The 115343-nt window shown below is 75.4% G+C and carries 11 protein-coding genes (1 of these 11 running past the window's edge); 10 read left to right on the forward strand and 1 reads right to left on the reverse strand.

What is annotated here, in order from left to right; all coding sequences use genetic code 11:
• The 3 genes from KBX43_RS00005 to KBX43_RS00015 form a co-directional block, all read left to right on the forward strand.
• The coding region (locus KBX43_RS00005; protein ID WP_210882083.1) for a type I polyketide synthase at window positions 1-12179 on the forward strand (12179 nt) is incomplete at its 5' end.
• A gap of 70 nt (window positions 12180-12249) precedes the next feature.
• On the forward strand, window positions 12250-13812 hold the full coding sequence (locus KBX43_RS00010) for a bifunctional 3-(3-hydroxy-phenyl)propionate/3-hydroxycinnamic acid hydroxylase (protein WP_210882085.1): 1563 nt from the start codon (window positions 12250-12252) through the stop codon (window positions 13810-13812).
• A 29-nt stretch (window positions 13813-13841) separates the two neighbouring features.
• On the forward strand, window positions 13842-14729 hold the full coding sequence (locus tag KBX43_RS00015) for a class I SAM-dependent methyltransferase (RefSeq protein ID WP_043329884.1): 888 nt from the start codon (window positions 13842-13844) through the stop codon (window positions 14727-14729).
• A 70-nt stretch (window positions 14730-14799) separates the two neighbouring features.
• Here KBX43_RS00015 and KBX43_RS00020 read toward each other — a convergent pair whose 3' ends face one another.
• Window positions 14800-15561 carry a thioesterase II family protein gene (locus KBX43_RS00020; protein WP_069088790.1) on the reverse strand — a complete coding sequence of 254 codons (762 nt, stop codon included), beginning with the start codon at window positions 15559-15561 and terminating at the stop codon, window positions 14800-14802.
• A 285-nt stretch (window positions 15562-15846) separates the two neighbouring features.
• Here KBX43_RS00020 and KBX43_RS00025 point away from each other — a divergent pair, with 285 nt between their 5' ends.
• The 7 genes from KBX43_RS00025 to KBX43_RS00055 all read left to right on the forward strand — a co-directional run.
• Window positions 15847-29868, forward strand: coding sequence for a type I polyketide synthase (locus tag KBX43_RS00025; RefSeq protein WP_210882087.1), 14022 nt, complete (start codon window positions 15847-15849; stop codon window positions 29866-29868).
• A gap of 240 nt (window positions 29869-30108) precedes the next feature.
• Window positions 30109-30957 carry a metallophosphoesterase gene (locus tag KBX43_RS00030; RefSeq protein ID WP_210882089.1) on the forward strand — a complete coding sequence of 283 codons (849 nt, stop codon included), beginning with the start codon at window positions 30109-30111 and terminating at the stop codon, window positions 30955-30957.
• A 325-nt stretch (window positions 30958-31282) separates the two neighbouring features.
• Window positions 31283-53848 carry a type I polyketide synthase gene (locus KBX43_RS00035; RefSeq protein WP_210882091.1) on the forward strand — a complete coding sequence of 7522 codons (22566 nt, stop codon included), beginning with the start codon at window positions 31283-31285 and terminating at the stop codon, window positions 53846-53848.
• 26 nt (window positions 53849-53874) lie between these two features.
• Window positions 53875-83694, forward strand: coding sequence for a type I polyketide synthase (locus KBX43_RS00040; protein WP_210882093.1), 29820 nt, complete (start codon window positions 53875-53877; stop codon window positions 83692-83694).
• A 349-nt stretch (window positions 83695-84043) separates the two neighbouring features.
• Window positions 84044-94114, forward strand: a complete 10071-nt coding sequence (locus KBX43_RS00045; RefSeq protein WP_210882102.1) for a type I polyketide synthase — start codon at window positions 84044-84046, stop codon at window positions 94112-94114.
• Between the two features lie 43 nt (window positions 94115-94157).
• Window positions 94158-108803 (forward strand): type I polyketide synthase, encoded by a 14646-nt coding sequence (locus KBX43_RS00050; RefSeq protein ID WP_113974790.1) that lies wholly within the window; start codon window positions 94158-94160, stop codon window positions 108801-108803.
• 41 nt (window positions 108804-108844) lie between these two features.
• Window positions 108845-115343, forward strand: the 5' portion of a protein-coding gene (locus KBX43_RS00055; protein ID WP_210882104.1) for a type I polyketide synthase. The gene runs 4685 nt beyond the window's last position; only the first 6499 of its 11184 coding nucleotides appear in the window; it begins with the start codon at window positions 108845-108847; its stop codon lies off the right edge, out of view.

Raw genomic sequence — 115343 nt, forward strand, 5'->3', positions numbered from 1 at the left:
CCACCCGCCGCCGGGCCGCCGGTCACCCGGCCCGGCTCGTCGGCACGACCGCGCCCGCCGAGCGCGGGCCGGCGGCGACCGGACCCGCAGCGGGCACCGCGTCGGCGGCCGTCCGTGCCGACCTCGCCGCGTTCGACGTGGCCCACGACGGCGCCGACCTGGTCGTGCTCGCCCGCCCGGCGGGCCACGCCGACGCCGCGCACCCCGCCTGGCGCGGGCCCGTGGCCGAGCCCGGCGACGCCACGGACGACCGGGACGCCGCCGAGCTGCGCCGCCGGCTGGCCGGGCTCACCACCGCCGAGGGGGACCGGCTCCTGCTCGACCTGGTCCGCGCCGCCACCGCCCAGGTGGCCGGGCTGCCCGGCCCGGCCGCGGTCCGCCCCGGCCGCGCCTTCAAGGAACTCGGCTTCACCTCGGTCGCGGCGGTCGCGTTGCGCGACCGGCTGGCCCGGGCCACCGGGGTACGGCTCTCCGCCACGGCCGCGTTCGACCGGCCCAGCCCCCAGGCCCTCGCCCGGCACCTCGCCGCCCGGCTGCGCGGTGCCGCCGCGCAGGCCGCTCCCACGACGGACCCGGCGGTGACGCCGTCCACCGGGGACGATCCGGTGGCCGTCGTCGCCATGGCCTGCCGGCTCCCCGGCGGCGTCGCCTCCCCCGCGGAGCTGTGGGAGCTGGTCGACCAGGGCCGGGAAGGGCTCACGGAGTTCCCCACGGACCGGGGCTGGGACCTGGCGAACCTGTTCTCCGACGACCCCGACCGCCCCGGCACCTCGTACGCCCGGGTGGGCGGCTTCCTCACCGGCGCCGCGGACTTCGACGCCACCCTGTTCGCGATCAGCCCGCGCGAGGCGCTCGCCATGGACCCGCAGCAGCGGCTGCTGCTGGAGACGTCCTGGGAACTGTTCGAGCGGGCCGGCATCGACCCCACCTCGCTGCGCGGCAGCGCCACGGGCGTCTTCACCGGCGTCATGCACCACGACTACGCCGCGAACCTGCGCCAGGCGCCGCCCGGCACCGAGGGCTACCTCGGCGTCGGCACCGCCGGCAGCGTCGTCTCCGGCCGGGTCGCGTACGCGCTGGGGCTGGAGGGGCCGGCTGTCACCGTCGACACGGCGTGCTCGTCGTCGCTGGTGGCGCTGCACCTTGCCGCCCAGGCCCTGCGCGCCGGGGACTGCTCGCTCGCCGTGGCCGGCGGCGTGGCGGTGATGGGCACCCCGCAGGCGTTCGTGGAGTTCAGCCGGCAGCGCGGGCTCGCCCCGGACGGCCGGTGCAAGGCGTTCGCCGACGGCGCCGACGGAACCGGCTGGTCCGAGGGCGTCGCCGTGCTGCTGCTGGAACGGCTCTCCGACGCCCGCCGGCACGGGCACCCCGTCCTCGCCGTGCTGCGCGGCTCCGCCGTCAACTCCGACGGCGCGTCCAACGGGCTGACCGCCCCCAACGGGCCCGCCCAGGAGCGGGTCATCCGCCGGGCGCTGGACGCGGCCGGGCTCTCCACCGCCGACGTGGACGCCGTCGAGGCGCACGGCACCGGCACGTCCCTCGGCGACCCGATCGAGGCGCAGGCGCTGCTCGCCACGTACGGGGTGGGCCGCGGTGACGCCGAACCGCTGCGGCTGGGCTCGCTGAAGTCCAACCTCGGCCACACCCAGGCCGCCGCCGGGGCCGCCGGGGTGATCAAGATGGTGCTCGCGATGCGGCACGGGACACTGCCGCGCACCCTGCACGTGGACGCCCCGACGTCCGAGGTGGACTGGTCCGCCGGCGCGGTCGAGGTGCTCACCGAGGCCCGCCCGTGGCCCGACGTACGCCGGCCCCGCCGGGCCGGCGTCTCGTCGTTCGGCATCAGCGGCACCAACGCCCACGTCATCGTCGAGGCCCCCGCCGATCCGCCGACCGCCGCCGGGGACGCCGCCCGGCAGTCGCCGCCCGCCACCGCTCGGCCGCCCGTACCGTGGCTGCTCGCGGCTGCCTCCGGCGAGGCGCTGCGTGACCAGGCGGCCCGCCTGCTGGCCTGGCTCGACGGGCCGGGGGCGCACGCCGACCCGGCCGACACCGGGCACGCCCTCGCCACCACCCGCGCCGCTCTCGAACACCGGGCCGTGGTGCTGGTGGGCGACGCGGAGTCCGCCCGGACCGGGCTCGGCGCGCTGGCCCGCGGCGGACCGGACCCGGACCTGCCGGGCGTGCTGACCGGCCGGGTCGTCGACGGCCGACTCGGCCTGCTCTTCGGTGGGCAGGGCGGCCAGCGCGCCGGCATGGGCCACGAGCTGCACGCGGCGTACCCCGTCTTCGCGGCCGCCTTCGACGCGGCCTGCGCCGAACTCGACCGCTGCCTCGCCGGCCACGCCCCGCTCCCCGTCGCGGACGTCGTCCTCGCGGCCGAGGGCACCGCACCGGCCGAACTGCTCGACGAGACCCTGTACACCCAGCCTGGCCTGTTCGCCTTCGAGGTGGCGCTCTACCGCCTCCTGGAGCACTGGGGGGTCCGCCCCGACGCGGTGCTCGGCCACTCCGTCGGCGAGCTTGCCGCCGCGCACGTGGCCGGGGTGTTCTCCCTCGCCGACGCGGCGGCGCTGGTCGCCGCCCGCGCCCGGCTGATGCAGCAGCTGCCCGCCGGGGGCGCGATGGTCGCCGTCGAGGCCGACGAGGCCGAGGTCGCCGCGCACCTGACCGACCGGGTGGGCCTCGCCGCCGTCAACGGTCCCACCAGCGTCGTCCTGTCCGGCGACACCGACGCGGTGCTGGCCGTCGCGGACACCCTGCGCGCGGCCGGGCGCCGCACCAGCCGGCTGCGGGTGTCGCACGCGTTCCACTCGCCGCGCATGGACCCGATGCTCGACGAGTTCCGCGCGGTCGCGGCCGGCCTCACGTACCGCACCCCGCACCTGCCGGTGGTGTCCAACCTGACCGGCCACCCCGTCGACCCGGCCCGGCTCTGCTCGCCCGAGCACTGGGTGGCGCACGTGCGGGGCACCGTCCGCTTCCACGACGGCGTACGGGCCCTGCACGGGCAGGGCGTCACCACCTTCCTGGAGATCGGCCCGGCCGGTGTGCTCACCGCGATGGCCCAGGACTGCCTCGTCGCCGAGGCCGACGAGTTGGCCTTCGTCCCCGCCGTACGGGGCACCGCGGGCGAGGCCGAGGCGCTGCTCGCCGCCGTGGCGCGGCTGCACGTGCGGGGCGTCGCGGTGGACCGTGCCGCCCTCGCCGGCCCCGGCCCGCACCGCCGCGTCGACCTGCCCACGTACGCCTTCCAGCGCCGGCACTACTGGCTGCCCGCTCCCACCGGCGCCGGCGGTCCCGTCGGCGCCGGACTGGCCGACGCAGGGCATCCGCTGCTCGGCGGCCTGCTGGCGGTCGCCGGCACCGGGCAGGTGGTCTGCACCGGGCAGATCGCCACGGCCACCTCGCCGTGGCTGGCCGCGCCCGGCGACGGCACGGCGCCGCTGCTGCCCGCCACCGCCCTGCTGGACATGCTCACCCACCTCGGCGACCGGCTCGGCGCCCCGAGCGTGCGGCGGCTGCGCGTGCCCGAGCCGGTTCCGCTGCCCGCCGAGGCAACCCTCGAGGTGCAGATCGACGTGGGCGCGCCGGACGAGCACGGACGCCGGGTGGCGCACTGTCACGTCCGGGCCGGCGAGGGGCTGCCCTGGCGGGAGGTCGCCGAGGCCGTGCTCGCACCCGACGACCCGGAGAGCGGCCGGGGCGCCCTCGCCCCCGCCTCGCCACCTGCCGGGGCCCGGCCGGTGGACCTGAGCGCCCCGCCGCACCGCGCGCCGGCCGGGGAGCTGGCCCGTGCCGCGTGGGTCGCCGCCGACCGGCTCTACGTCGACGTACGCCTGCCCGACGACGCCCGGGACCCGGACGCCGAGCGGTACGGCGTGCACCCGCTGGTGCTGGACGCGGCCCTGCGCCTGCTCCCGCTCGCCGGCTTCGCGTCGGTCGCCGACGCCGGGCCCACCGCCCGGCTGCTGCCCACCGAGTGGGCGGGCGTGCGCCGCCACGCCGTCGGGGCGCACGCGCTGCGCGTCTGCCTGGCCCCCGCCGGGGCGGACGCGGTGACGCTGAGCGCCGTCGACGACGCGGGCGGGCCCGTGCTCGACGCCGACCGGGTGGTGCTGCGGCCGGTGGACCTGCCGCCCGCCGACCCGCCGGCGCCGGCGGCCACCCCCGCCGGGCTGTACGCCGTCGACTGGCTGCCCGCCGCGTTCCCGGCGACCCCGGCGCCCTCCTGGACGCTCGCCGACGGCACGCCGCCGGACGGGCCGCTGCCGCCGCTGCTGGTGCTGCGGGTCGGCGACGGCGAGCCGGGCCGGCCGGTGCCCGACCGGGCGCACGCCGTCGGCCTCGCCGTGCTCGACGTGCTCCAGACCTGGCTGGCCGACCCCCGCGCGGAGACCACCCGCCTGGCCCTCGCCGTGCGCGACGGCGACCCGGTGCACGCCCCCGTGGCCGGGCTGCTCCGCGTCGCCCAGGCCGAGCAGCCCGACCGTTTCCTCCTGCTCAGCCTCGACACCACCGACGACGCCGCCATCCGTTCGGCGCTGGCCGCCGCCGACGACGAACCCGAGGTGGCCGTCCGCGACGGCCGCGCACTGCTGCCCCGCCTCCGCCCCGTCGAGCGGCCCCCGGCCGGCGCGCCGCTCGCGGCCCTGGCCGGCGGCACCGTGCTCCTCACCGGCGGCACCGGCGGGATCGGCCGGCACGTCGCCACCCACCTCGCCACCGCGCACGGCGTCACCGAACTGGTGCTGGTCAGCCGCAGCGGCCGGGCCGGCGACTGGACGACCGCGCTGACCGACGCCGGCGTCACGGTGCGGGTGGTCGCGGCCGACGTCGCCGACCGGGCGGCGCTCGCCGAGGTCGTCGCCCCGCTGGCCGACCGGCTCGTCGCCGTCGTGCACGCCGCCGGGGCCACCGACGACGCCCTGCTCACCGACCTCGACCCGGCCCGCTGGGCCCGGACCCTGCGCGCCAAGGTGCACGGCGCCTGGCACCTGCACGAGCTCACCGCCGGCCTCGACCTGGCCGCGTTCGTGCTCTTCTCCTCGGCCGCCGCCACCTTCGGCAGCCCCGGCCAGGGCAACTACGCGGCCGGCAACGCGTTCCTCGACGCGCTCGCCGCGCACCGCCGTGCCCAGGGCCGGCCGGCGAGCGCCCTGGCCTGGGGGCTGTGGGCCGCCGAGGACGGGATGGCCGGCCGGCTCAGCCCCGCCGACCTGGCCCGGCTCGCCCGCGGCGGCACCCGCCCCCTCGACACGGCCGCCGGGCTGGCGCTGTTCGACGCCGCCCTGCACGTGAACCGGCCGGCGCTCGTGCCGATCGGGCTCGACCTGGCCGCCGTACGGACCTCCGGCGAGGTGCCCGCCCTGCTGCGGGCGCTGCTGCCCCCGCCGCCCCGCCGGGCGGTCAACGCCGCCTCCGCGCCCGCCGCCGCGAAGGGCTTCGCCGACCGGCTGGCCGAACTCGCCGAGCCCGAGCGCGCCGAACTGCTGCTGGACCTCGTACGCGCCCGGTGCGCCACAGTGGTCGGGCACACCGGCCCCGAGCAGGTCGAGCCGCGTCGCCCGTTCAGGGACCTCGGTTTCGACTCGCTGATGGCCGTCGAGCTGAGCAACCGGCTCACCGCCGTCACCGGGGTCCGGCTCGCCCCGCACGCCGTGTTCAACCACCCCACACCCGAGTTGCTCGCCGCGCACATGCACGCCCGGCTGCTCGGCACCGCCGCCACCGAGGTCGCCGACGCGAGCACCGTCGCCCTGGACGAGCCGGTCGCCATCGTCGCGATGGCCTGCCGCTTCCCCGGCGGGATCGGTTCCCCGGAGGAGCTGTGGCGGCTGCTCGACGCGGGCGACGACGTCATCGGCGACCTGCCCGACGACCGGGGCTGGCCGCTGGCCGACCTCCACGACCCGGTGCCCGGCACGCCCGGCCGGACGTACGTGCGCTCCGGCGGGTTCCTCACCGGCATCGCCGACTTCGACGCCGAGTTCTTCGGCATCAGCCCCCGCGAGGCCCTCGCCATGGATCCGCAGCACCGGCTGCTGCTGGAGACCTCCTGGGAGGCGCTGGAACGCGGTGGCATCGACCCGGCCACCCTGCGGGGCAGCCGCACCGGCGTCTTCGCCGGCACCCACGGGCAGGACTACGCCGACCGGGTCGCCCCCGGTGTCGTCTCCGACGACGGCGAGGTCACCGCCGACGAGGGGCACCTGCTGACCGGCACCGCCGGCAGCGTCCTCTCCGGCCGGGTCGCGTACGCGCTCGGGCTGGAGGGGCCGGCTGTCACCGTCGACACCGCCTGCTCGGCGTCGCTGGTGGCGCTGCACCTGGCCGTCCAGGCGCTGCGCCAGGGCGACTGCGACCTGGCGCTGGCCGGTGGGGTGTCGGTGATGTCCACCCCGGCCGGGCTGACCGGCTTCAGCCGCCAGCGCGGTCTCGCCGCCGACGGGCGGTGCAAGGCGTTCGCCGAGGACGCCGACGGCTTCGGCATGTCCGAGGGCGTCGGGATGCTGGTGGTGGAGCGGCTCTCCGAGGCCCGCCGCCGGGGCCACCCCGTGCTGGCCGTCGTGCGCGGCTCGGCGGTCAACTCCGACGGCGCGTCGAACGGGCTGACCGCCCCGAACGGGCCGTCGCAGGAACGGGTCATCAAGGCCGCGCTGGGCGCCGCCGGGCTGAGTGCCGCCGACGTGGACGTGGTGGAGGCGCACGGCACCGGCACGTCACTCGGCGACCCCATCGAGGCGGAGGCGATTCTCGCCACGTACGGGCAGCGCCCGGCCGGCGCCGCGCCGGTGCTGCTCGGCTCGGTCAAGTCGAACGGCGAGGACCATCTTGAGCACGCCGGCGTCGCCGGCGTGCTCAAGATGGTCCTCGCCATGCGGCACGGGCGGCTGCCCCGCACCCTGCACGCCGAGCGCCGCAGCTCGCGGATCGACTGGGACTCGGGAGCGGTGCAGCTGCTCACCGAGGCCCGCCCGTGGCCGGCGGCGGACCGGCCGGTGCGCGCCGGCGTCTCGTCGTTCGGCATCAGCGGCACCAACGCCCACGTGATCGTCGAGTCGGTCGCCGAGGCGCCGCCGGAGGCCGCCGAATCCGAGCCGCCGCAGGAGCGCGCGCTGCCGTGGCTGCTGTCGGCGCGTACCCCGCAGGCGCTCGCCGGCCAGGCGCGGCGGCTGCGGGAGCACCTCGCCGCCCGGCCCGACCAGCGGCCCCTCGACGTGGCGTGGTCGCTGGCCACCAGCCGGGGCGCCTTCGACTCCCGAGCGGTGCTGGTGGCCGCGTCCGCGCAGCGGGTCGCCGACGCCCTCGACGCGCTCGTCGAGGGCCGGCCCGACCCGGCGGTCACGCGCGGCGAGGCGCGGCCCACCGGCCGGTGCGTCTTCGTCTTCCCCGGGCAGGGCTCCCAGTGGCTCGGCATGGGGTTGGACCTGCTCGACCAGGCCCCCGTGTTCGCCGAACGCATGGCGGCCTGCGACGCGGCGCTGCGGCCGTACCTGGACTGGTCGCTGCTGGACGTGCTGCGCCAGGCGCCGGGCGCGCCCGGCCTCGACGAGGTCGACGTCGTGCAGCCCGCCCTGTTCGCGATGATGGTGTCGCTGGCCGAGCTGTGGCGCTCGTACGGCGTGCAGCCGGCCGCCGTGGTCGGCCACTCCCAGGGCGAGATCGCCGCCGCCTGCGTCGCCGGGGTGCTCTCCCTGCCCGACGCGGCCCGGGTGGTGGCGCTGCGCAGCCGCGCGCTACGGGCTCTGGCCGGGCACGGGGCGATGGCCTCCGTCGCGCTGCCGGCCGACACGGTCCGTGATCGGATCGCCCGCTTCGGTGAGCGGATCTCGGTCGCCGCCGTGAACGGGCCGGCCGCCGTCGTGGTCTCCGGCGAGCCGGAGGCGGTCGAGGAACTGCTCGCCGAGCTGGCCGGCGAGCAGGCCCGGGTGCGGCGCATCGCCGTCGACTACGCCTCCCACTCCGCCCAGGTGGAACGCATCCGCGACGAGCTGGCCGAGGTGCTGGCCGGCATCGCCCCCGGCCCGGCCGCCGTGCCGCTGTTCTCCACCACCGACCTGCGCTGGCTCGACGGCGAGGAGATGGGGCCCGACTACTGGTACCGCAACCTGCGCCGGCCCGTCGAGCTGGAACGGGCGATCCGCGCGCTGGCCGCCGAGGGCCACGACGCGTACGTCGAGTGCAGCCCCCACCCGGTGCTCACCGTCGGCGTGGAGGAGACCCTCGCCGACCACGACGGCGATGCCGTGGTGGTCGGCTCGGTGCAACGCGACCAGGGCGGCCGGGAGCGGTTCCTGCTCTCCCTGGCCCAGCTCCACGTGTCCGGGGTCGCGGTGGACTGGCGGCCCGCACTGGCCGGCGGCCGGCGCGTCGACCTGCCCACGTACGCGTTCGCCCACCGCCGCTACTGGCCCCGGCCGGTCTCCGGCCCCGGCGACGTCGGCGCCGCCGGTCTGGACGCCGCCGGTCATCCGCTGCTCGGCGCGTCGGTCGTGCTGGCCGAGACGAGGGGCCACCTGTTCACCGGGCGGCTGTCGGCCGACGCGCAGCCGTGGCTGGCCGACCACCGGGTCACCGGCAGCGTGCTGGTGCCCGGCACCGGCCTGGTGGAGTTCTGCCTGCGCGCCGGCGACGAGGTCGGCCACCCGTTCCTCGACGAGCTGGTCATCGAGGCCCCGCTGACCCTGCCCGCCGACGGCGCGACGCAGGTGCAGGTGGCGGTCGGCGCGGGCGCCGGCGACGGACGCCGGCCGGTGACCGTGCACTCCCGGCCCGCCGACGCGCCGGCGGGACAGCCGTGGACCCGGCACGCCAGCGCCACCCTCCGCGCCGACCAGCCCGCGGTGTCGCCGCAGCTCACCGCCTGGCCGCCGCCCGACACCCGGCCCGTCGACCTGACCGGCTTCTACGCCGGCCTGGAAGCCGACGGGTACGCGTACGGGCCGGCGTTCCAGGGCCTGCGCGCGGTGTGGACCGGCGGCGACGAGGTCTACGCCGAGGTGGAGCTGCCGGCGGCCCAGCGGGTCGACGCCGACCGGTACGGCCTGCACCCCGCCCTGTTCGACGCCGCCCTGCACGCCGCGCACTTCGGCGGTCTCGCCGGGGCCGGGGCCGGCCAGCTCCTGCTGCCGTTCGCCTGGAACGGCGTCAGCCTGCACGCCACCGGGGCCACCGCCCTGCGGGTACGGCTGACCCGGGTCGGGCCGCACGCCATCGCGCTGACCGTCGCCGATCCGACCGGCGCCCCGGTGGCCGAGGTGGCCGACCTGACGATGCGCCCGATCTCCACCACCGAGCTGGCCGTCACCGACGACCGGGCCACCCGCGACGCCCTGTTCCGCGTCGACTGGACGCCGCTGCCGCCCGTCGAGACGGCCACCCCGGTCGACGCCGTGGCCGTCGCCCCCGGCCTGGACGGGTTCCCGCTGCACCACGGGCTGGACGGGCTCGCCGACGCGGTGGAAGCCGGACTGGCCCTGCCCGGGGTGGTGCTCGTGCCGCTCGGCGCGCACCCCGCGCAGCCCACCCCCCGCGCGGCGCGCCATGCCGCCGTGCAGGCCCTCGACCTGGTCCGGCGCTGGCTCACCGAGCCCCGCTGGGCGGCGTCGCGGCTGCTGCTGGTGACCCGGGGCGCGGTGGCCGTGCACCACGCCGGCGAGGTGACCGACCCGGCCGCCGCGGCGGCGTGGGGCCTGGTGCGCTCCGCCCAGTCGGAGAACCCGGGCCAGATCGTCGTCGTCGACGTCGACGGCGACGGGATCGGCCCGGACGAGGTGGCCGCCCTCCTGGCGGCGGACGAGCCGCAGGCCGCGATCCGGGTCGGCGCGGCGTACGTGCCGCGGCTGGCGCGGGCCGGGTCGGCCGGCGAGCTGCCCGCACCGCCCGCCGCCGCGTGGCGGCTGGACGCGCCGGTGCGCGGCAGCCTGGAGAACCTCACCCTGGTCGCCACCGACGCCGCCGACGCCGCGCTCGGCCCCCGCGAGGTCCGGGTCCGCGTCCGCGCCGCCGGCCTCAACTTCCGCGACGTGCTCAACGCGCTCGGTCTCTACCCGGGCGACGCGGGCCCGCTCGGCGGAGAGGGCGCCGGCGAGGTCGTCGAGGTCGGCGCCGAGGTGACCGACCTGCGCCCCGGCGACCGCGTCTTCGGTGTCTTCGTGGGCTGCTTCGGACCCGTCGCGGTCACCGACCGCCGCCTGCTGGCCCCGATGCCGGCCGGCTGGTCGTACGTCGAGGCCGCGTCCGTGCCGGTGGTCTTCCTGACCGCGTACCACGGGCTGGTCAACCTGGCCGGGCTCACCCGGGGCGAGTCGGTGCTGGTGCACGCGGCGGCCGGCGGCGTCGGCATGGCCGCCGTGCAGCTCGCCCGCCACCTCGGGGCCGAGGTGTACGCCACCGCCAGCCCCGCCAAGTGGGACGCCCTGCGCGCGCTCGGTCTCGACGAGGAGCACCTGGCCTCGTCCCGGACCCTCGACTTCGAGACCCGCTTCACCGACGCCACCGGCGGCCGGGGCGTGGACGTCGTGCTGGACTCGCTGGCCCGCGAGTTCGTCGACGCCTCGCTGCGGCTGCTGCCGCGCGGCGGGCGGTTCGTGGAGATGGGCAAGACCGACATCCGCGACGCCGCCCGCGTCGCCGTCGACCATCCGGGGGTGGCCTACACCGCCTTCGACCTGACCCTGCAGGAGCCCGACGAGGTGCAGCGCATGCTGGTCGTTCTGCTGGGGCTCTTCGAACGGGGGACGCTCACCCCGCTGCCCACCCAGGTGTGGGACGTCCGCCAGGCGCCGGAGGCGTTCCGGCACGTCAGCCAGGCCCGGCACGTCGGCAAGGTGGTGCTCACCATGCCCCGGGCGTGGAACCCCGACGGCACGGTGCTGCTGACCGGCGGCACCGGGACCCTGGGCCGGCTGGTCGCCCGGCGGCTGGTCGAGACGCACGGCGTACGGCGGCTGCTGCTGGTCAGCCGCCGCGGCGAGCGGGCCCCCGGCGCGACCGAGGCGCTCGACGAACTGCGGGCCCTGGGGGCCGAGGCCACGGTGGTGGCTGCCGACGTGTCCGACCGCGACAACCTCGCCGGGGTGCTGGCGGCGGTACCGGAGCGGCACCCGTTGACCGCCGTCGTGCACCTCGCCGGGGTGCTCGACGACGGGGTGGTCACCGCCCTCACCCCGCAGCGCGTCGACACGGTCTTCGCGCCGAAGCTCGACGCCGCGTGGCACCTGCACGAGCTCACCCGCCACCTCGACCTCGCCGGGTTCGTGCTCTTCTCCTCCGGCGCCGGAGTCTTCGGCGTCCCCGGTCAGGCCAACTACGCGGCGGCCAACGCGTTCCTCGACGCGCTCGCCCTGGCCCGCCGTGCGCAGGGGCTGCCGGGCCGGTCGTTCGCCTGGGGGCTGTGGGAGCAGGCCAGCGAGATGACCGCCAAGCTGGACCGGACCGATCCCCGGATCACCGCCCGTGACGGGCAGCTCGCCATCCCGTCCGAGCTGGGGATGGCCCTGTTCGACGCGGGCCTGCGGCTGGCCGAGCCGGTGCTGGTGCCGACGAGGATCGACGTCGCCGCGCTCGGCGAGCGGGCCGAGCGGCCCCCGGCGCTGCTGCGCGGGCTGCTGCGCCGGGAGCGGCCGACGGCGCGGGCGGCCACCCCGGCCGGCGGCGGGCGCACGCTCGCCGACGAGCTGGCGGCGCTGGACGGGCCCGAGCGCCACACCCTCGTGGTCGACCTGGTACGCGAGCAGGCGGCGAGCGTGCTCGGGCACGGCAGCCGGGTGGCGGTGGCCCCGGGCCGGGCGTTCAGCCAGATCGGCTTCGACTCGCTGACCGCCGTCGAGCTGCGCAACCGGCTGACCACGGCCACCGGCCTGCGCCTGCCGGCCACGCTGATCTTCGACTACCCGGATCCGAACGAGCTGGCCACGTACCTGGTGTCCGAGCTGGCGCCGGACACCGGACCGGCGGCCCCGCCGGTCCTCGCGGACCTGGAGAACCTGGAGCGCTCGCTGACCGAGGCCACTGTGGAACCGGAGCTGCACGACCAGATCGGGTCGCGCCTGGAGGTGCTGATCGCCAAGTGGCGGACGATGCGCGCCGGCACGGGCGGCGATCCCGACCTCGATCTCGAACTGGCCAGCGACGACGACCTGTTCGACCTCATCGACTCCGAACTCGGCATCTGATGGCCGTCCGGCCGCCCCGCCCGCCGCAAGCCGACCCCGTGTCCGACCGACCCCTGAGGAACCGATACCGATGCTGACGACCGACGTCCTGATCGTGGGCTACGGCCCCGTCGGTGAGATGCTCACGATCCTGCTGGCGCAGCGAGGGCTCACCGTCACGGCGGTCGAGCGGTGGGCCACTCCCTACAACTTCCCCCGCGCGGTGTCGTACGACGGGGAGGCGAGCCGTGTCCTGGCCGCCGCCGGCGTCGCCGACCGCCTCGGGCCGGTGGTGGAGTCGTCCGGCGAGTACACCTTCAAGAACGGCTTCGGCCGGACCCTGCTGCACGTCAAGGTCACCGGCAACGGCCCGATGGGCTGGCCCGACTCGGTCTCGTTCTACCAGCCGGGACTGGAGGCGCTGCTCGCCGAGCGGGGCGCGGAGCTGCCAGGTGTAACGGTGCTGCGCCCGTACCAGGTGACGGGCCTGGTCGAGCACGACGACCGGGTCGAGGTGACCATCGCCGGCCCGGACAGCGAGGAGGTCCGCGCGGCCCGCTGGGTCATCGGCTGCGACGGGGCCAACAGCTTCGTGCGGGAGCACCTGGGCAGCGGCGTCACCGACCTCGGCTTCACGTACGACTGGCTGGTCTGCGACGTGGTCCCGCACGAGGCCCGCGAGTTCAAGCCGAACAACCTGCAGGTCTGCGACCCGGCGCGGCCCCGCACGGCCGTGTCGGCCGGCCCTGGGCACCGGCGGTGGGAGTTCATGCGGGTGCCGGGGGAGAGCCGCGAGGAGTTCGAGAGCGCCGCCAACGTGTGGCGGCTGCTCGGCCTCTTCGACATCACCCCCGACAACGCCACCCTGGAGCGGTACGGCGTCTACACCACCCAGGCATGCTCGGCCGGGCGCTGGCGTTCCGGGCGGATCCTGCTCGCCGGCGACGCGGCGCACGTGATGCCGCCGTTCATGGGGCAGGGGATGAGTTCGGGCTTCCGCGACGCCCTCAACCTCGCCTGGAAGCTCGACCTGGTGCACCGCGGCCTCGCCGACGAGGCCCTGCTGGACACCTACCAGGAGGAGCGCTGCGCGCACGTGCAGCACGCCATCCGGATGTCCATGGACTCGGGCACGGTGATCTGCGAGACCGACCGCGCCGCCGCGGCCGGCCGCGACGCCGCGATGCTCGCCGAGCTGCGCCGGCGTACCGCCCGCCCGCGCACCCGGTCCCTGCTGGAGCCCCTGTCCGGCGGGATCCTGCACAGCGGCTGCGAGGCCGCCGGCGCCCCGATGCCGCAGGGCCGCGTCGAGGTCGACGGCCGCGCCGGGCTCTTCGACGAGGTCGTCGGCACCGGCTTCGTCCTGCTCTGCGCCGAGGACCCCGACGACCTGCTCGACGCCGACGCCCGGGCCTTCCTGGACACGCTCGGCACGCGGGTCGTCCGGATCGTTCCCGCCGGCGCGCCCGTACCCGGATCCGGCGCCGCGCCGACGGCCTTCGACCTCGACGACGTGTATCTGCCCCACCTCAAGCGGTACGACGCGGTGGCGGTGCTCGTCCGGCCCGACTTCTACGTCTTCGGCACCGCCGCCGACCCGGCCGTCGTGCCCGCGCTCGTCGAGGATCTGCGCCGGCAGATCCGGCGCGGCTGATCGGCATCCACCCACCGGAAGGAACCGACATGTTCGAGAACCTGAAGATCGCCGGCCGGGCGATCCGCACGGTCTTCACCGCCGACCCCATCACCCGGGTCCGGCGCTTCTACGAGATCCAGTCACCCGACGTGGAGTTCGCGGCCCGCCGTACCCACTACATGAACGTGGGCTACTGGTCCGACGGGGTCACCGACATCGACACGGCCGCCGACGCGCTGGCCGACAAGCTGGCCGACGCCGCCGGGCTCAAGCCCGACGACACCGTGCTCGACGTCGGCTTCGGCTACGGGGACCAGGACTTCAAGTGGCTGCGGGAGCGCCAGGTCGCCAAGGTGTACGGCCTGAACATCACCCCGCACCACGTCGAGGCGGCACAGCGCCGGGCGCAGGAGGAGGGGCTCGCGGACCGGACCGACTTCCGGCTCGGCAGCGCCACCGAACTGCCCTTCGAGGACAACACCTTCGACCGGGTCGTCGCCCTGGAGTCCGCCTTCCACTTCTACCCGCGCAGCGCGTTCTTCGCCGAGGCGCTGCGGGTGCTGCGCCCGGGCGGCGTGCTCGCCACGGCCGACATCATCCCGGTCAGCGGCGACGTCGTCCGCGCCGCCATCCAGTCCGGCCCGCTGAGTTTCGTCAAGTTCAGCATCCCGAAGGAGAACTGGCACGACCGGGACACGTACCGGCAGCAGTTGGTCGAGGCCGGCTTCGCCAACCCGGAGGTCCGCTCGATCAAGGAGCAGACCTGGGAGGGCTGGCGGGCGTACATGGCCGAGCGGACCAACGACCCCGCGTTCCGGGCCGTCGTCAAGCCGGCCGTCCGCAAGAGCATGGCGGCCCACTGGAAGAACCAGGACCTCATGAAGCGTGAGCTGGCGCAGATGGACTACGTGATCGCGGTCGGCCACAAGCGGTGACACCGCGCACGGACGAGGGGCCCGCCGACCGGTCGTGACGACCGGCGGACGGGCCCCTCGTCCGGTGGGATCAGACCGCCGGCGCCGCGCTCAGTGCCGTCGAGATGGCCCGCAGGATCGCCGGCTGGTGCTCGGCGAGGAAGAAGTGCCCGCCCGGGTAGACCTTCAGGTCGAACGCCGCGGTGGTGTGGTCCGACCACGCCCGGGCCTCCTCGACAGTCGTCTTCGGGTCGTCGGCACCGGTGAGGACGGTGATCGGGCAGCTCAGCGGCGGCCCCGGCCGGTAGGTGTACCGCTCGGCGGCCCGGTAGTCGTTGCGGATCGCCGGCAACGCGGCGCGTAGCATCTCCGGATCCCCGAGGACGGCGGAGTTGGTGCCGCTCAGCTTCCGGACGTCGGCCAGCAGCCCCTCGTCGTCGAGCAGGTGCACCGTCTCGTGCCGTGACTTCGACGGCGCCCGGCGCCCGGAGGCGAACAGGTGCGCGACGCTGCCGCCGTCCTGCTCGATGAGCCGGGCGAGTTCGAAGCCGAGGCTGGCCCCCATGCTGTGCCCGAAGATGGCCAGCGGCTCGTCCCGCCAGGGCCGAAGCACTGTGAACACCTCGCGCGCGAGGTCGTGGATGTCGCCGATGCACTTCTCGTGGCGCCGGTCCTGCCGTCCCGGGTACTGGATCGACAGCACCTCCACGGCGGGGGAGAGAGCGCGGGACACCGGGAAGTAGAAGCTTGCCGACCCGCCGGCGTGGGGCAGGCACACCAACCGCCTCGCGCCGCCCGGAGCGGGGTGGAAGCGTCGCACCCACAAGCCGTTGTCGGTATCTGGCGTCGTCATCCTCTGGTGGTCCTTCCGGCGGCTGCGGTTGCCGACCGGATCGGCGCGGACCCGGTCGAGGCGACGCTAGTGCGACGGGTCGGGACCGGACACCCCTAGCTGGTCGGTTGCCTGGTTAGGGGTTGTCCGCGCTCGCGCGCAACCAATAACTTCTCCCGGCAGATGGGGATCTGCGTGGCTCTCGGCCGAGCGAGCCGAACGACAGATACAGGTGTCGCCTGAGACTTCTGCGCATTCGTACCGTCGCTTACGTCGAGTCTCCGCCGTGAATCGCGATGGGCTGGGTTGATGGACACCGAAGAGAAGCTCCGGGAGTACCTGAAGAGAGTCACCGCCGACCTGCGGCGGACCCGGCAACGGCTCCGGGACGTCGAGGCCGACGCGCAGCAGCCCATCGCGATCGTCGGCATCGGCTGCCGGTTCCCCGGCGGGGTGCGCACCGCCGAGGAACTGTGGGATCTCGTCGCGTCCGGCGGTGACGCGATCGCCTCCTTCCCCACCGACCGCGGCTGGGATCTCGACGCGCTCTACGACCCGGAGCGGTCCCGGCCGGGCACCTCCTCGGTCCGGGAGGGCGGATTCGTGGCCGACGCCGCCGAGTTCGACCCTCGGCTGTTCGGGGTCTCGCCGCGCGAGGCCCTCGCCATGGACCCGCAGCAGCGGCTGCTGCTGCAGACCTCGTGGGAGGCCGTCGAGACGGCGGGGATCGACCCCACAAGCCTGAAGGGCGCCCGGGTCGGGGTCTTCGCCGGCATGACCCACAGCGGGTACGCCCACCCGCCGGAGACCCCGCCGGCGGGCGTGGAGGACTACCTCGGTCTCGGCAACGCGGGCAGCATCGCCTCGGGCCGGGTGGCGTACTCGTTCGGGTTCGAGGGGCCGGCGGTGACTGTGGACACGGCGTGTTCGTCGTCGCTTGTGGCGTTGCACCTGGCGGTGCAGGCGCTGCGGTCGGGCGAGTGCGACCTGGCGCTGGCCGGCGGCGTCACGGTGATGGCGACGCCCGAGACGTTCATCGACTTCTCCCGGCAGCGGGGCATGGCCCCCGACGGCCGCTGCAAGTCGTTCTCCGACGCGGCGGACGGCACGGGCTGGTCCGAGGGCGTCGGGGTGCTGCTGGTGCAGCGGCTGTCGGACGCGCGGCGTGACGGGCGCCGGGTCCTCGCGGTCGTGCGGGGCACGGCCGTCAACCAGGACGGCGCGTCGAACGGTTTGACGGCGCCGAACGGCCCCTCGCAGCAGCGGGTGATCCGCCAGGCCCTCGCGAACGCCCGGCTGGGCGTCGCCGACGTCGACGTCGTGGAGGCGCACGGCACGGGCACGACGCTGGGCGACCCCATCGAGGCCCAGGCGCTGCTCGCCACGTACGGGCAGGACCGCGACGACCGGGACGCGCTGCTGCTGGGGTCGGTGAAGTCGAACATCGGTCACACGCAGGCGGCTGCGGGGGTGGCGGGTGTCATCAAGATGATCTTGGCGATGCGGTACGGGGTGGTGCCGGCGTCGTTGCACGTGGATGTGCCCTCGTCGCATGTGGACTGGTCGTCGGGTGCGGTGGAGCTGGTGACCCGGGCGCGCGAGTGGCCGGGTGCGGGCCGCGCACGCAGGGCTGCCGTGTCGTCGTTCGGCATCTCGGGGACGAACGCGCACGTGATCATCGAGCAGGCGGAGCCGGAGCACGCCGCGGGGTCTGCCGCGCCGGTCGGGTTGCCGGTGCCGTGGGTGGTGTCGGGGCGTTCGGAGCGCGGTCTGGTGGGTCAGGCGGCGCGGTTGGCGTCGTTCGTGCGGGAACGGTCCGGCCTTGCGGTGGCGGACGTGTCGTGGTCGTTGGCGACGACTCGGGCTGCGTTGGAGCATCGGGCGGTGGTGTGGGGTTCGTCGCTGGACGAGTTGGTTGCTGGTCTGTCGGCGGTGGCTGAGGGCCGGTCTGCGGGTGTGGTGTCGGCGGGTCGTCGGGCGGTGTTGTTCACGGGTCAGGGTTCGCAGCGTGTGGGCATGGGCCGGGAGCTGTACGAGACGTTCCCGGTGTTCGCGTCGGCGTTCGACGAGGTGTGCGCCCGTTTTGACGGTTTGTTGCCGCGTGCGTTGCGCGACGTCGTGTTCGCCGAGGCGGGTACTTCCGATGCCGGCTTGGTGGATCAGACGGTGTTCGCGCAGGCGGGGTTGTTCGCGGTCGAGGTGGCGTTGTGGGAGTTGCTCGCGTCGTGGGGTGTGCGGGTTGATTTCCTGGCGGGTCATTCGATCGGTGAGGTGACGGCCGCGTACGTGTCGGGGATGTTGTCGCTGTCGGATGCCTGTTCCCTGGTGGCGGCGCGGGGTCGGTTGATGCAGGCGTTGCCGGCTGGCGGTGTGATGGCGGCGGTGGGTGCGTCGGAGGAGGCTGTCGCCGAGCTGCTCGGCGCGTCGGGCGCGGCCGTGGACATCGCGGCGGTCAACGGCCCCGCGTCGGTGGTCGTCTCGGGCGCGGCCGATGAGGTGGCCTCGGTGGTGGCGGCCTGCCGTGAGCGGGGTTGGCGGGTCAAGGAACTGGCGGTCAGTCACGCGTTCCATTCGCGGTTGATGGATCCGATGCTGGAGGAGTTCCGGTCGGTGGTGGCGGGGCTCGACTGGCGGGTGCCGCGCGTCGCGGTGGTGTCGAACGTGACGGGTTCCGTGGCGGACCCGCTGGAGCTGGTGGATCCGGAGTACTGGGTGCGGCACGTGCGGCAGCCCGTGCGGTTCGCCGACGGGGTGGCTGCTCTGCGGGCACAGGGGGTGGACACGTTCCTGGAGGTCGGCCCGGATGCGACGTTGACGGCGATGGTGGCGGAGATCGTCGCGGATGCCGGGGTGCGGCGGGTTCCGGTGTCGCGGCGGGACCAGTCGGAGCTCGCTGCGGTGACGGCGGCCTTGGGGCAGTTGTGGGTGGCGGGTGTGCCGGTCGACTGGGCTGCGTACCACGGTCAGACCGGCGCCCGGCCGGGTGTGGTCGACCTGCCCACGTACGCCTTCGACCATCGACGTTACTGGATCAATGCGACGACGCGGTCCTACCGTCCCCCCGCCGCCCGGCGTACCGCCGCCGACGAGGACTTCTGGCGGGCGATCGAGGCGGAGGACCTGACGGCCCTCGCCGAGAGCCTGGCCGTCGACGCCGACGCCCCCCTCGCGGACGTGCTGCCGGCACTGTCCACCTGGCGACGCCGCCGGGACGCCGAGGCGGCCCTCGACTCCTGGCGCTACCGGGTGGCCTGGCAGCCGCTCACGCACGACGCCGCCCGCGCCGAGGCGACCGACTTCCTGCTCGTCGTACCGGCCGGCGCCGACGCGGCCGTGACGGACTGGGCCGCCGCCCTCGGCGCCGCCGGCGGGCGGATCGTCGAGGTCGACGCCACGTGCGACCGCAAGCGCCTCGCCCACGACCTCGCCGAGGCGTCGACCGGCCGCGACGGGGACGTGCTGCCCGTACTCTCCCTGCTGGCCCTCGACACCCGGCCGTACGCCGGGGCCGCCTCCGTGCCGACGGGCCTCGCCGCCACGGTCGCGCTCGCGCAGGCCCTCGGCGACGCCGGGATCACCGCCCGGCTCTGGATCGCCACCCGCGGCGCGGTCTCCGTCGGATCCCGCGACCGGCACGTCGACCCCGTGCAGGCCATGGCGTGGGGCTTCGGCAGCGTGCTGCGCGCCGAGCACCCGCACCGGTGGGGCGGGCTCGTCGACCTCCCCGAGCAGCCCGACCAGAGCGTCGTGCGGATGCTCCGGACGCTGATCGCCGGCACCGGCCGGGAGGACGAGATCGCCCTGCGCGGCACCGGCGGCCACGCCCGTCGGCTCGTTCGTGCGACGTACGGCGACACCGGTGCGCGCGGTTCCTGGACGCCGCGCGGCACGGTGCTGATCACCGGCGGCACCGGGGCACTCGGGGGACACGTCGCCCGCGCGCTGGCCGCTGACGGAGCCGAACACCTCCTCCTGGTCAGCCGGCGGGGTGGCGAGGCGCCCGGCGCGACCGCCCTCGCCGAGGAACTCGCCGGGCTCGGCGCCCGGGTAACCCTCGCGTCCTGCGACGTGGCCGACCGGGCCGCGCTCGCGACGCTGCTCGACTCGATCCCCGCCGAGCTTCCGCTGAGCGCGGTCGTGCACACCGCCGCCGCCCTCGACGACAACGTCGTCGACGCCGTGAGTGTCGACCAGCTGGCCACCGCCCTGCGGGCGAAGGTCGACGCCGCGCGCAACCTGGACGAGCTGACCCGGGGCAGCGACCTCTCCGCCTTCGTCCTCTTCTCCTCCCTCGCCGGCCTCATGGGCGCCGCCGGCCAGGCCACGTACGCGCCCGGCAACGCGTTCCTCGACGCCCTGGCGCAGCGCCGCCGCGCCGAGGGGCTGCCGGCGACCTCGCTCGCCTGGGGCCTGTGGGCCGACGGCGGGGTGAGCGCGGGCGACTTCGAACAGCGGCTCAGCCGTACCGGTTTCGGCGCGATGGCGCCGGAGACAGCCGTGCGCGCCTTCAGCCGGGCGCTGGACCGCGACGAGACGTACCTCGTCGTGGCCGACATCGACTGGGCCCGGGTGGCCGCCACCGGTCCGCGGCGCGCCCACCCGCTGGTCCGCGACCTGCTGGCCGAGGCCGGCGCGGCGGTGCCCGCCGACGCCCCGGTGCCGGCGGCCGACCTGCGCCTGCGCCTGTCGGGAATGCCCGGCGCGGAGCAGTTGCGCGTCCTCGGTGAGCTGGTACGCGCCGAGGTCGCCGCCGTGCTCGGCCACGAGTCCGTCGATCGGGTGGCGCCGGACCGGGCGTTCCAGGATCTCGGTTTCACCTCGCTGGCAGCTGTCGAGCTGCGCAACCGGCTCGACGCGGCGACCGGCCTCGCGCTGCCGACCACGCTCGCCTTCGACTACCCGAACTCGGCGGCTCTGGCCGGCCACATCCACGCCGAGCTGCTCGGCGGGCAGGCGCTGCCCGTCCCCGCCGCCACCGGCCCCGTCGTGGGCGACGACCCGATCGTCATCGTCGGCATGGGCTGCCGTTTCCCGGCCGGAGCCGAGTCCCCGGAGGGGCTCTGGGACCTGCTGACGGCCGGTGCCGACGCGATGTCGGACTTCCCGGCCAACCGGCACTGGGACCTGGAGTCGCTGACCGGCACCGACTCCTACGTCTCGCGCGGGGCCTTCCTGGCCGACGCGGGCGGCTTCGACGCGGAGTTCTTCGGCATCTCGCCGCGCGAGGCGCTCGCCATGGACCCGCAGCAGCGGCTGCTGCTGGAGGTCTCCTGGGAGGCGTTCGAAGACGCCCGGATCGAACCGCTCGCGCTGCGCGGCAGCCGCGTCGGGGTGTTCGCCGGCACCAACGGCCAGGACTACGAGACCGTCGTGCGCGAGGCCGGTGAGTCGCTCGCCGGGTACGGCGCGACGGGTGCCTCCGCGAGCGTGTTGTCGGGTCGGGTGGCGTACTCGTTCGGTTTCGAGGGGCCGGCGGTGACTGTGGACACGGCGTGTTCGTCGTCGCTTGTGGCGTTGCATCTGGCGGTGCAGGCGCTGCGGTCCGGCGAGTGCGACCTGGCGCTGGCCGGCGGCGTCACCGTGATGTCCACCCCGGGCGCCTTCATCGAGTTCTCCCGCCAGGGTGGGCTGTCGGCGGACGGCCGCTGCAAGGCCTTCGCCGAGTCTGCGGACGGCACCGCGTGGGGCGAGGGTGTCGGTGTGCTGGTGGTGCAGCGGTTGTCGGATGCGCGGCGTGACGGGCGTCGGGTTCTGGCGGTGGTGCGGGGTTCGGCGGTGAATCAGGATGGTGCGTCGAATGGTTTGACGGCGCCGAATGGTCCGTCGCAGCAGCGGGTGATCCGGCAGGCGCTGGCGAGTGCGGGTTTGTCGGCGGTTGATGTGGATGTGGTGGAGGCGCACGGTACGGGTACGTCGTTGGGTGATCCGATCGAGGCGCAGGCGTTGTTGGCGACGTATGGGCAGGGTCGGGATGTGCCGTTGTTGTTGGGGTCGGTGAAGTCGAACATCGGTCACACGCAGGCGGCTGCGGGGGTGGCTGGGATCATCAAGATGATCTTGGCGATGCGGCACGGGACCGTGCCGGCGACGCTGCACGTGGACGAGCCCTCGTCGCATGTGGACTGGTCGTCTGGCGCGGTCGAGTTGGTAACGGCCTCGCGTGAGTGGCCGGGCGTGGAGCGTCCTCGGCGGGCGGGTGTGTCGTCGTTCGGCATCTCGGGGACCAATGCGCACGTGGTCCTGGAGCAGCCGGAGCCCGAAGCCGTCCCCGAGGTCGCGGTGGAGCCGGAGTCTGCCGGGGGCGCTTCCGTGGCTTTGCCGGTGCCGTGGGTGCTGTCGGGGCGTTCGGAGCGGGGTCTGTCGGGTCAGGCGGGGCGGTTGGTGTCGTTCGTGCGTGGTCGTGGTCTGTCGCCGGTGGATGTGTCGTGGTCGTTGGCGACGTCGCGGGCTGCGTTGGAGCATCGCGCGGTGGTGTGGGGCTCGGACGTGGACGAGCTGGTGGCCGGGCTGTCGGCTGTTGCCGAGGGCCGGTCTGCGGGTGTGGTGTCGGCGGGTCGTCGGGCGGTGTTGTTCACGGGTCAGGGTTCGCAGCGTGTGGGTATGGGCCGGGAGTTGTACGAGGCGTTCCCGGTGTTCGCGGCGTCGTTCGACGAAGTGTGCGCGGAGATTGATCCGCGTCTGCCGCGTGCGTTGCGCGAGGTGGTGTTCGCGGAGCCGGGTTCGGAGACTGCGGCTCTGGTGGATCAGACCGTGTTCGCGCAGGCGGGGTTGTTCGCGGTGGAGGTGGCGTTGTGGGAGTTGCTCGCGTCGTGGGGTGTGCGGGCTGATTTCCTGGCGGGTCATTCGATCGGTGAGGTGACGGCCGCGTACGTGTCGGGGATGTTGTCGCTGTCGGATGCCTGTTCCCTGGTGGCGGCGCGGGGTCGGTTGATGCAGGCGTTGCCGGCTGGCGGTGTGATGGCGGCGGTGGGTGCGTCGGAGGAGGCTGTCGCCGAGTTGCTCGGCGGGTCGGGCGCGGTCGTGGACATCGCGGCGGTCAACGGTCCCGCGTCGGTGGTCGTCTCGGGCGCGGCCGATGAGGTGGCCTCGGTGGTGGGGGCCTGCCGTGAGCGGGGTTGGCGGGTCAAGGAACTGGCGGTCAGTCACGCGTTCCATTCGCGGTTGATGGATCCGATGTTGGACGAGTTCGCGTCGGTGGTGGCGGGGCTGGACTGGCGGGTGCCGCGGGTGCCGATCGTGTCGAATGTGACCGGCGCGGTCGCGGAGCCGCTGGAGCTGGTGGATCCGGAGTACTGGGTGCGGCATGTGCGGCAGCCGGTGCGGTTCGCCGACGGGGTGGCTGCTCTGCGGGGGCAGGGGGTGGACACGTTCCTGGAGGTGGGCCCGGATGCGACGTTGACGGCGATGGTGGCGGAGATCGTCGCGGATGCCGGGGTGCGGCGGGTTCCGGTGTCGCGGCGGGATCAGCCGGAGGTCGGCGTGTTGACGTCGGCGCTGGGGCAGTTGTGGGTGGCGGGTGTGCCGGTCGACTGGGCTGCGTACCACGGTCAGACCGGCGCCCGGCCGGGCGTGGTCGACCTGCCCACGTACGCCTTCGACCACACCTGGTACTGGCCCGAGGCGGCGCCCGCGGCCCGCCGGGACGTGCACGGCGAAGCTCTCGACGGGCGGTTCTGGGCGGCCGTGGAGTCCGGCGACCCCGACCTGGTCGGCGGCGAGCTGGGTGTCGGCGCGGACGAACCGTTCAGCGCGGTCCTGCCGAAGCTCGCGCAGTGGCGGCGGGCCGCACAGCAGCGGTCGACGGTGGACTCCTGGCGCTACCGCGTGGTGTGGCGGCGCCAGGACGTGACCGGAAACGAGAACCTGACCGGCTCCTGGCTCGTGCTGATGGTGCCCGGCCAGGAGGACCACCCGTTGCTGGCCGGGCTGGCGGAGCGGGGCGCCGAGATGATCCCCGTGGTGCTGGACGAGCTGGACCGGGACGGGATCGCGCGTCGGCTGTCCGCCGCCTCGGCGGCCGCAGGACCGGTCGCCGGGATGATCTCGCTGATGTCGCTGGCCGGCGCCGGTGTCGTCGAGGCGCTGGCGGTCGCGCAGGCGCTTGCAGTCACTGAGGTCGAGGGTCGGCTGTGGTGGTTGACCAGCGGTGCCGTCTCCATGGACGACTCCGAGCCTCTGACCGACCTGGACGGTTCTGCGGTGTGGGGTTTGGGTCGGGTGGTGGGTTTGGAGGTGCCGTTGCGGTGGGGTGGTTTGGTGGATTTGCCGGGTGTGTTGGGTGGGGGTGTGTGGGGTTGGTTGTGTGGGGTGTTGTTGTCGGGGGTTGAGGATCAGGTGGCGTTGCGGTCGTCGGGTGTGTTTGTGCGGCGGTTGGTGCGTGCGGGTGCGGGTGCTGGTGGTGGTGGTTTTCGGTTGTCGGGGACGGTGTTGGTGACGGGTGGTACGGGGGCGTTGGGTGCGCGGGTGGCGTTGTGGGCGGTGGGTGTGGGTGCGGAGCATGTGGTGTTGGTGAGTCGGCGTGGTGGTGGTGCGGCGGGTGTGGGTGAGTTGGTGGGGCGGTTGGAGGGTTTGGGTGTGCGGGTGTCGGTGGTGGGTTGTGATGTGGCGGATCGTGGTGCGGTGGCGGGGTTGTTGGGGGATTTGGTGGGTCGGGGTGAGCGGTTGCGGGCGGTGGTGCATGCGGCTGGTGTGGCGCAGTTGACGCCGTTGGGTGAGGTGGGTGTGGGTGAGGTGGAGGAGGTGTTGCGGGCGAAGGTTGGTGGTGCGGTGGTGTTGGATGAGTTGACTGCTGGTTTGGATTTGGATGCGTTTGTGGTGTTTTCGTCGATTGCGGGGGTGTGGGGTTCTGCGGGTCAGGTGGGGTATGCGGCGGCGAATGCGTTTGTGGATGGGTTGGTGGTGTCGCGGCGTGGGCGTGGGTTGGTGGGGACGTCGGTGGCGTGGGGGCCGTGGGCTGAGGCGGGTATGGCGGTGGGGGTGGCGGGGGAGCAGTTGAGTCGGCGTGGTTTGCCGGGGATGGCTCCGGAGTTGGCGGTGGCGGCGTTGCAGGGGGTGTTGGATGGTGGTGAGGGGCAGGTGGTGGTGGCGGATGTGCGGTGGGATCGGTTTGTGCCGTCGTTCACGGCGTTGCGTCCGTCCCGGTTGTTCACCGACATCCCCGAAGCACAGGCGGCGATCGAGGCGGCGTCCCGAGCCGAGACCGGCCCCACCGACCGGGCCTCCGCACTGCGCGAGCGGCTCGCGGCCCTGACGTCGCCGGAGGTCGAGGCGTCCCTGCTGGACCTCGTACGCTCCCAGGTCGCCACGGTGCTCGGCCACGCCACCGTGGAGGCGGTGCGGCCGGACCGGGCGTTCCAGCGCCTCGGCTTCGACTCGCTCACCGCAGTCGAGCTGCGCAACCGGCTGACCGCCGAAACCGGCCTCGCGTTGCCCTCCACCCTCGTCTTCGACCACCCGACGCCGGCCGCCCTGGTCGCCTTCATCCGGGAGACCGTGCTCGGAGCATCGGGCGACGCGCCGGCCGACCGCAGGGTCGCCACCGTCGACGACGACCCGATCGTGATCGTCGGCATGGGCTGCCGCCTCCCGGGTGGTGTCGCGTCCCCGGAAGAACTGTGGCAACTGCTCGCCACCGGACGCGACGGCATCTCCGAGTTCCCCCTCGACCGGGGCTGGGACAGCTTCCTCAGCAGCGGCCTGTCCGACACGTCCTTCGCCCGCAGGGGCGGCTTCGTCTACGACGCCGGCGAGTTCGACGCCGAGTTCTTCGGCATCTCGCCGCGGGAGGCGCTCGCCATGGACCCGCAGCAGCGGCTGCTGCTGGAGACCTCGTGGGAGGCAGTCGAGTCGGCGGGCATCGACCCGACCACCCTGCGGGGCGGCGCGGTCGGCGTCTTCGCCGGGGCCAGCTTCCAGGGGTACGCCAGCGGGTCGGTCGGTCGGGCCCAGGAGGTCGGCGGCCACCTGCTCACCGGCAACGCGACAAGCGTGTTGTCGGGCCGGGTGGCGTACTCGTTCGGTTTCGAGGGCCCGGCGGTGACTGTGGACACGGCGTGTTCGTCGTCGCTTGTGGCGTTGCATCTGGCGGTGCAGGCGCTGCGGTCCGGCGAGTGCGACCTCGCCCTGGCCGGCGGCGTCACCGTGATGGCCTCACCGGGCACGTTCGCCGAGTTCTCGATCCAGGGCGGCCTGTCCGCCGACGGCCGCTGCAAGTCGTTCTCGGACGCCGCGGACGGCACGGGCTGGTCCGAGGGCGTCGGCGTGCTGGTGGTGCAGCGGTTGTCGGATGCGCGGCGTGACGGGCGTCGGGTTCTGGCGGTGGTGCGGGGTTCGGCGGTGAATCAGGATGGTGCGTCGAATGGTTTGACGGCGCCGAATGGTCCGTCGCAGCAGCGGGTGATCCGGCAGGCGCTGGCGAGTGCGGGTTTGTCGGCGGTTGATGTGGATGTGGTGGAGGCGCACGGTACGGGTACGTCGTTGGGTGATCCGATCGAGGCGCAGGCGTTGTTGGCGACGTATGGGCAGGGTCGGGATGTGCCGTTGTTGTTGGGGTCGGTGAAGTCGAACATCGGTCACACGCAGGCCGCTGCGGGGGTGGCTGGGATCATCAAGATGATCTTGGCGATGCGGCACGGGACCGTGCCGGCGACGCTGCACGCGGATGTGCCCTCGTCGCATGTGGACTGGTCGTCGGGTGCGGTGGAGCTGGTGACCCGGGCGCGCGAGTGGCCGGGTGCGGGCCGCGCACGCAGGGCTGCCGTGTCGTCGTTCGGGATCTCCGGCACGAACGCGCACGTGATCATCGAACAGGCGGAGCCGGAGCACGCCGCGGCGTCTGCCGTGCCCGTCGGGGTGCCGGTGCCGTGGATGCTGTCGGGGCGTTCGGAGCGGGGTCTGTCGGGTCAGGCCGGGCGGTTGGCGTCGTTCGTGCGGGGTCGGTCTGACCTGTCGGTGGCTGATGTGTCGTGGTCGTTGGCGACGACTCGGGCTGCGTTGGAGCATCGCGCGGTGGTGTGGGGCTCGGACGTGGACGAGCTGGTGGCCGGGCTGTCGGCTGTTGCCGAGGGCCGGTCTGCGGGTGTGGTGTCGGCGGGTCGTCGGGCGGTGTTGTTCACGGGTCAGGGTTCGCAGCGTGTGGGTATGGGCCGGGAGTTGTACGAGGCGTTCCCGGTGTTCGCGGCGTCGTTCGACGAAGTGTGCGCGGAGATTGATCCGCGTCTGCCGCGTGTGTTGCGCGAGGTGGTGTTCGCGGAGCCGGGTTCGGAGACTGCGGCTCTGGTGGATCGGACCGTGTTCGCGCAGGCGGGGTTGTTCGCTGTCGAGGTGGCGTTGTGGGAGTTGTTGTCGTCGTGGGGTGTGCGGGCTGATTTCCTGGCGGGTCATTCGATCGGTGAGGTGACGGCCGCGTACGTGTCGGGGATGTTGTCCCTGAGGGACGCGTGCACGTTGGTGGCGGCGCGGGGTCGGTTGATGCAGGCGTTGCCGTCGGGTGGGGTGATGGCAGCGGTGGGTGCGTCGGAGGAGGCTGTCGCCGAGCTGCTCGGTGTGACCGGTGCGGCGGTGGACGTGGCGGCGGTGAACGGTCCGGCGTCGGTGGTGGTGTCGGGTGCCGCCGGTGAGGTCGCTTCGGTGGTGGCGGCCTGCTGTGAGCGGGGTTGGCGGGTCAAGGAACTGGCGGTCAGTCACGCGTTCCACTCGCGGTTGATGGATCCGATGTTGGACGAGTTCGCGTCGGTGGTGGCGGGGCTCGACTGGCAACCGCCGCGGATCCCGATCGTGTCGAACGTGACCGGCGCGGTCGCGGACGCCGCAGAGATCACCGAGCCCGGCTACTGGGTGCGGCACGTGCGGCAGCCGGTGCGCTTCGCCGACGGGGTGGCGGCGTTGCGGGCACAGGGGGTGGACACCTTCCTGGAGATCGGCCCGGACGCGGTCCTCACCGCCATGGCCGCCGAGGCGGACACCGCCGACGACGTGCGGTACGTCGCCACGCTGCGCCGCAGCCAGCCCGACGTCACCACCCTCACCAGCACCGCCGGGCAGCTCTGGGCCGCCGGCGTGGCCGTCGACTGGGCGGCGTACCTCGGCCAGACCGGCACCCGGCCGCGCGCGGTGGAACTGCCCACCTACGCCTTCGACAGGCAGCGCTACTGGCTGGAGGACCCCCAGCCCGGCTCGGCTCCGGAGCGGGCCGACGCCCCGTCCGACGAGCAGTTCTGGGCGGCGGTCGAGTCCGGGGACCTCGGCGTGCTGGGCGAGGATCTCGCCGTGGGCGCGGACGAGCCGTCCACGGCGCTGCTGCCCAAGCTCGCCCGGTGGCGGCGGGCGACGCAGCAGCGGGCGGTCGTCGACTCCTGGCGGTACCGGGCGACGTGGCGTACGGCCGCCGTGCCGGACTCCGCGACGTTGGCGGGAACCTGGCTGCTGCTGATGGCGCCCGGGCAGGAGGACCACCCGGTGGCCGCGGCGCTGGCTGCCCGGGCCGACCGGGCGGTCCCGGTGCTGATCCCGGCCGGCGCCGACCGCGACCGGGTGGCGCGGCTGCTGCTGGAGGCGATGAGCTCCGACGCCCGGGACGCGCACGTGGTGTCCCTGCTGTCGCTGGCCGAGCCGCGGGAGGCGTCCCCGGTTCCGGCCGCCGCCGAGGTGTCGACGGCGCTGGCCGTGGTGCAGGCGCTGACCGACGTCGGTGGGTCGGGCCGGTTGTGGTGGCTGACGCGCGGGGCGGTGTCGGTCGGCGACTCGGACGAGCTGGCGGATGTCGCGGGTTCTGCGGTGTGGGGTTTGGGTCGGGTGGTGGGTTTGGAGGTGCCGTTGCGGTGGGGTGGTTTGGTGGATTTGCCGGGTGTGTTGGGTGGTGGTGTGTGGGGTTGGTTGTGTGGGGTGTTGTTGTCGGGGGTTGAGGATCAGGTGGCGTTGCGGTCGTCGGGTGTGTTTGTGCGGCGGTTGGTGCGTGCGGGTTGTCCGGCGGGTGCGGGTGCGGGTGCTGGTGGTGGTGGTTTTCGGTTGTCGGGGACGGTGTTGGTGACGGGTGGTACGGGGGCGTTGGGTGCGCGGGTGGCGTTGTGGGCGGTGGGTGTGGGTGCGGAGCATGTGGTGTTGGTGAGTCGGCGTGGTGGTGGTGCGGCGGGTGTGGGTGAGTTGGTGGGGCGGTTGGAGGGTTTGGGTGTGCGGGTGTCGGTGGTGGGTTGTGATGTGGCGGATCGTGGTGCGGTGGCGGGGTTGTTGGGGGATTTGGTGGGTCGGGGTGAGCGGTTGCGGGCGGTGGTGCATGCGGCTGGTGTGGCGCAGTTGACGCCGTTGGGTGAGGTGGGTGTGGGTGAGGTGGAGGAGGTGTTGCGGGCGAAGGTTGGTGGTGCGGTGGTGTTGGATGAGTTGACTGCTGGTTTGGATTTGGATGCGTTTGTGGTGTTTTCGTCGATTGCGGGGGTGTGGGGTTCTGCGGGTCAGGTGGGGTATGCGGCGGCGAATGCGTTTGTGGATGGGTTGGTGGTGTCGCGGCGTGGGCGTGGGTTGGTGGGGACGTCGGTGGCGTGGGGGCCGTGGGCTGAGGCGGGTATGGCGGTGGGGGTGGCGGGGGAGCAGTTGAGTCGGCGTGGTTTGCCGGGGATGGCTCCGGAGTTGGCGGTGGCGGCGTTGCAGGGGGTGTTGGATGGTGGTGAGGGGCAGGTGGTGGTGGCGGATGTGCGGTGGGATCGGTTTGTGCCGTCGTTCACGGCGTTGCGTCCGTCCCGGTTGTTCACCGACATCCCCGAAGCAGCACAGCCCGCACCGGCCGAGGAGGCGCCGAAGGGCGAGGACCGCGGCGCGGCGTCGGCGCTGCGCGAGCGGCTCGCCGCCGCCTCCGGGCCGGAGCGCGACCGCATCCTGCTCGACCTGGTCCGCGGCACCGCCGCGGCGGTGCTGGGACACGCCACGCCGAGCGGGATCAGGCCCGCCCGCGGCTTCCTCGAACTGGGCTTCGACTCGCTCACCGCAGTCGAGCTGCGAAACCGGCTGACCGCCGCAACGGGCATCGGACTGCCCGCCACCCTCGTCTTCGACCATCCCACCCCGAACGCGCTCGCCGGTCACCTGCGGGCCGAGTTGGCGCCCGAGCAGCCGGCGTTGCCGATCGTGGCCGAGATCGAACGCCTCGACAAGCTCCTCGGCGGGCTGCCGGGCGACCAGGTCGACGACGCGGTCGTCGGTCGGCTGGAGGACCTGCTGACCCGGTGGCGGGGCCGACCCGCCGCCACCGCATCGGCGCCGGCCGCCGCCGAGGAGTTGGAGTCGGCCAGCCGGGACGAGCTCTTCGACATCATCCAGCGGGAGTTCGGCAAGTCCTGAGCGGACACTGCCCGACCCGGCGGGACGGGCCGGGAAAAGGGGCACCCGACGGCGCCGGACGCCTGGCCGGCGCCGTCGCGCAGGCGCGCCCTTAGGGGTCCACGAAGCCTGTCTAGGGGTGTGCCGGTGTGGATCCGGCTCCGTAGGGTCGGAGCACGCCAGGCCGTCTCGCCCTGCCCACCGGCGGCGAGCGGTACGGATGTGGGTGCGTGCGGTACCCCGGATGGACGGGAGGTCCGCATGGCCGGATCCGGCTTGCCTCAACTGCTCGCCATCAGCGACCTGCACGTGGTGCACGCGGAGAACAAGGCCATCGTCGAGCGGCTGCGGCCGGAGCGCGACGGCGACTGGCTCGTCGTCGCCGGCGACGTCGGGGAGTTCGTCGGCGACATCGAGTGGGCGCTGGGACTCCTCAGCCGCCGCTTCGCCAAGGTCATCTGGGCCCCCGGCAACCACGAGCTGTGGACTCCCCGCGAGGACCCGATCCAGCTGCGGGGGGACGCGCGCTACCAGCACCTGGTGGAGCTGTGCCGGGGGCTCGGGGTGGTGACTCCGGAGGACCCGTACCCCGTCTGGGACCCGCAGGGCGACGACCCGGTCCTGATCGCGCCGCTGTTCCTGCTCTACGACTACACCTTCCGGCCCCCGGGGACGTACACGAAGGAGCAGGCCCTGGCACGGGCCCACGAGGTCGGCGTGGTCTGCACCGACGAGATCCTGCTGCACCCGGACCCGTACCCGACGCGGGACGCCTGGTGCCGGGCGCGGCTGGCCCTGACGGAGCGCCGGCTCACCGCCGGGCGCGGCGGGCTGCCCACCGTCCTGGTCAACCACTTCCCGCTCGTACGCGAGCCCACCCGGATCCTGCGGTACCCGGAGTTCGCCCAGTGGTGCGGCACCGAGACCACTGCCGACTGGCACGTCCGCTTCGACGCCCGCGTCGCCGTCTACGGTCACCTGCACATCCCGCGCACCACCTGGTACGACGGGGTCCGGTTCGAAGAGGTCTCGGTCGGCTACCCGCGGGAGTGGCGCCGCCGGTCGACGCCCCCCGGCCGGCTGCGCCGCATCCTGCCGTCGGCCGCCTGAATGGCCCTCGTGGCGCTGGTCACCGCCGCTCCCGGAGCCTGCCGGGACGCCGCCCGCGGGCCGGTCGATCAGGGGTTCTCTAGGGGTTGGGCGGGTGTTGGGCGCTCAGTACCGTCCAGTCACGGTGGCGGGCGTGTGTCGGCGGGACTGTCCGGCGTGGCGGGCGCCTGAGCAGGCACGACGACCGGAATCAGGAACAGGTGTGGGTTTCGTGAGCCGAACGGCCGCGTCTGCACCCACCTGTGCACGAAGCCGGCCCGCCGGCGGTGGTGTGGTCAACGAATCGGCAGATTCCGATCGATAGCAAGCTCTGGGCGGGTGGGTCATGGCGGACGAAGACAAGCTCCTCGAACACCTGAAGTGGGTGACCTCCGAGCTCCGCCTGGCGCGTCGGCGCCTGACCGAGCTGGAGGACGAGGACGCCGAGCCGATCGCGATCGTCGGCATGGCCTGCCGTTTCCCCGGTGGCGTCGCCTCACCTGAAGACCTCTGGGACGTCGTCGCCGGCGGGGTGGACGCCACCGGCGCGTTCCCCGACGACCGGGGCTGGGACCTCGACCGGCTCTACGACCCCGACCCCGACCACCCCGGCACCACGTACAGCAACCGGGGTGGCTTCCTGCGCGACGCGGGTCTGTTCGACCCAACCCTGTTCGGGATCTCGCCGCGCGAGGCGCTGGCCATGGACCCGCAGCAGCGCCTCCTGCTCGAGGTGACCTGGGAGGTCTTCGAGCGGGCCGGCATCGACGCCGCGTCGGTGCGGGGCAGCCGTACCGGGGTGTTCGTCGGCACCGCGGGGCAGGACTACACGTCCGTGCTGCGGCAACTGCCCGAGGGCACGGAGGGCTACGTCCTCACCGGCACCGCCGCGAGCGTCATGTCCGGCCGGCTGGCGTACTCCTTCGGGCTGGAGGGGCCGGCCGTCACCATCGACACCGCCTGCTCCTCGTCGCTGGTCGCCCTGCACCTCGCCGGTCAGGCCCTGCGCGACGGTGAGTGCTCCCTCGCCGTGGCCGGCGGCGTCACCGTGCTGGCCACGCCGGGCGCCTTCGTCGAGTTCTCCCGCCAGCGGGGGCTCGCCTCCGACGGGCGGTGCAAGGCGTTCTCCGCCGACGCCGACGGGACCGGCTGGTCCGAGGGCGTCGCCATGTTGCTCGTCGAGAAGCTCTCCGACGCCCGGCGCAACGGGCACCCCGTCCTGGCGGTGATCCGGGGCAGCGCCGTCAACCAGGACGGCGCCAGCAGTGGGCTGACCGCCCCCAACGGCCCCGCGCAGCAGCGGGTGATCCGGCAGGCGCTGGAGAACGCCCGGCTCAGTCCGTCCGACGTGGACGCCGTCGAGGCGCACGGCACGGGCACCCGGCTCGGCGACCCGATCGAGGCGCAGGCGCTGCTGGCCACGTACGGGCAGGGCCGCCCCGCCGACCGCCCGCTGTGGCTGGGCTCGCTGAAGTCGAACATCGGCCACCCGCAGGCCGCGGCCGGCGCCGGCGGCGTCATCAAGATGGTGATGGCGATGCGGCACGGCGTGCTGCCGCCCACCCTGCACGTGGACCGGCCCTCACCGCACGTCGACTGGTCGACCGGTGCCGTGGCCCTGCTCGACGAGGCGCGCCCGTGGGCCGGCGGCGAGCACGTCCGCCGGGCTGGCGTGTCGTCCTTCGGCATGAGCGGCACGAACGCCCACCTGATCCTGGAGCAGGCGCCGGCCCCCGACCCGGCCGGCGACCACGCCACCCCGTCCCGCCGTCCCGCCGTCGTGCCCATGCTGCTCTCCGCCGCGCAGCCGGCCGCGCTCGCCGCGCAGGCGGACCGGCTGGCCCGTTGGCTCAGCGACGACGAGGAGCCGCGCCCGCTCGATGTGGCCTGGTCGTCGGTGGTGTCCCGCTCGACGCTCGACCGGCGTGCGGTGGTGCTCGCCGGGGACCGTGCGGGCCTGCTGACGGGCCTGGAGTCCCTGGCGGCGGGCGCGCCGTCGGGCACCGTGGTCACGGGCCAGGCCGGGGACCGCGGTCCGCTGGCGGTGCTCTTCTCCGGCCAGGGCGCGCAGCGCACCGGCATGGGCCGCGAGCTGTCCGCCGAGTTCCCCGTCTTCGCCGCCGCCCTCGACGAGGCGTGCGGGCATCTCGACCGGGTGCTGCCGCGCCCGCTCAAGGAGGTGCTGTTCGCGCCGGAGGGCTCCGCCGAGGCGGAGCTGCTGGACCAGACCGCGTTCACCCAGGCCGGGCTCTTCGCCGTCGAGGTGGCGCTGTTCCGCCTCGTGGAGTCGTTCGGCGTGGTGCCGGACTTCGTGGGCGGGCACTCGATCGGTGAGATCGCCGCCGCGCACGTGGCCGGGGTGCTGTCCCTCCAGGACGCCTGCCTGCTGGTGGCGGCGCGGGGCCGGCTCATGCAGTCGCTGCCCGACGGCGGCGGCATGCTCGCCGTGGCCGCCGACGAGGCGGCCGTGACGGAGTCGATCGCCGGGCTGACCGACCGGGTCGGCGTCGCGGCCGTCAACGGCCCGACCTCCGTCGTGGTCTCCGGGGCCCTCGACGCCCTCGACGAGGTGGAGCGCGTCTGGCGCGACCGGGGTGTGCGTACCCGCCGGTTGGCCGTCAGTCACGCGTTCCACAGCCCGCTGATGGAGCCGGTGCTGGAGCGCTTCCGCGGCATCGTCGAGCGGCTGGACCTCGCCGCCCCCACGCTGCCGATCGTGTCGAACCTGACCGGTGCGCTCGCCGACGCCGACGAGATCCGCACCCCCGACTACTGGGTACGGCACGTCCGCGAGGCGGTCCGCTACGCCGACGGGCTCGCCGCGCTGCGCGACGCCGGGGTCGACACCTTCCTGGAGGTCGGCCCGCAGAGCGTACTGACCGCGATGACGACCGACGTGCTGCCCGACGACGACGTGCTCGCCGTCGCAGCCCAGCGCCGGGACCGGCCCGAGGCGCAGGCGCTGCTGCACGCCCTCGCCGAGCTGCACGTGCACGGGTTGCCGGTGTCCTGGCGGGAGTGGTTCGCCGACACCGGCGCCGCCCGGGTCGACCTGCCCACGTACGCCTTCCAGCGGGAGCGGTTCTGGCCCGAGGTGCTGCCGTGGCGGGTCGGCGACGTGTCGGGCGCCGGCCTCGGCGTCGCGGGGCACCCGCTGCTCGGCGCGGCGGTGCGGCTCGCCGGCGACGACGAGGTGGTGCTGACCGGCCGGCTGTCGACGTCGACGCACCCGTGGCTGGCCGACCACGTGGTCGGCGGCAACGTGGTGGTGCCGGGCACCGCCCTGGTGGAGCTGGCGGTCCGCGCCGGCGACGAGGTGGGCGCGTCGCGGGTACGGGAGCTGACCGTGGCGGCGCCGCTGGTGCTGCCCGACTCCGGGGCGGTACGCGTGCAGGTGCGCGTCGGCGCTGCCGACGACGCCGCCGTCCGGACGGTGTCCGTGTACTCCCAGCCCGAGGAGGACGACGACACCGACTGGGTGCGGCACGCCGACGGCCTGCTCGAACCGGTGTCGGCCGACGAGCCGGGGCTCGGCGAGTGGCCGCCGGCGGGCGCGACCGAGGTGGACCTGACCGGCTGGTATCCGGCGCTGGCCGAGCACGGCCTGTCGTACGGGCCGGTGTTCCAGGGCGTACGGCGGGCCTGGACCGCCGACGGTGGGGCGTACGCCGAGGTGACGCTGCCGGACGGGGCGGCCGGCGAGGCGGGCGCGTTCGGGGTGCACCCGGCGCTGCTGGACGCCGCGCTGCACCCGGTGGCGCTGCTGCTCGAGGCCGAGGCCACGGGCGGGCCGCGCGTGCCGTTCGCGTTCGAGGGCGTGCAGGTGCACGCCTCGGGCGCCCGGACGCTGCGGGTGCGGCTGACCCGGGACGGCTCCGGGGTGCGGCTGGTCGCCTGCGACGGCTCGGGCGCGCCGGTGGTCTCGGTGGACTCGCTCGTGCTGCGGGAGATGACCGCGACGGCGACCCGGGGCGGTGCCGCCCGGTCGCTGTACGAGGTGACCTGGCAGGCCGAGCAGATCGAGAGCGTCGACGACCTTCCGGGGTGGGCGGTGCTGGGCCGGCCGGCACCGGACGCGCTGCCGGAGGTGCCGGTCTTCGCGGACGTGGCGACCCTGGCGGCGGACGGGGCCACGGCCCGGCAGGTGCTGCTGACGGTGCCCGCCGGCGATCCCGGCGTCCCCGTGCCGGAGGCCGTGCGGGCGGCCACCAGCGGTGTGCTGGACGTGCTGCGGTCCTGGCTCGCCGCCGAGCCGCTGGCCGACACGAAGCTCGTGGTGGTGACCCGGGGCGCGGTGGCCAGCGGGGACGACGACCAGGTCACCGACCTCGCCGCCGCCGCCGTCTGGGGCCTGCTGCGCTCGGCGCAGTCGGAGCACCCGGGGCGGATCGTCCTCGCCGACGTCGAGGGCGAACTGACCCCCGCGACCCTCGCCGTGCTGGCCGGGGCCGCCGTCGACCCGTCGGTCTCCGGCGGCCAGCTCGCGGTGCGCGGCGAGCGCACCCTCGTGCCGAGGCTGGCGCGGCCGGTGGGCGACGAACTGACCCCGCCGTCCGGCCCGTGGCACCTCGCCCCCGTCACCGGCGGCACCCTGGACGGGATCGCGCCGGTGCCGGCCACGCCCGCGGAGCTGGGCGAGGGCCAGGTGCGCATCGCCGTGCGCGCGGCCGGTGTGAACTTCCGCGACGTGTTGATCGGCCTGGGCATGTACCCGGATCCGGCGGCCGTGATGGGCAGCGAGGGCGCGGGCGTCGTGGTCGAGGTCGGCCCCGGCGTGACCGACCTGGTGCCCGGCGACCGGGTGATGGGCATGTTCGAACTCGGGTTCAGCCCGCAGGCCGTCGCCCATCGCCGGCGCATCGCCAAGATGCCCGCCGGCTGGTCCTTCACCCAGGCGGCGTCCGTCCCCCTGGTCTTCCTGACGGCCTACTACGCGCTGCGGGACCTCGCCGGGCTGCGGTCCGGTGAGTCGGTGCTGATCCACAACGGCGCCGGTGGCGTCGGGATGGCCGCCATCCAGCTCGCCCACCACCTCGGCGCCACCGTCCACGCGACGGCGAGCCCCGGCAAGTGGGGTGTGCTGCGGGGCCTCGGGGTGGCCGGGGAGCGGATCGCGTCGTCGCGGACCACCGAGTTCGAGCAGGTCTTCGGCGCGGCCACCGGCGGTGCCGGGGTGGACGTGGTGCTCGACGCGTTGGCCGGTGAGTTCGTGGACGCGTCGCTGCGGCTGCTGCCGCGCGGTGGCCGGTTCGTGGAGATGGGCAAGGCCGACGTACGCGACCCGGAGACGGTCGCCGCCGACCACCCGGGCGTGGCGTACCGCGCGTTCGACCTGAACGAGGCGGGCAGTACCCGCATCGGCGAGATGCTCACCGAGATCCTCGACCTCTTCGCGCGGGGCGCGCTGCGTCCGCTGCCCGTACGGGTGTGGGACGTGCGTCAGGCCCGGCAGGCGCTGCGGCACGTCAGCCAGGCCCGCCACGTCGGCAAGGTGGTGCTGCGCATCCCCGCGCCCGCCGACCCCGACGGCACCGTGCTGCTCACCGGCGCGGCCGGAACCCTGGCCGGCGTGCTCGCGCGGCACCTCGTCGCCACCGGCCAGGCCCGCCGCCTGCTGCTGGCCTCCCGCCGCGCACCGGGCCGGGACGACGCGTACGCCACCCTGGTCCGGGAACTGACCGACGCGGGCGCCGACGTCACCGCCGCGGCCGTCGACGTCAGCGACCCCGCGCAGGTCACCGAGCTGGTCGCCGGGATCGACCCGGCGTACCCGCTGACCGCGGTGGTGCACACCGCCGGGGTGATCGCCGACGCGACCATCGGTTCGCTGGACGAGTCCGCCCTGCGTACGGTGCTGGCGCCGAAGGTGGACGCCGGGTGGGCGTTGCACGAGGCGACCGCGCACCTGGACCTGTCGGCGTTCGTGCTGTTCTCGTCGGTGGCGGCCACCCTCGGTTCGCCGGGGCAGGGCAACTACGCGGCGGCGAACGCGTTCCTCGACGCCCTCGCCCGGCACCGCCGGCAGCAGGGGCTGCCCGCCACCAGCCTCGCCTGGGGCATGTGGGCCACCGACAGCACGATGACCGCCCACCTCGACGGTGACGACCAGCAGCGGCTGCGGCGCGTCGGGATGAGCCGGCTCTCCCCGGCCGAGGGCGTCGAACTCTTCGACGCCGCCCTGCCGGCGGCCCGGCCGGTGCTCGTCGCGGCCCGCCTCCACGTCACCGGCGAGGCGAGCGGCGTACCGCCGCTGATGCGGCACCTGCTGCGCGGCGGCGGCCGGCGCCGCACCGCCACCGATCGGCCGAGTGCCGGGGCGTCGTGGCGGGAGCGGCTCGACGGCCTGTCCGAGGCGGACGCCCGGCAGGCGCTCGTCGACCTGGTCTGCGGCCAGGCCGCCACGGTGCTGGGGCACGCCTCGGCACAGGCGGTCCCCGCCGCCCGCGCCTTCAAGGACCTGGGCTTCGACTCGCTGACCTCGGTGGAACTGCGCAACCGCCTCGGTGCGGCCACCGGGCTGCGGCTGACCGCCACGCTGGCCTTCGACCATCCCACCCCGGCCCGGCTGGCCGAGCACCTGTTCGCGCAGCTCGGCCCGGCCACGGGAGCCGGCGCCACCGTCCGTACGGTCGTCACCGCCGACGCCGACGAGCCGATCGCCATCATCGGCATGGCCTGCCGCTACCCCGGCGGCGTCGCCACCCCCGAGCAGCTGTGGCAGCTCGTCACCTCCGGGGCCGACGCCATCGGCGAGTTCCCGGCGGACCGCGGCTGGGACCTCGACCGGCTGTACGGCACGGACGGCGACCAGGCCGGCGGCACCGTCACCCACCAGGGCGGCTTCCTCTACGACGCGGCCGACTTCGACGCCGGCTTCTTCAACATCAGCCCCCGTGAGGCCCTCGCCATGGACCCGCAGCAGCGGCTGCTGCTGGAGACCGCCTGGGAGAGCTTCGAGTACGCCCGCATCGACCCCGCCACCCTCAGCGGCACCGCCACCGGCGTCTTCGTCGGCGCCGCCTCATCCGGCTACGCCACCAGCGGACGCGACGACCTGGACGGCCTCGAGGGGCACCTGCTGACCGGCACGGCGGGCAGCGTCGCCTCCGGGCGGGTCGCCTACATGTTCGGCCTCGAAGGCCCGGCGGTCACCGTCGACACCGCCTGCTCCTCGTCGCTGGTGGCGCTGCACCTCGCCGCCCAGGCGCTGCGCGGCGGCGAGTGCGACATGGCCCTGGCCGGCGGGGTGGCGCTGATGGCGCAGCCCGGCATGTTCTCCGAGTTCTCCCGGCAGGGCGGCCTCGCCCCGGACGGGCGGTGCAAGGCGTTCGCCGCCGGCGCGGACGGCACCGGCTGGTCCGAGGGCGTCGGCATGCTGCTCGTGGAGCGCCTCTCCGACGCCCGGCGCAACGGGCACCGGGTGCTCGCCGTGCTGCGCGGCTCCGCCGTGAACCAGGACGGCGCGTCCAACGGGCTGACCGCGCCGAACGGCCCGTCGCAGCAGCGGGTCATCCGCCAGGCCCTGGAGAACGCGCGGCTCGCCCCGGCCGACGTGGACGCGGTCGAGGCGCACGGCACCGGCACCGTCCTCGGCGACCCGATTGAGGCGCAGGCGGTGCTGGCCACCTACGGCCAGGACCGTGCCGCCGGCGAGCCGCTCTGGCTCGGCTCGATCAAGTCGAACATCGGCCACTCCCAGGCAGCGGCCGGGGTGGCCGGCGTGATCAAGATGGTGCTGGCGATGCGGCACGGCGTGCTGCCGCCGACCCTGCACGTGGACGAGCCCTCGCCCCACGTCGACTGGAGTGCCGGAGCCGTCGCCCTGCTCACCGAGGCCCGGCCGTGGCCCGCCGTCGACCGGCCGCGCCGGGCCGCCGTGTCGTCGTTCGGCATCAGCGGCACCAACGCGCACACCGTCATCGAGCAGGCACCCGGCGAGCCAGCCCCGACGCCCGTGCCGGCGGGGCACGTTCCCGGCCTGGTCGGGCCCGCCGCCGTACCCCTGCCGGTCTCCGGCAGAAGCCCCCGCGCGCTCCGGGCACAGGCTGCCCGCCTCGGCGAACGGCTCGCCGGCGACGCTGACCTCGACCCGCGGGACCTCGGCTTCTCCCTGGCCACCCAGCGGGCGCACCACCCGTACCGCGCGGTCGTCGTGGCCACCGGCCGGGACGACGCGCTCGCCCGGCTGGCCGCCCTCGCCGACGGCGACACCTCCCCGGCGGGCGCGGACGCCGCGTCGAAGGTCGTCTTCGTCTTCCCCGGCCAGGGCTCCCAGTGGACTTCGATGGCGCTGGACCTGATGGAGACCTCGCCGGTCTTCCGGCAGCGGATGGACGAGTGCGCCGAGGAGCTGTCCCGGCTGGTCGACTGGAACCTGGGGGACGTGCTGCGGCAGGCGCCCGGCGCGCCGCCCCTGGACCGGGTGGACGTGGTCCAGCCCGCGCTCTTCTCCGTCATGGTGTCCCTCGCGCATCTCTGGCGCGCGTGCGGCGTCGAACCGGCCGCCGTCATCGGGCATTCGCAGGGGGAACTCGCCGCGGCCTGCGTCGCCGGCGCGTTGACCCTCGCCGAAGCCGCGCGGCTCGTCGTGGCGCGCAGCCACGGCCTGCTGTCGATCGCGGGTCGCGGCGGCATGGTCTCCGTGCCGCTCCCGGCCGCCGACACCGAGCGGCTCATCGCGCCGTGGCGGGGCAGCCTCTCCGTCGCCGCCCTCAACGGCGCCGCCGTGACAGTGGTCGCCGGCGACTCGGCGTCGGTCGCCGAACTGCTCGCGCACTGTGCCGAGCGCGACGTCCGCGCCCGGCAGATCGCCGTCGACTTCGCGGCGCACAGCGGCCACGTCGACCCGATCCGCGACGAGGTGATCGCCCGGTTCGGCACCGTGGACCCCCGCTCCAGCACCGTGCCCTTCCACTCCACAGTCACCGGCGAGCCGATCGACACCGCCGGGCTCGACGCCGACTACTGGTACCGCAACCTGCGGGAGCCGGTCCGGCTCGCGCCGGTCGTGGACCAGCTGATCGAGCGGGGCTTCCGGACGTTCGTCGAGGTCAGCCCGCACCCCGTACTCAAGATCGCCGTGCAGGACGCGCTCGACCGGAAGGCCGACGGCGGCGTGGTGGTGGGCTCGCTGCGCCGCGACGGGCACGGGCCGCGTCAGCTACTGGCCAACCTCGGCGAGCTGCACGTCGCCGGCGTGCCCGTCGACTGGTCGCGCGTCTTCGCCGGCTCCGGCGCCACCCCTGTCGACCTGCCCACGTACGCCTTCCAGCGGGACCGGTTCTGGCCGGTGCTCGACCGCTCCGCCACCGGCGACGTGTCGGGCGCGGGGCTGGGCGCGGCCGGGCACGGGCTGCTCGGCGCGGCGGTGCGCCTCGCCGGCGACGACGAGGTCGTGCTGACCGGCCGGCTGTCGGCGTCCACGCACCCGTGGCTCGCCGACCACGTGGTCGGCGGCGCCGTGGTGCTGCCGGGCACGGCCCTCGTCGAGCTCGCGGTGCGCGCCGGCGACGAGGTCGGCGCCTCCCGGGTGCGGGAACTGACCGTCGCCGCGCCGCTGGTGCTGCCGAACCCGGGCGCGATCCGCGTGCAGGTGCGCGTCGGCGCGGCCGACGGCTCCGGAACCCGGAGCGTGGCGGTGCACTCGCAGCCCGACGGCGACCCTGAGGACCCCTGGACGCGGCACGCCGACGGTCTGCTGGAGCAGGCCACCGACGAGCCGGCGCTGGGCTCCTGGCCGCCGGCCGGAGGCACCGAGGTGGACCTCGCCGGCTGGTACCCGGCGCTCGCGGAGCGCGGCCTGGCCTACGGACCGGCGTTCCGGGGCCTGCGGCGGCTGTGGACCGCCGGCGACGAGGCGTACGTCGAGGTGACCCTGCCGGACGAGGCGGCCGGCGACGCCGGCGGCTTCGCCGTGCACCCGGCGCTGCTGGACGCCGCCCTGCACCCCGTCGGGCTGCTGCTGGCCGAGCGCTCCGGCGGACCGCGCGTGCCGTTCGCGTTCGAGGGCGTGCAGGTGCACGCCTCCGGCGCCCGGACGCTGCGGGTTCGGCTGACCCGTGTGGGCTCGCGCGTGCGGCTGGTGGCCGGGGACGAGTCCGGCGTGCCCGTGGTGTCGGTCGAGTCGCTCGCCCTGCGGGAGATGACCGACGCCACCGGTGCGGAGGCCGCGGAGCGGTCGATGTTCGAGGTGACGTGGCAGGCCGAGACGGTCACCCCGGCGCGGGACGTCTCCGGCTGGGTGCTGCTCGGCGACGGACCCGCCCCGGCGGACCTCGTCACGCCGGTGTTCCCGACCGTCGGCGAGCTGACCGCGGCGGTCTCGGCCGGTACGGTCGAGGCGCCCCGCGCGCTCGTGGTCCCCGTGCCCGCCGGCACCCCGGACGGCGACCTGCCCGACGAAGTCCGTACGGCCACCGCCCGCGTCCTGGCAGTGCTGCACTCCTGGCTGGACAGTGAGGCGCTGGCCGACACCACGCTCGTCGTGCTGACCCGGGCGGCGGTGGCCGCCACCCCGGCGGACGCGGTGCGGGACCTGCCCGGCGCGGCGGTCTGGGGTCTGCTGCGCTCGGCGCAGTCCGAGCACCCGGGGCGGATCGTCCTCGCCGACGTCGACGGGGACCTCACCCCGGCCACCCTCGCCGTGCTCGCCGCCGTCGCCGAGAACCCCTCGCCGACCGGCGGCCAGGTGGCCGTACGCGGCAACGAGGTGCGCACGCCCCGCCTGGGCCGGCCCGCCGGCCAGGCCGCCGACGAACTCGTCCCGCCGGACGGACTGTGGCGGGTCGGGGCGGTCAGCCCCGGCACCCTCGACGGCGTCGGCATGGTGCCCGCCGCCTCCGCCGCCCTGGACACGGGCCAGGTGCGCATCGCGGTGCGCGCGGCCGGCGTGAACTTCCGCGACGTGCTGATCGGCCTGGGCATGTACCCGGATCCGGCGGCCGTGATGGGCAGCGAGGGCGCGGGCGTCGTGGTCGAGGTCGGCCCCGGCGTGACCGACCTGGCCCCCGGCGACAGGGTGCTCGGCATGTTCGAGCCGGCCTTCGCCCCCGAGGTGATCGCCACCCGCGACCTCGTGGCGAAGATCCCCGCCGGCTGGTCGTTCGCGCAGGCCGCCTCCGTGCCGGTGGTGTTCCTGACCGCGTACTACGCGCTGCGGGACCTCGCCGGGCTGCGGTCCGGCGAGTCGGTGCTGATCCACAACGGCGCCGGTGGCGTCGGCATGGCCGCCATCCAGCTCGCCCGGCACTGGGGCGCGACGGTCCACGCCACCGCCAGCCCCGGCAAGTGGGGCGTGCTGCGGGAACTCGGGGTGGCCGAGGAGCGGATCGCGTCGTCGCGGACCACCGAGTTCGAGCAGACCTTCGGCGCGGCCACCGGAGGTGCCGGCGTCGACGTGGTGCTCGACGCCCTCGCCGGTGAGTTCGTGGACGCGTCGCTGCGGCTGCTGCCGCGCGGTGGCCGGTTCGTGGAGATGGGCAAGGCCGACGTACGCGACGCCGAAACCGTCGCCGCCGACCACCCGGGCGTCACCTACCGCGCGTTCGACCTCAACGAGGCCGGGCACCGGCGCATCGGGGAGATGCTCACCGAGCTGCTCGACCTGTTCGCACGCGGCGCGCTGCGCCCGCTGCCGCTACGGGTGTGGGACGTGCGTCAGGCCCGGCAGGCGCTGCGCCACATCAGCCAGGCCCGGCACATCGGCAAGGTCGTCCTGCGGGTGCCCGCCCCCGCCGACCCGGACGGCACCGTGCTCGTCACCGGCGCCGGCGGCGCCCTCGCCGGCGTGTTCGCCCGGCACCTCGTCGCCACCGGCCAGGCCCGGCACCTGCTGCTGGCCTCCCGCCGTGGCCCCGAGCACTACCGGGAGCTGGTCGACGCGCTGACCCGCGCGGGCGCCCGGGTCACCGCCGGCACCGCCGACGTGACCGACCCCGTGCAGGTGACCCGGCTGCTGGAACTGGTGGACCCGGCGCACCCGCTGACCGCCGTGGTGCACACCGCCGGGGTGATCGCCGACGCGACCATCGGTTCGCTGGACGAGTCCGCCCTGCGTACGGTGCTGGCGCCGAAGGTGGACGCCGGGTGGGCGTTGCACGAGGCCACGCGGCACCTGGACCTGTCGGCGTTCGTGCTGTTCTCGTCGGTGGCGGCCACCCTCGGCTCGCCGGGGCAGGGCAACTACGCGGCGGCGAACGCGTTCCTCGACGCCCTCGCCCGGCACCGGCGTGAGCAGGGGCTGCCCGCCACCAGCCTCGCCTGGGGGCTGTGGGCGACCAGCAGCGCCATGACCGCCCACCTGGGCGGCAACGAGCACCGCAAGGCGATCCGCGCCACCAGCGCCCCGTTGACCGACCGGCAGGGCGTGGCGCTGTACGAGCTGGCGCGACAACGCGGCGCGGCGCACCTCGTCCTCATGAACCTGCCGCCGGCGTCGCGGGCGACCGGCCAGAACGTGCCCAGCCTGCTGCGGGACGTGGTCCGTGCGGGAGGCCCGGCCCGGCGCGCGGTGGGTCGCGGCCTCGCGGACACCGCCTCCGTACGCGACCGGCTGGCGACGCTCGGCCCGGCGGAGCGGCGCTCCCACCTGCTCGACCTGGTGGCCGCCGGCGTGGCGGCAGTGCTCGGGCACCGCTCGGCGGAGACCGTCGACGCCCAGCGCGCCTTCAAGGAACTGGGCTTCGACTCGCTCACCTCGGTGGAACTGCGCAACCGGCTCTCCGCCGCCACCGGCCTGCGGCTGCCCGCCACCGTGGCGTTCGACTACCCGACCCCTGTGGTGCTCGCCGAGTTCCTGGACCGGGAGCTCGGCGGCGCGGCAGTCGTGGACCGGCCCGCCGCGGTCGGCACCGCCGCCGCCCTCGACGAACCGATCGCCATCATCGGCATGGCCTGCCGGTTCCCCGGCGACGTGCAGACCCCCGAGCAGCTCTGGGACGTGCTCACCGCCGGAGCCGACGTCATCTCGCCCTTCCCCACCGACCGGGGCTGGAACCTCGACGACCTGCGCGCCGACGGCCAGGACCCGGGCGCCGTACCACGGCAGGGTGGCTTCCTCCACGACGCCGCCCAGTTCGACGCCGCCTTCTTCGGGATCTCGCCCCGCGAGGCCCTGGCGATGGACCCACAGCAGCGGCTGCTGCTGGAGACCTCCTGGGAGGCCTTCGAGCGGGCCGGGATCGACCCCCACTCGGCGCGGGGCAGCAGCACCGGCGTCTACGTCGGCCTGATCTACCACGACTACGCCTCCCAGGCCGCCGGCGGCACCGACGAACTGGACGGCCACGTCGGCAACGGCAGCGCCGGCAGCGTCGCCTCCGGCCGCATCTCGTACCTGTTCGGCCTGGAGGGCCCTGCCGTCACCGTCGACACCGCCTGCTCGTCGTCGCTGGTGGCGCTGCACCTGGCCACCCAGGCGCTGCGGCAGGACGAGTGCCGCCTCGCCCTCGCCGGCGGGGTGAGCGTCATGTCCACCCCCGGCATGCTCACCGAGTTCTCCCGGCAGCGCGGCCTGTCGCCCGACGGGCGGTGCAAGGCGTTCGGCGCCGGCGCCGACGGCACCGGTTTCGCCGAGGGCGTCGGCATGCTCCTGCTGGAGCGCCTCTCCGACGCGCAGCGCAACGGTCACCGCGTGCTCGCCGTCGTGCGTGGCAGCGCCGTCAACCAGGACGGCGCCAGCAGCGGTCTGACCGCGCCGAACGGCCCCGCCCAGCAGCGGGTGATCCGGCAGGCGCTCGCCAACGCCCGGCTCGCCACCACCGATGTGGACGCCGTCGAGGCGCACGGCACCGGCACCGCCCTCGGCGACCCGATCGAGGCGCAGGCGCTGCTGGCCACGTACGGGCAGGGCCGACCGCAGGACCGTCCGCTGTGGCTGGGGTCGGTCAAGTCGAACATCGGCCACGCCCAGGCGGCGGCCGGCGTCGCCGGTGTGATCAAGATGGTGCTGGCGATGCGGCACGGCGTGCTGCCGCCGACCCTGCACGCCGAGAAGCCGTCCCCGCACATCGACTGGACGGCCGGGTCGGTCGCGCTGCTCACCGAGGCCCGGCCGTGGCCCGCCGTCGACCGGCCCCGCCGCGCGGCGGTGTCGTCGTTCGGCATCAGCGGCACCAACGCGCACACCATCGTGGAGCAGGCCCCCGAGCCCGCCCCGGCGCAGGCCGCCCCCGCCACGGGCGTCCCGGGCGACCTCGTCGCCTGCGTCCTGTCTGCCCGCGACGCCGCCGCCCTGCACGAGCAGGCGCGCCGGCTGCGGACCCTCGTCGACGGCGAGCCGGACCTGACCATCGCCGACGTGGGCCGGGCCCTCGCCACCGCCCGCAGCGCCTTCGAGCACCGCGCCGTGCTGCTGCCCGCCGACCGCGCCGGGCTGCTCGCCGCCCTCGGTGCGCTGGCCGACGACGAGCCCTCGGCCGCCGTCGTGCGGGGGATCGCCCGCAGCGGCCGCACCGCCGTCCTCTTCTCCGGCCAGGGCGCGCAGCGCGCCGGCATGGGTCGCGGGTTGTACGGGGCGTTCCCGGTGTTCGCCGCCGCGTTGGACGAGGTGTGTGGTCACCTGGATCCGTTGTTGCCGCGTCCGTTGCGGGAGGTGCTGTTCGCGTCGGAGGGCACGCCCGGGGCGGAGTTGCTGGATCAGACGGTGTTCACCCAGGCGGGCCTGTTCGCGGTCGAGGTGGCGTTGTTCCGCCTGGTGGAGTCGTTCGGTGTGGTGCCGGACCTGGTGGCCGGGCACTCCATCGGCGAGATCGCGGCGGCGCATGTGGCGGGCGTGCTCTCCCTGGCCGACGCGTGTGCGCTGGTCGCCGCGCGGGGCAGGCTCATGCAGGCCCTGCCGGCGGGCGGTGGCATGCTCGCCGTGGCCGCCGACGAGGCCGCGGTGGCCGAGTCGATCGTCCCGTTCGCCGACCGGGTCGGCGTCGCCGCCGTCAACGGCCCCACCGCCGTGGTGGTCTCCGGCGCCGCCGAGGCCCTCGACGAGGTGGAGCGGGCCTGGAAGGACCGGGGTGTGCGTACGCGCCGGCTCACCGTCAGCCACGCGTTCCACAGCCCGCTCATGGAGCCGATGCTGGCCGAGTTCCGGCAGACGCTCGACGGACTGACGTTCCACTGGCCCGTCCTGCCGATCGTGTCGAACCTGACCGGGCAGGTCGCCGACCCCGACGAGATCGGCACCCCCGACTACTGGGTCCGCCACGTACGCGAGACCGTCCGCTTCGCCGACGGGATCGCGAGCCTGCGCGAGCGCAACGTCCGTACCTTCCTCGAACTGGGCCCCGACGCGGTGCTCGCCGGCATGGTGGGCGCCTGCCTGCCGGACGACGACGCGGCGGCGGTCGTGGCGACCCTGCGCCCCGGCCGACCCGAGCCGGCGTCGCTGGTCCACGCGCTTGCGGAGCTTTACGCGCACGGCACGCCGGTCACCTGGACCGCCCTCCTACCGGCCGGAACCCGCCCGGTCGACCTGCCGACGTACCCGTTCCAGCGGCAGCGCTTCTGGCCGGCCGTGGGCCGGCTGCGCGCCGGCGACGTCAGCGGCGCCGGCCTCGGCGTGGCCGAGCACGGTCTGCTCGGCGCGGCCGTGGACCTGGCCGGCGACGACGAGATCGTGCTGACCGGCCGGATCTCCCCGACCACCCACCCCTGGCTGGCCGACCACGTCGTCTCCGGCGTGCCGCTGGTCCCGGGCACGGCCCTCGTGGAGCTTGCCGTCCGCGCCGGCGACGAGGCGGACCTGCCGCGGCTGCGGGACCTGACGGTGCTCGTGCCGCTGGTGCTCCCCGAGTCCGGCGCCGTACGGATCCAGGTGCGGGTGTCCGCGTCGGATTCGCCGCAGCGCCCCGTCGCCGTCTACTCCCGCCCCGACGACGACCCCGAGGCGGGCTGGACCCGGCACGCGGAGGGCGTGCTGGAACCGGCCACGGCCGACGAACCGCAGCCGACCGCCTGGCCGCCCGCCGGCGCCACCGAGGTGGACCTGACCGGCTGGTACCCGGCGCTCCTCGAACACGGCCTGTCGTACGGGCCGGCGTTCCAGGGGCTGCGCCGGGTGTGGACCGGCGAGGACGACGTCTTCGCCGAGGTGGTCCTGCCGGACGACGCGGCGGCGGAGGCGGCTCGCTTCGGCGTGCACCCGGCGCTGCTGGACGCCGCCCTGCACCCGATCGGGCTGCTGCCCGGCGCCGAGGAGACGGGCGGGCCGCGCGTGCCCTTCGCCTTCGAGGGCGTACAGGTGCACGCCTCCGGCGCGAGGCTGCTGCGGGTGCGGTTGACCCGCAACGGCTCCGCGGTGCGGCTGACCGCCCGCGACGAGGCGGGCGCGCCGGTGGTGTCGGTGGACTCCCTCGTCCTGCGGGAGCTGACCGGGGTGGCCGCCCCGAACGCGGCGTCGCGCTCCCTGTTCGAGGTGGCCTGGCAGGCCGAGGAGGCCGACCCGGTCGACGACGCGTCGGGCTGGGCGGTGCTGGGCGGGCCGGCCCTGCCGGGCGTCCCCGGTGGCCCCTCCGCCGAGACGATCCGGCAGCTGCGCGCCGCCATCGACGCCGGCATCGCCCCGCCGCGCCTGCTGCTCTTCACGCCGGCCGCGTCGCCCGCCGACGACGGCGACCCGGCGGAGGCCGTACGCACTGTCACCGCCGACGTGCTGGGCCTGGTGCAGGAGTGGCTGGCCGTCGACGCGCTGGCCGACTCGAAGCTCGTGGTGGTGACCCGGGGCGCGCTGGCCGTCCGCGACGGGGACCGGGTGAGCGACCTGGCCGCGGCGGCCGTGTGGGGCCTGCTGCGCTCCGCGCAGTCCGAGCACCCCGGTCGCATCGTCCTGGCCGACGTCGACGACGCGATCAACCCCGGCACGCTCGGCATCCTGGCCCGCTTCGCCGCGGACCCGGCCGGCGGTCAGGTCGCGGTGCGTGCGGGCGCGGTGTTCGTGCCGCGTCTGGTGCGTGCGGTCGCCCCGGTGTCGGTGGAGACGCCGGTTGTGGGTGACGGTGCGGTGCTGGTGACCGGTGGTACGGGTGCGCTCGGGGCGTTGGTGGCGGAGCATCTGGTGTCGGCGCATGGTGTGCGGTCGCTGGTGCTGGTGTCGCGGCGTGGTCCGGGGGCTGCGGGTGCGGGTGAGTTGTCGGAGCGGTTGTCGGCGCTGGGTGCGTCGGTGCGGGTGGTCGCCTGTGATGTGACCGACCGGGAGCAGATCGGCGCGCTGGTGGCGGAGGTTTCCGCCGGGGGTCGGCTGGCGGGTGTGGTGCACACCGCCGGTGTCCTGGATGACGGGGTGATCGAGCGGGTCAGCGAGGAGCGTCTGGTAAGGGTGTTGGCGCCGAAGGTGTCGGCGGGTTGGTTGTTGCACGAGGCGACGGCGTCGCTGGGTCTCGACTTGTTCGTGGTGTTCTCGTCGGTGGCGGGTGTGCTGGGTTCGCCGGGTCAGTCGGCGTACGCGGCGGGCAACGCGTTCCTGGACGGGTTGGCGGTGTGGCGGCGGCAGCTCGGGTTGCCGGCGGTCAGCCTGGCGTGGGGCATGTGGGACACCGCAGGCATGGCCGCGTCGATCGGCGGCAACGACCGGGCCCGTACGGCACGCGCCGGACTCCGACCGATGAACGCCCGCACCGGCCTGGAACTCTTCGACGCCGCCGTGGGGGCACAGCGGGCGGCGCTGGTGCCGGCCGCGATCGACGTACCCGCGCTGCGGGCGGCAGCAGCCGGCGCGGTCGTACCGCCGATGCTGCGCAACCTGGTCGACGTGGCGACGACCCGCCGCCGCGCCGGCCAGGGCGCCCCCGGCGGCTGGGCCGACCGCCTCACCGGCCTCAGCGCAGAGGACGGCCTCGCGCAGGTCGACCAGCTGATCCGGGGCCTGGTCGCGCAGGTCCTCGGGCACGGCGGCGCCGAGGCGGTGCCGGCCGACCGGGCGTTCAAGGACCTGGGCTTCGACTCGCTGACCGCCGTCGAGCTGCGCAACCGGGTGAACGGCGCGACCGGCCTGCGCCTCACCTCGACCCTGGTGTTCGACCACCCGTCCCCGCAGGTCCTGGCGGCCCACGTGTACGCGGAACTCGCCGGCACCCGGCCCGGCGCCGTCACGACCGACGAGGCGGCGACCGGCGACGCCGACGAGGCGATCGCGATCGTCGGCATGGCCTGCCGCTATCCCGGCGGGGTGGAGTCTCCCGACGAGCTGTGGAAGCTGGTCAGCACCGGTGGGGAGGGCATCGGGGAGTTCCCGGCCGACCGGGGCTGGGACCTGGAGTCGCTGTACGACCCGGACCCCGACCACGCCGGCACCTCGTACACCCGCCACGGCGGTTTCCTGTACGGCGCGGCGGAGTTCGACCCCGGCTTCTTCGGTGTCTCGCCGCGCGAGGCCCTCGCCATGGACCCGCAGCACCGGCTGCTGCTGGAGGCGTCCTGGGAGACGTTCGAGTCGGCGGGCCTGGACCCGTCCGGCCTGCGGGGCAGCCGGACCGGTGTCTTCGCGGGCGTCATCTACCACGACTACTCGACGCGCCTGATGGAGACGCCCGAGGTCGAGGGCTACATCGGCACCGGCAACTCGGGCAGCGTGCTGTCCGGCCGGGTCGCGTACACCTTCGGCCTCGAAGGCCCGGCGGTCACTGTCGACACGGCGTGCTCGTCGTCGCTGGTGGCGTTGCACCTCGCGGTGCAGGCGTTGCGGTCGGGTGAGTGTGATCTGGCGTTGGCCGGTGGTGTGACGGTGATGGCGACGCCCGGCACGTTCGTGGAGTTCTCGCGGCAGCGGGGTCTGTCGGCCGACGGCCGGTGTAGGTCGTTCGCGGCGTCGGCGGACGGCACGGGCTGGTCCGAGGGTGTGGGTGTGCTGCTGGTGCAACGGCTCTCCGACGCGCAGCGGGAGGGCCGGCGGATCCTGGCGGTGGTGCGGGGCAGCGCCGTGAACCAGGACGGTGCGTCGAACGGCTTGACGGCGCCCAACGGCCCGTCGCAGCAGCGGGTGATCCGGCAGGCCCTGGCGAACGCCCGGCTCACCACCGCCGATGTGGATGTGGTGGAGGCGCACGGTACGGGTACGACGCTGGGTGACCCGATCGAGGCGCAGGCGTTGTTGGCGACGTACGGGCAGGAGCGTCCGCAGGATCGGCCGCTGCTGCTCGGGTCGGTGAAGTCGAACATCGGGCATGCGCAGGCGGCTGCGGGTGTGGCTGGTGTGATCAAGATGGTGTTGGCGATGCGGCACGGCGTCGTCCCGGCGACGCTGCATGTGGATGAGGCGTCCCCGCACGTCGATTGGACGGCCGGGGCGGTCGCTCTGGCGACCGAGGCGGTGCCGTGGCCGCGGGTGGGTCGGCCGCGTCGGGCGGGGGTGTCGTCGTTCGGGATTTCCGGCACGAACGCGCACGTGATCATCGAGCAGCCGCCCGCCGAGGTGGTTGAGGGGGAGGTCGTCGTCCGCGAGGTGCCGGTGGTGCCGGTGCTGCTGTCGGCCCGCGACGCCGCGGCACTCGCCGGGCAGGCGGGCCGGTGGGCGCGGTGGCTCGCCGTGGACGAGGCCCCACGCGGCGTGGATGTGGCGTGGTCGTCGGTGGCGTCGCGGTCGGCGTTGGAGCACCGGGCGGTGGTGTCCGGGGCGAGCCGGGACGAGCTGCTGGCGGGTCTCGCGGCAGTGGCGGCCGGCGAGCCGTCGGGGGCCGTCGTGACCGGTTCTGCCGCCGCGCGCGGCCAGTTGGCGCTGTTGTTCTCGGGTCAGGGTGCGCAGCGTGCGGGGATGGGCCGGGAGTTGTCGGCCCTGTTCCCGGTGTTCGCCGCCGCGTTGGACGAGGTGTGTGGGCACCTGGATCCGTTGTTGCCGCGTCCGTTGCGGGAGGTGCTGTTCGCGTCGTCGGGGTCCGCCGAGGCGGAGTTGCTGGATCAGACGGTGTTCACGCAGGCCGGGTTGTTCGCGGTCGAGGTGGCGTTGTTCCGTCTGGTGGAGTCGTTCGGGATCGTTCCCGATGTGGTGGCTGGTCATTCGATCGGTGAGGTGACGGCGGCGCATGTCGCGGGCGTGTTGTCCCTGGCGGATGCGTGTCAGTTGGTGGCGGCGCGGGGCCGGTTGATGCAGGCGCTGCCGACCGGTGGCGGGATGCTGGCCGTGGCGGCCGACGAGGCTGCGGTGGCGGAGTCTCTCGCGGGGCTGACCGGCAGGGTTGGTATCGCGGCGGTTAACGGGCCTGCCGCTGTGGTGGTGTCGGGTGCCGTTGACGCGTTGGATGAGGTGGAGCGGGTTTGGCGGGATCGGGGGGTGCGTACCCGTCGGCTCGCGGTGAGCCACGCGTTCCACAGTCCGTTGATGGAGCCGATGCTCGCTGATTTCCGGGCCGTTCTCGACGGGTTGGAGTTCGCCGCGCCGTTGTTGCCGGTCGTGTCGAACGTGACCGGTGCCCTGGCCGGCGATGAGATCCGTACGCCGGAGTATTGGGTGCGGCACGTGCGCGAGGCGGTGCGCTTCGCCGACGGGATCGCCGCTCTGCGGGCTGCCGGGGTGGACACGTTCCTGGAGGTCGGTCCGCAGAGCGTCCTGACCGCGATGACCGCCGACGTGCTGCCCGACGACGGTGTGCTGGCGGTGGCTGTGCAGCGCCGTGACCGTTCGGAGGCGCAGGCGTTGCTGCACGCCCTGGCCGAGTTGCACGTGCACGGCGTGCCGGTGACCTGGGCGCAGTGGTTCGCCGAGACCGGCGCGCGGCGGGTGGACCTGCCCACGTACGCCTTCCAGCGGGAGCGGTACTGGCCCGAGCCGGCGAACCGGCCGCGGCAGACGGCGACCGACGGCGGCGACGCCGACTTCTGGAAGGCCGTCGAACGCGGCGACCTGAGCGCCCTCGCCGCCCAGTTCGGCGAGGACGGCGCCGCCCTGGACGCCCTCACCCCGGCCCTGCCGGTCCTGTCGACCTGGCACCGGGCGCGCACGCAGCGGGCCGTCCTGGACGCATGGTCGTACCGCGTCGGATGGAAGCGCGCCGACATCACCGTCGGCCCGGCGCGGCCCGGCTCGTGGCTGCTCGTGACGGCGCAGGACGACCTGGCGGACGGCACCCGGGCGGAGGCGGTCACCAAGGCCCTCGCCGAGGTCGGCGCCGCCGTGGTCCGGCTCACCGTCGACCCGGCCGGCACCGACCGGGCGGGCCTCGCCCGGCGGCTGGGCGACGCGCTGGCCGACGGTCCCGTCACCGGCGTGCTCTCCCTGCTCGGCCTCCGCGACCAGCCGCACCCCGCCCACCCGGCCGTGCCGGTCGGGACGGCCGCCACGCTGCTGCTGCTCCAGGCGCTGCACGACACCGGGGCGACGACCCGGCTGTGGTGCCTGACGCAGGGCGCGGTCAGCACGGGCGACGGGGACACCGTGCACGCTGCCGTCCAGAGCGGGCTCTGGGGCCTGGGGCTCGTGGCGGGCCTGGAACACCCCCACCTGTGGGGCGGGCTGGTGGATCTGCCCGAGCAGGCCGACGCGACGGCCTGGGACCGGCTGGCGCGGGTGGTGACCGGCGCCGGCGACGAGGACCAGCTTGCCGTACGCCCCTCCGGGGTGTTCGTCCGTCGCCTGGTCCGCTCGGCGCCCGCCGCCCCCGACACGGCGCAGCGGTGGCGGCCGTCCGGCACCGTGCTGGTCACCGGCGGCACGGGCGCGCTGGGCGCGCACGTAGCCCGCTGGGCGGCGGCCAACGGGGCGGAGCACGTCGTGCTGACCAGCCGCCGCGGCGGGGACGCCCCGGGGGCCGTGGAGCTGCGCGAGGAGCTGATCGCCCAGGGCGTACGGGCGTCGGTCGTCGCCTGCGACGTCGCCGAGCGCGACCAGGTGGCGGCGCTGCTGGCCCGCCTCGACGAGGATCCGGCGCCGCTGACGGCCGTGGTGCACGCGGCGGGCGCCGGCGAGTCCGGGCTGATCGCCGACACCGACCTGGCCGCGTTCGCGGGCGTGCTCGACGGCAAGGTGGCCGGCGCGCTGCACCTGGACGCCCTGCTCGGCGACCGGCCGCTGGACGCGTTCGTGCTCTTCTCCTCCATCGCCGGGGTGTGGGGCAGCGGCGGGCAGTCCGCGTACGCCGCCGGCAACGCCTTCCTCGACGCGCTCGCCGAGCAGCGGCGCGGCCGGGGCCTGGCGGCGACGTCCGTGGCCTGGGGACCGTGGGCCGACGGCGGCATGGCCACCGGCGAAGCCCAGCAGATGCTGGCCCGGCGCGGCCTGACCGCCATGGCGCCGGCCGACGCCGTGCACGCCATGCGGTACGCCGCCGGCCTGCCCAGGGCGGCGCTGACCGTGGTGGACGTCGACTGGGCGGTCTTCGCCCCGGCGTACGCCTCGGCCCGCCCCCGGCCGCTGCTCGACGACATCGCCGAGGCCCGGGAGGCGCTGCACGCCCACGCCGTGGAGCAGCAGCCCGGCGGTGCCGCCGACGCCCTGCGGGAGCACCTGCTCACCCTGCCCCACCCCGAGCGGGTCCGGCACATGGTCGACCTGGTCCGCACCCACGCCTCGGCCGTGCTCGGCCACGCGGGAACGGACCGGGTCAAGCCGCAGCGGGCGTTCAAGGAGCTCGGATTCGACTCGCTGACGGCGGTCGAGCTGCGCAACCGACTGACCGGCGTCACCGGCCTGTCGCTGCCCGCGACCCTCGTCTTCGACTACCCGAACCCGGCCGTGCTCGCCGAGAACCTGCTCGACGGCCTGCTGCCCGAGGCGGCGCAGGCGGACGACGGCGACCCGACGGAGGCGGCCGTCCGGCAGACGCTCGCGGCGATCCCGCTGGCCCGCCTCCGTGAGGCCGGGCTGCTGGACCTGCTGCTCAACCTCGCCGACACCGACGGCGACGACGGTGACGAGTCCACCGACGAGGACCTGGACCTCGACGACCTCGACACCGACGCCCTCGTCAGGCTGGCGCTTGACGGAACCGATTCCTGACCGTTGTCCCCAGTACGGAGCTCATGATGTCTACGTCCGCAGACAAGGTCGTCGAGGCGCTTCGCGCGTCGCTCAAGGAGACGGGCCGCCTCCGTCAGCTCAACCAGCAGCTGACCGCCGCCGCCAGGGAGCCGATCGCCATCGTCGCGATGTCCTGCCGCTATCCGGGTGGCGTCGCCAGCCCCGAGCAGCTCTGGGACCTGGTGGCCTCCGGCGGCGACGCGATCGGCGGCTTCCCGACGGACCGGGGCTGGGACCTGGACAACCTGTACGACCCGGACGCCGACCGGGCCGGCCGCTCCACCACCCGCGAGGGCGGCTTCCTCTACGACGCGGCCGACTTCGACGCGGAGTTCTTCGGCATCTCGCCGCGCGAGGCCGTGGCGATGGACCCCCAGCAGCGGCTGCTGCTGGAGACGTCGTGGGAGGCGTTCGAGCACGCCGGCGTCGCGCCCGCCTCGATGCGGGGGCAGAAGGTCGGCGTCTTCGTCGGCACCGCCGCCAACGGCTACGGCATGGGCCCGCAGAGCGAGGCCGAGGGCGCCGACGAGGGCTACCTGCTGACCGGTACGGCCACCAGCGTCGTCTCCGGGCGGATCGCGTACGCCCTCGGCCTGGAGGGCCCCGCGGTCACCGTGGACACCGCCTGCTCGTCGTCGCTGGTCGCCCTGCACCTGGCGTGCCAGGCGCTGCGGCAGGGCGACTTCGACCTGGCCCTGGCCGGCGGCGTGTGCGTCATGGCCACCCCTGGGCCGTTCGTGGGCTTCTCCCGGCAGCGGGGGCTCGCCCCGGACGGCCGGTGCAAGTCGTTCGCCGCCGCCGCCGACGGCACCGGCTGGTCGGAGGGCGTCGGCATCCTGCTGGTGGAGCGGCTGTCGGACGCGCAGCGCAAGGGGCACCCGATCCTCGCCGTGATCCGCGGCAGTGCCGTCAACCAGGACGGCGCGTCCAACGGTCTCACCGCCCCCAACGGGCCGGCCCAGCAGCGGGTGATCCGGCAGGCCCTGGCGAACGCGCGGCTGACCACGGCCGACGTGGACGCCGTCGAGGCGCACGGCACCGGCACCGTCCTCGGTGACCCGATCGAGGCGCAGGCCCTGCTGGCCACGTACGGCCAGGGCCGCCCCGCCGACCGGCCGCTGCTGCTCGGCTCGATCAAGTCGAACATCGGCCACAGCCAGTCGGCCGCCGGCGTGGCCGGTGTGATCAAGATGGTGATGGCGATGCGGCACGGGCTCGTGCCGTCCACCCTGCACGTCGACGAGCCGACGCCGAAGGTGGACTGGTCGGCCGGCGAGGTGTCGCTGGTGACCGAGGCGACGCCGTGGCCCGCGACCGACCGTCCCCGCCGGGCGGCCGTGTCGTCGTTCGGGATCTCCGGCACGAACGCGCACACCATCATCGAGGAACCGCCCGCCCCGGACGCCGCCGACCCCGCCGACACCGGGCCGGCCCCCACCGTCGCCCTGCCGGCGGTGCCCGTGCTGCTCTCCGCCCGCTCCGAGGCAGCGCTCAGCGCGCAGGCGGGTCGCTGGGCCCGGTGGCTGGAGGACGACGAGGCCCTCCGCACCGTGGACGTCGGCTGGTCGTCGGTCGTGTCGCGCTCCGCGCTGGAGCACCGGGCCGTGGTCTCCGCGACCGGCCGTGAGGAGCTGCTGGCCGGGCTGCGTGCCCTGGCCGCCGGGCAGCCGTCCGGCGCGCTGGTCGCCGGGCAGGCCGCCGACCGGGGTCCGCTCGCGGTGCTCTTCTCCGGTCAGGGCGCGCAGCGTGCCGGCATGGGCCGGGAGTTGTACGCGGAGTTCCCGGTCTTCGCCGCCGCGCTGGACGAGGTGTGCGCACAGCTCGACGCGCTGTTGCCGCGCCCGCTCAAGGAGGTGCTGTTCGCACCCGAGGGTTCCGCCGAGGCGGAGCTGCTGGACCGGACGGTGTTCACGCAGGCGGGTCTGTTCGCGGTCGAGGTGGCGTTGTTCCGCCTGGTGGAGTCGTTCGGCGTCGCCCCCGACCTGGTCGGCGGTCACTCGATCGGCGAGGTCACGGCCGCGCATGTGGCGGGGGTGTTGTCGCTGGCGGATGCGTGTGTGTTGGTGGCGGCGCGGGGCCGGTTGATGCAGGCGTTGCCGGCCGGTGGTGGGATGTTGGCCGTCGCGGCGGCCGAGGCCGATGTGCTGGCGACGCTGGACGGCTTGACCGGTGTGGGGGTCGCGGCTGTCAACGGGCCGACGTCGGTGGTGGTCTCCGGTGCGGTGGAGGCGCTCGACGAGGTGGAGCGGGTCTGGCGTGGGCGGGGTGTGCGTACGCGCCGGTTGTCGGTGAGTCATGCGTTCCACAGCCCGTTGATGGAGCCGATGCTGGACGAGTTCCGGGTGGTCCTGGAGGGGTTGACGTTCGAGGCGCCGGCGTTGCCGGTCGTGTCGAACGTGACCGGTGCGCCGGCTGACGTCGACGAGATCCGTAGTCCCGACTACTGGGTGCGGCACGTGCGGGAGGCTGTGCGTTTCGCCGACGGGGTCGCCGCGCTGCGCGCCGCCGGGGTGGACACGTTCCTGGAGATCGGCCCGCGCAGCGTCCTGACCGCGATGGTCGGCGACATCCTGCCCGCCGACGACGGGGTGCTGGCCGTCGCCGCGCAGCGCGCCGACCGCGCCGAGGCGCGGGCCCTGCTCGCCGGCCTCTCCGAGCTGCACGTCAACGGGGTACCCGTCGACTGGGCGGCCCTCTACGCCGGCGCCGGAGCGACCCCGGTCGCCCTGCCCACGTACGCGTTCCAGCGGCAGCGCTACTGGCCCGAGCAGATGCCGGCCTCGGCCACCGGCCCGGTCAGCCCGGACGTGGTGGACGTCGAGTTCTGGTCGGCCGTCGAGCGCTCCGACGTGGCGGCCCTCGCCGCGCAGTTCGGCACCGACGGGGCGGGCGTCCTGGCCCCGGCCCTGCCGGTCCTGTCGTCCTGGCGCAAGGCGCGGCTGCGGGACGCCGTCGTCGACAGCTGGTCGTACCGGGTGGTGTGGAAGCGGACCACCGTCCCCGCACCGCTCACCCCGCCGGGACGCTGGCTGCTCGTGGAGCCCGCCGACGACGCCGCCACGACCGAGTGGGCCGGGGCGCTCGCGGGGGCGCTGAGCGCCGCCGGCGGTGAGGTGTCCCGGCTGGCGGTGGACCCGCTCGCCGAGCGCGACCAGGTGACGTCGCGGCTGGCCGGCGCCGTCAGGGACACCCCGTTCACCGGGATCGTCTCCCTGCTGGGCCTGCTGGAGCGACCCCACCCCGGCCAGCCGGCGGTGCCGCTCGGCACGGCCGCCACGCTGACGCTGGTGCAGGCCCTGCACGCCGCCGACGTCGCGGCACCACTGTGGATGCTCACGCGGGGCGCTGTCGGCACCGGCGACACCGACCCGGTGCGCAGCGTCGCCCAGGGCGGGCTGTGGGGCCTGGCCCGGGTCGCCGGGCTGGAACACCCGCAGCTCTGGGGCGGCCTGGTCGACCTGCCGGACGCGCCCGGGCGCGGCGACTGGGACCACGCGGTGGGCGTCCTGACCGGGGGCGGCCACGAGGACCAGGTTGCCGTGCGGCCCTCCGGCGTCTTCGTGCGGCGCCTGGTGCGCGCCACGCCGGCGGCCGTCGGCACCGTCGACCGCTGGCAGCCGTCCGGCACCGTCCTCGTCACCGGCGGCACCGGGGCGCTCGGCGCGCACGTGGCCCGCTGGGCGGCGGCCAACGGCGCCGAGCACCTCGTGCTGACCAGCCGCCGCGGCGAGCACGCCCCCGGGGCGGCCGAGCTGCGCGACGAACTGACCGCGCTCGGCGCCCGGGTGAGCCTGGTCGCCGCCGACATGGCCGACCGCGCCCGCGTCGAGGCGCTGCTGCGCGACGTCGACGCCGACCCGGCGCCCCTGACCGCGGTGGTGCACGCCGCCGGGGTGGGCCAGCTGAACATGCTCGTCGACACCGACCTCGCCGGCCTGGCCGGGGTGCTCGACGGCAAGATCGCCGGCGCCGTGCACCTGGACGAGCTGCTGGGCGACCGACCGCTCGACGCGTTCGTGCTGTTCTCCTCGATCGCCGGCATCTGGGGCAGCGGCGGCCAGGCCGCGTACGCCGCCGGCAACGCCTTCCTCGACGCCCTCGCCGAGCGGCGCCGCGCCCGCGGCCTGACCGCCACCGCCGTGGCGTGGGGCCCCTGGGCCGACGGCGGCATGGCCAGTGGCGAGGGGCAGGAACTGCTGGCCCGCCGTGGCCTCAGCCCCATGTCGCCGGCCCAGGCCGTGTACGCGCTGCGCAGCGCCGTCGGCCGGGCCGGGCCGGCGGTGACCGTGGCGGACGTCGACTGGTCCCTGTTCACCCCGGCGTTCGCCGCCGCCCGCGCCCGCCCCCTGCTCGACGACATCGCCGAGGCGCGCGACTCCCTGCGCGTGGTCGACGCGGAACCGGAGGGCACCGTCGGCGGCGGGCTGCGGCAGCACCTGCTGACGCTGCCCCGCGCCGAGCAGGACCGCCACCTGACCGAGCTCGTACGCACGCACACCGCCGCCGTGCTCGGCCACTCCGGCACCGAACTGGTCAAGGCCAACCGGGCGTTCAAGGAACTCGGCTTCGACTCGCTGACCGCCGTCGAGCTGCGCAACCGGCTCGGCGCCGCCACCGGCCTCACCCTGCCCACCACCCTGGTCTTCGACTACCCGAACCCGGCCGCCCTCGCCGACCACCTGTCGGCGACGCTGCGCCTGCACGAGGTCGAGACCGTCACCGCCTGGGGCCCCGCCGGGCCGGTCGACGACGACCCGATCGTCATCGTCGGCATGAGCTGCCGCTACCCGGGCGGCGTGGCCAACCCGGACGACCTGTGGGAGCTGGTCGCCACCGGGCGTGACGGCATCAGCGGCTTCCCCGACGACCGCCACTGGGACATGGGCCGGCTGCTGGCCGTCGACGCCGACGGGCAACCCGTCTCACACACCCGCGAGGGCGGCTTCGTCGACGGCGCCACCACATTCGACCCGGGCTTCTTCGGCATCTCGCCGCGCGAGGCCGTCGCCATGGACCCGCAGCAGCGGCTGCTGCTGGAGGCGTCCTGGGAGGCCATGGAGCAGGCCGGCATCGACCCGGAGGAGCTGCGCGGCAGCCGTACCGGCGTCTTCGTGGGCGCCTCCCCGTCGGGCTACGGCACCACCGACACCCCGGCCGAGCTGGCCGGCTACCAGCTCACCGGCGGCGCGCACAGCGTCATCTCGGGCCGGGTGTCGTACACCTTCGGGCTGGAGGGCCCGGCGGTGACGGTCGACACCGCCTGCTCGTCCTCGCTGGTGGCTGTGCACCTGGCCGCCCAGGCGCTGCGCGGCGGCGAATGCGACATGGCGCTGGCAGGCGGCGTCACCGTCATGGTGACGCCCGGCGCCTTCGTCGAGTTCTCCCGCCAGGGCGGCCTCGCCCCGGACGGGCGTTGCAAGTCCTTCGCCGCCGACGCCGACGGCACCGGCTGGTCGGAGGGCGTCGGCGTGCTGCTCGTCCAGCGCCTCTCCGACGCCCGGCGGCAGGGCCGCCAGGTGCTCGCCGTGCTCGCCGGCAGCGCCGTCAACCAGGACGGCGCGTCCAACGGTCTCACCGCACCCAACGGGCCGGCCCAGCAGCGGGTGATCCGGCAGGCCCTCGCGAACGCGCGGCTGACCACGGCCGACGTGGACGCCGTCGAGGCGCACGGCACCGGCACCGTCCTCGGTGACCCGATCGAGGCGCAGGCCCTGCTGGCCACGTACGGCCAGGGCCGCCCCGCCGACCGGCCGCTGCTGCTCGGCTCGATCAAGTCGAACATCGGCCACAGCCAGGCCGCCGCCGGCGTCGCCGGCATGATCAAAATGGTGCAGGCGATGCGGTACGGCCTGCTCCCACGGACCCTGCACCTCGACGAGCCGACCCCTCACGTGGACTGGTCCGCCGGCGCGGTCTCCCTGCTCACCGAGGCGCGCCCCTGGCCGGCGGTGGACCGGCCTCGCCGGGCCGCCGTGTCGTCGTTCGGCATCAGCGGTACGAACGTGCACCTGATCCTGGAGCAGCCGCCCACGCCGACCGACGCGGACGAGCCGGCCGACGGCGACGAGCCGGTCACCGGTGACGAGCCGTCCCGGGTGCCGGCGGTGCTGCCGCTGCTGCTGTCGGCCCGCGACGCGGCCGGGCTGTCGGCGCAGGCCGGCCGCTGGGCGCAGTGGCTCGGCGGCACCGGGGCCCCGCGCCCGCTCGACGTGGCGTGGTCGTCGGTGGCGTCGCGTTCCGTACTGGAGCACCGGGCCGTCGTGTGCGGGGCGAGCCGGGACGAACTGCTGGCGGGCCTCGAAGCCGTGTCGGCGGGCGAGGTCTCGGCCGGCGTGCTCACCGGCCCGGGCGGCCAGCGCGGCCAGTTGGCGCTGCTGTTCTCGGGTCAGGGTGCGCAGCGCGCCGGGATGGGTCGGGAGTTGTCCGCCCTGTTCCCGGTGTTCGCCGCCGCGTTGGACGAGGTGTGCAGTCACCTGGATCCGTTGTTGCCGCGTCCGCTCAAGGAGGTGCTGTTCGCTGAGGCGGGTAGTGCTGAGGCGGAGTTGCTGGATCAGACGGTGTTCACGCAGGCGGGGTTGTTCGCGGTCGAGGTGGCGTTGTTCCGCCTGGTGGAGTCGTTCGGGATTGTTCCCGACATGCTGGCTGGTCACTCGATCGGCGAGGTGACGGCGGCGCATGTCGCGGGCGTGTTGTCCCTGGCGGACGCGTGTCAGTTGGTGGCGGCGCGGGGTCGGTTGATGCAGGCGCTGCCGGCCGGTGGCGGGATGCTGGCGGTGGCCGCCGACGAGGCTGCGGTGGTGGAGTCTCTCGCGGGGCTGACCGGCAGGGTTGGTATCGCGGCGGTTAACGGGCCTGCCGCTGTGGTGGTATCGGGTGCCGTCGAGGCCCTGGACGAGGTGGAGCGGGTCTGGCGGGAGCGGGGCGTGCGCACTCGCCGGCTGACGGTGAGCCATGCGTTCCACAGTCCGTTGATGGAGCCGATGCTGGCCGATTTCCGCGCGGTCCTGCACGGCCTCACCTTTGCCACGCCGCTGCTGCCGGTGGTGTCGAACGTGACCGGGGCCCTGGCCGGCGACGAGATCCGCACGGCCGACTATTGGGTGCGGCATGTGCGCGAGGCGGTGCGCTACGCCGACGGGATCACCGCTCTGCGGGCTGCCGGGGTGGACACGTTCCTGGAGATCGGTCCGCAGAGCGTCCTGACCGCCATGAACGCCGACGTGCTGCCCGACGACGACGCCGTGCTGGCGGTGGCTGTGCAGCGCCGGGACCGTCCGGAGGCGCAGGCGTTGCTGCACGCCCTGGCCGAGTTGCACGTGCACGGGATGCCGGTGACCTGGGCACAGTGGTTCGCCGAGACCGGCGCGCGGCGGGTCGACCTGCCCACGTACGCCTTCCAGCGGGAGCGGTACTGGCTGCCGCCCACCGGCCAGTCCGCCGACGTCTCCGGGGCCGGCCTCGGCGTGGCGCGGCACCCGCTGCTCGGCGCGGCGGTGTCGGTCGCCGGCGAGGACATGGTGGTGCTGACCGGCCGGCTGTCGGTGTCGACGCACCCGTGGCTCGCCGACCACATCGTCTCCGGCGCCGTGGTGGTGCCGGGCACCGCGCTGGTGGACCTCGTCGTCCGCGCGGGCGACGAGGTCGGCGCGTCCCGCGTCCGCGAGCTGACCGTCCTCGCCCCGCTCGTGCTGCCCGCCACCGGCGGCGGGGTACGGGTCCAGGTCCGGGTCGGTCCCGTCGATGGGACCGGCAGCCGCTCGGTGACCGTGCACTCCCAGCCCGAGGACGACTCCGAGTCGGGCTGGACCCGGCACGCCGACGGCCTCGTCGGCGTCCCCACTGCCGACGAGCCCACCCCGGGCGCCTGGCCGCCACCCGGCGCGTCCGAGGTGGACGTCACCGGCTGGTACGCGACGGTCGCCGAGCACGGGCTCGCGTACGGGCCGGTCTTCCGGGGCCTGCGCCGGGCGTGGACCGCCGACGGCGAGGTGTTCGCCGAGGTCGCCCTCCCCGACGAGGTCACCGGTGACCCGGCGGGCTTCGGGGTGCACCCGGCGTTGCTGGACGCCGCCCTGCACCCCGTCGGGCTGCTGCCCGCCGACCAGTCGGGCGGCGGTCCCCGGGTGCCGTTCGCGTTCGAGGGTGTGCAGGTCCACGCCGTCGGCGCCCGGACGCTCCGGGTCCGCCTCACCGCCTCCGGCAACTCGGTGCGGCTGGTCGCCGCCGACGAGACGGGCGTGCCCGTGGTGTCGGTGGACTCGCTGGCACTGCGCGAGATGACCGGCCTGGCGGCCGCGCCGGACGAGGCGTACCGATCCCTGTTCGAGGTCTCCTGGCAGCCCGAGCAGATCGCCGCGCCCGACGGCGCGTACGGCTGGGCCGTGCTCGGTGACCGCCCGCTCGACGGCGCGCCGCAGCTCCCGGCGTACGCCGACGTCGCCGCTCTGACCACGGCGGCGACGGACGGCACCGCCCCGGCGGCGCTGCTGCTACCCGTCACCCCGGCGACCTCCGGGACGGACGTGCCCGACGCGGTGCGCTCCGCCACGACGGACGTCCTCGGCGTGGTGCAGGCGTGGCTGGCGGCCGAGCCGCTGGCGGACTCGCGGCTGGTCGTCGTGACCCGCGGCGCCGTGACCACCGGCGCCGACGACCGCGTCAGCGACCTGGCGGGGGCGGCGGTCTGGGGCCTGCTGCGCTCGGCCCAGTCGGAGCACCCCGGCCGGCTCGTGCTGGCCGACCTGGAACCCGGCGCCGACCTGGACGCCGACCTGCTGGCCCTGCTCGCCGCCGCCGACGACCCCGACCTCGGCGGGCAGGTCGCGGTGCGTTCGGGTACGGCGTACCTGCCGCGGCTGGTCCGCGCCACGGGCGCCGCGCGGACCCCGGCGACCCTCGGCGGGGGAACCGTTCTCGTCACCGGCGGCACCGGATCGCTGGGCGCCCTGGTGTCCGAACACCTCGTCACCGCCTACGGCGTGCGTTCGCTGGTGCTGGCGTCCCGGCAGGGCCCGGCGGCTCCCGGAGCCGACGAGCTGGTGCGGCGGCTGACCGCGCTGGGCGCGACCGCCCGCGTGGTCGCCACGGACGTGACCGACCGTGAGCGCGTCGGCGAGCTGGTCCGGTCCATCACCGCCGACGACCGCCTGGCCGGGGTGGTCCACACCGCCGGCGTCCTCGACGACGGCATCGTCAGCGGGATCACCGCCGACCGGCTGGCGGACGTGCTGGCCCCGAAGGTCACGGCGGGCTGGTGGCTGCACGAGGCGACTGCCGAGCTGGACCTCGACCTGTTCGTGCTCTTCTCCTCCGTCGCCGGGGTGCTCGGCTCTCCCGGCCAGGCCGCGTACGCGGCCGGCAACGCCTTCCTGGACGCCCTCGCCGTGCTGCGGGCGCAGCGCGGGCTGCCCGCCGTCAGCCTCGCGTGGGGCATGTGGGACACCGACGGCATGGCCGCGTCGATCAACGACACCGACCGGGCGCGGGTGACCCGGGCCGGTCTGGTCCCGATGACCGCCCCGGTCGGGCTCGGGATGTGGGACGCCGCCCTGACCCACGGCGGCGCGGCGCTGGTGCCGGCCGTTGTCGACCTGCCCGCCATGCGGGCACGGACCGCCGCCGGCCGGGTGCCGGTGATGCTGCGGGGCCTGGTGGGACCGGCCGCGAAGCGTCGCCGCTCCGGCACCGGCGCGTGGGCCGACCGGCTGGCCGGCCTCGACCCGCAGGAGGCGCGTACGCAGGTGGCCCTGCTGGTGCGCGGGATGATCGCGCAGGTGCTCGGCCACGGCGGCGCCGAGGCGGTGCCGGCGGACCGGGCGTTCCGGGAACTGGGCTTCGACTCGCTGACCGCCGTCGAGCTGCGCAACCGGATCAACAGCGCGAGCGGACTGCGGCTCACGTCGACGCTCGTCTTCGACTACCCGACCCCCGCTGCCCTGTCGGAGCACCTGTACGAGCAGCTGTCCGGCCAGGTCGCCGAGCAGCAGCGGGCCGTGCGGGCGACAAACGTCGACGAGCCGATCGCCATCGTGGGCATGGCCTGCCGCTACCCGGGCGGCGTGACGAACCCGCAGCAGCTGTGGGACCTGGTCGCCGCCGGCGCCGACGGTATCGGCGAGTTCCCCACCGACCGGGGCTGGGACCTCGACCGGCTCTTCCACCCCGACCCGGACAACCCCGGGACGTCGTACACCCGCCACGGTGGCTTCCTGTACGGGGCCGCCGAGTTCGACCCGGACTTCTTCGGCATCTCGCCGCGCGAGGCGATCGCCATGGACCCGCAGCAGCGACTGCTGCTGGAGGCGTCCTGGGAGACGTTCGAGTCGGCCGGCCTCGACCCGTCGCGGCTACGTGGCAGCCGGACCGGCGTCTTCGCCGGGCTCATGTACCACGACTACGCCTCCGGCGTGCAGGACCTGCCCGAGGGCGTGGGCGGCTACCTCGGCACCGGCACCTCCGGCAGCGTGCTGTCCGGCCGGGTCGCGTACACGTTCGGCCTGGAAGGCCCGGCGGTCACTGTCGACACGGCGTGCTCGTCGTCGCTGGTGGCGTTGCACCTCGCGGTGCAGGCACTGCGCGGCGGCGAGTGCGATCTCGCGCTGGCCGGTGGCGTGACGGTGATGGCGACGCCCGGCACGTTCATCGAGTTCTCCCGCCAGCGGGGCCTGTCGCAGGACGGTCGCTGCAAGTCGTTCGCGGCGTCGGCGGACGGCACGGGCTGGTCAGAGGGCGTCGGCGTGCTGCTGGTGCAACGACTCTCCGACGCGCAGCGGGAGGGCCGGCGGATCCTGGCGGTGGTACGGGGCAGCGCCGTGAACCAGGACGGCGCGTCGAACGGGCTGACTGCCCCCAACGGCCCGTCGCAGCAGCGGGTCATCCGGCAGGCCCTGGCGAACGCCCGGCTCACCACCGCCGACGTGGACGCCGTCGAGGCGCACGGCACCGGCACGACCCTGGGTGACCCGATCGAGGCGCAGGCCCTGCTGGCGACGTACGGGCAGGACCGGCCCGCCGACCGGCCGCTGTGGCTGGGCTCGATCAAGTCGAACATCGGCCACACCCAGGCCGCCGCCGGGGCGGCCGGCATCATCAAGATGATCATGGCGATGCGGCACGGGGTGCTGCCGTCGACGCTGCACGTCGACGAGCCGTCCCCGCACATCGAGTGGAGCGCCGGGGCGGTCTCCCTGCTCACCGAGGCCCGCGACTGGCCCGCGGCGGGCCGGCCCCGTCGCGCCGCGATCTCGTCGTTCGGCGTCAGCGGCACCAACGCGCACGTGATCATCGAGCAGCCCCCCGCCGAAGCGGAGCCCACCCGGGGCGAGCACGCGCCGACGCCCGCCGCCGGGTCGCTGCCGACGCCCGTGCTGCTCTCGGCCCGCTCCGAGGCCGCCGTCGCGGCGCAGGCCGACCGCTGGGCCCGCTGGATCGCCGACGACGAGAAACTGCGCCCCGCCGACGTCGGCTGGTCGTCGACAGTCAGCCGGGCCGTGCTGGAGCACCGTGCGGTGGTCACCGCGACGGGCCGGGACGAACTGCTGGCCGGGCTGCGGGCGCTCGCTGCCGGTGAGCCGGCCGCCGCCGTGGCAACGGGGACCGGCACGACGCGTACGCAGCTGGCCGTGCTCTTCTCCGGCCAGGGTGCGCAGCGTGCGGGGATGGGCCGGGAGTTGTCCGCCCTGTTCCCCGTGTTCGCGACCGCGTTGGACGAGGTGTGTGGACACCTCGATCCGTTGTTGCCGCGTCCGTTGCGGGAGGTGCTGTTCGCCGAGGCGGGCACCGCCGAGGCGGGGTTGCTGGATCAGACGGTGTTCACGCAGGCCGGGTTGTTCGCGGTCGAGGTGGCGTTGTTCCGCCTGGTGGAGTCGTTCGGGGTCGTGCCCGACGTGGTGGCTGGTCACTCGATCGGTGAGGTGACCGCGGCGTATGTGGCCGGGGTGTTGTCCCTGGCCGACGCGTGCGTCCTCGTGGCCGCGCGGGGTCGGTTGATGCAGGCGTTGCCCACGGGCGGCGGCATGCTGGCCGTGGCCGCCGACGAGGCTGCGGTGGCGGAGTCTCTCGCCGGGATGACCGGCCGCCTCGGTATCGCGGCCGTCAACGGGCCTGCCGCCGTCGTCGTCTCCGGTGCCGTCGAGGCCCTGGACGAGGTGGAGCGGGTCTGGCGCGACCGGGGCGTGCGGACCCGCCGGCTCACCGTCAGCCACGCGTTCCACAGCCCGCTGATGGAGCCGATGCTCGACGAGTTCCGCGCCGTCCTGGCGGGGCTGGCGTTCCGGGCGCCGCTGCTGCCGGTGGTGTCGAACCTGACCGGCGCGCTCGCCGACCCGCAGGAGATCACCCGCGCCGAGTACTGGGTGCGGCACGTGCGGGAGGCCGTCCGCTACGCCGACGGCATCGCCGCCCTGCGGGCCACCGGGGTCGACACCTTCCTGGAGATCGGCCCGCAGAGCGTCCTGACCGCTATGAACGCCGACCTGCTCGCCGATGACGCGCTGGCGGTGGCCGTCCAGCGTCGGGACCGGCCCGCCCCGCAGGCACTGCTGTACGCCCTCGCCGACCTGCACGTCCACGGTGTCCCGGTGACCTGGACGCAGTGGTTCACCGACGCCGGCGCCGCCCGGGTCGACCTGCCCACGTACGCCTTCCAGCACCAGCGGTACTGGCTCGGCGCGGGCCAGACGCGTACCGCCGACGTGTCCGGGGCGGGCCTCGGCGTCGCCGGGCACCCGCTGCTCGGCGCGGCGGTCTCTGTGGCCGGCGAGGACATGGTGGTGCTGACCGGCCGGCTCTCGACGTCGACGCACGCGTGGCTCGCGGACCACATCGTCTCCGGCGCCGTGGTGGTGCCGGGCACCGCGCTGGTGGAACTGGCGGTGCGGGCGGGTGACGAGGTGGGCGCGTCGCGGGTGCGGGAGCTGACCGTGGCCGCGCCGCTGGTGCTGCCGGAGTCCGGCGCGGTGCGGGTGCAGGTGCGCGTCGGCGCGGCCGACGAGACCGGCACCCGGGTCGTGGCGGTGCACTCGCAGTCCGAGGGTGATCCGGAGGCTGACTGGGTGCGGCATGCGGAGGGCGTGCTGGAGCCGGCGTCGGCCGACGAGCCGGGCGTGGGGGAGTGGCCGCCGGTCGGTGCGTCCGAGGTGGACGTGGCGGGCTGGTATCCGGTGCTTGCGGAGCGTGGCCTGTCGTACGGGCCGGTGTTCCGGGGGCTGCGCCGGGTGTGGACGGGCGGCGACGAGGTGTTCGCCGAGGTGGCGTTGCCGGATGAGGTGGCGACGGAGGCGGCGCGCTTCGGTGTGCACCCGGCGCTGCTGGATGCGGCGCTGCATCCGATCGGGCTGCTGGTGGGTGCGGAGGGTCCGGGTGGGCCGCGGGTGCCGTTCGCGTTCGAGGGTGTGCAGGTGTATGCCTCGGGCGCGCGGGTGCTGCGGGTCCGGCTGTCGCGTAAGGGCTCGGCGGTGCGTCTGGTCGCGTGCGACGAGTCGGGCGCGGCCGTGGTCTCGGTCGACTCCCTCGCCCTGCGCGAGCTGACCGGCGTGACCACGGCGGGCGCGGCAGCCCGCGCGATGTTCGAACTCACCTGGCAGGCCGAGGAGATCGCCGCCACCGGGGACCTCTCCGGGTGGGCGCTGGTCGGCTCGCCGGCAACCGCCGACCTGCCGGCGTACGGCGACGTCGAGGCGCTCGTCGCGGCGGTCGACGCCGGCCGGACGGTCGCACCGAGGGCGCTGCTGCTGCCGCTCGACGCGCCGGAGAGCGCCGTCCCCGACGCGGTACGCGCGGCGACCACGGCCGTGCTGGCGACCGTGCGGTCCTGGCTGGCGGCGGACGCGCTGGCGGAGTCGCGGCTGGTGGTGGTGACCCGGGGCGCGGTGTCGGTGGCGGCGGACGATCGGGTGTCCGACCTGGCAGGTGCGGCGGTGTGGGGTCTGCTGCGTTCGGCGCAGTCGGAGCACCCGGGCCGCATCGTGCTGGCGGACGTGGACGGCGACGTGGACGCCGGGCTGCTGGGTGTGCTGACCACGGTGGCCGACGAGCCGGTGGCGTTCGGTGGTCAGGTCGCGGTGCGTGCGGGTGAGGTGTTCGTGCCGCGTCTGGTGCGTGCGGTCGCCCCGGCGTCGGTGGAGACGCCGGTCGTGGGTGACGGTGCGGTGCTGGTGACCGGTGGTACGGGTGCGCTCGGGGCGTTGGTGGCGGAGCATCTGGTGTCGGCGCATGGTGTGCGGTCGCTGGTGCTGGTGTCGCGGCGTGGTCCGGAAGCCGCCGGTGCGGGCGAGCTGTCGGAGCGGCTGTCGGCGCTGGGTGCGTCGGTGCGGGTCGTTGCCTGTGACGTGACGGACCGGGACCAGGTGTTCGGTCTGGTGGCGGAGGTCGTTGCCGGGGGTCGGCTGGCGGGTGTGGTGCACACCGCTGGTGTGTTGGATGACGGGGTGATCGAGCGGGTCACCGAGGAGCGTCTGGCAAGGGTGTTGGCGCCGAAGGTGTCGGCGGGTTGGTTCCTGCATGAGGCGACGGCGGGTCTGGATCTGGATCTGTTCGTGGTGTTCTCGTCGGTTGCTGGTGTGTTGGGTTCGCCGGGTCAGTCGGCGTACGCGGCGGGTAACGCGTTCCTGGACGGGTTGGCGGTCCACCGGCGGCAGCTCGGGTTGCCTGCGGTGAGTCTGGCGTGGGGGATGTGGGACACGGCCGGCATGGCCGCCTCGATCGACGAGGCGGACCGGGCGCGGTCCGCGCGGGCGGGTCTGACACCGATGAGCGCCGAGATCGGGCTGGAACTCTTCGACGCCGCCCTGGTGGCGGAGCGGCCGGCGTTGGTGCCGGCTGTGATCGACGTACCGGCGATGCGCGCAGCGCTCGGCGCCGGCCCGGCGCCGGCCGTGCTGCGTACCCTGATCGGGTCGACGGCGGCCCGGCGACGGGCCGCGCGGAGCGGCGACTGGGCCAACCAGCTCGCGGGCCTGGCGCCCGACGAGGCACGCGCCCAGATCGACGTGCTGGTGCGCGGCCTGGTCGCGCAGGTGCTGGGGCACGGTGGTGCGGAGTCGGTGCCGGCGGACCGGGCGTTCCGGGAGCTGGGCTTCGACTCACTGACGGCGGTGGACCTGCGTAACCGGTTGAACGCGGCCACCGGGCTGCGGCTGGCCTCGACGCTGGTCTTCGACTACCCGACCCCGGCCGTGCTCGCCGACCACCTGCACGAGCAGGTCTCCGGGCAGATCACCGCCCGCCAGACGGCGGTGCTCACCGCCGGCACCGACGAGCCGATCGCGATCGTGGGCATGGCCTGCCGCTACCCCGGTGGCGTCGACAGTCCGGACCAGCTGTGGGCGTTGCTGGCCGGCGGCGGCGACGGGATCTCGGAGTTCCCCACCGATCGCGGCTGGGACCTGGAGAGCCTGTTCGACCCGGACCCGGAGCACAGCGGCACGTCGTACACGCGCCATGGTGGTTTCCTGTACGGGGCGGCGGAGTTCGACCCGGGCTTCTTCGGTATCTCGCCGCGCGAGGCCCTGGCGATGGATCCGCAGCAGCGGTTGCTGCTGGAGGCGTCGTGGGAGTCGTTCGAGTCGGCGGGGCTTGATCCGCAGCGGTTGCGGGGCAGCCGGACGGGTGTGTTCGCCGGTGTCATGTACCACGACTACGCCTCCCGCCTGATGGACCTGCCGCCGGACGCCGAGGGCTTCGTCGGCACGGGCACGTCGGGCAGCGTGCTGTCCGGTCGGGTCGCCTACACCTTCGGGCTGGAGGGGCCGGCGGTCACCGTCGACACGGCGTGCTCGTCGTCGCTGGTGGCGCTGCACCTCGCCGCGCAGGCGCTGCGTTCCGGCGAGTGCGATCTGGCGTTGGCCGGTGGTGTGACGGTGATGGCGACGCCGGGCACGTTCATCGAGTTCTCCCGGCAGCGCGGCCTGTCGGCCGACGGCCGCTGCAAGTCGTTCGCGGCGTCCGCCGACGGCACCGGCTGGTCCGAGGGCGTCGGCGTGCTGCTGGTGCAGCGGCTCTCCGACGCCCAGCGCGAGGGCCGGAAGATCTACGCCGTGGTGCGGGGCACGGCCGTGAACCAGGACGGTGCGTCGAACGGGCTGACGGCGCCGAACGGTCCGTCGCAGCAGCGGGTGATCCGGCAGGCGTTGGCGAACGCGCGGCTCACTGCGGCCGACGTGGACGCCGTGGAGGCGCACGGTACGGGTACGACGCTGGGTGACCCGATCGAGGCGCAGGCCGTCCTGGCCACGTACGGGCAGGACCGGCAGGGGCGGGAGCCGTTGTGGCTCGGCTCGGTCAAGTCGAACATCGGGCACACGCAGGCCGCCGCCGGTGTGGCTGGTGTGATCAAGATGGTCATGGCGATGCGCCACGGCGTCGTCCCGCCGACCCTGCACGTGGATGAGCCGTCCCCACACATCGACTGGACGGCCGGGGCGGTGGCCCTCGCGACCGAGCCCACCCCGTGGCCGGCCGTGGACCGGCCGCGTCGGGCGGCGGTGTCGTCGTTCGGGATCTCCGGCACGAACGCGCATGTGATCATCGAGCAGCCGCCTGCCGAGGTGGTTGAGGGGGAGGTCGTCGCCCGCGACGTGCCGCCGGTCGTGCCGGTGCTGCTGTCGGCCCGCGACGCCGCCGCGCTGTCGGCGCAGGCAGGCCGGTGGGCGCGCTGGCTGACCGTCGACGAGGCCCCGCGTCCGCTGGACGTGGCCTGGTCCTCCGTCACCACCCGGCCCGCGCTGGAACACCGGGCGGTCGTCACCGCCGCCGACCGGGACGACCTGGTCGCGGCGTTGACCGCCCTCGCCGACGGCGACCCCACCGGTACGGTCGTCTCCGGCGCCACCGGCCAGCGTGGCCAGCTCGCGCTGCTCTTCTCCGGCCAGGGCGCGCAGCGCGCCGGGATGGGCCGGGAGCTGTCGGCCGGGTTCCCGGTGTTCGCCGCCGCGCTGGACGAGGTGTGTGCGCACCTCGATCCGCTGCTGCCGCGTCCGCTCAAGGACGTGCTGTTCGCGTCGGAGGGTTCCGCTGAGGCGGGGTTGCTGGATCAGACGGTGTTCACGCAGGCCGGGTTGTTCGCGGTCGAGGTGGCGCTGTTCCGTCTGGTGGAGTCGTTCGGGATCGTGCCGGACATGCTGGCTGGTCACTCGATCGGTGAGGTGACGGCGGCGCATGTCGCGGGCGTGTTGTCCCTGGCCGACGCGTGTCAGCTCGTCGCCGCGCGGGGTCGGTTGATGCAGGCGCTGCCCACGGGCGGCGGCATGCTGGCCGTGGCCGCCGATGAGGCTGCGGTGGTCGAGTCGATCGTCGGGATGACCGGCCGCCTCGGTATCGCGGCCGTCAACGGGCCTGCCGCCGTCGTCGTCTCGGGTGCCGTCGAGGCCCTGGACGAGGTGGAGCGGGTCTGGCGGGAGCGGGGCGTGCGCACTCGCCGGCTGACGGTGAGCCACGCGTTCCACAGCCCGCTGATGGAGCCGATGCTGGCCGATTTCCACGCGGTCCTGCACGGCCTCACCTTTGCCACGCCGCTGCTGCCGGTCGTGTCGAACGTGACCGGGGCCCTGGCCGACGCAGGCGAGATCTGCACGCCGGAGTATTGGGTGCGGCATGTGCGCGAGGCGGTGCGCTTCGCCGATGGGATCGCCGCTGTGCGGGCTGCCGGTGTGGACACGTTCCTGGAGGTCGGCCCGCAGAGCGTCCTGACCGCGATGACCGCCGACCTGCTGCCCGACGACGACGGTGTGCTGGCCGTCGCGGTGCAGCGCCGGGACCGTCCGGAGGCGCACGCGCTGCTGCACGCCCTGGCCGAGCTGCACGTACACGGGATGCCGGTGACCTGGACGCAGTGGTTCGCCGACACCGGCGCGCGCCGCGTCGACCTGCCCACGTACGCCTTCCAGCACCAGCGCTACTGGCCCACCGCCGGCCGGGCGCGTACGGGCGACGTGTCCGGGGCCGGACTCGGCCGCACCGGGCACCCGCTGCTCGGCGCGACAGTGGACCTGGCCGGCGACGACGAGATGGTGCTGACCGGCCGGCTCTCCCTGACCACGCACCCGTGGCTGGCCGACCACACGGTCTCCGGGCTGACGCTCGTACCCGGCACGGCCCTGGTCGAGCTGGCCGTACGGGCCGGCGACGAGGTGGGCCTCTCCCGGCTGCGGGAGCTGACCATGGCCGCCCCGCTGATGCTCCCCGAATCCGGCGGCGTACGCATTCAGGTGCGGGTGTCCACGTCGGAGTCGCCGCAACGTCCCGTCGCCGTCTACTCCCGCCCCGACGACGATCCCGAGGCGGGCTGGACCCGGCACGCGGAGGGTGTGCTGGAGGCGTCCACCGCCGACGAGCCCGACACGATCACCTGGCCCCCCGCCCCGACGTCGGAGGTGGACCTCGCGGGGTGGTACGCGACGCTGGCGGAGCACGGCCTGGCGTACGGGCCGGTCTTCCAGGGACTCCAGCGCGCCTGGGTCGGCCGCGACGAACTGTTCGCCGAGGTGGCCCTGCCGGAGGCCGCCGCCACGGAGAGCGCCGGATTCGGCGTGCACCCGGCGCTGCTGGACGCCGCCCTGCACCCGATCGGGCTGCTGCTCGGTGGCGAGGAATCGAGCGGACCACGGGTGCCGTTCGCCTTCGAGGGCGTGCAGGTCCACGCCGCAGGCGCGGGGACGCTGCGGGTGCGGCTGACCCGCGACGGCTCCGGGCTGCGGCTGGCCGCGTACGACGAGGTGGGCGCGCCGGTCGTGTCGATGGACTCCCTCGTCCTGCGAGAGCTGACCGGCGCGGCCGCGCCGGGCGTGGCCTCGCGGTCGCTGTTCGAGCTGCGGTGGCCGGCCGTGCAGACCGCACCCGCCGGGGAGCTTTCCGGATGGGCGCTGGTGACCGGCGGCCTGGAGCTGCCGGCACCGGTAGGAATGCCCACGTACGCCGACGTGGCGACGGTCACGGGGAAGGAGTCCGTCCCCCGGACGCTGCTGCTGCCGGTGTTCCCCGCGCCCGGCGCGGCGACGCCGGAGTCGGTCCGGGCAGTGACCTCGGACGTGCTGGCGACGGTGCAGTCCTGGCTCGCGGCGGACGCCCTGGCGGACTCGCGGCTCGTGGTCGTGACCCGGGGTGCGGTGTCGATCGGCGACGGCGACCGGGTGACCGACCTGGCGAGCGCGGCGGTGTGGGGTCTGCTGCGTTCGGCGCAGTCGGAGCACCCGGGCCGCATGGTCCTCGCGGACGTCGACGGCGACCTGGACGCCGCGCTGGTTGCCCTGCTGGACGGCGTCCTGCGGGAACCGGCCATGACCGGCGGCCAGCTCGCCGTCCGCGAGGGCGCGGTGTACTCGCCGCGCCTGGTCCGGGCCGGCATCACGGCCGCGCAGACGCCCAGCCTGGGTGACGGCGCGGTGCTGGTGACCGGCGGTACGGGTGCGCTCGGGGCGCTGGTCGCGGAGCACCTGGTGTCGGTGCACGGCGTGCGGTCGCTGGTGCTCGTGTCGCGGCGCGGTCCGGAAGCCGCCGGTGCGGGCGAGATGTCGGAGCGGCTGTCCGCGCTGGGCGCGTCCGTGCGGATCGCCGCCTGTGACGTGACCGACCGGGACCAGGTCGGCGCTTTGGTTGCCGAGGTCACCGCCGAGGGTCGGCTGGCGGGTGTCGTGCACACCGCCGGCGTCCTGGACGACGGTGTCGTGGAGGGGCTGACGGCGGCGCGGCTGGCCGGGGTGTTGGCGCCGAAGGTGTCGGCGGGTTGGTTCCTGCACGAGGCGACGGCGGGTCTGGATCTGGATCTGTTCGTGGTGTTCTCGTCGGTGGCGGGTGTGCTCGGCTCGCCCGGTCAGTCGGCGTACGCGGCGGGCAACGCCTTCCTCGACGGGCTTGCGGTCCACCGGCGGCAGCTCGGGTTGCCGGCCGTCAGTCTCGCGTGGGGAATGTGGGACACCGCCGGCATGGCCGCCTCGATCGACGAGGCGGACCGGGCGCGGTCCGCGCGGGCGGGTCTGACGCCGATGAGCGCCGAGGTCGGGCTGGAACTCTTCGACGCCGCCCTGCGTGCCGACCGTCCGGCCCTCGTACCGGCCGTGATCGACGTGCCCGCGCTGCGGGCGGCGACCTCCGGCGGCCCCGTGCCGGCCGTGCTGCGCACCCTGATCGGCGTGACCGGCACCCGCCGCCAGGCGGGGCAGGGCGGTGGCGGCTGGGCCGACCGGCTCGCCGGGCTCACCGAGGACGAGGGCCGCGCCCAGGTCGACGTGCTGGTACGGGGTCTGGTCGCGCAGGTGTTGGGGCACGGTGGTGCGGAGTCGGTGCCGGCGGACCGGGCGTTCCGGGAGCTGGGCTTCGACTCGCTGACGGCGGTGGACCTGCGTAACCGGTTGAACGCGGCCACCGGGCTGCGGCTGGCCTCGACGCTGGTGTTCGACTATCCGACCCCGGCCGTGCTCGCCGACCACCTGTGGTCGGAGCTGGCCGGCGTCAGCGCGTCGGCCAGCGCACAGGTCGCCGGCACGGTCGTCGGCGCCGACGAGCCGATCGCGATCGTGGGCATGGCCTGCCGTTACCCGGGCGGGGTGGAATCCCCCGACGAACTGTGGGAGTTGCTGGCCGGCGGCGGTGAGGGGATCGGGGAGTTCCCGGCGGATCGCGGTTGGGATCTGGAGTCGTTGTTCGATCCGGATCCGGGGCGTAGCGGTACGTCGTATACGCGGCGTGGTGGTTTCCTGTACGGCGCGGCAGAGTTCGACCCCGGTTTCTTCGGTATCTCGCCGCGTGAGGCGCTCGCGATGGATCCGCAGCAGCGGTTGCTGCTGGAGGCGTCGTGGGAGTCGTTCGAGTCGGCGGGGCTTGATCCGCAGCGGTTGCGGGGCAGCCGGACGGGTGTGTTCGCCGGTGTCATGTACCACGACTACGCCTCCCGGCTCATGGACCTGCCGACCGAGGTGGAGGGCTACGTCGGGACCGGCACCTCCGGCAGCGTGCTGTCCGGTCGGGTCGCCTACACCTTCGGGCTCGAGGGCCCGGCCGTCACCGTCGACACCGCTTGTTCTTCCAGCCTCGTCGCGCTGCACCTCGCCGCGCAGGCGCTGCGTTCCGGCGAGTGTGACCTGGCGTTGGCCGGTGGTGTGACGGTGATGGCGACGCCGGGGACGTTCATCGAGTTCTCCCGGCAGCGCGGCCTGTCGGCCGACGGCCGCTGCAAGTCGTTCGCGGCGTCCGCCGACGGCACCGGCTGGTCCGAGGGCGTCGGCGTGCTGCTCGTGGAGCGGCTGTCGGACGCGCGGCGCAACGGGCACCGCGTGCTGGCGGTGGTGCGGGGCACGGCCGTGAACCAGGACGGTGCGTCGAACGGGCTGACCGCGCCGAACGGTCCGTCGCAGCAGCGGGTGATCCGGCAGGCCCTCGCGAACGCGCGGCTCACCACCGCCGAGGTGGATGTGGTGGAGGCGCACGGTACGGGTACGACGCTGGGTGACCCGATCGAGGCGCAGGCTCTGCTGGCGACGTACGGGCAGGAGCGTCCGCAGGATCGGCCGCTGCTGCTCGGGTCGGTGAAGTCGAACATCGGGCACACGCAGGCCGCCGCCGGTGTGGCTGGTGTGATCAAGATGGTCATGGCGATGCGGCACGGTCTGGTGCCGGCGACGTTGCATGTGGACGAGGCATCGCCGCATGTCGACTGGTCGGCGGGGGCGGTGGCCCTGGCCACCGAGCCCACCCCGTGGCCGGCGGTGGACCGGCCGCGTCGGGCGGCGGTGTCGTCGTTCGGGATCTCCGGCACGAACGCGCACGTGATCATCGAGCAGCCGCCCGCCGAGACGATCGAGGGTGAGGTCGTCGCCCGCGACGTGCCGCCGGTCGTGCCGGTGCTGCTCTCCGCGCGCTCCGACGCGGCCCTGGCCGGCCAAGCGGGCCGGTGGGCGCGCTGGCTCGCCGCCGACGAGGCCCCGCGTCCGCTGGACGTGGCCTGGTCCTCCGTCACCACCCGGCCCGCGCTGGAACAGCGCGCCGTCGCCGTGGTTTCCGACGGCAACGACCTGCTCACCGCGCTTCGAGCCCTCGACGCGGGCGCGCCGTCGGGGGCTGTCGTGACCGGTTCTGCCGCCGGGCGCGGCCAGCTGGCGCTGCTGTTCTCGGGTCAGGGTGCGCAGCGTGCGGGGATGGGGCGGGAGTTGTACGCCGGGTTCCCGGTGTTCGCCGCCGCGCTGGACGAGGTGTGTGCGCACCTCGATCCGTTGTTGCCGCGTCCGTTGCGGGAGGTGCTGTTCGCGTCGGAGGGTTCCGCTGAGGCGGGGTTGCTGGATCAGACGGTGTTCACGCAGGCCGGGTTGTTCGCGGTCGAGGTGGCGCTGTTCCGTCTGGTGGAGTCGTTCGGGATTGTGCCGGACATGCTGGCTGGTCACTCGATCGGTGAGGTGACGGCGGCGCATGTCGCGGGCGTGTTGTCCCTGGCCGACGCGTGTCAGCTCGTCGCCGCGCGGGGTCGATTGATGCAGGCGCTGCCCACGGGCGGCGGCATGCTGGCCGTGGCCGCCGACGAGGCCGCAGTGGTCGAGTCGATCGCCGGGCTCGCCGACCGGGTGGGCGTCGCTGCGGTCAACGGACCCACCGCAGTGGTGGTGTCCGGTGCCGTCGAGGCCCTCGACGAGGTGGAGCGGCACTGGCGCGACCGGGGCGTGCGCACTCGCCGGCTGACGGTGAGCCACGCGTTCCACAGTCCGTTGATGGAGCCGATGCTTGACGATTTCCGCGCGGTCCTGCACGGCCTCACGTTTGCTGCGCCGTTGTTGCCGGTGGTGTCGAACGTGACGGGTGCCCTGGCCGACGCAGGCGAGATCCGCACGGCCGACTACTGGGTGCGGCACGTGCGCGAGGCGGTGCGCTACGCCGACGGGATCGCCGCTCTGCGGGCTGCCGGGGTGGACACCTTCCTGGAAATCGGGCCGCAGAGCGTCCTGACCGCCATGAACGCCGACGTGCTGCCCGACGACGACGGTGTGCTGGCGGTGGCTGTGCAGCGCCGGGACCGCCCGGAGGCGCACGCGCTGCTGCACGCCCTGGCGGAGCTGCACGTACACGGGATGCCGGTGACCTGGACGCAGTGGTTCGCCGACACCGGCGCACGGCGGGTCGACCTGCCCACGTACGCCTTCCAGCACCAGCGCTACTGGCCCGAGGGCACGGCCGAGAAGCGGGCCGCCCCGGACGGCGGCGACGTCGAGTTCTGGACCGCCGTCGAGCGTGGCGACCTGGCCGCCCTCGCCGCCGAACTCGGCGACGACCCCGACGCCCTGGACACGCTCGGCCCGGCCCTGCCGGTCCTCTCGCGCTGGCGTCGTCACCGGTCCCGGGACACCGCGCTGGACGGGTGGTCGTACCGGATCGGGTGGGAGCCGGTCCGGCCGAACCCGAAGACCAGGCTGTCCGGGCGGTGGCTGATCGTCACCGTCGACAGCGGCGCCGACGCGGGCGTGGCGAAGACCCTCACCCAGGCCGGCGCCCGGGTGGACACGCTCACCGTGTCGTCCACCCTCGACCGCGCCGACCTGGGCGAGCGGCTGCGCCGGATCAGCGGGGACGGCTGGGCCGGGGTGCTCTGCGTCCTGCCCCGCCAGGACCGGCCCCCGGCGCACACGCCGGCGTTGCCCGCTGGCACGGCCGCCCTGCTCACCCTCGTCCGGGCGCTCACCGACACCGGCCTGGCCGGACGGGTGTGGGCGCTCAGTCGGACCGCGATGCCCGTCACGGCCGGCGAACGGGTCGACGACGTCTGGGCGGCCCTGGCCTGGGGCCTGGGCCGGGTCGTCGCCCTCGAACAGCCGGACCGCTGGGGCGGCCTGGTCGACCTGCCCGCCCGCGCCGACCGCGGCGCCCGCGCCGGGCTCGTCGCGGTCCTCGCCGACGGCACCCTGGACCAGGTGGCCGTCCGGCGCAGCGGCATCTTCGGCCGGCGGCTGGTGCCGGCCGTGCCGCCGGTGGGTGTGGGTTGGCGGCCTGCCGGGACGGTGCTGGTGACCGGTGGTACAGGAGCGTTGGGTCGGCACGTGGCCCGCTGGTTGCTGGCGAACGGGGCCGGTGAGGTGGTCCTCGCCTCGCGGCGGGGTCCGGGGGCGCCGGGTGCGGCGGAGCTGGTGGCCGAGTTGGGTGCGGTGCGGGTCGTGGCGTGCGACGTCACCGACCGGGCCGCCGTCGACGCCCTCGTGGCGGACCTGCCGGAGCTGACCGCCGTCGTGCACACCGCCGGGACGTCCGGCGGCACCACCCCGGCGTACGAGGTGACCGACGGCGAGCTGTCGGACACCCTGGCCGGCAAGGTACTCGGCGCCCTGCACCTCGACGCCGCCTGCCGGGGTCGCGACCTCGACGCGTTCGTGGTCTTCTCCTCGGTCGCCGGTGTCTGGGGCGGCGGCGGGCAGGCCGGCTACGCGGCCGGCAACGCCCTGCTCGACACCCTCGTCGCAGCCCGCCGGGCGAAGGGCCTGCCCGCCACCGCGCTGGCGTACGGCCCGTGGGCGGAGGACGGCATGGCCGCCGGGGAGACCGCCGACGGCCTGCGCCGCCGCGGGTTCAGCCCGCTCGCGCCCGACGCCGCCGTCGCGGCGCTCGGCCGCTGGGTGAACGCCCCCGAGGCGGCCCCGGTGATCGTGGACGTCGACTGGTCCCGGTTCGTCACGGCGTTCACCGCCGCACGGCCGAGCCACCTCTTCGACCGGGTCGCCCCCGCCGTCGCCGAAGAGCCGCAGCGGCCGGAGAGCGCCGCCGCCACCGACGGGCTGCGCAACCGGCTCGCCACGCTGCCGGCGACCGGCCAGGAGGCGCTGCTGGTCGACCTCGTCCGCGCGGAGGCGGCGGCCGTGCTCGGCCACCCCACCACCGACCAGGTGCCCGCCGGCCGGGCGTTCCGGGAACTGGGCTTCGACTCCCTCGCCGCCGTGCAACTGCGGGACCGGCTGGGCCGGGTCACCGGCCTGACCCTGCCGTCGACAGTCGTCTTCGACCACCCGTCCGCGGCGGAACTGGCCCGCTTCCTGCGTACCGAAATCGTCGTCGGCGCGGACGGCGGCCCGGTCACCGGCGGCGTGGCCTCTACCCGGCCGGCGGCCGACGAGCCGATCGCGATCGTCTCCATGGCCTGCCGCTTCCCGGGCGGCGTGTCGTCGCCGCAGGAGCTGTGGCGCCTGCTGGCCGAGGGGGTGGACGCGGTCACGCCGATGCCGGCCGACCGGGGCTGGGACCTCGACGGCCTGTTCGACAGCGACCCGGAGCGGGTCGGCACCAGCTACACCCGCAGCGGCGGCTTCCTGCACGACGTCGTCGGCTTCGACGCCGCGTTCTTCGGGATCAACCCGCGCGAGGCCCTCGCCATGGACCCGCAGCAGCGGCTGCTGCTGCACACCACCTGGGAGGTCTTCGAACGCGCCGGCATCGACCCGCACCGGGTACGCGGCTCCGCCACCGGCGTCTTCATGGGCACCAACGGGCAGGACTACGCCACGCTGCTGCTGGGCGCCCGCTCGCAGGTGGAGGGCTACCAGGCGACCGGCAACGGCGCGTCGGTGGTCTCGGGTCGCCTGGCGTACTCGTTCGGGCTGCACGGCCCGGCGGTCACCGTCGACACGGCCTGCTCGTCGTCGCTGGTGGCGCTGCACCTGGCCGCGCAGGCGCTGCGCAGCGGCGAGTGCGACCTCGCCCTCGCCGGCGGCGTGACGGTGATGTCGACCCCGGGCGCGTTCCTGGAGTTCTCCCGGCAGCGCGGCCTCGCGGCCGACGGGCGGGTCAAGGCGTTCGCCGAGGCCGCCGACGGCACGGGCTGGGGCGAGGGCGTCGGCGTCCTGCTGCTCCAGCGGCTCTCCGACGCCCAGCGCGACGGCAACCGGATCCTCGCCGTCGTACGGGGCAGCGCCGTCAACTCCGACGGCGCGAGCAACGGCCTCACCGCCCCGAACGGGCCCGCCCAGCAGCGGGTCATCCGGCACGCGCTGGACAACGCCGGCCTCACCCCCGCAGACGTGGACGTCGTCGAGGCACACGGCACCGGCACCACCCTCGGCGACCCGATCGAGGCGCAGGCGCTGCTGGCCACGTACGGCAGGGACCGAACCGCCGAGCGGCCGCTGTGGCTCGGGTCGGTGAAGTCGAACATCGGCCACACCCAGGCCGCGGCGGGCGCGGCGAGCCTGATGAAGATCGTGCTGGCCCTGCAACACGAGGTGCTGCCGAAGACCCTGCACGTCGACGCGCCGACCCCGCACGTCGACTGGTCCTCCGGCACGCTGGCGCTGCTCACCGAAGCACGACCGTGGGCCGCCACGGACGGACCCCGCCGGGCCGGCGTCTCCTCGTTCGGCATCAGCGGCACCAACGCCCACGTGATCATCGAGGAGGCCCCGGCGCCGGTCGCCGCCGCCGACACCGCAGCGTTCGACGTGACCGCGGGGCACGGCGAAGCGCGACGCGACCACCGCGCCGTGGCCCTGCCGTGGCCGGTCTCCGCCGCCGATCTGCCCGCCCTGCGCGAGCAGGCCGGGAGGCTGGCTGACCACGTCGCGACCGGCGACGACCCGGCCGGCTCGGTCGCCTGGGCGCTCGCCGACGGCCGCGCCCACCTCGGCCGGCGGGCCACCGTGATCGCCGCCGACCGGGAGACCCGGCTGGCCGCGCTGCGCGCCCTGGCCGCCGGGGAGGAGCACCCAGCGGTGGTCACCGCCCGGCGACGCGCCGGCGGCCTCGCCGTCCAGTTCTCCGGCCAGGGCGCCCAGCGCCCCGGCGCCGGCCGCCAGCTGTACGACACGTTCCCCGTCTTCGCGGCGGCCCTCGACGAGGTCTGCGCGGCCCTGGACCACCAGCTGCCGCAGCCGCTGAAGCCGGTGCTGTTCGCGGCCGAAGGCAGCGCCGAGGCGGCGCTGCTCGACGAGACGGTCTTCACCCAGGCGGGGCTGTTCGCGCTGGAGGTGGCCCTGTTCCGGCTGGTCGAGTCGTTCGGGGTGGTGCCCGGGCACGTCGCCGGGCACTCCATCGGCGAGATCACCGCCGCGCACGTCGCCGGCGTGCTGTCCCTCGCCGACGCCGCCACGCTGGTGGCCGCCCGGGGAAGGCTCATGCAGGCCCTGCCCGCCGGGGGCGGGATGCTCGCCGTCGCCGCCGACGAGGCGGCCGTCGTCGAGTCCCTGGCCGGGCTGGGTGACCGGGTCGGCGTCGCCGCCGTCAACGGCCCCACCGCCGTGGTGCTCGCCGGGGCCGTCGACTCCCTCGACGGGCTGGAGCGGCTCTGGCGGGAACGCGGGGTGCGCACCCGCCGGCTGCGGGTCAGCCACGCCTTCCACAGCCCGCTGATGGAGCCGATGCTGGCCGAGTTCCGGGCCGTCCTCGACGGGCTGGCGTTCGCCGCGCCGCTGCTGCCGATCGTGTCGAACCTGACCGGGCGGCTCGCCGAGCCCGACGAGATCCGTACGCCCGACTACTGGGTGCGCCACGTCCGCGAGGCCGTCCGGTACGCCGACGGGATCGCCGCGCTGCGCGACGCCGGCGTGGACACCTTCCTGGAGCTCGGACCGCAGGCGGTGCTGACGGCGATGGCCGCCGGCCTGCTGCCCGGCGACGAGGACGGCACTGCCGTGGCGGCGCTGCGCGCCGGCGCCGACGAGCCGGCCGCCCTGCTCGCCGCGCTGGCCGTCGTGGACGGCACCGGGCGGGACGTCGACTGGGCGGCGGTGCTCGCCGCGCTGGCCGGCCCCCGCCCGGATCCCCGCCTGCTGCCCGAGCTGCCGACGTACGCGTTCCGGCCGCAGCGCTACTGGCCGACCCTCGACACGTCGCCGGCACCGGTCGCCGACCCGGTCGACGACGCGTTCTGGCGGGCCGTCACCGACGGCGACCTGGGCCGCCTCGGCCTCGACCCGGACCAGCCGATGCGCGAGCTGCTGCCGGAACTGGAGTCGTGGCGGCGTCGCCAGCAGCTCGACGGCACCCTGGCCGGCTGGCGGTACCGGGTCACCTGGGAACGCCGGGCGCTGACCGGCGCCGACCCGGGCACGTGGCTGGTCGTGGCCCCGCCGCACCCGGTCGGTGACCTGGTGCTCGCCGCCCTCACGGCCGGCGCCGCGGCGGTGCACCTGCTGACCGTCGACCCGGCCACCGCCACCCGCGACGGTCTGGCCGCCGACCTCGACCGGCTCGCCGCCGCGCACCAGCCGACGGCGCTGCTGTCCCTGCTGGCGTTGGACGAGGCGCCGCACCCGGAGCAGACCGCACTGCCGACCGGCCTGGCGGCGAACCTGCTGCTGGTGCAGGCGCACACCGGCCGCTCCGGCCCGGCCGTACCGCTGTGGCTGGCCACCACCGGCGCCGTCGCCGTCGACGGGGAAGCGGTCGCGCACCCGGCGCAGGCCACCACGTGGGGCCTCGGCCTCGTCGCCGCGCTGGAACACCCCCGGCACGTCGGCGGAGTCGTCGACCTGCCGGCGGGCCCGGCCGAGGCGGCGTACGCGGCCCTGGTCGGGGCGCTGGTCAACGTCGACGGTGAGGACCAGCTCGCCGTCCGGGAGGCCGGCGCGCACACCCGGCGGCTGGTCCGCGACACCGGGCTGCCGGCGGCGGGCGACGGCTACCGGCCGAACGGAACCGTCCTGCTCACCGGCGGGACCGGCGCCCTCGCCCGGCACACCACCGACTGGCTGGGACGCCACGGCGCCGAGGTGCTCCCGCTGGCCGAGCCGGCCACGGGCAAGCTCGGCGACCTGATGGAGCAGCTCGCCGCCGAGGAACGGTCGGTGACCGCGCTCGTGCACGTCCCGGCCGAGACCGGCTCGGTGCCGCTCGCCGAGCTGACCCTCGCCGGCCTGGCCGCCGACCTGGCCGCCACCGTCGGCGACGTCCCCAGGTACGCCGACGAGCTGGCGCACCGCCCACTCGACGCGTTCGTGCTGTGCACCTCGACCACGGGGGTGTGGGGCGCGGGCGGCCGGGCCGGCCAGTCCGCCGGCGATGCGCTGCTGCACGCGCTCGCGGCGAACCGGCGGCACGGGGGACTGGCGGCCACCGCCGTGGCGTGGGGTCCGTGGAGCGACGACCCCGAGTCGCCCGAGCAGGCGCAGCTGCGTCGGCGGGGCCTGCCGGGGCTGCCCCCGGAGCTGGCCCTCGAGGCGTTCGGTCAGGCGCTGCGGGCGGAGGCGGGGCTGATCGTCGCCGACGTGCGCTGGGACCGGTTCGTGCCGACGTTCGCGTCGATGCGGCCGTGCCCGCTGCTGACGGGGGTCCCGGAGGCGGGCGCGGCGATGCCCGCCGACGACGAGCGCCAGCCGGCGGACGACGAGGCGGCGACCGCGCTGCGGGAGCGGCTGCGGCCGCTGAGCCCCGCCGAACGCGAAGGCGTCCTCGTCGACCTCGTGGGCGGCCTGGCGGCGACCGTGCTCGGCCACGGCGGGGACGCGGGGCTGGAGCCCGACCGGGCGTTCCGCGAGGTCGGGTTCGACTCGATGACGGCCGTGGAGCTGCGCAACCGGCTCCGCGCCGCCACCGGCGTCCAACTGCCCGCCGCCGTGGTGTTCGACTACCCCACGCCGGCGGCCCTCGCCCGGCACCTGCGCGACCGGCTCGCGGAGGACGGCGCCGCCGCGGCGGCCCCGCTGCTCGCCGAGCTGGAACGGCTCGACGGTGTCTTCGCGGCCGACGCGCCGGACCGGCTGACCCGGCAGAAGCTGCTGGTGCAGCTGCAGGCGTTCGTCGCCCGGTGGGGCGACGACCGTGGTCCCGTCGAGGAGAGATCGGCCACGCACACCCTCGACGACGCCACCGATGCCGAGATCTTCGATTTCATCCACCGCGAGCTGGGTGGCCCCGGCGGCAATTTGCCGGGGATCTAGGAATGGTGTCGTACGACCGTTGTCGACGGTCGTGACACGCTGGGCCGGGCGGGTCCGCGCACCCGCCCGGCCGCACCCCGCGAGGGCGGTGCGCCACACCGGTCGCGGGGCGGGTCGGCCCAGCCTGCGCCCCCGCCACCTAGGGGCACCCGTAGGGGCACGCTAGGGGTTGTGACCGCCGTCCGGCGACAATTACCTTTCGTCCGGCGCGTAAGACCTGGTGGGGGGCTGAAACGCCATTTTGTCTGGCAATTCGTGGTCGGCTGAATGGGTTTGGATCTTCGCGGCTTGTGGCGTCCGTGGACGGTATTGGGTCGCTGTTTCTCTCCGACCCGAAGAGGTGGCGTCAATGGCGACTGAAGATACGCTCCGGGAGTACCTGAAATGGGTGACGGCGGACCTTCACCAGACCCGGAGGAAGCTCGGCGAGCTTGAGGCGGCCAACCGCGAGCCGATCGCCATCGTCGGCATGGCCTGCCGCTTCCCGGGCGGGGTGGCCTCGCCCGAGGAACTGTGGGAGCTCGTCGACTCCCGCCGCGACGCCTACTCCGCGTTCCCCGCCGACCGCGGCTGGGACCTGGCCCGGCTGTTCCACCCGGACCCCGACCACCCCGGCACGTCGTACGTGGCCGAGGGCGGCTTCGTCGACTCCGCCACCGAGTTCGACGCCGCGTTCTTCGGCATCTCGCCGCGCGAGGCGCTGGCCATGGACCCCCAGCAGCGGCTGCTGCTGGAGACGTCGTGGGAGGCGTTCGAGCACGCCGGCATCGACCCCTCGACGCTGCGCGGCCACCAGGTCGGGGTGTTCGCCAGCACCACCGGCCAGGACTATGTGGGGCTGCTCCAGCAGCCGCCGCCCGGCACCGAGGGCTACATCCTCACCGGCACCGCGGCCAGCGTCGTGTCCGGCCGGATCTCGTACGCGCTCGGCATCGAGGGCCCCGCCGTCACCGTCGACACCGCCTGCTCGTCGTCGCTGGTCGCGCTGCACCTGGCCTGCCAGGCGCTGCGGCAGGGCGAGTGCACCCTGGCACTGGCCGGTGGGGCCACCGTCATGTCCACCCCGTCCGCCTTCATCGGCTTCAGCCGCCAGCGTGGCCTGGCCATGGACGGCCGGGTGAAGTCGTTCGCGGCCGCCGCCGACGGCACCGCCTGGGGCGAGGGGGCCGGCCTTCTGCTCGTCGAGCGGCTCTCCGACGCCCGCCGCAACGGCCACCCCGTCCTCGCGGTCGTACGCGGCAGTGCGGTCAATCAGGACGGCGCGAGCAACGGTCTGACCGCCCCCAACGGCCCGTCCCAGCAGCGGGTCGTGCTCCAGGCGCTGGCCAGCGCCCGGCTCGCGCCCGAGCAGGTCGACGTGGTGGAGGCGCACGGCACCGGCACCACCCTCGGCGACCCGATCGAGGCGCAGGCGCTGCTGTCGACGTACGGGCAGGGCCGGCCGGCCGACCGGCCGCTCTGGCTCGGCTCGGTGAAGTCGAACATCGGCCACACCCAGGCCGCCGCCGGCGTGGCCGGCGTGATCAAGATGGTGATGGCGTTGCGGCACGACACCGTGCCCGCCACCCTGCACGTCGACGAGCCGACGCCCAACGTGGACTGGACGGCCGGCGCGGTGTCGCTGGCGACCGAGCCGCAGCCGTGGCCCGCCGGGGAACAGCCCCGCCGCGCGGGCATCTCCTCCTTCGGCATGAGCGGCACCAACGCCCACGTGATCATCGAGGAGGCGCCCGCCGCCGACCCGGCGGACGCCCCGGACGGCCCCGCCGCCGCGACCGACCCGGTCACCGTGCCCGTCACCGCCCCGGTCGACGGTGCCGGCCTGGTGCCGGTGCTGGTCTCCGCCCGCGACGCCGCGTCTCTGACCGCGCAGGCCACGCGCTGGGCCGACTGGCTCGACGAGCGCCCCGAGCCGCGGCTGACCGATGTCGGCTGGTCGTCGGCGAGCACCCGGGCCAGCCTCGAGCACCGCGCCGTGCTGCTCGCCGGCGACCGCGCCGACCTGACCGCCGCCCTGCGCGCGCTGGCCGCGGGCGGCGACGCCCCGGGCCTGGTCACCGGTGCGGGCCCGCGCGGCGGCAAGCTCGCGTTCCTCTTCTCCGGCCAGGGCGCGCAGCGCAGCGGCATGGGCCGCGAGCTGGCCGCCGCGTTCCCCGTCTTCGACCGGGCGCTGGCCGAGGTCTGCGCCGAGCTGGACCGGCACCTGCCCCGCCCGCTCGCCCCGGTGCTCTTCGCGCCCGAAGGCGACGAGGCCGGCGGGCTGCTCAACCAGACCCTCTACACCCAGGCCGGCCTGTTCGCCGTCGAGGTCGCGCTGTTCCGGCTCCTGGAGAGCTGGGGGGTCGTCCCGGACGTGCTGCTCGGCCACTCGATCGGCGAGCTCTCCGCCGCGCACGCGGCCGGTGTGCTGTCGCTGCCCGACGCCGCCACGCTGGTGGCCGCCCGGGGCCGGCTGATGCAGGCCCTGCCGGCCGGCGGCGCGATGCTGGCCGTCCAGCTCCCCGCCGACGCCGTCCGAGCCGCCCTGGCCGGCGTCGAGGACGCCGTCGCCGTGGCCGCCGTCAACGGGCCCACCGCCGTCGTCGTCTCCGGCACCGCAGCCGTCGTCGAGGAACTCGAACGCCGCTGGGCCGACCAGGGCGTACGTACCAGGCCGCTGCGGGTCAGCCACGCCTTCCACAGCCCGCTGATGGAACCGATGCTCGCCGAGTTCGCCGCCGTGGTGCGCCGGCTGGAGCTGCAACCGCCGGCGCTGCCGATCGTGTCGAACCTGACCGGCGCCGTCGCCGACGCCGACGAGATCCGCACCGCCGAGTACTGGGTGCGGCACGTGCGGGAGGCCGTCCGCTTCGCCGACGGCGTCGAGCAGCTGCGGGCCCTGGGCGTGCGTACGTTCCTGGAGGTCGGCCCCAGCGGGGTGCTCACCGCGCTGGCCCGCGACGTCCTGGCCGACGACGAGACCGCCGCCGTGGCGCTGCTGCGCCGCGACCGCCCCGAGCCCACGTCGGCGCTCACCGCCCTCGCCGAGCTGCACGTCGGCGGGGTGGAGGTCGCCTGGACGCGGCTGTACGCGGGCGCCGAGACCGCGCGGGTGCCGCTGCCCGGGTACGCCTTCCGCCGCCAGCGCTTCTGGCCCGAGCCGCCGCCCGCCGGCCCCGACACCGCCTCCGCCGACGGCGACGACGAGTTCTGGGCCGCCCTGGAGCAGGCGGACGTCGACACGCTGCGCGGCGAGCTGGGCGACGACGACGAACAGGTGCGGGCGCTGCTGCCGGCCCTGCCCGTACTGTCCTCCTGGCGCCGGTCCCGGCGGGAACGCTCCCTCGTGGACGGCTGGTCGTACCAGGTGAGCTGGCAGCCCGTGCCGGTCGGGGACGGCGACGCCCCGGCGGGCCGCTGGCTGGTCGTGCTGCCCGCCGAGGACGCGCCGGCGTGGGCCGACGGCCTGGCCGGGCTCTTCGGCGACGCCGAGCCGCTGGTGCTGCGCGTCGGCGCCGCGGATCTGGACCGCGCGGCGCTCGCCGCCCGGCTCCGGGTGCTGACCGGCGGCCGCGCCGTCGACGGCGTGCTCGCCGTCGTCGCCGGCCAGGACCGGCTGCTGCCCGAGCACCCCGGCGTGACCCTCGCCGCCGCCGGCACCCTCGCCCTCGTCCAGGCGATGACCGACCTGGACCTGGTGGCGCCGCTGTGGTGCGTCACCAGCGGCGCGGTGGCGGCGGCCCCGGGCGACCGGGTCACGCACCCGCTGCAGACCGAGGTCTGGGGCCTCGGCCGCGCGGCGGCTGTCGAGCAACCGCACCGCTGGGGCGGCCTGGTCGACGTGCCGGCCACCGTCGACGCCGCCACCACCCGGCGGCTCGCCGCTGTGCTGGCCGGCCACGGCGGCGAGGACCAGGTGGCCGTGCGCCCCGGCGGCACCTGGGCCCGGAGGCTCACCCCGGCCCCGCCGCCGACCGACGAGAACCCGGCCGGTGACTGGTGGTCCGGCGCCGTCCTGGTCACCGGCGGCACCGGCGCCCTCGGCGGCCACGTCACCCGCTGGCTGCTCGACCGGGGCGCCGGGCGGGTGGTCCTGGCCAGCCGCCGGGGCGCCGCCGCCCCCGCCGTGGCGGACCTGCTCGACCGGTACGGCGCCGACGGGCGGGTCACCGCCGCCACCTGCGACGTCACCGACCGGCGGTCCGTGGCGGACCTGGTCGGCTCGCTGCCCGACCTGACGGCGGTCGTGCACGCCGCCGGCACCGACCAGCTCACCCCGATCACCGACACCACCCTCGACGAGTTCTCCCACGTCGTCGCGGGCAAGGTACTCGGCGCCCTGCACCTCGACGCCTGCCTCGCCGAGCGCGACCTCGCCGCGTTCGTCATGTTCTCCTCCATCTCCGGCGTGTGGGGCAGCGCCGGGCAGTGCGCGTACGGCGCCGGCAACTCCCTGCTGGACGCCCTGGCCGTCAACCGGCGCGACCGGGGCCGGCCGGCCACCGCCGTCTCCTGGACGGCCTGGGGCGGCGCGCACGGCATGGCCGCCGAGAACGTCGCGACCGAGCAGCTCAACCGGATGGGCCTGCCGCCCGTCGATCCGGAGAAGGCGCTCGTCGCCCTCGACCGGGCGCTGCGGCGGCCCACGCCCTGCGTGACCGTCGCCGACGTCGACTGGAGCCGGTTCCACCCCGCGTTCACGGTGGCCCGGCCCAGCCCGTTCCTCGGCGACCTGCCGCAGGTGCGGGCGCTCGTCGCGCAGGAGGAGGCCGCCGCGCCGGCGGACGGGGTCGCGGCGCCGCTGCGCCACCTCGCGGCGCTCCCGGCGGCGGAGCAGGAGCGGGAGCTGCTGCGGCTGGTCAACGAGCAGACCGCGGCGGTGCTGGGCCACGCCACCCCCGACGAGCTGCGCGGGCGCCCGTTCAAGGACCTCGGTTTCGACTCGCTGACCGCCGTGGACTTCCGGGGGCGGCTGAACGCGGCCACCGGCCTGCGGCTGCCCACCACGCTGGTCTTCGACTACCCGACCCCCGCCGAGCTGGCCGCGCACCTGCGCGAGCTGGTCTCCGGCGCCGCCCCGGCCGCCGCCCCGCAGGCCGTCGTCGTCGACGCCGACGAGCCCGTCGCGATCGTCGGCATGGCCTGCCGCTACCCCGGGGGCGTCGACGGGCCGGAGGCGTTCTGGCGGCTGGTCGCCGACGGCGTGGACGCCATCTCGCCGTTCCCCACCGACCGGGGCTGGGAGATCCCCGAGCCGGCCGAGGGGACGCACCCGCCGGCGGGCGGCTTCCTCCACGACGTGGCGGACTTCGACCCCGCGTTCTTCGAGATCTCGCCCCGCGAGGCCCTCGCGATGGACCCGCAGCAGCGGCTCACCCTGGAGACGTCCTGGGAGGCGCTGGAGCGGGCCGGGGTGGACCCGGCGTCGCTGCGGGGCACCCGTACGGGCGTCTTCGTGGGCGCCTCCACCTCCGGCTACGGCACGGGGCTGACCGAGGTACCCGAGGGCGTCGAGGGCTATCTGATGACGGGCGCCGCGCACAGCGTCATCTCCGGCCGGGTCGCGTACGCCCTCGGGCTGGAGGGCCCCGCCGTCACCGTCGACACGGCCTGCTCCTCGTCCCTGGTGGCGCTGCACCTCGCCGGGGCGGCGCTGCGGCGCGGCGAGTGCGACCTGGCGCTGGCCGGCGGCGTGGCCGTGATGGCCACCCCGACGGCGTTCCAGGAGTTCTCCCGCCAGGGCGGACTCGCCTCCGACGGGCGGTGCAAGTCCTTCGCCGCGACGGCGGACGGCACCGGCTGGTCCGAGGGCGTCGGCATGCTGCTCGTGCAGCGGCTCTCCGACGCCCGGCGGCAGGGCCGCCGCGTCCTCGCCGTGGTACGCGGCTCCGCCGTCAACTCCGACGGCGCGTCGAACGGGCTGACCGCCCCCAACGGCCCCTCCCAGCAGCGGGTGATCCGGCAGGCGCTGGCCGGCGCCGGGCTGGCGGTCACCGACGTGGACGTCGTCGAGGCGCACGGTACCGGCACCGTCCTCGGTGACCCGATCGAGGCGCAGGCGCTGCTGGCGACGTACGGGCAGGACCGGGGCGACGCCGGCCCGCTGCTGCTGGGCTCGGTCAAGTCGAACATGGGCCACGCGCAGGCCGCCGCCGGTGTGGCCGGCGTGATCAAGATGGTGCTGGCGATGCGGGAGGGCACCGTACCGGCGACGCTGCACGTGGACGAGCCGTCGCCGCACATCGACTGGTCGGCCGGCGACGTGGAGCTGGTGACCCGGTCCCGGCCGTGGCCGGCCGCCGACCGGCCCCGCCGCGCGGCGGTCTCCTCGTTCGGTATCTCCGGCACGAACGCCCACGTGGTCGTCGAGCTGCCCGCCGACGCGCCCGCCGGCGCCGAGGCGGCCGACGCACCGATGCCGCCGCCAGCCGCTGCGGCGGGGGAACGCCCCGCCGGGCTGCTCACCGCCGACGTGGTGGCCTGGCCCGTCTCGGCCCGCTCCGCCTCGGCCCTGGCCGCGCAGGCGTCCCGGCTGGCCCGGCATCTGCGCGCGCACCCCGGCCTCGCCCCGGCGGCGGTCGGCTGGTCGCTCGCCGCGACCCGCTCGGCGTTCGACCGGCGCGCCGCCGTGCTCGGCGCGACCCCCGGCGAGCTGCTGGCCGGCCTGGACGCGCTCGCCGCCGGCACCCCGGCCGGCAACGTCGTGACCGGCACCGTCGCCAACCACGGAGCGGGACCGGTGTTCGTCTTCCCGGGCGCCGCCCCGGCGGGCGCGGTGGCCGAACTGGTGGGCCGCTGCCCGGTCTTCGACGACACCCTCGCCGAGTGCCGGCAGGCCCTCGCGCCCTGGGTCGACGTCGATCCGGCCGCCCTGCTCACCGGCGCGGACGCTGCCTGGGCCGACCGGCCGGAGCTGGCCCGGCCCGTCCGGTTCGCCGTCGGCGTGGCACTCGCCGCCGTCTGGCGGCACGCCGGTGTCACTCCCGCCGCTGTCGTCGGCACCGGCGACGGCGAGGTCGTGGCCGCGTACGTGGCGGGCCTGCTGTCCCTGCCCGACGCCGCCCGCACGGTGGCGATGCGGGCCCGCGCCGCCGCCGGCGGCCTGGACCACGACGGCCTCCGCGCCGCCCTGGCGGGGCTCGCGCCGCAGCCCGGGACCGCCCGGCTGGCCTCCACTGTCACCGGGGACTGGGCCGACGCGGCGGGCCTCGGCGTCGACCACTGGACCGACCCGGCCACCCTGGGCACCGACCCGGCCGTCCCCGGCGCCGAGGACGGGGGGCCGGAGCGGCTCGACGCCGCCCTGCGTGCCGCCGTCGCGGCCGGACACCTGACCTTCGTGGAGGTCTCGCCGGAGCCGGCACTGGCTGCCGGGATCGCCGCCGCGCTCGACGCCGCCGGCACCCCCGGACACGTCCTGGACACCCTCGGCGGCTCGGCCGACGCCGCCACCCGGCTGCTGACCGGCCTCGCCACCGCGCATGCCCTCGGTCTGCCGGTGGAGCACCGCCGGCTGCTGCCCGAGTCCGAACCGGTCGACCTGCCCACGTACGCCTTCGACCGGCACCGCTACTGGCTGGAGCGCACCGGCGCGCACCGCTCCGTCCTGCCCGCCGTGGGCCTCGACGTGGTGGACCACCCGCTGCTCAGCGCGGTGGCCGACCTGCCCGGCGACGAGGGCCTGCTGTTCACCGGCCGGATCACCCTCACCACCCACCCCTGGCTCGCCGACCACGCCGTGCTGGGCACGGTGCTGCTGCCCGGGACGGCCCTGGTGGAGCTCGCGTCCTGGACCGGCCGGCAGGCCGGCGCGGCGACCGTCGCCGAGCTGAACCTGGAGGCGCCCCTGGCGATCCCCACCGAGGGAGGAATCGACCTGCGGGTACGCGTCGGCCCGCCGGACGAGACCGGGCACCGGCCCGTCGCCATTCACACCCGGCGCGACGACGACACCGCGGCCGACGGTTCCCGGCCCTGGCAGCGGCACGCCTCCGGGCAACTCGCCGACACCGCCGACCCGGACCCCGCGCCGGCCGCCGTGTGGCCGCCGGCCGACGCCGAGCCGATCGCCCTCGACGGGCTCTACGCCCGGCTCGCCGCCCAGGGCTACCACTACGGCCCCACCTTCCGGGCGCTGCGTGCCGCCTGGCGCTCGGGCCCGGACATCCTCGCCGAGGTCGCACTGGACGCCGACGCGTCCACCGACACCACGGCGTTCTCGGTGCACCCGGCCCTGATGGACGCGGCGCTGCACGCCATCGGCGCCAGCGCCACGGCCGACGACCCGGCCGGCGACCCCGCCGGCGGCGCGTCGGGCACCGACGGCGGCCCCGGCATCCGCCCGGGCCTGCCGTTCACCTGGTCGGGCGTCACCATCCGGCCCACCCGTGCCCGCGAGCTGCGGATCCGGCTGCGCGCCACCGACGCCGGCTCCGTGGCCCTGACCGTCACCGACACGGGCGCGACCCCGGTCGCCTCCGTCGACGGTCTGGTCCTGCGGCCCATCTCCGGCGAGCAGCTCAGCGCCGCCCGCCGCTCCGCCAGCCGGTCCCTGCACCGCCTCGACTGGCTCGCCCCCACCACCGGCCGCGCGGACACCGCCTTCCGGCTGGTCGTCCTCGGCGCCGACTGGTCCGGCGCCGACCGGTACCCGGACCTGTCGACGCTGGTCGCCGACGTACGCGCCGGTGCCGCCGCGCCCGACGCGGTGGTGGTGACCTGCGCCGGAGCCGCCGCCGACGAGCCGCACCCGGCCGCCCAGGCGCACCGGGTCGCCCACCGGATGCTCGCACTGGCCCAGCAGTGGCTCGCCGAGGAGGCCCTGACCGCCGCCCGGCTGGTGGTGGTCACCCGCGGCGCGGTCCGGGTCGACCCGGACGAGCGGATCGCCGACGTGCCGGCTGCCACCGCCTGGGGCCTGCTGCGCTCCGCCCAGTCGGAGAACCCCGACCGGATCGTGCTCCTCGACGTCGACGACGACGCCCCGGCCGCCGCGCTGCTGCCGGCCGCCCTCGCCACGGGCGAACCCCAGCTCGCCGTACGCGCCGGGCAGCTCCGGGTGCCCCGGCTGACCCGCCTCGGGCCGCCCCCGGCCGAGGCGTCCGGCCCCGATCTGGCCGCCGGCACCGTCCTGGTGACCGGGGCGACCGGCCTGCTCGGGCGGCTCGTGGCCCGCCGGCTCGTCACCCGGCACGACGTACGGCACCTGCTGCTGGTCAGCCGCAGCGGAGCGGACGCACCGGGCGTCGCCGCGCTGGTCGACGAGCTGGCCGGACTGGGCGCCACCGTCCGGGTGGCCGCCTGCGACGTCACCGACCGCGAGGCGCTCGCCCTGCTGGTCGACCAGCTCCCCGCCGACCTGCCACTGACCGGCGTGGTGCACGCCGCCGGGGTGCTCGACGACGGTGTCCTGCCGGCGCTCACCCCGGAGCGCTTCGACACCGTGCTGCGACCCAAGGTGGACGCGGCCTGGCACCTGCACGAGCTGACCGAGAAGCTGGACCTGGCCGCGTTCGTGCTCTTCTCCTCGGCGGCCGGCCTCTTCGGCGGCCCCGGGCAGGCCAACCACGCGGCGGCGAACTGCTTCCTCGACGCCCTCGCCCAGCACCGGCACGACCGGGGACTCCCGGCGCTCTCGCTGGCCTGGGGCCCGTGGGTCAACGACACCGGCGACGGGCAGACCGGGCACGTCGACGAGGCCCGGATGAACCGGGGCGGCTTCGTGCCGCTCGGCGCCGAGGAGGGCATGGACCTGTTCAGCGAGGCCCTGCGCTTCGCCGAGCCGGTGGTCGTACCGGTCGACCTGGACCTCGCGTTGATCGGCCGGCACGGGCCGGCGGCGGTGCCGCCGGTGCTGCGGTCGCTGGTGCGGCCGGCGTCGACCGGCGCGGCCCGGGCCGCCGAGCGGAACCCGGCCGAGGCGCTGCGGGAGACCCTCGCCGCCACGGCGGAGGCCGACCGCGACCAGGTGCTCTCCGACCTGGTGCGGACCCACGCCGCCGCCGTCCTCGGCTACGCGTCGATCCGCTCGATCGACGCCGAGCGCGGCTTCGTCGAGCTGGGCTTCGACTCGCTGACCGCTGTCGAGTTCCGCAACCGGCTCAACGCGGCCACCGGCCTGCGGCTGCCCTCCACGCTGATCTACGACCGGCCGACCACGGCCGCGCTCGTCGAGTACCTGCGCGGCGCGCTGCTGGCGGAGCGCAGCACGTCCGCGCTGACGGTGCTCGGCGAGCTGAACAAGCTGGAGCACGCCATGCGCGCGGTGTCCACCGGCGACACCGACCGGGCCGCCGTCGGCGTCCGGTTGCGCGAACTGCTCTCCCTGTGGACCTACACCGAGGCCGGTGCGGACTCCGCCGCCGACGAGGGCACCAGCCTCGAGTCGGCCTCCGCCGAGGAGATCTTCAGCCTGCTGGACGAAGAGTTCGGCTCGGCCTGATCCGGCATGTCGCACACCTCGAACCCCGATACGGAGTGGCCCGATGCCCACTGAGGCAGAGTTCCTCGACTACCTCCGGCGTGCCACTGCCGACCTGCGCGACGCGCGCCGGCGGGTACGCGAGGTGGAGGCCAAGGACCGCGAGCCGATGGCCGTCATCGGCATGGCGTGCCGGTTCCCGGGCGGGGTGTCCAGCCCGGCCGAGCTGTGGGACCTCGTCGACCGGGGCGGCGACGGGGTGGGCGACTTCCCGACCGACCGGGGCTGGGACCTGGAGCGGCTCTTCAACGTCGACCCGGACAACCCGGGCACGTCGACCAGCAACCAGGGCGGCTTCCTCTACGACGCGCCACAGTTCGACCCGGGCTTCTTCGGCATCAGCCCCCGCGAGGCCCTGGCGATGGACCCGCACCAGCGGCTGCTGCTGGAGACCTCCTGGGAGGCGTTCGAGCACGCCGGCATCGACCCGCAGGCGCTGCGTGGCAGCCGGACCGGCGTCTTCGCCGGGGTCATGTACCACGACTACGCGTCGCGGGTGCTGGACCTGCCCGACGGCGTCGAGGGCTACATCGGCACCGGCAACTCCGGCAGCGTGGTGTCCGGCCGGGTGGCGTACACCTTCGGGCTGGAGGGCCCGGCCGTCACTGTGGACACGGCATGCTCGTCGTCGCTGGTCGCCGTGCACCTCGCGACGCAGGCGCTGCGCCAGCGGGACTGCGACTTCGCGCTCGCCGGCGGTGTGACGGTCATGTCCACCCCGGGCACCTTCGCCGACTTCTCCCGCCAGCGGGGCCTGGCCTCCGACGGCCGGTGCAAGTCGTTCGCCGCCGCCGCCGACGGCACCGGCTGGTCCGAAGGCGTCGGCGTGCTGCTCCTGCAACGGCTCTCCGACGCCCGCCGCGACGGCCGGCGCATCCTCGCCGTCGTCCGGGGCAGCGCGGTCAACCAGGACGGCGCCAGCAGCGGACTCACCGCCCCCAACGGCCCGTCGCAGGAGCGGGTGATCCGGCAGGCCCTCGCCAACGCCCGGCTCTCGCCGGCCGACGTCGACGTGGTCGAGGCGCACGGTACCGGCACCACCCTCGGCGACCCCATCGAGGCGCAGGCGCTGCTGGCCACGTACGGGCAGGACCGGGGCGACGGCGGGCCGCTCTGGCTGGGCTCGGTCAAGTCGAACCTGGGTCACACCCAGGCCGCCGCGGGCGCCGCCGGCCTGATCAAGATGATCGAGGCGATCCGCCACCGCACCATGCCCGCCACCCTGCACGTCGACGAGCCGTCCCCGCACATCGACTGGTCCGCCGGGCAGGTCTCGCTGCTGACCGAGGCGCGCGCGTGGTCGGCCACCGACCGGCCGCGCCGGGCCGCCGTGTCGTCGTTCGGCATCAGCGGTACGAACGCGCACGTCATCCTGGAGGAGGCGCCCGGCGACGACGCCCCGTCCACCGACGAGGCACCCTCCGCCGTCGACGCGCCGGTCGCGCTCCCGCTCGCCCCGGTGTTCCTCTCCGCCCGTACGCCAGAGGCGCTCGCGGGGCAGGCCGGCCGCTGGGCCGACCACCTCGCCCGCGTCGACGCCCCACGTCCGGTGGACGTCGCGGTCTCCTCGGTCAGCCGCGCGGGGCTCGAACACCGCGCGGTCGTCCTGGCCGGCGACGCCGACGACCTGCTCGCCGGGCTGCGGGCCCTCGCCGCGGGCGAGCCGACCGGCGCCGTCACCACCGGCGCGTCGGCCCCGCGTGGCCGGGTGGCCTTCCTCTTCTCCGGCCAGGGCGCGCAGCGCCCCGGCATGGGTCGCGGGTTGTACGGGGCGTTCCCGGTGTTCGCCGCCGCGCTGGACGAGGTGTGTGGTCACCTGGATCCGTTGTTGCCGCGTCCGTTGCGGGAGGTGCTGTTCGCGTCGGAGGGCACGCCCGAGGCGGAGCTGCTGGACCAGACGGTGTTCACCCAGGCGGGCCTGTTCGCGGTCGAGGTGGCCCTGTTCCGGCTGATCGAGTCGTTCGGTGTGGTGCCGGACCTGATGGCCGGGCACTCCATCGGCGAGATCGCGGCGGCGCACGTGGCGGGCGTGCTCTCCCTGGCCGACGCGTGCGCGCTGGTCGCCGCGCGGGGCAGGCTCATGCAGGCCCTGCCGGCGGGCGGCGGCATGCTCGCCGTGGCCGCCGACGAGGCCGCGGTGGCCGCCTCCCTGGCGGGGCTGACCGGCCGGCTGGACGTGGCCGCCGTGAACGGCCCCGCCGCCGTGGTGGTCGCGGGCGACGTCGAGGCGCTCGACGAGGTGCAGCGGGTGTGCTCCGAGCGGGGTGTGCAGACCCGCCGCCTGCGGGTGAGCCACGCCTTCCACAGCGCCCGGATGGACCCGATGCTGGCCGAGTTCAGGGCCGTCGCCGAGGGACTGACGTTCCGGCCGCCGACTATCCCGGTGGTGTCGAACCTGACCGGCCGCGTCGCCGACGCCGACCAGCTCTGCGACCCGGGCTACTGGGTGCGCCACGTACGCGGCACCGTTCGCTTCGCCGACGCCGTCGACTGCCTGCGCGCCGAGGAGGTCGACACCTACCTGGAGGTGGGACCGAACGGCGTCCTCACCGCCATGACGCAGAACTGCCTCGCCGAGCGCGCGGAGGACGAGCCGGCGCCCCTGCTGGTGCCGGTGTCGCGCCACGACCGGCCTGAGCCGCAGGCCCTCCTGGAGGCCCTCGCGTCGCTGCACGTGCACGGCCGCGCCGTCGGCTGGGCGGGCCTGCTCGACCGGGCCGGCGGCCGGCACGTCGACCTGCCGACGTACGCCTTCGAGCACCAGCGCTACTGGCTGGAGCCGGCGGGCCGCTGGACGGACGTCTCCGGTGCCGGCCTCGGCGCGGCCGGGCACCCGCTGCTCGGCGCGGCGGTCTCTGTGGCCGGCGAGGACATGGTGGTGCTGACCGGCCGGCTCTCGACGTCGACGCACGCGTGGCTCGCCGACCACGTCGTCTCCGGCGCGGTGATCGTGCCGGGCGCTGCCCTGGTGGAGTTGGCGGTGCGGGCGGGTGACGAGGTGGGTGCGTCGCGGGTGCGGGAGCTGACCGTGGCCGCGCCGCTGGTGCTGCCGCAGGCGGGTGCGGTGCGGGTGCAGGTACGCGTCGGCGCGGCCGACGAGGCGGGCGTGCGTGTGGTGGCCGTGCACTCGCAGCCCGAGGGTGATCCCGAGGCGGAGTGGGTTTCGCACGCGGAGGGTGTGCTGGAGCCGGCGTCGGCCGACGAGCCGGGCGTGGGGGAGTGGCCGCCGGTCGACGGTGTCGAGGTGGACGTGGCGGGCTGGTATCCGGCCCTGGCCGAGCGCGGCCTGTCGTACGGGCCGGTGTTCCGGGGGCTGCGCCGGGTGTGGGCGGGCGGTGACGAGGTGTTCGCCGAGGTGGTGTTGCCGGACGAGGTGGCCGGTGACGCCGCGGGGTTCGGCGTGCACCCGGCGCTGCTGGACGCCGCGCTGCACCCGATCGGGCTGCTGTCCGGCTCGGAGGGCTCGGGCGGGGCGCGGGTGCCGTTCGCGTTCGAGGGTGTGCAGGTGTGGGCCTCGGGTGCGCGGGTGCTGCGGGTGCGGTTGACCCGCAACGGTTCGGCGGTGCGCCTGGTCGCGTGCGACGAGTCGGGCGCGGCCGTGGTGTCGGTGGACAGCCTCGCCCTGCGTGAGCTGACCGGGGTGTCGGCGTCCCCGGACGCGTCGGCCCGGTCGCTGTTCGAGGTCGCCTGGCAGGCCCAGGAGGTCGCCCCGGCCGGGGACGCCTCCGGGTGGGCGCTGCTCGGCTCGCCCGCCGCCGGCCTGCCGGCCGTCGCTGAGCTGCCGGTGTACGCCGACGTCGAGGCGGTCGCCGTGGCGTCGGGTGTGGCGCCGCGTCTGTTGCTGGTGCCGGCGGGTGGCCTGCGCCGGGCCCTGCACGCCGAGACGGAACCTGCTTCGGTCCCCGGTGAGATGCCCGCCGCCGTCGACAATGGCCCCGAGTCGGTGCGGGCGGCGACGTCGCAGGTGCTGGCGACGGTGCGGTCCTGGCTGGCGGCGGACGCGCTGGCGGAGTCGCGGTTGGTCGTGGTGACCCGGGGTGCGGTGTCGATCGGGGACGGAGACCGGGTCACCGACCTGGCCGCAGCGGCGGTCTGGGGTCTGCTGCGCTCGGCGCAGTCGGAGCATCCGGGCCGCATCGTGCTGGCGGACGTCGACGGTGACGCGGACGCCGGGCTGCTGGCTGTGCTGGGTTCCGTGGCCGACGAGCCGGTGACGTTCGGTGGTCAGGTCGCGGTGCGCTCGGCTGAGGTGTTCGTGCCGCGTCTGGTGCGTGCGGTAGCGCCCTCGTCGGCGGACGGTGCCGTGGTGGGTGACGGCGCCGTGCTGGTGACGGGCGGTACGGGCGCGTTGGGCGCGCTGGTGGCGGAGCATCTGGTGTCGGTGCACGGCGTGCGGTCTCTCGTGCTGGTGTCGCGGCGTGGTCCGGCAGCTGCGGGTGCGGGTGAGTTGTCGGAGCGGTTGTCCGCGCTGGGTGCGTCGGTGCGGGTGGTCGCCTGCGACGTGACGGACCGGGACCAGGTGTTCGGGCTGGTCGGTGAGGTTTCCGCCGGTGGCCGGCTGGCGGGTGTGGTGCACACCGCCGGTGTCCTGGATGACGGGGTGATCGAGCGGGTCACCGAGGAGCGTCTGGCAAGGGTGTTGGCGCCGAAGGTGTCGGCGGGTTGGTTGTTGCATGAGGCGACGGCGTCGCTGGATCTCGACTTGTTCGTGGTGTTCTCGTCGGTTGCTGGTGTGTTGGGTTCGCCGGGTCAGTCGGCGTACGCGGCGGGTAACGCGTTCCTCGACGGGCTTGCGGTCCACCGGCGGCAGCTCGGGTTGCCTGCGGTCAGCCTCGCCTGGGGCATGTGGGACACCCCCGGCATGGGCGCGTCCCTCGACGAGGCGGACCGGGCGCGATCGACCCGGGGCGGCATCACCGCGATGAGCGCCGAGACCGGGCTGCGGCTGTTCGACGCCGCCCTGACCGCCGGCCGGCCGGCCCTGGTGCCCGCCGTGATCGACCTGGCCGCCCTCCGGGCCGCTGCCGGCGCCGGCCTGGTGCCGCCGATGCTTCGTAACTTGGTCGGTACGACCACGACCCGCCGCCAGGCGGGACAGGGCACCACCTGGGCGACCCGCATCGGCGGCCTGACCGCCGACGAGGCGCGCGCCCAGCTCGACGTGCTGGTACGCGGCCTCGTCGCGCAGGTGCTCGGGCACGGCGGGGCGGAAGCCGTGCCCGCCGACCGGGCGTTCCGCGAGCTGGGCTTCGACTCGCTGACCGCCGTCGACCTGCGTAACCGCGTGAACGCGGCCACCGGCCTGCGGCTGCCCTCGACGCTCGTATTCGACTACCCGACGCCGCAGGCGCTCACCGCCCATGTGCACGCCGAACTGGCCGGCGCCGCAGGTCGCCCCGCCGCGCCGGGCGCGCGGACCACCACCCGCGCCGACGAGCCGCTAGCCATTGTCGGCATGGCCTGCCGCTACCCGGGCGGCGTCGAGACGCCCGACCAACTGTGGGCGCTGCTGGCCGCCGGCGGGGAGGGGATCGGGGAGTTCCCCACCGACCGCGGGTGGGACCTGGAGAGCCTGTTCCACCCCGACCCCGACCACCCCGGCACGTCGTACACCCGCCACGGCGGTTTCCTGTACGACGCCGGCGCGTTCGACCCCGCCTTCTTCGGCATCTCGCCCCGCGAGGCCCTCGCCATGGACCCCCAGCAGCGGCTGCTGCTGGAGGCGTCGTGGGAGACGTTCGAGTCCGCCGGGCTGGACCCGCAGCGGCTGCGGGGCAGCCGGACCGGTGTCTTCGCCGGCGTCATGTACCACGACTACGCCTCCCAGCTGATGGAGCTTGCCGACGAGGTCGAGGGCTACGTCGGCACCGGCAACTCGGGCAGCGTGCTGTCCGGCCGGGTCGCCTACACGTTCGGCCTCGAAGGCCCGGCGGTCACCGTCGACACCGCGTGCTCGTCGTCGCTGGTGGCGTTGCACCTCGCGGTGCAGGCGTTGCGGTCGGGTGAGTGTGATCTGGCGTTGGCCGGTGGTGTGACAGTGATGGCCACGCCCGGCACGTTCGTGGAGTTCTCCCGGCAGCGGGGTCTGTCGCAGGACGGCCGCTGCAGGTCGTTCGCCGCGTCGGCCGACGGCACGGGCTGGTCCGAGGGCGTCGGCGTGCTGCTCGTGCAACGACTCTCCGACGCGCAGCGGGAGGGCCGGCGTATCCACGCCGTCCTGCGCGGCACGGCCGTCAACCAGGACGGCGCGTCGAACGGGCTCACCGCCCCGAACGGCCCGTCGCAGCAGCGCGTGATCCACCAAGCCCTCGCGAACGCCCGCCTGACCCCGGCCGACGTGGACGCCGTCGAGGCGCACGGCACCGGCACGACGCTGGGTGATCCGATCGAGGCGCAGGCTCTGCTGGCCACGTACGGGCAGGAGCGTCCCGTCGACCGGCCGCTGCTGTTGGGGTCGGTGAAGTCGAACATCGGGCACACGCAGGCCGCCGCCGGTGTGGCTGGTGTGATCAAGATGGTCATGGCGATGCGCCACGGCCTCGTCCCGCCGACCCTGCACGTGGACGAGCCCTCCCCGCACGTCGACTGGACCGCCGGGGCGGTCGCACTCGCCACCGAGCCCACCCCCTGGCCGGCCGTGGACCGGCCGCGTCGGGCGGCGGTGTCGTCGTTCGGGATCTCCGGCACGAACGCGCACGTGATCATCGAGCAGCCGCCCGCCGAGACGGTCGGCGCGCGGCCCACCGACCGGCCGCGCGCCGACGTCGTACCCCTCGTGCTCTCCGCCGTGGACGCCCCGGCGCTGCGCGACCAGGCGGCCCGGCTGAAGGCGCACCTCGCGGCACACCCGGAGCTGGCGCCGGCCGACGTCGCGCACGCCCTGGTCACCACCCGGGCCACGTTCGACCACCGCGCCGTCGTCCTCGGCCGCGACACCGTCGACCTGACGCGGGCCCTGGAGTCGTTCCACCTCGGCGAGGCCACCGCCGCCGTCACCGGCGTCGCGGCGCGCGCCGCCGACCCGGTCCTCGTCTTCCCCGGCCACGGCGACCCGTGGCCCGCCGCGACCGTCGAGCTGCTGGACCGGGCACCGGAGTTCGCCACCGCGATCGCCGCCTGCGAGGCGGCCCTCGCCCCCCACGTGGACTGGTCGCTCGCCGCCGTGCTGCGCGGCGCGGACGGCGCTCCCACCCCGGCCGAACCCGGGGTGGCGCCGGCCGTCCGGTGGGCCGTGGCCGTCTCGCTGGGACGCTGGTGGCGCTCCCTCGGCGTACGACCCGCCGCCGTGCTCGGGCACGCTCACGGCGCGCTCGCGGCCGCCTGCGTGGCCGGCGCGCTGTCGCTGGAGGACGCGGCGAGGACGATCGCCCTCGCCAGCCCGGCGGAGGACGGCCCGGACGCGCTGGCCGGGATCACCCTCCGGGCGGCCGACGTGCCGCTGTACTCGGCGACGACCGGCGGCCCGGTCGACACCGACGGCCTCGACGCCGCCCGGTGGTATCGGGACCTGACCACCGACGCCGACGCCGAACCGGCCGTACGCGCCCTGCTCGACCAGGGCCACCGGGTCCTCCTCGAGGCTGCCCCGGCGACCGTGCTCGCCGCCGGCATCCGCGAGAGCGCGCGGGCCGACGACGCCGTCGTGGTGGCCGCCGACGACACCGTGGCCGGCGGCTGGCAGCGCATGCTGACGGTCCTCGCCGGACTGCACGTGCACGGCGTGCCCGTCGACTGGACGGCGATCCTGGGCGCCCCCACCGGCCCGCCGCCCCCGCTGCCCACGTACGCCTTCCAGCGCCGGCGCTACTGGCCGCAGCCGGCGGCGGCGACCGCCCCCGCCCCCGCCGGCACCGACGAGGCGGACCGGCGCTTCTGGGAGGCCGTGGAACGCGCCGACGCGTCTGCGCTGGCCGCCGCCATGCGCATCGACGAGGCCACGGTCAGCTCCCTCGACCCCGCGCTGCCGCTGCTCTCCTCCTGGCGCCGGCGCCGCCGCGACGAGTCCACCGTGGACTCGTGGCGCTACCGGGTGACCTGGAAGCCGCTGGCCGTCGCGCCGGAGGCCACCCTCGCCGGTACGTGGCTGCTGGTCGTGCCGGCCGCCGAAGCCGAGCACCCCCTGGTCGACGGCGTCGCCCGGACGCTGGGCGAGGGCGGGGCCGAGGTCGTCCGGATCGACGTGCCGGAGACGGGCCGGCCGGTGCTGGCCGAGCGGCTGGCGCGTACCGGCGGGCCCGTCGCCGGGGTGCTCTCCCTGCTCGGCCTGGACGACGCGCCGCACCCGGCCCACCCGGTCGTCCCGGCGGGTCTCGCCGCCACGTACGCCCTGGTCCAGGCCCTCGGCGACACCGGCGTCACCGCCCCGCTGTGGTGCGCCACCGCCGGCGCAGTCTCGACCGGCCGCGCCGACCAGCTCGACCGCCCCCGCCAGGCGATGCTCTGGGGGCTCGGCCGGGTGGTCGCCCTGGAGCACCCGTACCGCTGGGGCGGACTGCTGGACCTGCCCGCCGAGCTGGACCCCCGGGACCGGGCCCGGCTCGTGGCGGTGCTGGCCGGCGTCGACGCGGAGGACCAGCTGGCGCTGCGCCCCTCCGGGGTGTTCGCCCGGCGACTGGTCCGCGCCCGCGCCGAGCGCACCGCGACGCAGGACTGGCGTCCCGCCAGCGGCGCCGTCCTGGTCACCGGCGGCCTCGGGTCCATCGGGGCCCAGGTGGCGCGCTGGCTGGCCCGCGAGGGCGTGGGTGAGCTGGTGCTGACCGGCCGCCAGGGCCCCGCCACGCCCGGCGCCGACGAGCTGGCCGACGAACTGCGCGCCGCCGGCGCCACAGTCACCGTGGCCGCCTGCGACGTCGCCGACGCGGCCGCCGTGCGGGCCCTCGTCGAGCGGCTCGCCGGGCAGGGCATCCACATCGGGGCTGTGTTCCACACCGCCGGCGTCGCCCACGCCGCGCCCGTCGCGGCCACCGACGTCGCCGACCTCGCCGACGCCCTGCGGGCCAAGGTGGCCGGCGCGGTCAACCTCGACGAGGCGTGCGGCGACGAACTGTCGGCGTTCGTGCTCTTCTCCTCCGGCGCGGGCGTCTGGGGCGGCGGGCACCAGGGCGGCTACGCCGCCGCCAACGCCTTCCTCGACGCGCTCGCCGAGGACCGGCGACGGCGCGGACGGGCCGCCACCGCCGTCGCCTGGGGTGCCTGGGACGGCGGCGGCATGGTCGACGCCGAGGGCGCCGCCGACCAGATGTTCCGCTCGGGCGTCCGGGCCATGCGCCCCGACCTCGCGGTCTCCGTCCTGGCCGAGGCGCTCGACCACGGCGACACCACGCTCACCGTGGCGGACATCGCCTGGGACCGGTTCCTGCAGACCTACACGCTGGCCCGCCCCCGGCCGCTGATCGCCGACATCCCCGAGGTGGCCCGGCTGCTCGCGGCCGGGCAGCGCGACGGCGGCACGCCCGACGCGGCGTCCCCGCTCCGCGGCCGGCTGGCCGGCCTCGCCGCACCGGAACGCCGTCGGGTCCTGCTCGACCTCGTACGCGTCCACGCGGCGGCGGTGCTGCGCCTGTCCTCGCCGCAGGCGCTGGCGGCGGACCGGTCGTTCCGGGAGATCGGCTTCGACTCGCTCAGCGCCGTCGAGATGCGCAACCGCCTCGCCGAGGCGGTGGGACTGAACCTGCCGGCGACCCTGGTGTTCGACCGCCCGACGCCCGACGCCCTCGCCGAGCACCTGGCGGGCAGGCTCGCGGGCGACGACACCCCGGCGGCCGAGCCCGTGCGGGCCGCCACCGCGCTGGACGAGCCGATCGCCATCGTCTCGATGAGCTGCCGCTACCCCGGCGGCGTCGCCGGCCCCGAGGACCTGTGGCGACTCGTCGCCGAGGGACGCGACGGCATAGCGGAGTTCCCGACCGACCGGGGCTGGGACCTGGCAGCCATCTACGACCCCGATCCCGACCGGCCCGGCACCTCGTACGTGCGCGAGGGCGGCTTCCTCACCGACGCCGCCGGCTTCGACGCCGCCCTGTTCGGCATCTCTCCGCGTGAGGCGATGGTGATGGACCCGCAGCAACGGGTGCTGCTGGAGAGCGCCTGGGAGCTGTTCGAGCGGGCCGGCACCGCGCCCGCCGACATGCGGGAGACCAACACCGGCGTCTTCGTCGGCACCAACGGCCAGGACTACGCGACGCTGCTGATGGCCGCCCGGGTCGAGACCGAGGGCTACCAGGCCACCGGCAACGTCGCCGCCGTCATCAGCGGTCGGCTGGCGTACCACTTCGGGTTGCAGGGGCCCGCCGTCAGCGTCGACACCGCCTGCTCGTCGTCGCTGGTGGCGCTGCACCTGGCCTGCCAGTCCCTGCGGCAGGGCGAGTGCGACGTCGCGGTTGCCGGCGGCGTGACGGTGATGGCCACCCCCGGCCCGTTCCTGGAGTTCGCCCGGCAACGGGGGCTCGCCCTCGACGGCCGGTGCAAGTCGTTCGCCGGGGCCGCCGACGGCACCGGCTGGGGCGAGGGCGTCGGCTTGGTGATGTTGCAGCGGCTCTCCGACGCCCGGCGCGACGGCCGGCGGATCCTCGCCGTCGTGCGCGGCTCGGCGATGAACCAGGACGGCGCCAGCAACGGCCTGACCGCCCCCAACGGGCCCGCGCAGGAGCGGGTGATCAACCAGGCGCTGGCCAACGCGCGGCTGAGCGCCGCCGACGTGGACGCCGTCGACGGGCACGGCACCGGCACCCGGCTCGGCGACCCGATCGAGGCGCAGGCCCTGCTGGCCACGTACGGGCGGCAGCGCCCCACCGACCGGCCGCTCTGGCTCGGCTCCGTGAAGTCGAACATCGGCCACACCCAGGCCGCCGCCGGCGTCTCCGGCGTGATCAAGATGGTGCTGGCCCTCCAGCACGACCTGCTGCCGCCCACCCTGCACGTGGACGAGCCGTCGCCGCACGTGGACTGGTCGTCCGGTGCCGTCGCGCTGCTGACCGAGGCGCAGCCGTGGCCGGACGTGGACCGGCCGCGCCGCGCCGGCGTGTCGTCGTTCGGGGTCAGCGGCACCAACGTGCACGTGATCCTCGAACAGGCGCCCGCCACGCCCTCGGCCGACACCGCCGCCCCCCGTCCGGCCGGCGCCGACGCGCCCACGACCGGCTCCAGCCGCGGCACGCCCGGCGCCGCCGACGGGACGCCGCTGCTGCCGTGGGTCGTATCGGCAGACACCGCCGACAGCCTGCGGGCGCAGGCGGCCCGGCTGGCCGACTGGCTGCCGGGCAGCGGAACGCCCGCGGCCGACGCGGCCCGGGCACTGGCCACCGGACGGTCCCCGCTGCGGCACCGCGCGGTGCTGCTCGCCGCCGACGCCGACGCCGCCCTCGCCGGCCTGCGGGCCCTGGCGGCCGGGCAGGACCACCCCGGGCTCACCCGGGGCGCCGCCGAGCCCGGCGGCGCGCTGGCGGCGCTCTTCTCCGGCCAGGGCGCGCAGCACGCCGGGATGGGCCGACGCCTGTGGGAGACGTTCCCCGTCTTCGCGGCGACCCTCGACGAGGCGTGCCAGCACCTGGACGCGTACCTGCCGCGGCCGCTGCGCGGGGTGCTGTTCGCCGAGCCCGGCACCGCCGAGGCCGACCTGCTCGACCAGACCGTCTTCACCCAGGCCGGGCTCTTCGCCGTCGAGGTGGCGCTGTTCCGGCTGCTCGAACACTGGGGGATCCGGCCCGACTTCGTGGCCGGGCACTCCGTCGGGGAGATCAGCGCGGCCCACGTCGCCGGAGTGCTCGACCTGGCCGACGCCTGCGCGCTCGTCGGCAACCGGGGGCGCCTGATGCAGGCCCTGCCACCCGGCGGCGGGATGCTCGCCGTCGCCGCGCCCGAGGTCGACGTGCTGCGGGCCCTGTCCGGCACGCCGGGACAGCCCGCCGTCGCCGCCGTCAACGGGCCGGCCGCCGTCGTCGTCGCCGGCGCCGAGGACGTGCTGACCGAACTGGCCGCCCACTTCGCCGACCTCGGCGTACGCACCAAGCGGCTGCGGGTCAGCCACGCCTTCCACAGCCCGCTGATGGAGCCCATGCTCGCCGAGTTCGCGGCCGTCGCGGCGACCCTGTCGTACGCCCCGCCGACGGTGCCGCTGGTGTCGAACCTGACCGGCACGGTCGTCGACCCCGAGCAGCTCTGCACACCCGACTACTGGGTCCGCCACGTCCGCGAGGCGGTGCGCTTCGCCGACACCGTCACCCACCTGCACTCCCACGGGGTGACCCGGTTCCTGGAGATCGGGCCGGACACCGTGCTGACCGCACTGACCGCCGACGCGCTGCCGGTGGACGCGCCGGTCGTCGTGACCGGCGTGCAGCGGCCCGGCCAGGACGAGGTGGCCACCCTGCTCGGCGCGGTGGCCCGGCTGCACTGCCACGGCGTGCCCGTACGCTTCCCGGCACTGCTGCCCGGCGCCGCCGCCCCGGTGGACCTGCCCACGTACGCGTTCGCCCACCAGCGGTTCTGGCCGACCCTCGACGCGGCGGCGACCCACACCCCCGCCGCCGCGCACGACGACGTCGACTCGGCGTTCTGGCGGGCCGTGGCGTCCGGCGACGGCGACGCGCTCGCCGGCCGGCTCGGCCTCGACGCGGACCGGCCGCTGCGGGAACTGCTGCCGGACCTGGACCGGTGGCGGCGCCAGCAGCAGGAGGACACCCTCGCCGGCGGCTGGCGCTACCGGATCACCTGGCGCCCGCGGGCTCTCGTCGCGGGTGCCGTCGACGGCACGTGGACCCTGGTGCACAGCGGTACGGACCAGCCGGTCGTCGACCGGCTCGCCGAACTGCTCACCGCGCGGGGCGGCACCGTGCGGCAGCTCGCCGTCGACCCGGCGACGACCGACCGGAGCACGCTCGCCGGGCAGCTCGCCGCCGCGGCGTCCACCCGGATCGTGTCGCTGCTCGCCCTCGACGAGCGGGCGCACCCCGACCGCTCGGCCGTGCCGCTGGGCCTGACCGCGAACCTGGCCCTGGTGCAGGCGGTCACGGACGCCCTGCCACCGGTGCCGCTGTGGCTGCTCACCCGGCGGGCCGTGGCCACCGGCGCCGACGACCCCGTAGCCCACCCCGCCCAGGCCACCACGTGGGGCCTCGGCCTGGTGACCGCGCTGGAACACCCCCGGCACTGGGGGGGCCTGCTGGACCTGCCCGCCACCCTGGACACCGCCGCCGCCGAGGGAGTCCTGGCGGCCCTCACCGCCGCCGGCGACGAGGACCAGCTCGCGGTGCGTGACTCCGGGACGTACCTGCGGCGGCTGGAGCGCGCGCCCCGCGCCGAGGCGCCGGCCGGCTGGCAGGCGCCGGGCACCGTCCTGGTCACCGGCGGCACCGGCGCCGTCGGCCGGTACGCCGCCGGCTGGTTCGCCCGGCACGGCGCGCGGCGGCTGCTGCTGGTCAGCCGGCGCGGCGCGGCGGCCCCCGGCGCGGACGAGGCGGTGGCGGAACTGGCCGCTCTCGGCGCCGAGGCGCGGGTGCTGGCCTGCGACCTGGCCGACCGGGACGCGGTCGCCGACCTGGTCCGTGGCCTGCGCGCCGACGGTGAGACCGTGCACGCCGTGGTGCACGCCGCCGGGGTGGGCCGGCTCAACCCGGTCGCCGCCGTGACCGAGGCGGAACTCGCCGACGTCGTCTCCGGCAAGATCGCCGGCGCGCGGCACCTCGACGAGTTCCTCGACCCGGAGGCGCTCGACCTGGTCGTGCACTTCTCCTCCATCGCGGCCGTCTGGGGCGTCGGCGACCACGGGGCGTACGCCGCCGGCAACGCCTTCCTGGACGCCTGGGCGCAGTCCCGGCCGGCCGGGCGGGCCCGGCACCTCTCGGTGAACTGGGGACCGTGGGCCGGCGGCGGCATGGTGACCGACGCGCACGCGGCGGCCATGAGCCGGCGCGGGGTGTCCCTGCTCGACCGGGAACCGGCGATGGCCGCCTTGCGCGCCGGCCTCGACGGCGACGACACCGCCCTCACCGTCGCCGACATCGACTGGGAACGCTTCGCGCCGGTGTTCGCCTCCGCCCGGCCCCGGCCGCTGATCAGCGAGATCGCCGAGGTGGCCGCCCAGGCCGCGGCGGCGCGCGCCGCCGCCGAGGACGGCGACCAGGTCGCCGGCGAACTGCGCAAGCGGCTCGGCGAGTTGTCGCAGGCCGAACAGGCACGGCTGCTGGTCGATCTCATCCGCACCGCCGCGGGCGAGGTCATCGGCCACGACAGCCCGTACGCCGTGGAGGCCGGGCGGCCCTTCCGGGACCTCGGCTTCGACTCGCTCACCGCCGTGGAGCTGCGGGGCCGGCTGGCCCGCTCGACCGGGCTCAGCCTGCCCAGCTCGGTGGTGTTCGACCACCCGACCCCGCAGGCGCTGGCCGAGCACCTGCGGGCCGAACTGCTCGACGAAGCGTCGGTCGAGGCGCTACCCACCCTCGCGGAGCTGGACCAGTTGGAGGGCGCCCTCGCGCTGCGCGACCCGGACGACATCGGCCGGGTGCGGATCACGATGCGCCTGCACAGCCTGCTCGAACGGCTCGGCGCCGCCGAGGAACGCCGGGAGGACACCGCCGAGGTGGCCGGCCGGCTGCGGGCGGCCAGCAACCAGGAGCTGTTCGACCTCATCGACCAGGACCTCGGGCTCTCCTGAGCCGCCCGGGGATCTGTGGTGTCACGAGAAAGCGAGATGTCATGGCGGACGAAGATCGGCTGCGCGAATACCTGACGCGCGTCGTCGCCGAGCTGCAGCAGACCCGCCAACGGCTGCGCGAGGTCACCGCCGAGGAGTCCGAGCCGGTGGCGATCGTGGCGATGAGCTGCCGCTACCCGGGCGGCATCAGCTCGCCGGAGGAGCTCTGGGAGTTCGTCTCGTCCGGCGGGGACGCCATCGGCGACTTTCCCACCGACCGCGGCTGGGACCTGGACCGGCTCTACCACGCCGACCCGGACAACGCCGGCACCTCGTACACCACCGCCGGCGGGTTCCTGCGCGACGCGGGGCAGTTCGACGCCGCGCTCTTCGGCATCTCGCCGCGTGAGGCGGTCGCCATGGACCCGCAGCAGCGGCTGCTGCTGGAGGTCACCTGGGAGCTGTTCGAACGCGCCGGCATCGCCCCGCTGTCGCTGCGTGGCAGCCGCTCCGGCGTCTTCGTGGGCACCTCCGGGCAGGACTACGCCGCCGTGCTGCACCGGGCGCCCGGCGTCGAGGGGTACGTGCTGACCGGTACCGCCGCCAGTGTCGTGTCCGGTCGGCTGGCGTACACGTTCGGCCTCGAAGGCCCGTCGGTCACCGTGGACACCGCCTGCTCGTCGGCGTCGGTCGCCATCCATCTCGCCTGCCAGGCGCTGCGCCAGCGCGAGTGCGGCCTCGCCCTGGCCGGTGGCGCGACCGTGCTGGCCACCCCCGGCCCGTTCGTCGAGTTCTCCCGGCAGCGCGGCCTCGCCGCCGACGGCCGGTGCAAGTCGTTCGCCGCCTCCGCCGACGGCACCGGCTGGTCCGAGGGCGTCGGCATGCTGCTGCTGGAGCGGCTCAGCGACGCCCGCCGCAACGGCCACCCCGTGCTCGGCGTCATCCGCAGCTCGGCGGTCAACTCCGACGGCGCGTCGAACGGCCTCACCGCCCCCAACGGCCCGTCCCAGCAGCGGGTCATCCGGCAGGCCCTGGCCGGCGCGAAGCTCACCCCCGACCTGGTCGACGTGGTGGAGGCGCACGGCACCGGCACCACCCTCGGCGATCCGATCGAGGCTCAGGCGCTGCTCGCCACGTACGGCCGGGAGCGGGGCGACGCCGCGCCGCTGCTGCTCGGCTCGATCAAGTCCAACATCGGGCACACCCAGGCCGCCGCCGGCATCGCCGGTGTGATCAAGATGGTGCTGGCGATGCGGCACGGCGTCGTGCCGGCCACCCTGCACGTCGACGAGCCCACCCCGCATGTGGACTGGGCCGCCGGCGCGGTCACCCTCGTCACCGAGGCCACGCCGTGGCCGGCCGTGGACCGGCCGCGCCGGGCCGCCGTCTCGTCGTTCGGGATGAGCGGCACCAACACCCACCTCATCCTCGAACAGCCCGAACCGGCCGGCGTCGAGGCGGACCACCCGGTGCCGCCCGCGCCCGCGCCGGTGCTGCTCACCGGCCGCACCCGCACCGCGCTGCGCCGCCAGGCCGAGCGCTGGTCGGCCTACGTCGCCGACGACGCGCACCTGCGCCCGGCCGACGTCGCCTGGACCTCGGCAGTCTCCCGCTCGCCCCTGGAGCACCGGGCGGTCGTGCTCGCCGACGACCGCGACGGCCTGCTCGCCGCGCTGCACGCCCTCGCCGACGACCGGCCCGCCCCCGGGCTGGTCACCGGCGCCGCCGCCGAACGCGGCGGGGTCGCGTTCCTGTTCTCCGGCCAGGGCGCCCAGCGCGCCGGTGCCGGCCGGGAGCTGTACGAGGCGTACCCGGTCTTCGCGGAGGCGCTCGACGAGGTCTGCGGCCACCTCGACCACCGGCTGCCCCGGCCGCTGAAGCCGCTGCTGTTCGCCGAGCCCGGCACCGCCGAGGCCGACCTGCTCGACCAGACCGTCTTCACCCAGGCCGCGCTGTTCGCCGTCGAGGTGGCGCTGCACCGGCTGCTCGGCTCCTGGGGCCTGGCCCCCGACATGGTCGCCGGGCACTCCGTCGGCGAGCTGACCGCCGCCCACGTGGCCGGCGTGCTCAGCCTCGACGACGCGTGCGCCCTCGTCGCCGCCCGGGGGCGGCTCATGCAGGACCTGCCCACCGGCGGCGCGATGCTCGCCGTGGCCGCCGACGAGGCCCGGGTCGCCGAGTCGATCGCCGCGCTGACCGGCCGGGTCGCCCTCGCCGCCGTCAACGGCCCCGACGCCGTCGTCGTCTCCGGCGACGCGGCGGCCATCGACGAGCTGGCGGAACTGTGGACCGGCCGGGGGGTGAAGGTGCGGCGGCTGCGGGTCAGCCACGCCTTCCACAGCCCGCTGATGGAGCCGATGCTCGCCGAGTTCGCTGCCGTCGCCGCCCGCCTCGACCTGCGCGCCCCCACCCTGCCGGTGGTGTCCAACGTGACCGGCGAGCTGGCCGACCCGGCGCAGCTCACCGACCCCGGCTACTGGGTGCGCCACGTCCGGGAGGCCGTCCGCTTCGCCGACGGCGTACGCGCCCTGCGCGCCCACGGCGTCGGCACCTTCGTGGAGGTCGGGCCGGACGCCGTGCTCACCGCCAGCGTCCAGGAGACCCTCGCCGGGATCGAGACCGACGCCGCCTCCGCCGTGGTGGTGCCGGTGCTGCGCCGGGACCGCCCGGACCGCCGTGCCCTGCTCGCCGCCCTCTCCCAACTGCACGTCGCCGGCACGCCGCCGCACTGGGCGGACGTCCTCGCCGGCCGGCCCGGCCGGCTCGGCGACCTGCCCACCTACCCCTTCGACCGGCAGCACTACTGGGTGCCGGCCGAGGCGCCCGCCGACGACACCACGACGGGCGGGGCCGGCGCGCTCGACCGCCGGTTCTGGGCAGCCGTCGAACGCGCCGACCTCGACGCGCTGCGCGACACCCTCGCCGTCACCGACACCGCCGCCGCCGAGTCGCTGCGTACCCTGCTGCCCGTCCTCGCCGACTGGCGGCGGCAGCGGCAGGAACACTCGGTCCTCGACGGCTGGCGGTACCGGGAGGAATGGCAGGTGGCCCCCGAGCCCGCCCCCGCCCGGCTGGCCGGCACCTGGCTGCTGGCGCTGCCCGCCGACGACGCCGACGACCCGGTGGCGCGTGCCGTCCGGGCCGCGCTGACCGGCGCCGGCGCCGACGTGCTGCCGCTGACGGTGGAGCCGGACGCCGACCGGGCCGGCCTCGCGGCGGCCCTCGCCGGCGCCGAGCCCGCCGGCGTCGTGTCCCTGCTCGCCGGGGAACCACGCACCGCCGACGGCACCGTCCTGCCCGGCCTGACCACCACCCTCGCCCTCGTGCAGGCGCTCGGCGACGCCGGCGTGGCAGCGCCGCTGTGGCTGGTCACCCGGGGCGCGGTCGCCGCCGCCTCGTACGACCGGCTCGCCGACCCGGCGCAGGCCGCGATCTGGGGCCTCGGCCGGGTCGTCGGCGTCGAGGCGCCGCACCGCTGGGGCGGCCTGGTCGACCTGCCGTCCGACCCCGACGACCGGGCCGCCTTCCGGCTCGCCGCGATCCTCACCGGCTCGACCGGCGAGGACCAGCTCGCCGTACGCGGCCCCGGCGTCTTCGCCCGCCGCCTCGTCCGCGCCGCCCTCGGCGACCGTCCGCCGGCGCGCCGGTTCACGCCCACCGGCACCGCCCTGGTCACCGGCGGCACCGGCGGGCTCGGGGCGCGCGCCGCCCGCTGGCTCGCCGCCGCCGGAGCCGAGCACGTCGTGCTGGTCAGCCGGCGCGGACCCGACGCCCCCGGCGCCGCCGAGCTGGAGGCCGAGCTGGCCGGCCTCGGGGCCCGGGTCACCGTCGCCGCCTGCGACATCGCCGACCGGGCCGCCCTCGCCGACCTGCTCGACCGGGTCGAGGCCGACGGCCCGCCGGTGCGCACCGTCGTGCACACCGCCGGCGTCGCGCAGGCCACCCCGCTGGCCGAGGTCACCCCCGCCGAACTGGCCGAGGTGACAGTCGGCAAGACCGCCGGGGCCACCCACCTCGCCGACCTGCTCGCCGACCGGGAGCTGGACGCCTTCGTCGTCTACTCGTCCATCGCCGCCACCTGGGGCAGTGGCGGGCAGGCCGGGTACGCGGCCGGCAACGCCTACCTGGACGCGCTGGTGCGGCGGCGGCGCGCCGACGGCCGGGCCGGCACCGCCATCGCCTGGGGCCCCTGGTCCGACGGCGGCATGCACGCCGCCGACGCCGAGCGGAACCTGCGCCGCCGGGGCCTGCCCGCCATGGACCCGGCCGTCGCCATGGCCGCGTTGCAGCAGGCCCTCGACCACGACGACGTCACAGTGACGGGGGCCGACGTGGACTGGACCCGGTTCGCCCCCGCGTACGCCTCCGCGCGCCGCCGGCCGCTGCTGGAGGGCGTACCGGAGGCGCGGGCCGCCCTCGACGGCGGCGCGGCCGACGACGGCGACGACGGCCCGGCGGCGACGCTGCGCCGGCGCCTCGCCGCGCTGACCCCGGCCCGCCGCGAGGAGACCGTCGCCGACCTGGTCCGCGAACTCGCCGCCGACGTGCTCGGCCACGACGGCGGGGCTGCCGCCGTGGGCGCGACCACCGCGTTCCGCGACCTCGGCTTCGACTCGCTGACCGCCGTGGAGCTGCGCAACCGGCTCGTCGCCGCCACCGGGCAGGCGCTGCCCACCACCCTGGTCTTCGACCACCCCACCCCGGTGGTGCTGTCCCGCTTCCTGCTCGCCGGCCTCTTCGGCGCCGACGCCGGGGCGGCTCCCGTCGCCGTCCCGGCCGCCGTGGGCGACGACGAGCCGGTGGCCATCGTCGCCATGGCCTGCCGCTACCCCGGCGGCGTCGACGGCCCCGAACGGCTGTGGCGCCTCGTCGCCGACGGCGTCGACGCGATCGGCGACTTCCCGACCGACCGGGGCTGGGACCTCGACCGGCTCTACGACCCCGACCCGGCCAACCCCGGCACCACGTACGCCGACAAGGGCGGCTTCCTGCACGGGGCCGGCGAGTTCGATCCCGGTTTCTTCGGGATCTCGCCGCGCGAGGCGGCGGCGATGGATCCGCAGCAGCGGTTGTTGCTGGAGGTTTCGTGGGAGGCGGTCGAGCGGGCAGGGGTTGAGCCTGGGGTTCTGCGGGGTTCGCGAACAGGGGTGTTCGTGGGCACGAATGGTCAGGACTATGGGGCCCTGCTGATGGCTGCGGGGGAGCAGGCCGAAGGGTTCGGGGCCACGGGCAACGCCGCCAGTGTGGTGTCGGGCCGGGTGGCGTACGCGTTGGGGTTGGAGGGGCCGGCGGTGTCGGTGGACACGGCGTGTTCGTCGTCGCTTGTGGCGTTGCACCTGGCGGTGCAGGCGCTGCGGCGTGGCGAGTGCGACCTCGCCCTCGCCGGCGGCGTCACGGTCATGGCCACCCCCGGCACCTTCTTCGAGTTCTCCCGGCAGCGGGGCCTGGCGGCCGACGGCCGGTGCAAGGCGTTCGCGGCGGGTGCGGACGGCACGGGCTGGGGCGAGGGTGTGGGCGTGCTGCTGGTGGAGCGGCTGTCGGACGCGCGGCGCAACGGGCACCGGGTCCTGGCGGTGGTGCGTGGGTCGGCGGTCAACCAGGACGGCGCCTCGAACGGTCTGACCGCCCCGAACGGCCCGTCGCAGCAGCGGGTGATCCGCCAGGCCCTCGCGGGGGCCCGGCTGGGCAGCGCGGATGTGGACGTGGTCGAGGCGCACGGCACGGGCACGACGCTCGGTGACCCGATCGAGGCGCAGGCCCTGCTGGCGACCTACGGCCAGGGCCGCGAGGGCGGCGCGCCGCTGCTGCTCGGCTCGATCAAGTCGAACATCGGCCACACGCAGGCCGCCTCGGGCGTCGCCGGTGTGATCAAGATGGTGCTGGCGATGCGGGAGGGCGTGGTACCGGCGACGTTGCACGTGGACGAGCCGTCGCCGCACATCGACTGGACCTCCGGCGCGGTGGAACTGGCCACGGAGTCGCGGCCGTGGCCGGTGGTGGACCGGCCGCGCCGGGCGGCGGTGTCGTCGTTCGGCATGTCCGGCACCAACGCCCACGTGATCATCGAGCAGGCCGGCGAGCCGCAGGCCGTGGCTGCCGCTCCGGCCGAGCAGGGCCCCGGGCTCGTGGCCTCCGGCGTCGTGGTGTGGCCGCTGTCGGGGCGGTCGAAGGGTGCCCTGACCGGCCAGGCGGCTCGCCTGGCGGAGTACGTGCGCGAGCACGGCGAGGTGGACGCGGCGGCGGTGGGCTGGTCCCTCGCCGCCACCCGGTCGACGTTCGACCAGCGGGCGGTCGTGGTCGGGTCGAGCGCGGAGGAGTTGCTGGCGGGGCTGGACGCTCTGGCGTCGGGGTCGCCGGCCGGCAACGTGGTCGCGGCGGCGGCTCTGTCGCATGGCGCGGGTGCGGTGTTCGTGTTCCCGGGTCAGGGTGCGCAGTCGGCGCGGATGGCGGCGGGTCTGGTGGGTCGTGCGCCGGTGTTCGACGCGCGTCTGGCGGAGTGTCAGCGGGCCCTGGCCCCGTACCTCGATGTGGACCTCGTTGCGGTGTTGACCGGTGACGACG

This window comes from Micromonospora sp. C41, assembly GCF_018070485.1.
Taxonomy (GTDB): domain Bacteria; phylum Actinomycetota; class Actinomycetes; order Mycobacteriales; family Micromonosporaceae; genus Micromonospora; species Micromonospora chalcea.

Excerpts from the sequence above, each read along its gene's own strand:
- KBX43_RS00010 (WP_210882085.1), top strand. The coding sequence starts at position 12,250 with ATGCTGACGACCGACGTCCTGATCGTGGGCTACGGCCCCGTCGGTGAG.
- KBX43_RS00015 (WP_043329884.1), top strand. The coding sequence starts at position 13,842 with ATGTTCGAGAACCTGAAGATCGCCGGCCGGGCGATCCGCACGGTCTTC.
- KBX43_RS00020 (WP_069088790.1), bottom strand. The coding sequence starts at position 15,561 with ATGACGACGCCAGATACCGACAACGGCTTGTGGGTGCGACGCTTCCAC.
- KBX43_RS00030 (WP_210882089.1), top strand. The coding sequence starts at position 30,109 with ATGGCCGGATCCGGCTTGCCTCAACTGCTCGCCATCAGCGACCTGCAC.
- KBX43_RS00035 (WP_210882091.1), top strand. The coding sequence starts at position 31,283 with ATGGCGGACGAAGACAAGCTCCTCGAACACCTGAAGTGGGTGACCTCC.
- KBX43_RS00040 (WP_210882093.1), top strand. The coding sequence starts at position 53,875 with ATGTCTACGTCCGCAGACAAGGTCGTCGAGGCGCTTCGCGCGTCGCTC.
- KBX43_RS00045 (WP_210882102.1), top strand. The coding sequence starts at position 84,044 with ATGGCGACTGAAGATACGCTCCGGGAGTACCTGAAATGGGTGACGGCG.
- KBX43_RS00050 (WP_113974790.1), top strand. The coding sequence starts at position 94,158 with ATGCCCACTGAGGCAGAGTTCCTCGACTACCTCCGGCGTGCCACTGCC.